This is a genomic window from Modestobacter sp. SYSU DS0904 (assembly GCF_054051115.1).
The window spans coordinates 1-83,427 of sequence record NZ_JBJHAQ010000018.1 but is presented as its reverse complement, the minus strand read 5'-3'; the positions used below and the strand labels follow the sequence as shown (position 1 = coordinate 83,427).

73 protein-coding genes are annotated in these 83,427 nt (G+C 74.3%); 41 read left to right on the top strand and 32 right to left on the bottom strand.

The window, feature by feature from the left end; translation table 11 throughout:
- Positions 1 to 163: 163 nt before the first annotated feature.
- The 3 genes from ACI79U_RS13235 (at position 164) to ACI79U_RS13225 (ending at position 4,353) form a co-directional block, all read left to right on the top strand.
- Positions 164 to 1,267, top strand: coding sequence for an alpha-hydroxy acid oxidase (locus ACI79U_RS13235; protein ID WP_457068650.1), 1,104 nt, complete (start codon positions 164 to 166; stop codon positions 1,265 to 1,267).
- Positions 1,268 to 1,421: 154 nt separating this feature from the next.
- The gene (locus tag ACI79U_RS13230; RefSeq protein WP_457068652.1) at positions 1,422 to 3,428 is read left to right on the top strand and encodes a PASTA domain-containing protein; all 2,007 of its coding nucleotides are present in this window, start codon (positions 1,422 to 1,424) and stop codon (positions 3,426 to 3,428) included.
- 10 nt (positions 3,429 to 3,438) lie between these two features.
- On the top strand, positions 3,439 to 4,353 hold the full coding sequence (locus ACI79U_RS13225; protein WP_457068654.1) for a deoxyribonuclease IV: 915 nt from the start codon (positions 3,439 to 3,441) through the stop codon (positions 4,351 to 4,353).
- A 99-nt stretch (positions 4,354 to 4,452) separates the two neighbouring features.
- On the opposite strand, the gene ACI79U_RS13220 is transcribed toward ACI79U_RS13225, so the two are convergent.
- The 3 genes from ACI79U_RS13220 to ACI79U_RS13210 all read right to left on the bottom strand — a co-directional run bounded on the left by ACI79U_RS13220 (position 4,453) and on the right by ACI79U_RS13210 (position 8,568).
- Positions 4,453 to 5,979, bottom strand: a complete 1,527-nt coding sequence (locus ACI79U_RS13220; protein WP_457068656.1) for a GntP family permease — start codon at positions 5,977 to 5,979, stop codon at positions 4,453 to 4,455.
- Positions 5,980 to 6,194: 215 nt separating this feature from the next.
- Positions 6,195 to 7,238 carry a threonine aldolase family protein gene (locus ACI79U_RS13215; RefSeq protein WP_457068658.1) on the bottom strand — a complete coding sequence of 348 codons (1,044 nt, stop codon included), beginning with the start codon at positions 7,236 to 7,238 and terminating at the stop codon, positions 6,195 to 6,197.
- Positions 7,231 to 8,568: a 3-deoxy-7-phosphoheptulonate synthase class II gene (locus ACI79U_RS13210; protein ID WP_457068660.1), complete on the bottom strand. Its 1,338-nt coding sequence runs from the start codon at positions 8,566 to 8,568 to the stop codon at positions 7,231 to 7,233. The genes ACI79U_RS13215 and ACI79U_RS13210 overlap by 8 nt, the downstream gene beginning before the upstream one ends.
- A gap of 248 nt (positions 8,569 to 8,816) precedes the next feature.
- Here ACI79U_RS13210 and ACI79U_RS13205 point away from each other — a divergent pair, with 248 nt between their 5' ends.
- Positions 8,817 to 10,910, top strand: a complete 2,094-nt coding sequence (locus ACI79U_RS13205; RefSeq protein ID WP_457068662.1) for a methyl-accepting chemotaxis protein — start codon at positions 8,817 to 8,819, stop codon at positions 10,908 to 10,910.
- 103 nt (positions 10,911 to 11,013) lie between these two features.
- On the opposite strand, the gene ACI79U_RS13200 is transcribed toward ACI79U_RS13205, so the two are convergent.
- The 3 genes from ACI79U_RS13200 to ACI79U_RS13190 form a co-directional block, all read right to left on the bottom strand.
- On the bottom strand, positions 11,014 to 11,505 hold the full coding sequence (locus ACI79U_RS13200; RefSeq protein ID WP_457068664.1) for a polyadenylate-specific 3'-exoribonuclease AS: 492 nt from the start codon (positions 11,503 to 11,505) through the stop codon (positions 11,014 to 11,016).
- Positions 11,506 to 11,875: 370 nt separating this feature from the next.
- Positions 11,876 to 12,196, bottom strand: a complete 321-nt coding sequence (locus tag ACI79U_RS13195; protein WP_457068666.1) for an antibiotic biosynthesis monooxygenase — start codon at positions 12,194 to 12,196, stop codon at positions 11,876 to 11,878.
- A 44-nt stretch (positions 12,197 to 12,240) separates the two neighbouring features.
- Positions 12,241 to 13,023 (bottom strand): lysophospholipid acyltransferase family protein, encoded by a 783-nt coding sequence (locus tag ACI79U_RS13190; RefSeq protein ID WP_457068668.1) that lies wholly within the window; start codon positions 13,021 to 13,023, stop codon positions 12,241 to 12,243.
- Between the two features lie 118 nt (positions 13,024 to 13,141).
- Here ACI79U_RS13190 and ACI79U_RS13185 point away from each other — a divergent pair, with 118 nt between their 5' ends.
- From ACI79U_RS13185 to ACI79U_RS13175, 3 genes are read left to right on the top strand one after another with little or no spacing between them, the layout of a single operon-like run.
- Entirely contained in the window at positions 13,142 to 13,942 is an 801-nt protein-coding gene (locus ACI79U_RS13185; RefSeq protein WP_457068670.1) for an alpha/beta hydrolase, read from the top strand.
- Positions 13,939 to 14,628 carry a hypothetical protein gene (locus ACI79U_RS13180; protein WP_457068672.1) on the top strand — a complete coding sequence of 230 codons (690 nt, stop codon included), beginning with the start codon at positions 13,939 to 13,941 and terminating at the stop codon, positions 14,626 to 14,628. The genes ACI79U_RS13185 and ACI79U_RS13180 overlap by 4 nt, the downstream gene beginning before the upstream one ends.
- Positions 14,629 to 14,676: 48 nt before the next feature.
- The gene (locus ACI79U_RS13175; RefSeq protein WP_457068674.1) at positions 14,677 to 15,912 is read left to right on the top strand and encodes an ornithine cyclodeaminase, nickel-pincer nucleotide-dependent; all 1,236 of its coding nucleotides are present in this window, start codon (positions 14,677 to 14,679) and stop codon (positions 15,910 to 15,912) included.
- A 120-nt stretch (positions 15,913 to 16,032) separates the two neighbouring features.
- Here the strand turns inward: ACI79U_RS13175 and ACI79U_RS13170 are convergent, their stop codons facing one another.
- The 4 genes from ACI79U_RS13170 to ACI79U_RS13155 are packed head-to-tail and all read right to left on the bottom strand — an operon-like array spanning position 16,033 to position 19,151.
- A complete protein-coding gene (locus ACI79U_RS13170) occupies positions 16,033 to 17,061 on the bottom strand; it encodes an ROK family protein (protein ID WP_457068676.1) in 1,029 nt (342 codons plus the stop codon).
- Positions 17,058 to 17,498 carry a hypothetical protein gene (locus ACI79U_RS13165; protein WP_457068678.1) on the bottom strand — a complete coding sequence of 147 codons (441 nt, stop codon included), beginning with the start codon at positions 17,496 to 17,498 and terminating at the stop codon, positions 17,058 to 17,060. Before ACI79U_RS13165 ends, ACI79U_RS13170 begins: the two co-directional genes overlap by 4 nt.
- Positions 17,495 to 18,718, bottom strand: coding sequence for an ArsA family ATPase (locus tag ACI79U_RS13160; RefSeq protein ID WP_457068680.1), 1,224 nt, complete (start codon positions 18,716 to 18,718; stop codon positions 17,495 to 17,497). The genes ACI79U_RS13165 and ACI79U_RS13160 overlap by 4 nt, the downstream gene beginning before the upstream one ends.
- 1 nt (position 18,719) lies before the next feature.
- Positions 18,720 to 19,151, bottom strand: coding sequence for an SRPBCC family protein (locus tag ACI79U_RS13155; RefSeq protein WP_457068682.1), 432 nt, complete (start codon positions 19,149 to 19,151; stop codon positions 18,720 to 18,722).
- Between the two features lie 179 nt (positions 19,152 to 19,330).
- On the opposite strand from ACI79U_RS13155, the gene ACI79U_RS13150 reads away from it, so the two are divergent.
- Complete coding sequence (locus ACI79U_RS13150; RefSeq protein WP_457068684.1) at positions 19,331 to 21,124, top strand: AMP-dependent synthetase/ligase; 1,794 nt, start codon at positions 19,331 to 19,333, stop codon at positions 21,122 to 21,124.
- 12 nt (positions 21,125 to 21,136) lie between these two features.
- Here ACI79U_RS13150 and ACI79U_RS13145 read toward each other — a convergent pair whose 3' ends face one another.
- The 3 genes from ACI79U_RS13145 to ACI79U_RS13135 all read right to left on the bottom strand — a co-directional run bounded on the left by ACI79U_RS13145 (position 21,137) and on the right by ACI79U_RS13135 (position 24,740).
- Positions 21,137 to 22,258 carry a glycosyltransferase family 4 protein gene (locus tag ACI79U_RS13145; RefSeq protein ID WP_457068686.1) on the bottom strand — a complete coding sequence of 374 codons (1,122 nt, stop codon included), beginning with the start codon at positions 22,256 to 22,258 and terminating at the stop codon, positions 21,137 to 21,139.
- Positions 22,255 to 23,541 (bottom strand): M48 family metallopeptidase, encoded by a 1,287-nt coding sequence (locus tag ACI79U_RS13140; protein ID WP_457068688.1) that lies wholly within the window; start codon positions 23,539 to 23,541, stop codon positions 22,255 to 22,257. Before ACI79U_RS13140 ends, ACI79U_RS13145 begins: the two co-directional genes overlap by 4 nt.
- A gap of 101 nt (positions 23,542 to 23,642) precedes the next feature.
- Positions 23,643 to 24,740: a C40 family peptidase gene (locus tag ACI79U_RS13135; RefSeq protein WP_457068690.1), complete on the bottom strand. Its 1,098-nt coding sequence runs from the start codon at positions 24,738 to 24,740 to the stop codon at positions 23,643 to 23,645.
- A gap of 734 nt (positions 24,741 to 25,474) precedes the next feature.
- Between ACI79U_RS13135 and ACI79U_RS13130 the strand changes: the two genes are divergently transcribed.
- The gene (locus ACI79U_RS13130; RefSeq protein WP_457068692.1) at positions 25,475 to 27,403 is read left to right on the top strand and encodes a DEDD exonuclease domain-containing protein; all 1,929 of its coding nucleotides are present in this window, start codon (positions 25,475 to 25,477) and stop codon (positions 27,401 to 27,403) included.
- Positions 27,400 to 27,687 carry an Lrp/AsnC family transcriptional regulator gene (locus tag ACI79U_RS13125; protein WP_457068694.1) on the top strand — a complete coding sequence of 96 codons (288 nt, stop codon included), beginning with the start codon at positions 27,400 to 27,402 and terminating at the stop codon, positions 27,685 to 27,687. Before ACI79U_RS13130 ends, ACI79U_RS13125 begins: the two co-directional genes overlap by 4 nt.
- Positions 27,688 to 27,753: 66 nt before the next feature.
- Here ACI79U_RS13125 and trpD read toward each other — a convergent pair whose 3' ends face one another.
- Entirely contained in the window at positions 27,754 to 28,806 is a 1,053-nt protein-coding gene (gene trpD / locus ACI79U_RS13120) for an anthranilate phosphoribosyltransferase (RefSeq protein WP_457068696.1), read from the bottom strand.
- 5 nt (positions 28,807 to 28,811) lie between these two features.
- Positions 28,812 to 29,234, bottom strand: a complete 423-nt coding sequence (locus ACI79U_RS13115) for a hypothetical protein (RefSeq protein ID WP_457068698.1) — start codon at positions 29,232 to 29,234, stop codon at positions 28,812 to 28,814.
- A 123-nt stretch (positions 29,235 to 29,357) separates the two neighbouring features.
- Here ACI79U_RS13115 and ctaE point away from each other — a divergent pair, with 123 nt between their 5' ends.
- Genes ctaE through qcrB form a run of 4 tightly spaced genes read left to right on the top strand, consistent with a single transcriptional unit; the run spans position 29,358 to position 33,667 of the window.
- The gene (ctaE, locus tag ACI79U_RS13110; protein ID WP_457068700.1) at positions 29,358 to 29,972 is read left to right on the top strand and encodes an aa3-type cytochrome oxidase subunit III; all 615 of its coding nucleotides are present in this window, start codon (positions 29,358 to 29,360) and stop codon (positions 29,970 to 29,972) included.
- A gap of 7 nt (positions 29,973 to 29,979) precedes the next feature.
- Entirely contained in the window at positions 29,980 to 30,870 is an 891-nt protein-coding gene (gene qcrC, locus ACI79U_RS13105; protein ID WP_457068702.1) for a cytochrome bc1 complex diheme cytochrome c subunit, read from the top strand.
- Positions 30,867 to 31,985, top strand: coding sequence for a cytochrome bc1 complex Rieske iron-sulfur subunit (qcrA, locus tag ACI79U_RS13100; RefSeq protein WP_457068704.1), 1,119 nt, complete (start codon positions 30,867 to 30,869; stop codon positions 31,983 to 31,985). Before qcrC ends, qcrA begins: the two co-directional genes overlap by 4 nt.
- Positions 31,985 to 33,667 (top strand): cytochrome bc1 complex cytochrome b subunit, encoded by a 1,683-nt coding sequence (gene qcrB, locus ACI79U_RS13095; RefSeq protein WP_457068706.1) that lies wholly within the window; start codon positions 31,985 to 31,987, stop codon positions 33,665 to 33,667. Before qcrA ends, qcrB begins: the two co-directional genes overlap by 1 nt.
- A gap of 764 nt (positions 33,668 to 34,431) precedes the next feature.
- Here qcrB and ACI79U_RS13090 read toward each other — a convergent pair.
- Positions 34,432 to 34,833, bottom strand: coding sequence for a cytochrome c oxidase subunit 4 (locus ACI79U_RS13090; RefSeq protein ID WP_457068708.1), 402 nt, complete (start codon positions 34,831 to 34,833; stop codon positions 34,432 to 34,434).
- 33 nt (positions 34,834 to 34,866) lie between these two features.
- Positions 34,867 to 35,670, bottom strand: coding sequence for an aa3-type cytochrome oxidase subunit II (gene ctaC / locus ACI79U_RS13085; protein WP_457068710.1), 804 nt, complete (start codon positions 35,668 to 35,670; stop codon positions 34,867 to 34,869).
- 264 nt (positions 35,671 to 35,934) lie between these two features.
- Between ctaC and ACI79U_RS13080 the strand changes: the two genes are divergently transcribed.
- The 3 genes from ACI79U_RS13080 to asnB are packed head-to-tail and all read left to right on the top strand — an operon-like array spanning position 35,935 to position 38,650.
- Positions 35,935 to 36,300 carry a metalloprotease gene (locus ACI79U_RS13080; protein WP_457068712.1) on the top strand — a complete coding sequence of 122 codons (366 nt, stop codon included), beginning with the start codon at positions 35,935 to 35,937 and terminating at the stop codon, positions 36,298 to 36,300.
- Positions 36,290 to 36,664: a DUF3817 domain-containing protein gene (locus ACI79U_RS13075; RefSeq protein ID WP_457068714.1), complete on the top strand. Its 375-nt coding sequence runs from the start codon at positions 36,290 to 36,292 to the stop codon at positions 36,662 to 36,664. Before ACI79U_RS13080 ends, ACI79U_RS13075 begins: the two co-directional genes overlap by 11 nt.
- A gap of 51 nt (positions 36,665 to 36,715) precedes the next feature.
- Positions 36,716 to 38,650, top strand: coding sequence for an asparagine synthase (glutamine-hydrolyzing) (gene asnB, locus ACI79U_RS13070; RefSeq protein WP_457068716.1), 1,935 nt, complete (start codon positions 36,716 to 36,718; stop codon positions 38,648 to 38,650).
- Positions 38,651 to 38,982: 332 nt separating this feature from the next.
- Here asnB and ACI79U_RS13065 read toward each other — a convergent pair whose 3' ends face one another.
- Positions 38,983 to 39,339 (bottom strand): HesB/IscA family protein, encoded by a 357-nt coding sequence (locus tag ACI79U_RS13065; protein WP_457068718.1) that lies wholly within the window; start codon positions 39,337 to 39,339, stop codon positions 38,983 to 38,985.
- 216 nt (positions 39,340 to 39,555) lie between these two features.
- On the opposite strand from ACI79U_RS13065, the gene ACI79U_RS13060 reads away from it, so the two are divergent.
- The gene (locus ACI79U_RS13060; RefSeq protein ID WP_457068720.1) at positions 39,556 to 40,170 is read left to right on the top strand and encodes a DUF3043 domain-containing protein; all 615 of its coding nucleotides are present in this window, start codon (positions 39,556 to 39,558) and stop codon (positions 40,168 to 40,170) included.
- 52 nt (positions 40,171 to 40,222) lie between these two features.
- Positions 40,223 to 41,206, top strand: a complete 984-nt coding sequence (locus ACI79U_RS13055) for an aldo/keto reductase family protein (RefSeq protein ID WP_457068722.1) — start codon at positions 40,223 to 40,225, stop codon at positions 41,204 to 41,206.
- A 53-nt stretch (positions 41,207 to 41,259) separates the two neighbouring features.
- Here ACI79U_RS13055 and ACI79U_RS13050 read toward each other — a convergent pair whose 3' ends face one another.
- Positions 41,260 to 41,472 (bottom strand): hypothetical protein, encoded by a 213-nt coding sequence (locus ACI79U_RS13050; RefSeq protein WP_457068724.1) that lies wholly within the window; start codon positions 41,470 to 41,472, stop codon positions 41,260 to 41,262.
- A 146-nt stretch (positions 41,473 to 41,618) separates the two neighbouring features.
- Here ACI79U_RS13050 and ACI79U_RS13045 point away from each other — a divergent pair, with 146 nt between their 5' ends.
- The 5 genes from ACI79U_RS13045 (at position 41,619) to ACI79U_RS13025 (ending at position 45,683) form a co-directional block, all read left to right on the top strand.
- Positions 41,619 to 42,062 (top strand): phage holin family protein, encoded by a 444-nt coding sequence (locus ACI79U_RS13045; RefSeq protein ID WP_457068726.1) that lies wholly within the window; start codon positions 41,619 to 41,621, stop codon positions 42,060 to 42,062.
- Entirely contained in the window at positions 42,059 to 42,604 is a 546-nt protein-coding gene (locus ACI79U_RS13040) for a DUF3618 domain-containing protein (RefSeq protein ID WP_457068728.1), read from the top strand. The genes ACI79U_RS13045 and ACI79U_RS13040 overlap by 4 nt, the downstream gene beginning before the upstream one ends.
- Positions 42,601 to 42,873, top strand: coding sequence for a DUF4235 domain-containing protein (locus tag ACI79U_RS13035; protein WP_457068730.1), 273 nt, complete (start codon positions 42,601 to 42,603; stop codon positions 42,871 to 42,873). Before ACI79U_RS13040 ends, ACI79U_RS13035 begins: the two co-directional genes overlap by 4 nt.
- Positions 42,874 to 42,917: 44 nt before the next feature.
- Positions 42,918 to 44,072, top strand: coding sequence for a YihY/virulence factor BrkB family protein (locus ACI79U_RS13030; protein ID WP_457068732.1), 1,155 nt, complete (start codon positions 42,918 to 42,920; stop codon positions 44,070 to 44,072).
- Between the two features lie 93 nt (positions 44,073 to 44,165).
- Entirely contained in the window at positions 44,166 to 45,683 is a 1,518-nt protein-coding gene (locus ACI79U_RS13025; protein WP_457068734.1) for a leucyl aminopeptidase, read from the top strand.
- A 57-nt stretch (positions 45,684 to 45,740) separates the two neighbouring features.
- Here ACI79U_RS13025 and ACI79U_RS13020 read toward each other — a convergent pair whose 3' ends face one another.
- On the bottom strand, positions 45,741 to 46,109 hold the full coding sequence (locus ACI79U_RS13020) for an oxidoreductase (protein ID WP_457068736.1): 369 nt from the start codon (positions 46,107 to 46,109) through the stop codon (positions 45,741 to 45,743).
- A gap of 158 nt (positions 46,110 to 46,267) precedes the next feature.
- On the opposite strand from ACI79U_RS13020, the gene lpdA reads away from it, so the two are divergent.
- The 3 genes from lpdA to ACI79U_RS13005 all read left to right on the top strand — a co-directional run bounded on the left by lpdA (position 46,268) and on the right by ACI79U_RS13005 (position 50,548).
- On the top strand, positions 46,268 to 47,647 hold the full coding sequence (gene lpdA / locus ACI79U_RS13015) for a dihydrolipoyl dehydrogenase (RefSeq protein ID WP_457068738.1): 1,380 nt from the start codon (positions 46,268 to 46,270) through the stop codon (positions 47,645 to 47,647).
- Between the two features lie 78 nt (positions 47,648 to 47,725).
- Positions 47,726 to 49,558 (top strand): 2-oxoglutarate dehydrogenase, E2 component, dihydrolipoamide succinyltransferase, encoded by a 1,833-nt coding sequence (gene sucB, locus ACI79U_RS13010; protein WP_457068740.1) that lies wholly within the window; start codon positions 47,726 to 47,728, stop codon positions 49,556 to 49,558.
- 84 nt (positions 49,559 to 49,642) lie between these two features.
- On the top strand, positions 49,643 to 50,548 hold the full coding sequence (locus ACI79U_RS13005) for a TIGR01777 family oxidoreductase (RefSeq protein WP_457068742.1): 906 nt from the start codon (positions 49,643 to 49,645) through the stop codon (positions 50,546 to 50,548).
- A 5-nt stretch (positions 50,549 to 50,553) separates the two neighbouring features.
- Here ACI79U_RS13005 and ACI79U_RS13000 read toward each other — a convergent pair whose 3' ends face one another.
- Positions 50,554 to 52,263, bottom strand: a complete 1,710-nt coding sequence (locus ACI79U_RS13000; RefSeq protein ID WP_457068744.1) for a protein kinase domain-containing protein — start codon at positions 52,261 to 52,263, stop codon at positions 50,554 to 50,556.
- A 119-nt stretch (positions 52,264 to 52,382) separates the two neighbouring features.
- Between ACI79U_RS13000 and ACI79U_RS12995 the strand changes: the two genes are divergently transcribed.
- From ACI79U_RS12995 to ACI79U_RS12985, 3 genes are read left to right on the top strand one after another with little or no spacing between them, the layout of a single operon-like run.
- Entirely contained in the window at positions 52,383 to 53,657 is a 1,275-nt protein-coding gene (locus ACI79U_RS12995; RefSeq protein WP_457068746.1) for an NAD(P)/FAD-dependent oxidoreductase, read from the top strand.
- A gap of 10 nt (positions 53,658 to 53,667) precedes the next feature.
- Positions 53,668 to 54,315, top strand: a complete 648-nt coding sequence (lipB, locus tag ACI79U_RS12990; protein ID WP_457068748.1) for a lipoyl(octanoyl) transferase LipB — start codon at positions 53,668 to 53,670, stop codon at positions 54,313 to 54,315.
- 4 nt (positions 54,316 to 54,319) lie between these two features.
- On the top strand, positions 54,320 to 54,709 hold the full coding sequence (locus ACI79U_RS12985; RefSeq protein ID WP_457068750.1) for a PPOX class F420-dependent oxidoreductase: 390 nt from the start codon (positions 54,320 to 54,322) through the stop codon (positions 54,707 to 54,709).
- A gap of 24 nt (positions 54,710 to 54,733) precedes the next feature.
- On the opposite strand, the gene leuS is transcribed toward ACI79U_RS12985, so the two are convergent.
- Entirely contained in the window at positions 54,734 to 57,631 is a 2,898-nt protein-coding gene (leuS, locus tag ACI79U_RS12980; RefSeq protein ID WP_457068752.1) for a leucine--tRNA ligase, read from the bottom strand.
- 531 nt (positions 57,632 to 58,162) lie between these two features.
- Here leuS and ACI79U_RS12975 point away from each other — a divergent pair.
- The 4 genes from ACI79U_RS12975 to ACI79U_RS12960 are packed head-to-tail and all read left to right on the top strand — an operon-like array spanning position 58,163 to position 62,521.
- On the top strand, positions 58,163 to 59,761 hold the full coding sequence (locus tag ACI79U_RS12975; RefSeq protein ID WP_457068754.1) for a mannitol dehydrogenase family protein: 1,599 nt from the start codon (positions 58,163 to 58,165) through the stop codon (positions 59,759 to 59,761).
- Between the two features lie 41 nt (positions 59,762 to 59,802).
- Positions 59,803 to 60,579, top strand: coding sequence for an HAD family hydrolase (locus ACI79U_RS12970; RefSeq protein ID WP_457068756.1), 777 nt, complete (start codon positions 59,803 to 59,805; stop codon positions 60,577 to 60,579).
- A complete protein-coding gene (locus tag ACI79U_RS12965; protein ID WP_457068758.1) occupies positions 60,576 to 61,697 on the top strand; it encodes a CDP-glycerol glycerophosphotransferase family protein in 1,122 nt (373 codons plus the stop codon). Before ACI79U_RS12970 ends, ACI79U_RS12965 begins: the two co-directional genes overlap by 4 nt.
- A gap of 2 nt (positions 61,698 to 61,699) precedes the next feature.
- Complete coding sequence (locus ACI79U_RS12960; RefSeq protein ID WP_457068760.1) at positions 61,700 to 62,521, top strand: phosphocholine cytidylyltransferase family protein; 822 nt, start codon at positions 61,700 to 61,702, stop codon at positions 62,519 to 62,521.
- 47 nt (positions 62,522 to 62,568) lie between these two features.
- Here ACI79U_RS12960 and ACI79U_RS12955 read toward each other — a convergent pair whose 3' ends face one another.
- Positions 62,569 to 63,498, bottom strand: a complete 930-nt coding sequence (locus ACI79U_RS12955) for an LLM class F420-dependent oxidoreductase (protein ID WP_457068762.1) — start codon at positions 63,496 to 63,498, stop codon at positions 62,569 to 62,571.
- A 123-nt stretch (positions 63,499 to 63,621) separates the two neighbouring features.
- On the opposite strand from ACI79U_RS12955, the gene ACI79U_RS12950 reads away from it, so the two are divergent.
- From ACI79U_RS12950 to ACI79U_RS12940, 3 genes are all read left to right on the top strand, one after another.
- Entirely contained in the window at positions 63,622 to 64,986 is a 1,365-nt protein-coding gene (locus ACI79U_RS12950) for a hypothetical protein (RefSeq protein ID WP_457068764.1), read from the top strand.
- Between the two features lie 95 nt (positions 64,987 to 65,081).
- Positions 65,082 to 66,068, top strand: coding sequence for a lipoyl synthase (lipA, locus tag ACI79U_RS12945; RefSeq protein WP_457068766.1), 987 nt, complete (start codon positions 65,082 to 65,084; stop codon positions 66,066 to 66,068).
- 83 nt (positions 66,069 to 66,151) lie between these two features.
- The gene (locus tag ACI79U_RS12940) at positions 66,152 to 67,000 is read left to right on the top strand and encodes a DUF4191 domain-containing protein (protein ID WP_457068768.1); all 849 of its coding nucleotides are present in this window, start codon (positions 66,152 to 66,154) and stop codon (positions 66,998 to 67,000) included.
- A 116-nt stretch (positions 67,001 to 67,116) separates the two neighbouring features.
- Here the strand turns inward: ACI79U_RS12940 and ACI79U_RS12935 are convergent, their stop codons facing one another.
- On the bottom strand, positions 67,117 to 67,542 hold the full coding sequence (locus ACI79U_RS12935; protein WP_457068770.1) for an RDD family protein: 426 nt from the start codon (positions 67,540 to 67,542) through the stop codon (positions 67,117 to 67,119).
- Positions 67,543 to 67,708: 166 nt separating this feature from the next.
- On the opposite strand from ACI79U_RS12935, the gene glnA reads away from it, so the two are divergent.
- A complete protein-coding gene (glnA, locus tag ACI79U_RS12930; RefSeq protein WP_457068772.1) occupies positions 67,709 to 69,142 on the top strand; it encodes a type I glutamate--ammonia ligase in 1,434 nt (477 codons plus the stop codon).
- A 99-nt stretch (positions 69,143 to 69,241) separates the two neighbouring features.
- Here the strand turns inward: glnA and ACI79U_RS12925 are convergent, their stop codons facing one another.
- Positions 69,242 to 70,573, bottom strand: a complete 1,332-nt coding sequence (locus ACI79U_RS12925; RefSeq protein WP_457068774.1) for an AMIN-like domain-containing (lipo)protein — start codon at positions 70,571 to 70,573, stop codon at positions 69,242 to 69,244.
- Positions 70,574 to 71,054: 481 nt separating this feature from the next.
- Here ACI79U_RS12925 and ACI79U_RS12920 point away from each other — a divergent pair, with 481 nt between their 5' ends.
- Both ACI79U_RS12920 and ACI79U_RS12915 read left to right on the top strand, forming a co-directional pair.
- The gene (locus ACI79U_RS12920; protein WP_457068776.1) at positions 71,055 to 72,614 is read left to right on the top strand and encodes a methyl-accepting chemotaxis protein; all 1,560 of its coding nucleotides are present in this window, start codon (positions 71,055 to 71,057) and stop codon (positions 72,612 to 72,614) included.
- Positions 72,615 to 72,683: 69 nt separating this feature from the next.
- A complete protein-coding gene (locus ACI79U_RS12915) occupies positions 72,684 to 73,706 on the top strand; it encodes an iron-containing redox enzyme family protein (RefSeq protein WP_457068778.1) in 1,023 nt (340 codons plus the stop codon).
- 43 nt (positions 73,707 to 73,749) lie between these two features.
- On the opposite strand, the gene ACI79U_RS12910 is transcribed toward ACI79U_RS12915, so the two are convergent.
- From ACI79U_RS12910 to ACI79U_RS12885, 6 genes are all read right to left on the bottom strand, one after another.
- Positions 73,750 to 75,039 (bottom strand): hypothetical protein, encoded by a 1,290-nt coding sequence (locus ACI79U_RS12910; protein WP_457068780.1) that lies wholly within the window; start codon positions 75,037 to 75,039, stop codon positions 73,750 to 73,752.
- Between the two features lie 108 nt (positions 75,040 to 75,147).
- Positions 75,148 to 75,486 (bottom strand): CDGSH iron-sulfur domain-containing protein, encoded by a 339-nt coding sequence (locus ACI79U_RS12905; protein WP_457068782.1) that lies wholly within the window; start codon positions 75,484 to 75,486, stop codon positions 75,148 to 75,150.
- Positions 75,487 to 75,515: 29 nt separating this feature from the next.
- Complete coding sequence (locus ACI79U_RS12900; protein WP_457068784.1) at positions 75,516 to 76,136, bottom strand: FMN-binding negative transcriptional regulator; 621 nt, start codon at positions 76,134 to 76,136, stop codon at positions 75,516 to 75,518.
- Between the two features lie 5 nt (positions 76,137 to 76,141).
- A complete protein-coding gene (locus ACI79U_RS12895) occupies positions 76,142 to 79,255 on the bottom strand; it encodes a bifunctional [glutamine synthetase] adenylyltransferase/[glutamine synthetase]-adenylyl-L-tyrosine phosphorylase (protein ID WP_457068786.1) in 3,114 nt (1,037 codons plus the stop codon).
- A gap of 2 nt (positions 79,256 to 79,257) precedes the next feature.
- Positions 79,258 to 80,004, bottom strand: coding sequence for a type 1 glutamine amidotransferase (locus ACI79U_RS12890; protein ID WP_457068788.1), 747 nt, complete (start codon positions 80,002 to 80,004; stop codon positions 79,258 to 79,260).
- A gap of 65 nt (positions 80,005 to 80,069) precedes the next feature.
- The gene (locus ACI79U_RS12885; protein WP_457068790.1) at positions 80,070 to 81,410 is read right to left on the bottom strand and encodes a glutamine synthetase family protein; all 1,341 of its coding nucleotides are present in this window, start codon (positions 81,408 to 81,410) and stop codon (positions 80,070 to 80,072) included.
- Between the two features lie 249 nt (positions 81,411 to 81,659).
- Here ACI79U_RS12885 and panB point away from each other — a divergent pair, with 249 nt between their 5' ends.
- Positions 81,660 to 82,490 (top strand): 3-methyl-2-oxobutanoate hydroxymethyltransferase, encoded by an 831-nt coding sequence (panB, locus tag ACI79U_RS12880; protein WP_457068792.1) that lies wholly within the window; start codon positions 81,660 to 81,662, stop codon positions 82,488 to 82,490.
- Between the two features lie 128 nt (positions 82,491 to 82,618).
- On the opposite strand, the gene npdG is transcribed toward panB, so the two are convergent.
- Positions 82,619 to 83,314, bottom strand: coding sequence for an NADPH-dependent F420 reductase (gene npdG, locus ACI79U_RS12875; RefSeq protein ID WP_457068794.1), 696 nt, complete (start codon positions 83,312 to 83,314; stop codon positions 82,619 to 82,621).
- Positions 83,315 to 83,427 lie beyond the last annotated feature (113 nt).

The following is an 83,427-nucleotide window of genomic DNA, read 5'->3' as shown; positions in this document are numbered from 1 at the left end:
CGCCGCGCCCAGGGCAAGACCGACCGAGAGATCAAGCGCTGCCTCAAGCGCTACATCGCCCGCGAGCTCTACCGCCGCCTCGAATCACCACCAGCAATGGCTTGACGCGTCATAGGAGCGTCGGCGCCGGTGGCCCGGGCCCCGGTTCCCTAGGCTCCGGCCCATGTCGAGCAGCGACGCCGCCGGGCGGACACCCCCGTTCCTCGACCTGGCCGCGCTGGAGGACCGGGCCCGGCGGTCGCTCCCCACCGACGTCCACGACTACTACGCCGGCGGCGCCGGGGCGGAGATCACCCTGGCGGAGGCGACGGCGGCCTGGCGGGCCTGGCGGCTGCGCCCGCGGGTGCTGCGCGGCGACATCGCGCCCGCGCTGGGCACGTCCCTGCTGGGCGCGGCGGTGTCCACCCCGGTCGCGGTCGCGCCGTGGGGGTTCCAGGCGATGGCCCACCCCGACGGCGAGCGCGCCACCGCCCGGGGCGCGGCCGAGGTCGGCGCGCTGATGACCGTGTCCACCAGTGCGAACACCGCGCTGGCCGACGTCGCCGCGGTCACCCCGGCCGGCCCGCGCTGGTTCCAGCTCTACCAGCTGCACTCCCCCGCCCACACCGACGACCTCGCCCGGCGGGCCGGTGCCGCGGGCTACGAGGCGCTGGTCCTCACCGTCGACGTCCCGGTGCTCGGCCGGCGGCTGCGCGACCTGCGCAACGGCTTCGACCTCCCCGCTCACCTGCCGATGGCCAACCACCCCGGGGTGGGCGGCGCGCCGGTGTCGATGCGGGCCGCCGAGTCGCCGGCGTGGGCCCTCGCCGACCTGGCCCGCCTCCGCGAGGTCTCGGGCCTGCCGGTGGTGGTCAAGGGCGTGCTCCGGGGCGACGACGCGGCCCGCTGCGTCGAGGCCGGCGCCGCCGCCGTCTGGGTGTCCACGCACGGCGGCCGGCAGGCCGACCCGGTCGTGGCCAGCGCCGACGCGCTGCCCGAGGTGGTCGACGCGGTGGCCGGCGAGGTCGAGGTCTACGTCGACGGCGGGATCCGGTCGGGCTCGGACGTGCTGGTGGCCCTGGCCCTGGGTGCCCGGGCGGTGTTCGTGGCGCGGCCCACGACCTGGGGGCTCGCGGCCGGCGGCGCCGACGGCGTGGCGCAGGTGCTGGGTGGCCTGACCGCGGAGCTGGCGCACACCATGGTGGTGTGCGGACTCGACGACGTGCGCTCGGTGCCCCGGGACACCGTAGTCCGGGCCGGGTCGCCGGCCCCCGTCGCACCCCGCTGAACGGCGCCCGGTGGTCGCCGGGGAACCCCGCCGACCACCGGCTGGACCGCGGCACGGCCGTCCGTCCAGCCCATCCGGTCACACCCGGCCCACCACCCCGACGAGTCCGCGTCGTTTCGTCCAGCCGGCCGGATCCGCTCCTAGACTCATCGATGTGGACACCGTCGTGACCGACCCCGCGGTCGGCCTGGTCCTCGAGGGGCGGTACCGCCTCGAGGAGCGCCTTGCGCGCGGCGGCATGTCCACCGTCTACGCCGCCACCGACCTGCGGCTGCACCGCACCGTCGCGGTCAAGGTGATGGCCGAGCACCTGGCCCACGACCCCGCCTTCGTCGACCGGTTCACCCGGGAGGCCCGGGCGACGGCGATGCTCAGCCACGTCAACGTCGTCTCCGTCAGCGACCAGGGCGCCGACCAGGGCCTGGTCTTCCTGGTGATGGAGCTGGTCCGCGGGCGCACCCTGCGCGACCTGCTGCAGGCCCGGGGCCGGCTCACCGTCGGCGAGGCCTTCGCGGTCCTGGAGCCGGTGCTCGCCGGCCTCACCGCGGCGCACCGCGCGGGCATCGCGCACCGCGACGTGAAGCCCGAGAACGTGCTGATCTCCACCGACGGCCAGGTCAAGGTCGCCGACTTCGGCCTCGCCCGCGCCGTCGCCGGCACCGGGCAGACCAGCCACACCGGCGGCGTGCTGATCGGCACCGTCGCCTACCTCTCCCCCGAGCAGCTCGAGCGGGGGCGCAGCGACGCCCGCAGCGACGTCTACGCCGCCGGGATCATGATGTACGAGCTGCTCACCGGGCATCCGCCGTACCAGGGCGACACGGCGCTGGCGGTGGCCTACCAGCACGTGCACCACGACGTCCCCCCGCCGTCGGCGGAGGTGCCGGGCGTGCCCTGGCAGGTCGACGAGCTGGTCACGCGGACGACGCGCCGCGAGCCGGCCGCCCGCCCGCTGGACGCCGGGGCCTTCCTCGCCGAGCTCGTCGACCTGCGGGCCGACCTCGGGCTGGCCCGGGTACCCGTGCCCACCGGCCGCACCACCGACACCCCGGGCGCGCTGCGCCCGACGAACCGGTCCACGACGCCGCGCCCCCGCGGGGCGAGCGCGCCGGGCCTGGGCCACAGCGAGCCGCGCACCGAGGTGCTCGGCGGGGGCCGCGCCCGCGGCACCACCGTGCTGCCCGGCACCGGCAGCGGCGCGACCACGCACGTGGGCGGCGCCCGCCCCGCCGCCCCGCGGCACCCGTCGGTCCGGCCGGGCGTGCCCCCGCACATCCGCCGCCGCCGGGCCCGGCTGGCCCTCGCGGTCGTGCTGCTGCTGGCGATCACCATCGGCGCGATCGGCTGGTGGCTCGGCAGCGGCCGGTGGACCGACGTCCCGGACCTGGTGAACCAGGACCGGGACACCGCCGTCGGGCTGCTGCAGGAGGCCGGGCTGGACCCCGTCTTCGGCGACGAGGTGTTCAGCGAGGAGCTGCCCGCGGGCACGGTGATCTCCGCCGACCCGGCCGACGGCGAGGCCATCCGCGGCAGCGACGTGACGTTGGTGCTCTCCAAGGGGCAGGAACGGTTCGAGGTCGACCCGGCGCTGGTCGGGCAGCCGTTCGACGCCGTCCAGGCCGCGCTGGCCGAGGTCCCGGTCGGCCTCACCGCGCGCGAGGAGTTCGACGACGCGCAGCCCGCCGGCACCGTGCTGCGCTTCGAGCCCGCCGCCGGCACCGACCTCAAGCGGAACGACGGCGTCGTGGCCGTGGTCAGCGCCGGGCGGGCCCCGGTGAAGGTGCCCGACGTGGTGGGCCTGAGCCCCGAGGCGGCGACCGCGAACCTGGAGGAGCGCGGCTTCACCGTCGAGCGGACCACCGGGCGCAGCGCCGCGGTCGACGCCGGTGAGGTGATGGCGGTCAGCCCCGGTCCCGGGGACGCCGCGCAGCGCTACGGCAGCACGGTGACGATCCAGGTCTCCGAGGGCGTGCCCCAGGTGACCGTGCCCGACGTCAAGGGCAAGTCCAAGGACGAGGCGACGGCGCTGCTCGCCCAGGCGGGGCTGAAGGCCGAGTCCACCCAGTTCATCGCGGGCGACCGCGTCTTCCAGCAGAGCCCCCGGGCCGGCGAGGTCGTCGACCAGGGCAGCACCGTCCGCATCCTCATCAGCTTCGGGTGACCTCTTCCTCGTGACCTCCCCCAGCACCACCCTGCCCACTCCTGCTTTGCCCTCAGGCGTGCTGCCGCCGATCGGGGCGCACATCCAGATCAAGGGCGGTCTGGCCCGCGGCGGACTGGCCTACACCGACGCCGTCGGCGCCCGCGCCGTCCAGGTGTTCGTCGGCAACCCGCGGGGCTGGAAGCCCAGCGCCGGGGACCCGGCCCAGGACGCCGCCTTCACCGCCGGCTGCGCCGAGCGCGGGGTGCCGTCGTTCATCCACACCCCGTTCCTGGTCAACGTCGGCTCGCCCAGCGAGGCGACCGTCGAGCAGTCGATCGCCACCATCCGGCACAACCTCGCGCGCGGCAGCCAGCTGGGCTGCGCCGGCGTGGTGGTGCACGCCGGCTCCGCGGTCGGTGCCGACCGCTACGAGGCGGCGCTGGCCCAGCTGCACGACCGGCTGCTCCCGGTGCTCGACGAGCTGCCCGAGGGCGCGCCCCGGCTGCTCATCGAGCCGACCGCCGGCGGCGGGAAGTCCCTCGCCGCCACGGTGGAGGACCTGGGGCCGTACCTGGCGGCCCTGGAGCACCACCCCGCGGTCGGGGTCTGCCTGGACACCTGCCACGCCTGGGCGGCCGGGCACGACCTGGCGTCCCCGGGCGGCATGACGGCGATGCTGGCCGCGCTGGAGGCGACCGTCGGCCCGGGCCGGCTGGGCCTGGTGCACGCCAACGACTCCCTGGACGCCCGCGGTTCCACCCGCGACCGGCACACCACCATCGGAGCCGGGTCGATCGGCGCCGCGCCGTTCGGTGAGCTGCTCACCCACCCGGCGCTGGCCGGCGTGCCGGTGGTCGTCGAGACGCCCAGCGCCGACGACGGGCACGCCCGCGACATCGCGCTGCTGTGCGCGCTGCGGGACGGCACGCCCCTCCCCGGCTGAGCCGGCCGTCGGCGAGTCGCGCGGACGCGGGGTCCCCGTTCGCCACAGCCCGCCGGCCGGGCAGCCCTCGCGGGCGGCCCGGCCGGCGTCGTCCCGGGGTCAGACGACCGCGCTGAGCACCCAGGCGATGAGGAAGCCCACCACGCCGATCAGCGTCTCCATGACCGTCCAGGTGCGCAGGGTGGTCTTGACGTCCATCTCCAGGAACCGTCCGACCAACCAGAAACCCGAGTCGTTGACGTGCGACAGGACGGTGGCGCCGCAGGCGATCGCGATGACCACCAGGGCGGTGTCCAGCCGGGACAGGTCGTTCTCCGCCACCGCCGGGGCGATCAGCGCGGCGGTGGTCAGCAGGGCCACAGTCGCCGAGCCCTGGGCCACGCGCAGGCAGGTGGCGATGACGAAGGCGGCCACGATGACCGGCAGGCCGATCGTGGCCAGGCTGTCGGCCAGCGCGGTGCCGATGCCGCTGGCCCGCAGCACGCCGCCGAACATGCCGCCGGCGCCGGTGATCAGGATGATCGCCGCGACCGGGCCGATCGAGGAGTTCAGCAGGTCCTCGGTCTCCGAGCGGGAGAACCGCTCCCGGCTGAGCACCACCGCGGCCACCAGCAGGGTGATCAGCAGCGCCACCGGCGTCTGGCCGAGCAGGGTCACCCAGTCCAGCCAGCCGGCGTCCCCGTCGACCGCCCCGGCCGTCGCCAGGGTGTTGAAGCCGGTGTTGAGCAGGATGAGCACCAGCGGCAGCAGCAGCAGCGCCAGCACGGTGCTGAACTTCGGCGGCCCGGTCCGGGTGGTGGTGTCGGTGGCCGTGCCGGCGGTCGCCGTGGCGGCGGCCGCGGTGGCCCCGCCGCCACCCGTGCCACCGCCGGCCGAGCCGCGGCCACCCGCGCCGCCGGCCGGGCCGTCCGGGTCGTCGAGGTCGGTGTCGACCCGGGGGTCGTCGGCCTCGGACTTGCGACCGGCCAGGGTGGCCGGGATCGCGACCTCGATCCGCCGGCCGCTCCACTGGCTGAACAGGTAGCAGGCGATGAACCAGGTGGGCAGGCCGATGACCAGCCCGACGACGACCAGGAGCCCGATGTCGGCGCCCAGGATGTCGCCGGCGCCGACCGGCCCGGGGTGCGGCGGCACGAAGGCGTGCATGACCGCGAAGGCACCCGCTGACGGCAGCGCGTAGAGCAGCACCGAGCCACCGAACCGGCGGGCGACGCTGAAGATGATCGGCAGGAAGACCACGAAGCCGGCGTCGAAGAAGATCGGGAAGCCGAACAGCAACGACGCCACGCCCAGGGCCAGCGGCGCCCGCTTCTCCCCGAACCGGTTGATCAGCGAGTCCGCCAGCACGGTGGCGCCGCCGGTGACCTCCAGCAGCTTGCCGATCATCGCGCCCAGCCCGACCAGCAGCGCGACGGCGGCCAGGGTCGAGCCGAACCCGGCCAGCATGGTGTCGATCACGTCCCCGATGGCGATCCCGGTCGCCAGCGCGGTCAGCAGGCTGACCAGCACCAGCGCCACGAAGGCGTGCACCTTGAACTTCATGATCAGGACGAGCAGCACGGCGACGGCGCCCACTGCGATCAGCAACAGCGGCGTGGTGCCCAGGGCGGGTTCGACTTCTGGCACGGGAGACCTCTTCGAGTCGACGACGACGCGGTCTCGACCGCGGGCGCGGACGAGGGCACCACTGTGGCAGTGGTGATCACCCGCGCGCGACCGCAGAAGCGACTCCGTCGGGACCCGGTGCGGCGTCGTCGGCCGGGGCCGTCTCCCGGCCCGGTGGACCAGTGCGCTGCGCCGTGCCCCGCGGCGCCGCCAGGAGCGACGACGCCGCTGCCGGCTCAGCGCCCGGCGAGCTCCCCGACGACCTGGGTGAGCACCTTCGCGGCCCGCTCCACCCCGGCCCGGTCGACGTCCAGGTGGGTGACCAGCCGGATGCGCCGACCGCTCACCTGACCGACCAGCACACCCTGCGCCCGCGCGGCGGCGGCGACCTCGGCAGCCGGCACGTCGTCGACGACGACCATGTTCGTCGGCACGCCGGCCGGGTCGACGCCGAGTCGCTCGGCCAGCGCCTGCGCGTGCGCGTGGTCCTCGGCCAGCCGCTGGAGGTGGTGGTCCAGGGCGTACAGCCCGGCGGCGGCGAGCACGCCGGCCTGGCGCATGCCCCCGCCCAGGCGCTTGCGCCAGAGCCGGCCGGCGGCGATCCGCTCGGCGTCGGCCACCAGCACCGAGCCGACCGGGGCGCCGAGCCCCTTGGACAGGCAGACCGAGGCGGTGTCGGCCAGCCGGCCGTAGGTCTCCAGGGGTACCCCGGAGGCGGCGTGCGCGTTCCAGATCCGGGCGCCGTCGAGGTGGACGGCGACGTCGTGCTCCCGCGTCCAGCCGAACAGCGCCTGCAGCTCGTCGAGGGGCTGGACCAGCCCGCCACCGCGGTTGTGCGTGTTCTCCACCGCGACGGCCGCCGTGGAGGTGACGTGCCAGTCGTCCTTCGGGCGGACCTGGGCGATCAGCTGGTCGGCGTCGAGCGGGCCACCGGTGACGACGGTGCGGCTGGCGAGCCCGAACAGCGCCGCGGCCGCACCCATCTCGTAGGTGAAGACGTGCGCGTCGGCGTCCCCGAGGACCTCCTGGCCGGGCTCGCAGACCAGCCGCAGGCCGATCTGGTTGCCCATCGTGCCGGAGGGGACGAAGAGCGCGGCCTCGTGCCCGAACAGGTCCGCGACCCGCTCCTCCAGGGCGTTGACCGTCGGGTCCTCGACGTAGACGTCGTCGCCCACCTCGGCCTCGGCCATCGCCCGGCGCATCCCGGCCGTCGGCCGGGTCACGGTGTCCGAGCGCAGGTCGACGGCCCCGTCGGTCGCGGAACCGGCCAGCTCAGCCACGCAGCATCTCGGTGACCAGGAACGCCAGCTCCAGGGACTGGCCGGTGTTCAGCCGCGGGTCGCAGGCGGTCTCGTACCGGCTGTTGAGGTCGGCGTCGCTGATCTCCATGGCCCCGCCCAGGCACTCGGTGACGTCCTCACCGGTGAGCTCGACGTGGATGCCGCCGGGCCAGGTGCCGAGCCCGCGGTGCACGTCGAAGAAGCCGAGCACCTCGTCGACCACCCGGTCGAAGTGCCGGGTCTTGTAGCCGGTCGGGGACTCGTGGGTGTTGCCGTGCATCGGGTCGCACTGCCACACCACCTGGTGGCCGCTGGCGGTGACCTTCTCCACGATGCCCGGCAGGACGTCGCGGATCTTGCCGTTGCCCATCCGGCTGATCAGCGTCAGCCGGCCGGGGACGCCGTCGGGGTCGAGCCGCTCGACCAGCTCGGTGGCCTGCTCCGGCGTCGTCGTCGGGCCGATCTTGACCCCGATGGGGTTGGCGAGCTTGGAGACGAACTCGATGTGCGCGCCGTCCATCTGCCGGGTGCGCTCCCCCACCCACACGAAGTGGGCGCTCAGCGCGTACGGGCGGCCCTCGTACATCCGCAGCAGGGCCCGCTCGTAGTCCAGGATCAGCGCCTCGTGGCTGCTGTAGAGCTCCACCCCGCGCAGCGCGTCGGAGTCGATGCCGCAGGCCTTCATGAACGCCAGGGCGCGGTCGATCTCCCGCGCGATCACCTCGTAGCGCACCCCGGCCGGCGAGGTGGCGACGAAGTCCTTGTTCCAGTCGTGCACCGCGTGCAGGTCGGCCAGCCCGCCCCGGGCGTAGGCACGGATCATGTTCATCGCGGCCGCGGAGTTCGCGTAGGCGCGCACCAGCCGGCCCGGGTCGGGGATGCGCTCCTCGAGGACCGGGTTGAGCGAGTTGACCATGTCGCCCCGGTAGGAGGGCAGCCCCAGGGCGTCGATGTTCGAGCTGCGCGGCTTGGCGTACTGCCCGGCGACCCGGCCGACCTTCACCACCGGCACGCTGGCGCCGTAGGTGAGCACGACCGCCATCTGCAGCAGGGTGCGGGTGGTGGCCTGCAGGTGCGGCTCGGTGTTCAGGTCGAAGGTCTCGGCGCAGTCGCCGCCCTGGAGCAGGAACGCCTTGCCCTGGGCGACGTCGGCCAGCTGCTGACGCAGGGTGTCGACCTCGGCCGGCGCGACGATCGGCGGGACCGTCGAGAGCGTGGACAGGACGGCGTCCAGCGCGGCGCGGTCGGGCCACTCCGGCTGCTGGGCGGCGGGCAGACCCCGCCACCGGTCCAGGTCCGGGACCACTTCCGCGGGTTCAGGCAGGCTCACAGGTCGAGGGTACGGCCCGCCGCACAGCTGCTGGGACGGGCGTCCTGCAGCGTGGGACACGGCCTCGTCACACCGGCGCTGGCTGTGCCGGGTGGGGCGGGTGGGACTGGTGGGACCCAACGAAACGAACGATCTCGTTTCAGGTCCCGAAGATCACGAGCGCTGCCGATGCACCAGGCAGCGGCGGGGTCCCACCCGCCCGGGGAAGCGGGCCAGGGGGCATCGTGCAGAGGGGCATCAGGACGAAGGTGGTCGCGCTCGCAGTGGTGAGCATCGCGGTCACCGGCGCGGCCATGGTGGGCGTGAGCAGCTGGCAGAGCAGCTCGTTCGCCGACGACGCGAAGGCCGACGTCGGGCAGCTGGTCGACGACAGCCTCAGCCGGATCACCGACGGCGTCTACGACGTCGTCTCCACCCAGGGCGACTCGACGAGCGCCAAGGTCGACAGTGACCTGCAGGTCGCCAACTACGTCCTGCAGCAGTCCGGTGGTCTCTCCCTGGGGACCGGTCCGGGTGAGGTCGTGGCGTGGGACGCCAAGAACCAGGTCACCAACGAGGTCACCCCCGTCGCGCTTCCCCGCGTCGAGGTCGGTGGCCGGTGGCTGGGCAAGAACGCCGACGTCGCCGTGCCCACCCCGGTGGTCGACCAGGTCCAGGCCCTGGTCGGTGGCACCGCCACGATCTTCCAGCGGATCAACCCCGCCGGGGACATGCTGCGGGTGGCCACCAACGTGGTCGGCGCCACCGGCAGCCGCGCCATCGGCACCTTCATCCCGGCCACCGGCGCCGGCGGCACCCCCAACGCGGTGGTCGCCTCGGTGCTGGCCGGGCAGACCTACCGCGGGACGGCGTACGTCGTCGACTCCTGGTACGTGACGGCGTACGAACCGCTGTTCGACGCCGCCGGCCAGGTGATCGGCATGATCTACGTGGGTGTGAAGCAGGAGAACCTGCCCGCGCTGCGGGAGAGCCTGCAGAAGACCAGCGCCGGGGAGAACGGCACGCTCTGGGTGCTCGGCGGCAGCGGCGACCGCGCCGGCACGGTGCTGGTCAGCGCGGACGGCAGCGCCGACGGCACCTCCCTGATGGAGGCGGCCGACGCCGACGGTCGGGCGTACGTCGAGGAGCTGGTGGCGAAGGCGGTGACGCTGCAGCCCGGTGAGCAGGCCACCGTCCGCTACCGGGACGCCGAGACGGGCACGCACACCGTGCAGGTCGCGTACTACCAGCCCTGGGACTGGGTGCTCGTCGTCGACGCGCAGGACAGCGACTTCGCCGGGCCGGTGGAGCGGATCGAGGACGGCCGGTCGTCGATGGTGACCGGGATGGTCGTCGCGGCGGTCGTGGTCGCGCTGGCCGGCGCCGCGCTGGCGCTGTGGCTGGGTCGCCGGCTCACCGAGCCGCTGCACGTGCTGCACCGGCGGATGGTCGAGATCGCCGACGGCGAGGGCGACCTGACGCAGCGGGTCGACGACTCCAGCCAGGACGAGGTCGGCGAGCTGGCCCGGGCGTTCAACCGGTTCGTGGACAAGGTGGCCGACACCATCCGCGACATCGGCAACTGCGCGGGGTCGCTGGCCATCTCCGCGTCCGGGGTGGCCCGGGTGGCCGACGGGCTGGGCGAGCGGGTCGCGCGGAACCGGGACCAGGCGCGGGACGCCTCCCAGGCGGCGTCCGACATCAGCTCCGGCGTCTCCTCCGCCGCGGCGGGTGCGGAGGAGATGGGCTCGGCGATCCGGGAGATCGCTCGCAGCGCGAGCGACGCCAGCAACGTCGGGCAGGGCGCGGTCGACCTGGCCGCCCGGACCGAGACGGCGATCGCGGCGCTGGGCACCAGCTCGGCCCAGATCAGCGACGTGGTGAAGGTGATCTCCGCCGTCGCCGAGCAGACCAACCTGCTCGCGCTCAACGCCACGATCGAGGCCGCCCGGGCCGGGGAGGCCGGCAAGGGCTTCGCCGTCGTCGCCACCGAGGTCAAGGAACTGGCGCAGGAGGCGTCGCGGGCCAGCGAGGAGATCCACCAGCGGGTGCAGTCGATCCAGGCCGACACCAGCGCCGCGGTGGGCTCGATCAGCCAGATCGTCGGGGTCATCCGGGAGATGAACGACCACCAGACCACGATCGCCAGCGCGGTCGAGGAGCAGACGGCGGTCACCAACGAGCTGTCCCGCAGCGTCACCTCGGTGGCCGACGGCGCGGGCTCGGTGACCGACGTGATGACCGAGGTGGCCGCGGACGTCGACCGGACGGCGGCGGACGTGGAGACCGCGCGCGCGTCGGCGCGCGAGCTGGACCAGCTCTCCGGCGAGCTGACCCGGCTGATCAACGTCTTCACGGTCTAGCGGCACGCCCCGCCGGGGGCCGTCGGCAGCGATCAGCTTCCGGCGGCCCCCGTCGCGTTCAGGGAGGACCCCGAGCGGGACCTCGACCCGGCCTCGCCGACCGTCACGTCGCGGTGGCCGCGATGACCTGCCAGCGGGTCAGGTTGTAGCGGGCGTCGACGAGGGCGTCGTGGGTGCCGGCGGGCTTCGGCGGGAGCGCGGGCTTCCCGGCGTCGTCCCACCGCTGCCGCAGCTCGCGGGTGAAGCGCGGGATCGGCCGGGGCAGGGCGGGCATCGCCCCCCAGAGCTGGCACAGCGCGACGTGGTCGTAGGCGGCGAACCAGGCCCACAGCTCGATCTCCTCCCCCGGCGCGGTGAGGAAGGACAGCAGGTCGTCCCGGATCCGCTCCCGGCTGCGCCAGGCCTTGTCGGCCGGCGGCGGCAGCTGGTCCAGCACGTTGCGGCGCACCCACGGGACGGCCCGGTCGGGGTCGAACTCGGTGCTCACCGCGTAGAACTCGCGGCCGGTCTCGTCGACCACGCCGATCGACACCAGGTCGATCGTGGTCCCGTCCTCGATGAACTCGGTGTCGTAGAAGTACCGGCGCACGCTCACGTCGTCACGGTAGAGGGACGCCGGCCGGTGGGCCCGGCTCCGGCCGGCTGCCCCGCCCCGCGAGGGCCTCCACCCGGCGGTCACCATCCGGCGACCGGGATCGGTGCCGGCAACGCGTACGGGACGGCGGCGAGGTCGGGCGGGCGGGCGAGTTCGATCCCCGGAGGGGTTTCCTCATGATCAGGGGGCGCGGACTCGGGCCACGTCTCGAACGTCGTCCACAGACCGCGTCTCGGCGCCGACGACGACCTGCCCCGACCGGGCCGGATTACCACCCGACGACCCACCGCCCTTCTGACCTGCGGCCCCCTGCCCCGGGCCGCAGCACGACGGACTCCGAGCCCGGCTCCCGATCGCCCGGGTGCCGAGTTCAGGGTCCCGTCGGCTCTCCCAGCTCCGTCGGCTCCGCCAGCAGGTCGCTGACCAGCTCCAGCGTCAGCTCGGGGAACCGCTCGGCCACTGCCGCTGCCATCAGGCGCTCCCCCTCGGGCTCGTCGAAGGCGCAGCGCTCGCGGGTGGCGGCGTCGGGCCACCGTGCGTAGGCCACCCACGTGCCGTCGTCCGCGCGGTGCAACCGCGAGCCGTAGCTGCCGCAGCGGGCGTGGATCGCACGGGTCACCCGCTCCCAGCCGTCCCGGAACTGCTCCTCGCTGCCCGGTCGCAACCGCCACCGGTAGACCACCGCGAACACCGGTCCTCCTCCCCCACGACGCCCCGTGCGCCTCCCGGCACCGGTCAGCCGGCCAGTGAACTGGGCAGGCGGTCGGCGGCCTCGGTCGGCGGCGGCTGCAGCCGGCCGATCACCTCGCGGGCGCTGGCGCCGGTGGAGTCCATCGACTTCTTGACCTTGGCGCCGTAGAGATCGACGTACTCCTGGCCGGACAGCTCCATGATCTCGTACATGATCTCGTCGGTGATCGACCGCTCGACGAAGCGGTCACCGGCCAGGCCGGCGTAGCGGGAGAAGTCCAACGGCTGGCCGAAACGGACGTCCACCCGGACGAACGTGCGGTTGATCTTCCGGCCGAGCCGGCCGGGGATGGGCAGGTCCCCGGGGCTGTAGGTCATCGCCACCGGGATGACCGGGGCCCCGGTCTCCAGCGTCATCCGGGCGACCCCGGTCTTGCCGCGGAACAGCCGCCCGTCGGGCGAGCGGGTGCCCTCGGGGTAGATGCCCAGCAGCTTGCCCTCACGCAGGATCCGGATGCCGGTGCGGATCGCGTTCTCGGCGGCGGAGGCGTCGGTGCGGTCGATGGGCACCTGACCGGTGCCGCCGAAGAACACCCGCTGCGCCCAGCCCTTGACGCCGGTGGCGGTGAAGTACTCCGCCTTCGCCAGGAAGGTCACCCGCCGGCGGACCGACATCGGCATGAAGATCCAGTCGGCGGCCGCCAGGTGGTTGCTGGCCAGGATGGCCGCACCGGTCCGCGGCACGTGCTCGGTACCGACCGGGTGCCACCGGAACAGCAGCCGGACCAGCGGCCCGACGGCCACGAACTTGAGGAACCAGTAGAACAACGCGCCTCCCTCAGCGGCTGTCAGACTAGGGAAGCGCCCAGCTCCGCGACAATCGGCGTCCCTCGGCTTTCCCCCGCTCCACCTGCACCACCTCGCCCGCTGCCCCACCGGAGGTCCGATGCGCCAGGCTCTCCCCCCGACCTCCGCCCCCCGGATGGCCGGCGCCGACCCGTTCGAGCTGCCCGGCGGCCCGGTCGGGGTGCTGCTGTGCCACGGCTTCACCTCCACCCCGCAGAGCCTGCGCGCCTGGGGCGAGCACCTGGCCGCGGCGGGCTTCACCGTGCACTGCCCGCTGCTGCCCGGGCACGGCACCCGCTGGCAGGACGCCAACGCCACCACCGAGGACGACTGGTACGGCGCGCTGTCCGCCGCGCTCGACGAGCTCACCGCCCGGTGCGCGACGGTCGTCGTCGCCGGGCTGTCCATGGGCGGGACGCTGGCGCTGCGGCTGGCCGAGCGCCGTCCCGACGACGTCGCCGCCCTGGTGCTGGTCAACCCCTCGCTGCTCACCGAGCGGCGCGACGCCAAGCTGCTGCCGCTGCTGGCCCGGGTCACACCCGCCTGGGCGCCGATCGCCAGCGACATCAAGAAGCCCGGCTGCACGGAGCTCGCCTACCCCCGGCTGCCCACCCGGGCAGTGCTCGGGCTGCGCCGGCTATGGCAGGCGACCCGCGCCGAGCTGGCCGCCGTCCGCGCCCCGCTGCTGGTCTTCCGCAGCGTCACCGACCACGTGGTCGAGCCGGCCTCCTCCCGGGTGCTGCTGGCCGAGGTCGGCAGCCCCGACACCACCGAGGTGCTGCTGCACGACAGCTGGCACGTGGCCACCCTGGACAACGACGCCCCCGCGCTGTTCGCCCACTCGGTCGAATGGATCCGCGAGCGGGTCGCGACGGCGAGCACCACGGAGCCGGCGCCGTGACCCTCCCCCGCCGCGGACGCGGCCGCCGGGACAACGGCCTGGACGCCCCGCTCTGGTACCCGCTGCGCGACGTGGACCCGCGGGTGGGCGAGCACCTGCTCGACGTCCTCGCCGCCGCCGGCATCGCCGCCTACCTGGAGCCGTCCACCGACGTCGCGCCGTACACGCGCAACGTCTACCTGCCCAGCCCGCCCTCGGACCGGCTGTTCGTCGACCGCGCCCGGCACCCGGAGGCGCGGGCCGTCGTCGAGCAGCACGCGGCGGAGCCGGCGACCGAGCCCGTCGCCGACCACCCGGCGCGCCGCCCCGGCCCGGTCACCGACGAGGACGCCGAGTTCGCCCGGATCGTCGCCGCCTTCGAGGCCGAGCACGGCCGCGCCGTCGTCGACGAGGAGCCGCGCGAGGACCCGCCGCCCCCGCCCAACGAGGTCTCGGTGCTCGACCTGCCGGAGGAGCACTACGAGCCGCCACCCCCGCCGCCGCTGCCGGTCCTCGCCCCGGCCTCGCTGACCGCGATGCTGCTCGTCGCGATCGGCGCGCTGCTGGTCATCGTCCCCGGCCGGCTGGGCCTGTCGCTCGAGGCCGGGCTGGTGTTCGGGGTCGCCGCCCTGGTCGGCGGGGTGGGCATCCTGGTCTCCCGGATGCGCGACCGGTCCGACGACGGCGACGACGGCGCGGTGGTCTAGCCGACCCATGAGCGCGGTGGTCCGAGGGTGGACCACTAGCGTCGCGGCATGAGCAGCCACCCGCACCGCATCGTGGTCGCACTGACCGGCCACCTGATGGACACCGGCGTCCTCGCCCGGGTGCTCGACGACGTCCTGGAGTACGGCGGCGACTACCGGATCGAGGCCCTCGAGCTCGGCCGCCAGCACGAGGACGAGTCCCGCGCGCTGGTCGAGGTCCGCGCCGGGGACACCGAACTGCTCGAGCGGATCGTCATGCGGCTGCAGGCCCACGGCGCCAACGCCGTCGACCCGGGGACGGCGACCACCCGCCCGGCGCCCGCGGATGGGGTCTTCCCCGAGGACTTCTACTCGACCACCAACCTGGACACCTTCGTCCGGCTGGACGGCGAGTGGCTGGGCGTCGACCGGGCGGAGATGGACTGCGGCCTCGTGGTGGCCACCGTCGCCGGCCGGCCGGTCGTGCGCACCGTGCCGGTCAGCGACGTGCGGGGCGGGGACGCCGTCGTCTGCGGAGCCGGCGGCGTGCGGGTGGAGATGACCCCGCAGGTGGCCCGGGGCGCGGAGGACGACTTCGGCTTCATGTCCTCCTCGGTCTCCAGCGAGAAGCCGCAGGCGCTGCTGGTGCGCCAGATCGCCGAGCGGATGCGGGAGGTGAAGGCGTCGGGCAAGCGGATCCTCTGGGTCGGGGGGCCGGCGGTCGTGCACACCGGCGCGGCACCGGCGATGGTCCGGCTGGTGCGCGCCGGCTACGTCGACGTCCTGTTCGCCGGCAACGCGCTGGCCACCCACGACATCGAGTCGGCGCTGTTCGGCACCTCGCTCGGCGTCGACCTCTCCCGGGGCGCCGGGGTGCCGCACGGCCACGAGCACCACATCCGGGCGATCAACACCATCCGCGCCGCCGGGTCGATCGCCGCGGCCGTCGAGTCCGGGGTGCTGACCGGCGGGGTGATGCACGCGATGGCGCAGGCCGGCAAGCCGTTCGTGCTGGTCGGCTCGGTGCGCGACGACGGCCCGCTGCCCGACGTGATCACCGACGTGATCGACGGTCAGCGGGCGATGCGCGGCCAGCTGCCCGACGTCGGCTTCGCCATCATGGTCGCCACGATGCTGCACTCGATCGCCACCGGGAACCTGCTGCCGGCGTCGGTGCCGCTGGTGTGCGTGGACATCAACCCGGCCACCGTCACCAAGCTCGCCGACCGGGGCAGCTCCCAGGCGATGGGCATCGTCACCGACATCGGCCTGTTCCTCGAGCAGCTGGCCCGCGAGCTGTGCTGATCGTCGGCCTCCCGGCCGACACCGCGACCAGCTGCCGTCCCCGGCCTGCGCCGAGCCGCTGACCGTGTCCCGCCCGGGGCCCCTCCGGGCCCCGCGGCCGACCCACCCGCCTCTCGGCGGCTACTCCTCGCCCTCGCACACCGCCCGGCGGACCAGGTCGGCGGCGCCGACCAGCCCGGCCTGCGCCCCCAGCTCGGCGGCGACCACGCGCGGGCCGGGGCGGAACCCGCGCCCCGGCAGCGCCCGCTCCAGCCGCTGCCGGGCCGGCCCGAGCACCGTCTCGCCGAGCACGCTCACCCCGCCGCCGATCACCACCACCTCGGGGTCCAGGACGGCGGACAGGTCGGCGATCCCCTGCCCCAGCCAGGAACCGACCTCCGCGAGCAGCTCCCCGGCCAGCGGGTCGCCCTCGGCCGCGGCCCGCGCGACGACCTCCCCGGTGATCCGCTCGAGGTCGCCGCCGACCCGGTCGATCAGCGCGGCAGCGGCCGCGGGTGAGTTCTGCGCGACCTCCCGGGCGGTGTGCCCCAGGGCGTTGCCGCTGGCGTACTGCTCCCAGCAGCCGCGGTTGCCGCAGGCGCACAGCCGGCCGTCGGGCACCACGCGCATGTGCCCCCACTCGCCGGCCACCCCGTGCGCCCCCCGCTGCAGCCGGCCGTCGATGACCAGCCCACCGCCGATGCCGGTGCCCAGCGTGATCATCACGACCAGGTCGCTGCTGCGGGCCGCCCCGTAGCGGTACTCGGCCCAGGCGGCGGCGTCGGCGTCGTTGCCCACCCACAGCGGGCGCTGCAGCCGCGCCGCGAGGTCCTTGCGCAGCGCCTGGTTGCGCCAGGCCAGGTGCGGGCTGAACAGCACGGTGTCCCCGGTGCGGTCGAACCAGCCGGCGGCGCCGACGCCGACGCCGACCAGCGGCCCGCCGTGGCGCTCGGCCAGCTCGTCGACGACGGCGGCGATCGCGTCCTCGGTGGCCGCGACCGACGCGCCGGGGGTGGCCCGGCGGGCGGTGTCCAGGATGGTGCCGTCAGCGGCGACGACGCCCCCGGCGACCTTGGTGCCGCCGATGTCGATGCCCAGCGCGGGCAGGTCGGCGGCGGGCAGGTCGGCGGCGGGCAGCTCGTCGGGCAGGGTGCGGTCGGGGGCGCTCACGCGACGTCGATCCGCTGGACACGGGCGGTGCGGGACTGCGGGTGGGGCACGGGCTCCTCGGTCGCGGGAGGGGCACCCGGTTCCCGGGCGCCGTCGTCGTGGGTGGTGGCGGGATCAGCGGCGTCGCCGCGCGGGGTGCCGCGGGCACCGGTACCGGCCTGGGCGCGCAGCGCCTCGCCCGCGGTGACGAGCAGGTCGGCGACGGCGTCGACCAGGTCCGGCCGGCGCCCGCGCACGGCGGCCAGGCCGGTGCACAGCGGGCACCAGCGGCAGTCGGCGTCGGCCGTCGCGTGGCCGCGGTCGGCCGTGCCGGTCGGCGCGCCACCGAGCAGCCCGCCGAGGGCCCCGGCCAGGTCGCCGGCCGCGGGGTGCTCGGCCGCCAGGCCGGTGACCAGGCGCCGGGCGTGGTCGATCCAGTCCTGCCCCGGGGCGGTCACGGTGTCTCCTCGGGATCGGTCGGGAGCAGGCCGGCGGGCCACTGCGCGGGGTCGGGGGTGAAGCGGACCGCGAGGGTGGCCCGCGGGGTGCCGGAGTCGTCCAGCGCCCCACCGGAGACGATGCACCGGCGCAGCAGCGGGTCCAGCGGGAACGACCGTCGCACACCGGCCGCGGTCACGACCAGGTCGTCCGCCCACCGGGTGAGCTCGACCTCTCCCCGCCGGGCGAAGGGCAGCCTCAGCTCCAGCAGCCACTCCCCCGCCGCCGAGCGGCTGGTGCGCGGCACCCCGGGCTGCGGCCGGGCGGGCGCGGCCGGCGCCGGGACGGCGGCGTCCAGGGCGGCCAGCTCGGCCGGGGTCCGCGGCCCGACGGCGGCCTCCGCGACCTCCCGGACACCCCCGGTCAGCTCGGTCAGCCGGCGCACCGCGTCGGCCTGCGCGGCGGTGCGCTCGGCCCACCAGCCGCCGGCGACCGTGTCACCGGCGACCGTGTCACCGGCGACCGTGTCACCGGCGGCCGTGTCACCGGCGACCGTGGGGAGCAGCCGGGCCGCCGTCACCGACGCGACCTGCTGCCCGAGCACCCCGAGGGCGGTGGCGGTGGACCGCAGCTCGTCGGCAGCGGTGGTGTCCGGCCGCAGCACCAGGTGCACCGCGGTGCGCGCCGGGTCGCCCAGCGGCACCCGGTCGACCAGCTGCTCCAGCCCCTCGGCGCTCGACAGGAGCCCGGCCAGGCCGTTCGGCCGCCCCGGCGCGGCCGCGGCGCGCAGGCCGGCGAGCACCCGCAGCCGGGTCGGTGCCAGCTGACCGAGCCACCAGCGCAGCGCGCCGGGCAGGGCCAGCAGGGAGAGCGCGGCGGGGGTCGGCCCCGCGTCGACGACCACGACGTCGAACCGGTCCGCGGCGGCGTGCCCGGCGAGCGCCGTGAGCAGCGCGAACCGGTCCACCCCCGGCACCGGGACGACCGACGTCGCCGGCGGGAGCGCGTGCATCGGGAGGAGGCCGGCCAGCTGGTCGACGTGCCGGGCCCACACCTGCTGCACCGCCGGCTGGGCCGCGACCACCTCCACGGCCACGGCGTCGGAGAGCCCGGCGGGGTGCGGTGCGCGGTCGGTCAGCAGCAGGCAGCGGGTGCCGGTCGCGGTCAGCTGGAGCGCGGTGGCCGCGGCGACGGTGGAGCTGCCGGCCCCACCGGGCCCGGTGACGAGGAGGATCTGCACCTCAGCCCTCGACGCGCTTCTTGAGCTCCTTGAGCGCGGTGTCCAGGATGACCTTCTCCGCCCGGCGCTTGATCAGCCCGAGCATCGGGATCGACAGGTCGATGGTGATCGAGTACGTCACCGTCGTCCGGCCGCCGCTCTCGACCAGGGTGTAGGAGCCGTCCTGCTGCTTCTGCATCTGGCCGTGCACCAGGGTCCAGTGCACGGAGCGGTCGTCGTCCCAGGTGTAGGCCAGCTCGTAGTCGTCGCTGACCGGCCCCGCGTCGATGACGAAGTGCACCCGGCGGGCGCGGCCGTCGGGCCCGGGTTCGAGCACCTCGACGGTCTTCGCCGCGGCCACCCACTGCGGGTACGACGGGAAGTCGGCGATCACGGCCATCACCTGGGCCGCGGGCGCGTCGACGACGATCGACTGGGTGGACTGGTCGGCCATGCGCCGGAGGGTAGTCGCCACCCGGAACGCCCCGGGGTCGTGACCGGCCCGGCTCCGCCGATCCGGGGCTCGTCGCACTGCTGCAGGGCGGTTGACCGGACTAGATTGGTCCACCGACCCAGCGTCCGGGTCCGGGAGGCGACGGCGCCCCCCGCCCGGGCGGGGCAGAGAGGACCGGCGTGCGCGAGCTGAGCGTTCCCCCCACCGCCACCGTGGGGCCCGATGACGCCCTGTCGGACATGGTCACCCGCAACGCGGCCGAGCACCCGCACGACGTGGGGCTGCGCCGGCAGGTCGACGGCGAGTGGCAGGACGTCACCTGGGCCCAGTTCGCCGACGAGGTCGCCGGTGTCGCCAAGGGCATGGTGGCCGCCGGGATCAACCCGGGCGACCGGGTGGGCCTGCTGGCCCGCACCCGGTACGAGTGGACCGTCCTGGACTACGCGATCTGGACCGCGGGCGCCGTCGTCGTCCCCGTGTACGAGACGTCCAGCCCCGACCAGATCTCCTGGATCCTCACCGACTCCGGCGCCCGGGGGATCTTCGTGGAGAGCCGGCGGCACGCCGCCGACGTCGAGTCGGTGCGCAGCGACGCGCCGGACCTCGGCCCGGTGTGGGTCATCGACGACGGCGCGCTCGACCAGCTGACCACCGCCGGGGCGGACGTCCCGGACGACGAGCTGGCGGCCCGCCGGCAGACCCTCGGCGCGGACAGCCTGGCCACGCTGATCTACACCAGCGGCACCACCGGGCGACCCAAGGGCTGCGAGCTGACCCACGGCAACTTCCTGTTCGAGGTGCGCAACGGGATCACCCTGCTGGACCGCTTCATCAACCCCGACGGCTCGATGCTGCTGTTCATCCCGCTGGCCCACGTGCTGGCCCGGGTGCTGCAGGTGGGCGCCATCGACGCCCGCACGGTCGTCGGGCACACCCCCGACATCGTCGACCTGGTGGGCGACCTGGGCCGCTTCCAGCCGACCTTCGTGCTCGCCGTCCCCCGGGTGTTCGAGAAGGTCTACAACGGCGCGAAGGCCAAGGCCGAGGGCGACGGCAAGGGCAAGATCTTCGACCGGGCCGCGCAGGTCGCCGTCGACTGGTCCCGCGCGCAGGACACCGGCGGCCCCGGCCTGGCGCTGCGGCTGCAGCACGCGCTGTTCGACCGGCTCGTCTACGGCAAGCTGCGGGCCGCCCTCGGCGGTCGCTGCGCCGGCGCCGTCTCCGGCGGCGCCCCGCTCGGTGAGCGGCTGGGCCACTTCTTCCGCGGCCTGGGCGTGACGATCTACGAGGGCTACGGCCTCACCGAGACCACGGCGGCCGCCGCGGTCAACCACGACGCCGCCATCCGGATCGGCACCGTGGGCCGGCCGCTGCCCGGGGTCGACGCGGCCATCGCCGAGGACGGCGAGGTGCTGCTCCGCGGGGGCATCGTGATGCGCGGCTACTGGCGCAACGAGCAGGCCACCCGCGAGGCGATCGACGCCGACGGCTGGTTCCACACCGGCGACCTCGGCGAGCTCGACGAGCAGGGGTTCCTCCGGATCACCGGCCGGAAGAAGGAGATCCTGGTGACCGCCGGCGGCAAGAACGTCGCCCCGGCGGTGCTGGAGGACCGGCTGCGGGCGCACAAGCTGGTCAGCCAGTGCATCGTCGTCGGCGACCAGCGGCCGTTCATCGCCGCGCTGGTCACCCTGGACGCCGAGGCGCTGCCGACCTGGCTGAAGAGCCGTGGGAAGGACGAGTCGCTCACCGTCGCCCAGCTGCGCGACGACGCCGACCTGCTGGCCGAACTCGACACCGCGGTCGCCGACGCCAACAAGGCGGTGTCGCAGGCCGAGGCGATCAAGAAGTACCGGGTGCTCGCCGAGGACTTCACCGAGGCCAACGGCACCCTCACCCCGAGCCTGAAGCTCAAGCGCGCCGTGGTGATGAAGGAGTTCGGCGACGAGGTCGAGGCGATCTACCAGAAGTAGCCGCCCGGCACGTCAGCCCGCCAGCAGCCGGTCGAAGGTGCCGGTGATGGTCTGCCAGGACCAGCGCTGCTCGACCCAGGCCCGGCCCGCGGCCCCCATCGCGCGGGCCCGGGCCGGGTCGTCGAGCAGGTCGGCGAGCACCCGGGCGACGGCGGTGGGCGAGCGCGGGTCGACGACGTGTCCGGTCTCGCCCTCGCGGACCGTCTCCGGGGCGCCGCCCGAGGTGCCGGCGACGACCGGCCGGCCGCAGGCGGCCGCCTCGAGGAAGACCATCCCCAGCCCCTCGACGTCCAGCCCGCCGCGGCGGGTGCGGCAGGGCATGGCGAAGACGTCGCCGGCGGCGTAGTGGGCGGGCAGCTCGTCGGCCGGCACGCCACCGGTGAGCACCACCGACCCGCCCAGCCCGCGGGCCGTGACCGCCCGGCGCAGCCGCAGCTCCGCCGGCCCGCCCCCGACCAGCAGCAGCCGTGCCCCGGGGTGCCGGGCGAGCACCTGCGCCCAGCCCGCCACCAGCACGTCCTGCCCCTTCCGCGGCACCAGCCGGGAGACGCACACGACCACCGGTGCGTCGCCCAGCCCGTACCGCTCGCGGACGGCCGAGCCGTCGGCGTCGGGGGTGAACAGACCGACGTCGACCCCCGGGGACAGCTGGCTGAGCACCGTCCGGCTGCCGAGCGCCGGGGCGAGCCGCTCACGGGTGTACGCGCTGATGTAGGTCAGCTCGTCCAGCCCCGCGGCGATCCGCTGCATCAGCTGCCGCGCGGCGGGCAGGGCGACCCAGCCGGTCTCGTGGCCGTGGGTGGCCCCGACCAACCGGCGCACCCCGGAGCGGCGCAGCGCCGGGGCCATCAGGCCCAGCGGCGCCGCCGCCCCGAAGAAGACCGTGTCGCAGTCGTGCTCCCGCGCCAGGCGCGCAGCGGTGCGGGTGGCGGCCGGGGTGGGCAGCAGCATCCCGGTGGCGGCCCGGACCACCGGGTAGGGCAGCTGCGCGTCGTGGGCGGCGGCGCCCGGGTGGTCGGAGGCCAGCACGACCAGCGACTCCGGCGGCCGGGTCGCCAGCAGCGCCGCCACGAACGTCTGGATGCCGCCCTGCCGGGGCGGGAAGTCGTTGGTGACGACCAGGGTGCGGCTCACCGGGGCGCCACCGGGATGCCGTGCAGCAGCGCCCAGTCCTCGGCGAAGGCGATCCGCTGCAGGACCGTGGGGTGCGAGCCGTAGAACCAGTGCCAGGCGGCCGGCGGTTCGGGGTCGCTGAGGTTGGCCTCCCCCAGCCGGCGCTGCATGTCGATGAACCCCCCTGGGTCCTCGGTGAGGTCCAGGGCGTGCCGGTCGGCGCGGGCCTCGATCTGCCGGGAGACCAGGTTCTGCACCGGGGTGGAGACGAGCGTGCCGGCCGCGACCAGGAACAGCAGCAGGCCGACGACCGCGCCGTCCCCCGGTCCCCGCGCCCCGGCCCGGCGCAGCAACGACGGGGAGCTCACCAGCCAGCCGAGCAGCGAGACCCCGGCGCCGGCGCCCAGCGCGCCGATGAGCGTGCCGGTGAGGACGTCGTCGGTGGCCACGTGACCGAGCTCGTGGGCCACGATCGAGGTGATCTCCTCGTCGGAGAGCCGGTCGAGCAGCGTGTCGTAGATGACCACACGGCGGGTCGAGCCGAAGCCGGAGACGTAGGCGTTGAGCGCGTTGGTGCGCCGGCTCGCGTCGGCGACCAGCACGTCCTCCACCGGGGTGCCGTTGCGCTCGGCGAGCTCGAACAGCTCGGTGCGCAGCTGGCTGTCCTCGAGGGGCTCGAACCGGTTGAACGCCGGCTCGATGACGAGCGGGTAGAGGAACGAGCCGACGACGACGAGGGCGGCCGCCCCCGCGCCCGCCCAGGCCCACCAGGTCCGCGGCGCGCGGCGGGCCAGCGCCACCAGGGCGAGCAGGCCGAGCGCGGTGAGCCCCGCGCTGATCCCGGTGGAGACGGCGACGTCCCGGGCCCACAGCCCCCAGCCCCGGGTGGAGAGGCCGTAGCGATGCCGCACCACCTCGGCGTAGGCCGACAACGGCAGGGTCACCAGCCGGCCGACGAGCAGGATGGCGAACGTGCCCAGGAGCACCTGCCAGCCCCAGCCACCCCCGAGCGGGCGGGCCAGCCGTCGGGCGGTGGCCGCGCCGGCGCGGGTCAGGCCGAAGACCGCCGAGGCGGCCAGGCTCAGCAGCATGGAGGCCAGCGACGCCGGCCGCAGCGCCCTGGCGAAGGCCTCGGCCCGGGCGACCTGCTCGGCGGTGAAGGCCGCGGCCGGGTCGATCGGGGTGCGGCCACCCGGGGGTGCGGCGAGCACCTCCCAGGGGGTGGCGACCGCGATCACCACGACCAGCGCCGCCCCCAGGACCGCCGCGGTGCCGAGCGCCAGCCGCCGGGAGCGCCGGTCCACCGGCGCCACCGTGCTCACGCGGGCCGGTTCGGGACGGTCGGGACGGGCACGCGGTCGAGCTTAGGACGGTGTCCTGTGCGCCCCACCCACCCCGGACCGGCTCAGCCCAAGAGCCGGCGCGCCCCCACGTACCCGGCCATGTCGACCCCGGTGACGACGACCGGGCTGCCGAACGTCGGCGCGTGCACCATCTTCCCGTTGCCCACGTACATGCCCACGTGGCTGACCGGGCTGTAGAAGAAGACCAGGTCACCGGGCTGCAGCTCGGCCCGGCTCACCGCGGTGCCCATGGTGGCCTGCACCCGGCTGGAGTGCGGCAGGCGGATGCCGGCCGCGGCGTAGGCGTACTGCGTCAGGCCCGAGCAGTCGAAGGCGCTCGGGCCGCCGGCACCCCAGACGTAGGGGTCGCCGATCTGGGCCAGCGCGGTGTCGACGGCGGCCTGCACCCCGTCCGAGGAGGCGACGACCTCGTCGGGAGCGGGCGGCGCCAGCGTCGGACCGGCGTGCTCTTCCACCACCGCCTGCTGCTGGACCTCGCTGAGGGACTCGTACTGGGCCTGGTACTCGGTGATCCGACCCTGCAGGTCGGCCTGCCGGGCGGTGACGTCGGCCAGGCCGGCGGCGGCCTCACCCGCGGCGGCCTCGGCGGCCGCCCTGGCCTGCTCCGCCGCCTGGGCGGCCGCGTTGACCTGGGCGAGGACATCGGTGGTGTGCCCGGCGATGGCGTCCAGGGTGGTGACCTGGGAGAGGAACTCGTCGGCCGAGCCGCTGGTCATCAGGGCGTTGAACCGGGACAGGTTCTCCCCGGTGAAGGCGCTGCGCGCCACCCGACGCATCTGCTCGTCGAGGGCCGCCAGCTGCACCTGGGCGGCGGCCAGCGCCTGGCCGGCGGCGTCGGCCACGGCCCGCTGCTGGGCGAGCTCCTCCTGCGCGTCGTTGAACTGCTCGGTGACGACCTCGAGCTCGTGCGTCGCGTCGGAGACCAGGCGGGTGGCCTCGTCCGCCGTCCCGGCCGGGGCGACCGGGTCCCCGGGGGCCGCGGCCGCGCTGCCCGGGAGGAGGGCGAGCGTCACGCTGGCGGTGAGCCCGAGGATGAGCCCGACCCCGAGCCGGCCGGGCAGCCGGGCACTCCGGGAGCCCGAGAAGGGGGCGGCAGCGCGGACCGGGGTGATCCGGGGGCAGGGCTGGGGGCTCGCCATGCGAGGCGGGGCTCCGTTCTCCGTCGCACCGCCCCGTCCAGCCGGCAGAGCCGGCTGGGTTCGGCGGTCTCCGGCCGGGGCCACCCTGATCAGTGACGACCTCCCTACCGGACGTGACGAACCTAGGTCCGTGACCGGATCGAGACCCAGACCCGTGAAGCCGAAACCTCGGGCGGGACCTGACGAATCACAGCCGTGCGATTTGTCAGCTCACGTGGCGGTCGCCGTGGCCGGACGCATCCTGATGACGCAACGGCGGAACCAGGCCGAACTCTGCCAAGGCCCGGACCGCCCGACGCTCGACGTCGTCCAGTTCCACCACCGGCCGGACGTCGCCTCCCGTCGCGTCGACGGGCGCCGCGTCACCCCCGGCCCCAGCGCGCCCGGGTGCCGCACCGTGCGCCGGGACCTCGGCCGGACCGGCCGGGTCGGCGGAGCGTGGCACGAGCGGCACGACGCACGGGTCGCTCCCCTGCCAACCCGGCGGAGCGCCCAGGAGCACGGTGACGACGCAGTCGGCGCAGCCCTGACCGCGGACGGTGCAGGTGTCGCAGTCGATGAGCACGGCGGCTCCCCCTCTCTCTCGGTCGCGACGGCCCTCCGTCCCGACGGCGCCGAACCTAGGAGCGGCCACCGACAGTTCCGGCCGGCCGCCCGCCGCGGAGCCGCCCACCCGGGTCCGCACCGGCGTGCCCTCCCCCGGACTGTCGGACCCCCGACCTACCGTCCGCGACGTGCCACCTGCTCCCGCGCTGCCCCCCGTCCCGCCCTCCGGTGGGCCGGGCGCCCGCCCGCCCGGCTGGGCCTCCACCGCCCTCCCGTCGACGCCCCCGTCAGCTGCGCTCCCCGCCGGCCCGCGCTACGAGCAGGCGACGATCGACGAGGTGGGCACCGTGCTGTCGGCGGTGACGTTCGTGGTGGTCGACCTCGAGACCACCGGCGGCTCCCCGAAGGACAGCGCGATCACCGAGATCGGCGCGGTCAAGGTGCGCGGCGGCGAGGTGCTCGGGGAGTTCCAGACGCTGGTCGACCCGGGCCGGGAGATCCCGCCCTACATCAGCGTGCTGACCGGCATCACCACGATGATGGTGACGGCCGCGCCCCGCATCGACGCCGTGCTGCCGGCCTTCCTGGAGTTCGCCCGCGGCGCCGTGCTGGTGGCCCACAACGCCCCGTTCGACCTCGGCTTCCTGCGGGCGGCCTGCGAGGAGTCCGGCATCGCCTGGCCCGCGGCCGCCTCGGTCGACACCGCCGTCCTCGCCCGCCGGCTGCTGACCCGCGACGAGGTGCCCAACTGCAAGCTGGCCACCCTCGCCCCCTACTTCGCCACCTCCACCGAGCCCTGCCACCGGGCGCTGGCCGACGCGCGGGCGACCGTCGACGTCCTGCACGGTCTGTTCGAGCGGCTCGGCCCGCTGGGGATCACCACCCTGGAGGAGCTCTCCGGCCTGACCCGCCAGGTCGACCCCGAACGCCGCCGCAAGCGGCACCTGGCCGAGCACGTCCCCTCCGGACCGGGCGTCTACGTCTTCCGCGGCCCGCGTGACGAGGCGTTGTACGTGGGCACCTCCACCGACCTGCGCAGCCGGGTGCGCAGCTACTTCTCCGCCGGCGAGCAGCGCAGCCGGATGACGGAGATGATCCGGCTGGCCGAGCGGGTCGACGCGCTGCCGTGCGCGCACGACCTGGAGGCCGCCGTGCGGGAGCTGCGGCTGATCGCCGAGCACAAGCCGCGGTACAACCGCCGGTCCCGCTTCCCGGAACGCGCCCTCTGGGTCCGGCTCACCGACGAGCCCTTCCCGCGGCTGTCGGTGGTGCGCCGGGTCCGCCCGGGGGCCGGGTCGTTCCTCGGTCCCTTCCCCGACCGCCGGGCGGCCGACGCCGCGGTCGCCGCGGTGCACGAGTCGCTGCCGCTGCGCCAGTGCACCCCCCGGCTGGCGCTGGCCGGTACCGGCACCGCCTGCGTGCTGGCCGGCATGGGCCGGTGCGGCGCCCCCTGCACCGGCGCGCAGAGCCGGGCGGAGTACGCCTCGATCGCGGCCGTGTTCACCGCCGCCGTCGACTCCGACCCCCGCGAGCTGGTGGCCCCGCTGCTCACCCGGGTCGAGCGGCTGGCGGCCGAGGGCCGGTACGAGGACGCCGCGCTGCTGCGCGACCGGGTGGCGGTGCTGGTGCGCGCGGTGCAGCGCCGTCAGCGACTGGAGTCGCTGGCCACCGTGCCGGAGATGGTGCTGGCCCGCCCCGACGGCGCCGGCGGCTGGCAGCTGTCGGTGGTGCGCCGCGGCCGGCTGGTCGCCGCGGGGGTCGCCGAGCGCGGTCGCTCGGTGCGCGAGTGCCTGGCCGGGCTGCGGGCCACGGCCGAGACCCCCACCGGCCCCGACGGCGAGCTCGCCGCCACCGTCGACGAGACAGAGCTCGTGCTGCGCTGGATGGAGAAGCCGGGCACCCGGCTGGTCGAGGTCGACGGCACGCTGGCCAGCCGCACCCCGGGCACCGGCGCCTACCGGGCCTTCCTGGCGCAGGTGGAGGCCGGCCGCGCCGAACGCGACCCCTTCGGCGACGGTCGGCCGCTGCGCACCCGCAGCCAACCCGACCGGGTCACCCCCGGCCGACCGGAGACACGGCGCGGCCGGGCCGCCACCCGGCTAGCATCCCGGGCGTGATCACCGCCATCGTGATGATCGATGCCGCCACCGACTCCATCGCCGAGGTCGCCGAGGCGGTCGCCGACCTGCCCGGGGTCAGCGAGGTCTACTCCGTCGCCGGCGACGTCGACCTGGTCGCGATCATCCGCGTCCACGAGTTCGACGAGATCGCCCAGGTGATCGCCGGGCGGATCAACAAGGTGCCCGGCGTCGTCGACACCGCCACGCACATCGCCTTCCGCGCCTACTCGCGGCACGACCTCGAGGCAGCCTTCTCGATCGGCTTCGAGTCCGCCGACTGACGAAGGACCCCTCCGCCCCCCACCACTCGCAGGCTCGCGGAGGGGCCGGGGGTGACCGGGTGTCGCTCAGGAGTGGTCGCGAAGGTCCTGGCTGACCTGCACCCACTCCTGGAGCTTGGCCGCGGCCCGGCCGTCGTCGACCGCCGCGGCCACCCGCTCCAGCGCCGCGCCGAGCACGTCGTGCAGCCGCGCGCCGCGCTCGTCGAACGCCGCCACCGCTCCCGCGGCGTTGAGCAGCACCGCATCCCGCACCGGGCCACGGTCACCGGCCACGAGCCGGCGGACCGCCTCGGCGTTCTCTTCCGGCCCGCCGCCCCGCAAGGCACCCGGTTCGGCCACCGGGATGCCGAACACCGTCGGGTCGAGCCGCTCGGCGACCACCTCGCCGTCGCGCACCACCCACACCGACGACGTCGTCGTGGTCGTGAGCTCGTCGAGGCCGTCGTCGCCCCGGAACACCAGTGCCCGGGTGCCGCGGTCGGCGAGCACCTGCGCGAGGACCGGGGCCATCCGCAGGTCGGCACACCCGATCGCCCCGGCCACCGGCCGGGCCGGGTTGGTCAACGGGCCGAGGAAGTTGAACACCGTGCCGATGCCCAGCTCCCGACGCGGCACCGCGGCGTGCCGCATCCCCGGGTGGAAGACCGGGGCGAAGAAGAAGCCGATCCCCGCCCGGCGGACGCACTCCGCGACGGCATCGGCGGGCAGGTCGATGACCACCCCGAGCGCCTCGAGCACGTCGGCGGTACCGGACTTCGACGACGCCGCCCGGTTGCCGTGCTTGGCCACCGGCACCCCTGCCGCGGCGGTGACGATCGCGGCCATCGTGGAGATGTTGACCGTCTGCGCGCCGTCGCCGCCGGTGCCCACGATGTCGACGCAGTCCCGGTCGAGCACCACCGGCGTCGCCTGGTCGAGCATGGTCGCGGCCAGGCCCAGCACCTCGGCCGGCGTCTCCCCCTTGACCCGGAGCCCCATGACCAGCCCGGCGATCTGAGCGGGCGTGGCCTCGCCGGTCATCACCTGGCGCATCGCCCACCGGGTGTCCTCGGTCGCGAGGTCCTCCCGCCGGGCCAGCCGGCCGAGCAGCGCCGGCCAGGTCGGGGCGGCGCCCGCCACGCCGCTCAGCGCCGTGCGGCGGGCCGCGAGGCGGCCCGGTCGCGCAGCAGCCCGGCCACCGTCTCCGGGGCGACCAGCGGGTCGACCGGGAAGGCCAGCGTGGCGTCGGCCTGCGACCAGTGCGCCAGCCACCGGTCGGCCTGGCGGGCGATGAGGACGACCATCGCCGGGCAGTCGGCCACCTCGGCTCGCAGCTGCCGGCTGATCCCCATCCCACCGGTGGGCTGGGCCTCGCCGTCCAGCACGCACAGGTCGACGCCGCCGGCGTCGACCGCCGCGACGACCTCGTCGCCGGTGGCGCACTCCACGTAGCGGAGGGGACCGACGTCCGGGGCCGGGAAGGCGCCCAGCGCGGTACGGACGGCGGCGCGGACCTCGGCCCGCTGGCTGAAGACCAGCACGGTGGCCGGTGCGGCGTCGACGCTCACCCGCGGCAGCCTAGTGGCTCCCACCCGCACGCCGGAGGGGCGCACCCGCGCGGCCACCGGGAGACACGCCACGCGTGGCCACCCCGCGTCGTGGGGAGGGCATCCCGATGCCATGATGAGCCCGTGACAACGGCCCCCGTGGCGAGCAGCACCTTCGACACCTCGCGGGTGCACTCCCTGACCCGACCGAACATGGTCAGCGTCGGCACGATCGTCTGGCTCGCCAGTGAGCTGATGTTCTTCGCCGGCCTGTTCGCCATGTACTTCACCGCGCGCGCCCGGGCGACAGACGGCTGGCCCCCGGAGCCGACCGAGCTGAACCTGCCCTACGCGACGTTCTTCACCGTGATCCTGGTGGCCTCCTCGGTCACCTGCCAACTCGGTGTCTTCGCCGCCGAGCGCGGGAACGTCTACGGGCTGCGCCGCTGGTTCGCCATCACCTTCCTCATGGGCGCGGTCTTCGTCCTCGCCCAGATGAACGAGTACCGGGTGCTGGTCGTCGACCACGGCACGACGATCGCCTCGTCGAGCTACGGCTCGGTCTTCTACCTGACCACCGGCTTCCACGCCCTGCACGTCATCGGTGGCCTGGTGGCCTTCGTCTACGTGCTCATCCGGTCCACCATGGGCCGTTTCACGCCAGCCCAGGCGACCTCGGCGATCGTGGTCTCCTACTACTGGCACTTCGTCGACGTCGTGTGGGTCGGGCTCTTCGCCACGATCTACCTGATCCGCTAGGGAACCGGTGACCACCACGAACCCCTCGTCCGAGGCCCCCGTCGAGAGCGGCCGCCGCGGACTGCGCGCCCGGTTCGGCCGGCGTCCAGCGGCCGGCGGCCCGGCTGCGGCCGCCCGGTCGCGGCGGCGGTCCAAGCAGCGTCGCCGGCTGGCCAACGTCGCCGGCCTGCTGGCCGCCCTGGTGCTCGCCGGTGCCAGCTACTCGGCCCTCGCCCCCGGCGCCAGCGCCGCTGACGAGTCGACCGGCAACCCGTCGAACGCCGTCGAGGCCGGCCGCGACCTGTACGTCCGCAGCTGCATCACCTGCCACGGGTCCAACCTGGAGGGTGTCGAGGACCGCGGTCCCTCGCTCATCGGCGTCGGCGAGGCCTCCGTCTACTTCCAGGTGCACACCGGCCGCATGCCCCTCGTGCGCCAGGAGGCCCAGGCCCCCGAGCGCCCGCCGGTCTTCTCCGAGGAGGAGATCGACCAGCTGATGGCCTACATCCAGGCCAACGGCGGCGGTCCGACCCTGCCCTCGGGCGACCTCCGCTCGGGCGACCTCGCCGCCGGTGGTGAGCTCTTCCGGCTCAACTGCGCCCAGTGCCACAACTTCACCGGCCAGGGCGGGGCGCTCTCCTCCGGGAAGCGCGCCCCCTCCTTGACCGAGGCCAACGACCTCACGATCTACTCCGCGATGCTCTCCGGCCCGGGCAACATGCCCGTCTTCGGTGACAACCAGCTCACCCCGGAGGAGAAGCGGTCGATCATCAACTACGTGCAGACCGTGCAGGCCCAGGCCGACCCCGGTGGCGCCGGCGTCGGCCGGGTCGGCCCGGTGGCCGAGGGCCTGGTCATCTGGGTCGCCGGCATCGGCGCCCTGCTGTTCGGGATCTTCTGGATGGGGACGAAGGCGTGAGCACCACCCACAGCGGCCCCGGCTCTGCCGGCGGCGACAACACGTCTGGTCCGACCCACGGCGGGCCGGACGACGAGTACACCCCGGAGCGGCTGGCCGCGCTGGACCGCACCGAGCTGGACCGGCTCGGCGCCCGCTACGACGGCGTCGAGATCCTGCACGTCGACCCCGCTCCTGAGCCCGGCTCCCCGCTGGAGAAGCGGGCCACCCGGCAGGTCACCGCCTGGTTCGCCCTCGCCGCCCTCGCCGCGCTGGCGTTCCTGGTCATCTACGCCGGCTCCGGGTGGTTCCTGCCCGACTGGGAGTGGCAGGTCGGCGGCAGCGACTGGAGCGCGCTGTTCACGCCCATGCTCGGCGTGACCATGGGCATCTCGCTGACCGCGATCGGCATCGGTCTGGTGCTGTACGTCCGGAAGCTGCTGCCGCACGAGACCGCGGTCCAGGACAAGCACGACGGTTCGCACTTCGACCGGGTCACCACCTCGGCCTCCCTGCTCAGCGGGCTGGACAAGTCCGGCCTGCCCCGCCGCAAGCTCCTGCTGACCACCATCGGCCTGATGGGCGCAGGCGCGGGCGCCATGATCCTGGCGCCCCTCGGTGGGCTGATCCGCAACCCGAACACCGGCAACCCGCTGGGCACGACCCCGTGGGCCGACGGCGTCCGGCTGCTGCGCGACGACGGCACCCCGATCCGCCCGGCCGACCAGCAGGTCGGCTCCCTGGAGACGGTGTTCCCCGCCGTCCCGGGCGGCAACTTCCATGCCGACGCGTCGGCCTCGGTCATGCTCATCCGGCTCCGTCCGGAGCAGATGCAGGAACTGGTCCTCCCGGAGGACCAGGCGGACTTCGGCTACGGGGACTACGTCGCCTACTCGAAGATCTGCACGCACGCCGGCTGCCCCGTCTCGCTCTACGAGCAGGAGACCGGCCGGATCCTGTGTCCGTGCCACCAGTCGATGTTCCAGGTGACCGAGGGCGCCAAGCCGGTGTTCGGCCCAGCCACCCGCGCGCTCCCCCAGTTGCCGATCGCCGTGGATGATGAGGGTTACTTCGTCGCACGAGCGGACTTCCCGGAGCCGGTCGGCCCCTCGTTCTGGAACATTGGGAGGCTCTGATGGCCACCACCACCACGCCGACTCCGGCTGGACCGACCACGCGGATCGGGAAGGCGGCACTCGAGGTCGACGACCGGCTCATCGTGGCCGGGCCGGTCCGCCGCACCCTGAACAAGGTGTTCCCGGACCACTGGTCCTTCCTGCTCGGTGAGATCGCGCTCTACGCGTTCATCATCCTGCTGCTGTCGGGCACGTACCTGACGTTCTTCTACGACCCGTCCCTGACCGAGGTCGTCTACGACGGCTCGTACGCTCCGATGCGGGGCATCGAGGTGTCGAGGGCCTACGAGTCGACGCTGAACATCTCCTTCGACGTCCGCGGCGGCCTGGTCGTCCGGCAGATCCACCACTGGTCGGCCCTGCTGTTCGTGGCGGCGATCGTCGTCCACCTGTTCCGGATCTTCTTCACCGGCGCGTTCCGCCGGCCGCGGGAGACGAACTGGTTCATCGGGGTCGCGCTGCTGGTGCTGGCCCTCGTCGAGGGCTTCGCCGGCTACTCGCTCCCCGACGACCTGCTCTCCGGCACGGGCCTGCGGATCGCCTCGGCGGTCATCATCTCGATCCCGGTGATCGGCACCTGGCTGTTCTTCGCGGTCTTCGGTGGCGACTTCCCCGGCGAGCTGATCATCGGCCGGCTCTACATCCTGCACGTGCTCATCGTGCCGGCGATCCTGCTGGCGCTGATCGCGCTGCACCTGCTCATCCTGGTCAAGCAGAAGCACACGCAGTTCCCCGGTGCGGGGCGGACCGAGCACAACGTGGTCGGCAACCGGCTCTTCCCGGCGTTCGCGGTGAAGGCGACCGCCCTGCTCTTCATCGTCTTCGGGGTGTGCGCCCTGCTCGGTGGTCTGGTGCAGATCAACCCGATCTGGTTGCTGGGTCCGTACAACCCGGCTCAGGTGTCCGCCGGCTCGCAGCCGGACTGGTACATCGGGTTCCTCGACGGTGCCGCACGACTCTTCCCGCCGTGGGAGCTCGTGCTCTGGGGTTACCACGTCCCGGCGCTGTTCTGGGCCACTGCGGTGATCCCCGGCCTCATGTTCGGCGTGCTGGCGCTCTACCCGGTCATCGAGCGCAAGCTGACCGGCGACACGGCCAGCCACCACCTGCTCCAGCGTCCGCGGGACGTGCCGGTGCGGACGTCGCTGGGCGCCATGGCCATCTCGTTCTACGTGGTGCTGTGGATCTCCGGTGGCAACGACGTCATCGCCGACAAGTTCGACATCAGCCTGAACGCGATGACCTGGTTCGGCCGCATCGGCATGCTGGTGATCCCGCCGGCGGTGTACTGGCTCACCTACCGGATCTGCCTGGGCCTCGAGCGGCACGACCGCGAGGTGCTCGAGCACGGCATCGAGACCGGCGTGATCCGGCGGCTGCCCAACGGCGAGTTCATCGAGGTGCACCAGCCGCTGGGCCCGGTCGACGAGCACGGCCACGGGGTGCTCGCCTACGGCGGTGCCTCCGTGCCGAAGAAGATGAACCAGGTGGGCGGCGCCCGCCGGGCCATCCGGGGCTTCTTCACCCCGATCGAGGAGCCGGCCGCGGTGCAGGCGGCGGCCGAGCGCGAGTCGCGTGGCCTGGAGGCCGAGCAGGCCAACCGTGAGCTGACCGGCTCGGGTCGCCCGGCCGAGGGCGGCCGCCCGGCCGAGGGTGGCCGTCCGCAGGACCCGCGCGACTGATCGACCCGCACCACACCAGCAGGGCCCCCGGCGGATCTCCGCCGGGGGCCCTGCTGCATTGCGGCGGTGCGGCCCAGGCGCCGCACCGGGGCCTGGAGTTGCCCCCCGTGCGTCCCTCGTGGCGACGAGTCGCTGGCGGTGCTTCGGACTGGTGGACAGCCGCCGCGGGCAGGAGCGGCACCGTCGATGGTGCGTCCTCCGACGGCTCGCACCAGCTCGGCGTCGGCGCAGTGAGATCACCTTCGCGGCCTTCGCGGCTCCGCCGCCGCGCCGGGCCGCCGAGGCGCCGATGCCGCCATGCACCGGAGGGTGACCACCGTGGCCCCAGGGCTGACCGGCTGACCGGTCGGCCCGGCCGCGTGGGCGCACCGCACGCGAGCAGCTGCGGCCACAAGCCAGCGCGCTGGACTCGAACCGGTTCCGGCGGACCCTCCCGCTCCCGACGGGCGCATGGCAAGCAGGAAGGTGCTCGTCCAGCCGCCACCTCCCAGCGCGCGTCATCGGTGCCGGAGAGGCACCCCGGCGTCGAACCGCGCTGACCGGACCGTCTCGATCCGAGTCGCTCCGCCGGCTCCCAGGTAGCCGGCCGAGCACCGCCCCCACCGCGGACCTGGGGTACTCGGGTGCACGTCCGGTGCCGGAGCGGCCAGCGGGGCCCACGGTCGGATGGAGGCCGCGGAACTGACGGGGTGGGCATCGGCACAGACGCCACCGGGGCCCCTCCCGGCGTGGGAGGGGCCCCGGTGGACGAGGTGGTGCGGGGCTCAGCTGTGCGCGTTCTGCCCGACGTAGTACTCGAAGAGCAGCCCACCGACCGTGATCAGCAGCGCGACGCCGGCGATGAGGACGAGCCAGGGGAACCAGAAGGCCAGCGCCAGGCCCATCAGCGCGGCGGAGAGCCCCAGGCCGAAGGGCCAGTAGCTGGCCGGGCTGAAGAAGCCGAGCTCACCGGCGCCGTCGGCGATCTCGGCGTCCTTGCGGTCTTCCGGCCGGGCATCGATGCGCCGGCTGACGAACCAGAAGAACCCACCGATGAGTGCGGTCAGGCCACCGGAGAGCGCCAGCGCCGTCGTGCCGATGGGCTCTCGGGCCCAGACGCCGTAGACGACCGCCGCGACGATGCAGAAGACCGTGATCAAGTTGAAGATGAGCGCTTCGACCTTCACGGCCGGTCCTCCTGGTGCTGCGGGGTGGTCGGGTCAGTCATCGGCGGAAGCAGATGCCTGCTCGCGGGCGCCCGCGAACGGGCTCGTGGAGGTGGCCAGCCCGGGCTCGCCGATGCTCTCCAGCGCGTCATGGGTCGACAGGCCGGCCTCACGCGCACTGATGTAGTCGTCGAACTCGTCGCCGCTCACCGAACGCAGCTCGAAGTTCATGAATGCGTGGTACGTGCCGCACAGCTCGGCGCAGCGGCCGACGTAGGCGCCCTCCTCGCGGACGGTCACCTCGAAGACGTTGTCGCGGCCGTTCTCGTTGCCCGGGATGATGTCCAGCTTGAAGAGGAACTCCGGGATCCAGAACGAGTGGATGACGTCGGCCGAGGCCAGCTCGAACCGGATCGTCTGGTCGACCGGGACGACGAGGATCGGGATCTCGTCGGTGCTCCCGACCGTCGACACCGGCTCGCCGCCGTTCTCGTCGGTGGTCTCCGGGTAGACGAACTGCCAGTTCCACTTGAAGGCGTTCACCCCGACCGTCACGTCGGGGTCGTCACTGCGCTCCATCACCCGGTTCTGCGTGTTCACCGTGAAGAAGAACAGCACGGAGACGATCACGAACGGGATGATCGTGTAGACCACCTCGAGCGGCAGGTTGTAGGCCGTCTGCTTCGGCAGCTCGTCGCCGCGCTTCCGGTACCGGATCGCGGCGTAGGCGATGAGCACCCAGACGGCGACGCCCACCACGAGCGCGGCGATCGTCGAGCCGATCCAGAGCGCGTGCATCTGCTCGGCCTCGTCGGTGATGCCCGCAGGCCATCCCCAGCTCCAGAAGCTGCGGTCCACCGAGCACCCTCCTCATCTCCCCCGTGGCGGCGCCACGAGGTCTTCCCGGTGGAGGTCCACCGCACCCATCGACAGGTGCCGCTCACCCCCACCACAGTCTCCCGGAGACTATCCGACCCCGCCTGGGGTGCCCGGGGCGGGCGGACTCCCCCGGCGGGTCGCCGGGTGGCCGGAGCGCTCCGTGGCGGAGGCCCGGGCACACCGGGCCCCGCGACCGGTGCGGACGGCGCCGGTCGCCGAGGTCCGGCGGTTACAGTCGCGGGCGTGTACCGACGCCTGCTCAGCCCCGGGTGGCTCCTGATGCACCTGGTCGTCGTCGCGCTCTTCGTGATGACGTTCTTCCTCGGCTACTGGCAGCTGACCAAGGCCGAGGCCGGTGGCGGCGCCGTCAACTGGAGCTACGCGTTGCAGTGGCCGCTCTACGGGTTCATGGGCCTGGGCTTCTACCTCAAGATGGCCAAGGACGAGCTGGACCGCGACCCGGACGACGACGAGCCCGGCTCCTCCCTGGTGCTCTACCAGCGGCCACGGATCGACACCACGGGCGATCCGGAGCTGGCCGCCTACAACGCCTACCTCGCCGAGCTCAACGAGAAGGCGCTCAGGCCCGGGAGCAGCAGTGGCCGCTGACCGCACGGCGACCGCGTCGCGACTGCCGCACGCACTCGCCCGTCGGGTCGGCCAGGACGTCCCTGCCGCCCTGGTCCGCTACCGGGTGATGGCCTGGGTCGTCGGCGTCCTGCTGATCGCCCTGGTCCTGGTCGCCGTCCCGCTGAAGCACCTCGCGGGGGTCGACGGTCCGGTCGCCGTCATCGGCACTGCGCACGGCTGGCTCTACGCGATCTTCTTCGTGACCGCCTGCGACCTGGCGCTGCGCGCCCGCTGGTCGGTCAAGGGCACGGTGCTCGTGCTCCTGGCAGGCACCGTGCCGATCCTGTCCTTCCTCGCGGAACGGATCGCCACGCGCAAGACCCGCGCCGGCCAGCGCGTCTGACCACGGGGCGTCCTGCCCTCCGCCGTCCCCCACCACCTTGGAGACCCCCGCATGTGCGGCCTGCTGGCCTACCTGTCCACCGACGCCGACCGGGTCGGGGAGGGCACCGTCGAGCAGGTGCGGCACGCGCTGCGCTGCCTGCGCCACCGGGGTCCCGACGACCGGGAGGTCTGGGCCGACCCGCACGCGGTGCTCGGCTTCAACCGGCTGGCCTTCATCGACATCGAGGGCAGCCCGCAGCCGATGCCCTACGCCGAGGGCCGGTACCGGATCGTGTTCAACGGGGAGATCTACAACTACCTGGAGCTCCGCGAGGAGCTGAAGGCCGCCGGCGCCAGCTTCGCCACCGAGGGCGACACCGAGGCGATCGTCGCCGGGTACCACCTGTGGGGCGAGGCGGTCGTCCCGAAGCTGCGCGGCATGTTCGCCTTCGTGATCTGGGACACCGAGACCGGGACGGCGTTCGGCGCCCGGGACGCCTTCGGCATCAAACCGCTGTTCACCGCTCGGCTGGCCGACGGCGGGCTGGTCTTCAGCTCGGAGAAGAAGGCGCTGCTGGAGCTGCTCGGCGGCTCGACCGGCGCGGGCGGCGTCGACCCGGCGTCGCTGCAGCACTACCTGACGCTGCAGTACGTCCCCGAGCCCGCGACCCTGCACCGCGGCATCCGGCGGATCGAGAGCGGCACCAGCTTCACCGTCGTCGACGGCGAGCTGCACACCGCACGCTGGTTCCACCCGTCGTTCCGCCCGACGCCGGTCGCCCCCGGCACCGAGCAGGCGCTGTTCGACCGGATCGCCGAGGTGCTCGACGACTCGGTCGCCAAGCACATGCGCGCCGACGTCACCGTGGGCTCGTTCCTGTCCAGCGGGATCGACTCCACCGCGGTCGCCGCCCTGGCCCACAAGTACAACCCCGACCTGGTCACCTTCACCGTCGGCTTCCAGCGCGAGGCGACGTCGGAGGTGGAGATCGCCGCGGAGTCCGCCGCGATCCTGGGCGTGAAGCACGTGCCGGTCGAGGTGACCGCCCAGGACTTCGCCGACGCCATCCCCACGGTCGTCTGGTACCTCGACGACCCGGTCGCCGACCCGGCGCTCGTGCCGCTGTACTTCGTGGCCCGCGAGGCCCGCAAGCACGTCAAGGTGGTGCTGTCCGGCGAGGGCGCCGACGAGCTGTTCGGCGGTTACACGATCTACCGCGAGCCGCTCAGCCTGGCCTGGGCCGACAAGCTGCCGGCGGCCGGCCGCCGGGCGCTCGGGTCGCTGTCCCGGCTGGTCCCCGAGGGGGTGCGCGGCCAGGACCTGCTGCGCCGCGCGTCCATCCCGCTCGAGGAGCGGTACTACGGCAACGCCCGCAACCTCAACGCCGCCGAACTCGCCGAACTGCTCCCCGGCCGCGACCCCGACCTCTCGCACGTGCAGGTCACCGAGGAGCTCTACCGGCGCACCCGGGCAGCGGGCTACGACGACGTGACCGCCATGCAGTACGTCGACCTGTTCACCTGGCTGCGCGGGGACATCCTGGTCAAGGCCGACAAGATGACCATGGCCAACTCACTCGAGCTGCGCGTGCCGTTCCTGGACCCCGAGGTCTTCGCCCTGGCCAGCACCCTCCCCCTTGAGATGCGGGTCCCGGCGCGCGGCGACGCGACCAAGTACGCGCTGCGCCAGGCGATGGCGCAGATCGTGCCGCCGCGGATCATGAACCGGCGCAAGCTCGGTTTCCCCGTCCCGACGGCTGAGTTCCTCGCCGGCCCGCTGCACGAGTGGGCGCGGGGCGTCGTCACCGAGAGCCAGACCGACGAGTGGCTCGACCGCGACCACGTGCTCGTCCTCCTCGACCGGCTGCGCCAGGCGGAGACGCCCAGCAAGCGGATCGCGCGGCAGGTCTGGGAGGTGCTGGTCTTCATGATCTGGCACGGCATCTTCGTCGAGGAGCGGATCACCCCGCAGATCCCCGAGCCGGTCTACCCGGTCCGGCTGTGACCGGCCGCCGGGCGGGTGCTGCGGCGGCCGGGGTCCTGGCCGCCGTCGTCCTCACCGGCTGTTCCGGGGCGCAGGACGATCCCCCCGCGCCCCGCCCGACGTCCGCCGCCCCCAGCGCGCGGACCCCGCCACCGATCTCCCCCCGGTACACGGCGACGGTGCCACCGGGCGACACGGGTCCCGGGACGCTCGCCCCGCCCTCGGCCGTCCCGCCCCCCTCGAGCGGTCAGCCGGTCCCCGTCCCGTCCGGCCCGGTGAACTGATCCCGGACGCGACGAGGCCCGGCACCCCCTGGGGGGTGCCGGGCCCCGTCGGGCTGGCTCAGCCGGCGATCAGGAGAACGAGTCGCCGCACGCGCAGGAGCCGCCGGCGTTCGGGTTGTCGATCGTGAAGCCCTGCTTCTCGATGGTGTCGACGAAGTCGATCGTCGCGCCGCCGAGGTAGGGGGTGCTCATCCGGTCGACGATGACCTCGACGCCACCGAACTCGAAGGTCTGGTCGCCGTCGAGGAAGCGCTCGTCGAAGAACAGCTGGTAGCGGAGGCCCGAGCAACCGCCGGGCTGCACTGCGATGCGCAGCCGCAGGTCGTCACGGCCTTCCTGGTCCAGCAGCGTCTTCACCTTGAGGGCGGCCGCGTCGCTGAGCAAGACGCCGGTGGCGTCGGGGGCCTGCGTGTCCTGCACGGTCATCTGTGTGGTCCTCCCACGCTCGAGGGTGTCGCTGCCCGGCCGCGCCGGTGCCGGCTCGACGGGCTGTCGTCCATCGGGATCAACACCGCCGGGGGCGGGTCATTCCCACTGTACGGCGGTCCGGCCGTCAACGGGATCCCCCGACCGGGCCGGTGTGCGGCTCGGCGCCGCTCGATCGCCCTCCTGCCGGCACCCGGCCACGTAGACTCACCTGCCGTGAAGCTCCGCCTGCCCGGCCGCCGCGCCGACTCCGCGTCGATCCCGGACGCCCAGTCCGACCAGACCCCCCAGCTGGCCGGCAGCACGGCGGTGGGCAAGGGCCGGCCGACGCCGAGGCGCAACGAGGCCCAGGGGCGGCGGCCCGGGCCGGTGCCCCCGCCGCCGACCAACCGCAAGGAGGCCTACCGCCGGATGCGGGAGCAGCAGGCCGCCAACCGCGGCAGCACCCGCCAGGCGGCCCTGCGGGGCGATGACAGCGCCCTCCCGGCCCGCGACCGCGGCCCCGTCCGCCGGCTCGTCCGCGACATCGTCGACGCCCGGCGCAACGCCGGCAGCTTCTTCCTGGTCGTGGCCGCGCTCGTGCTGGTCGGGTACTTCGTCCCGAACCCGGCGGTGCAGAGCTACACGGTGTTCGTCTGGTTCGCCTTCTTCCTCGTCATCATCGTCGACTCGGTGTTCCTGGGACGCCGGATCAAGAAGGTCGTCGAGGAGCGGTTCCCGAACCACACCGAGCGGATGCGCGGTCTGATCTGGTACGGCGTCAGCCGCGCGACCATGATCCGCCGCTGGCGCTTCCCGAAGCCCCAGGTGCCGCAGGGCGCCGAGGTCTGAGGGCGCACCCCGCGCCAGATCGTCAGCGGGGCTCACGACTAGCGTCCGCGGCGTGGAATTCAGACGCCTCGGCCGCTCCGGCCTGACCATCTCCGAGATCGCCTACGGCAACTGGCTGACCCACGGCAGCCAGGTCGAGGAGGACGCCGCGCACGCCTGCGTGCACGCGGCCCTCGACGCCGGGATCACCACGTTCGACACCGCCGACGTCTACGCCGGGACGAAGGCCGAGTCGGTCCTCGGCCGGGCGTTGGCCGGCCAGCGCCGGGAGGGTCTGGAGGTCTTCACCAAGGTCTACTGGCCCACCGGCCCCGGCGCCAACGACCGCGGGCTGTCCCGCAAGCACGTCATCGAGAGCTGCCACGCGTCGCTGCGCCGGCTGCAGACCGACTACGTCGACCTCTACCAGGCCCACCGGTACGACTCCTCGGTGCCGCTGGAGGAGACGATGACCGCCTTCGCCGACCTGGTGCGGCAGGGCAAGGTGCTCTACCTCGGGGTCTCGGAGTGGCGGGCCGAGGAGATCGCCGCCGCCGCCGAGCTCGCCCGCGAGCTCAAGGTGCCGCTGATCAGCAACCAGCCCCAGTACTCGATGCTGTGGCGGGTCATCGAGACCGAGGTGGTGCCCACCAGCGAGGAGGAGGGCCTCTCCCAGATCGTCTGGTCACCGCTGGCGCAGGGCGTGCTCACCGGCAAGTACCTGCCCGGCCAGCAGCCGCCGGCCGACAGCCGCGGCGGCCACGCCACCGTGGGCGGGTCGATGAAGAGCTACCTGACCGACGACGTGCTGACCCGGGTGCAGCAGCTGCGGCCGATCGCCGACGAGCTGGACCTCACCATGGCCCAGCTGGCGATCGCGTGGGTGCTGCAGAACCCGAACGTCGGGGCGGCGATCATCGGGGCCAGCCGTCCCGAGCAGGTGCACGACAACGTGAAGGCCGCCGGCGTCCGGCTGCCGGCCGAGGTCATGACCCGCATCGACGAGGCCCTGGGCGACGTCGTCGAGCGCGACCCGGCCAAGACCTCCCGGGGCTGACGGTCCGGGCCTGGTGGCCCACGTGGTGACCTACCTGGTGACCCACGTGGTGATTACGTGGCCGCCAGGCCCATCGGTCCGTAGACGCGCTCGCCGTCCTCCAGCAGGGTGACCGTCGCGACGCCGCGCTCGAGCAGGTCGCGCCAGGTCTCCCCCAGCCAGGACTCGGCGTCCCCCTGGTTGTCGTGCTCGGGCACCTCCACCCCGATCGTCGCCGGATCGACGGGCGCCCCCGAGGGGTCTTCCAGCTGCCAGGTCCAGCTCATGGCGGGAGGCTAGCGAGCCCGGGCGGCCGACGGCAGCCCGAACCGGCGCAGGAGGCGATCCCCACGTCGACGACGATCTTGGTTTACACGGTAAGTGCATGGGCATGGGTGGGAGCACCATCCATGCTGCACACCGCGGAGGACCCATGAGCCAGCCCGCCCCGGGCACCGGCGCGAGCCGGGTGGCGCCGCCGCCCCCGGCCACCGAGAACGCCTCCACCGGTCAGCTGATCGGTCAGCTCTCCGACCAGCTGACCCGGCTGGTCCGGGACGAGATTCGCCTGGCCCAGAACGAGGTCGGCACCAAGGCCAAGAAGTTCGGCCTCGGCGCCGGCCTGTTCGGCGGCGCGGGGTTGGCCGCCTTCCTCGGTCTGCAGGTGCTCGTCGCGGCCGCCGTCCTGGCGCTGGCCCTCGCCCTCCCGGGCTGGCTGGCCGCGCTCATCGTCGCCGTCGTGCTCTTCGGGACCGCCGGCGTCCTGGCCCTGATCGGCAAGAAGGACGTGCAGCAGGCCGCGCCGCCGGTGCCCACCGAGGCGATCTCCAGCGTCAAGACCGATGTCGCCACCATGAAGGAGAGTGCGTCCCGATGACCGGACCCGACGACGACCGGCCGGGCGCCGGATCGCAGCCCACCGACCCCGACGCCATCCGCGCGGACATCGAGCAGACCCGCGAGCAGCTCGGCCGGACCGTCGACGAGCTGAGCCACCGGCTCGACGTGCCGGGCCGGGCGAAGGAGCGCGCCGACCGAGCCAGGAGCTCGGCGGTGGAGAGCGCGAACCGCACGAAGGACACCGCGGTCGAGACCTACCGGGAGAACCCGCCGGCGGTCATCGGCGGCGGGGCGGCGGCGTTGACCGCGGTCGTCGGTCTGCTCGCCTGGCGACGGAGGCGCCGGGCCACCCGGCTCGAGCGCGCCGCGGCCAAGGAAGCCCAGAAGCGGCAGGCCGTGGCCCAGCTCGCGGCGCGACGGGCGGCCGCGGAGCGGGCAGCAGCGCGGAAGGTGGCCCGCAAGCGGGCCGCGGACCGGCGTGCTGCGGCCGCGCAGGCCGCCGCGGAGCGCAGGCGTGCCGCGGCCGAGCGCAGGCGCGCCGCTGCGAAGCAGCGGGCCGCGACCACGAGCCGCCGGTGACCCCCAGCCCCAAGGCCGTCTACCGCCCGATCGGCCTGCTGGGCGGCCTCGCGGCCGGCGCCGTCTCGGGCGCGGTGTTCAAGCAGATCTGGAAGCGGGTCGCCGACGAGGACGACGCACCCGGCGCACTGCAGAGCGAGTACCGGATGCGCGAGGTCGTGCTGGCCGCCGCCATCCAGGGCGCCCTGTTCGGCGCCACCAAGGCCGTGATCGACCGGGCCGGCGCCCGGGGGTTCACCAAGCTCACGGGCAACTGGCCCGGCGACTGACCCACCACCGAACGACCACCACCCGAGACGAGGGGACCGCCCAGATGGTCGACGCCGGACGCCGCGAGAGCTCGGTCGAGCGCATCCGCCAGCGGGTGCAGGAGAAGGCCGAGCGGCGCGCCGCCGCCCGGGCCGCGGCCGAACGCGCCCAGGACGACCCCGCCACCGGCGCGTCGTCGGCCACGGTGGTGGCGACCGAGCGGCGGGAGGCCGCACGTCCGGCACCGGACGTGCCCAGCTCCGCGGAGATGCCCGGCGTGCACGCCGAGACCCCGCTGCAGATCCCCGCGCGGGGTTGGCTGCAGGTGGTCAAGCGGGCCTGGGCGGAGAACAACGCCGACAACATGCCCATCATCGCCGGCGGGGTGGCGTTCTTCGGCTTCCTGGCGATCTTCCCCACCCTGATCGCCACGGTCTCCATCTACGGCCTGGTCGCCGACGCCGACACGGTGGAGCAGCAGATCGCGTCGCTGTCGGAGCAGCTGCCCGACGAGGCGGCGACCCTGATCGGCGACCAGCTGAGGAACATCGTCGAGAGCAGCGGCGGAGCGCTCACGATCAGCCTGATCCTCTCCATCCTCGGTGCCCTGTGGAGCTCCTCGGGCGGGACCAACAACATGGTCAAGGCGGTCAACATCGCCTACGACGAGGTGGAGACCCGCAACTTCCTCAAGCTGCGGGCGCTGGCGCTGCTGCTCACCCTGGGCGCGATCGTCTTCGTCCTGATCACCTTCACCCTGGTGGCCGTCCTGCCCGTCGTGCTGGATGCGCTCCCGCTGGGCGGGTTCGGCACCGTGGTGGCCCAGGTGGCCCGCTGGGTGCTGCTGCTCGGGGTGATGATCGGATCGCTGTCGGTGCTCTACCGGGTCGCCCCGGACCGCGACGCCCCACAGGTCAAGTGGGTCACCCTCGGGTCGATCGTGGTGACCGTCGTCTGGGCGCTGGTGAGCCTCGGATTCAGCTTCTACGTCAACAACTTCGGTTCCTACGACGAGACCTACGGGGCGATCGCCGGCGTCATCGTGCTGATGCTGTGGCTGTACCTGACCTGCTACCTGGTGCTGCTGGGTGCGGAGATCAACGCCGAGACCGAGCACCAGACCACGGTGGACACCACCGAGGGCGACCCGGTGCCGATGGGCGAGCGGGATGCCGTCGTCGCCGACGAGGTCCCCGACCCGCCGGTGCCGTCGAAGTAGCCGGTGACCGTCCCGGCGCGCCACGGCCGGGTCGCCGCCGGCCCGCCCGGCGCCGCCGGTGTGCGGTCACGGTGGCCTCCCTAGGATCGGCCCGTGCCACCGACGATCTCCGCCACTGACCGCCCGCTCGAGAAGCTGACCGCCGACGCCGTCGTCGTCGGCGTCGGCGCGGGGCCCACGGGCCTGCTGACCACCCCCGGCGCCGAGGCGGTCGACCGCCTGCTGGGCGGGCGGCTGCTGTCCGCACTGGCCGACCTGGGCGCCCGCGGTGCCGAGGACGAGGTGACCAGGCTGCCGACGTTCGGGCAGGCCCCGTTCCCGGTGGTCGCCGTCGCCGGGCTCGGCGCCCCGCAGGCCGACGGCACGTACTCCCCCGAGGCCGTGCGCCGCGCCGCCGGCGCCGCCAGCCGCGCCCTGACCGGCCGCGGTTCGGTGATCACCCTGCTGGCGGCCGTGGGGGGCACCCCGGACGCCGAGCGCCTGCGCGCCGTCGGTGAGGGCTCGCTGCTGGGGGCCTACGAGTTCACCGCCTACAAGTCCGGGCTGCCCGCCGACCGGCCCACCCCGCCGGCCTCGTTCGAGCTGGTGGTCCCCGACACGGCCGCGGCGAAGGCCCCGCTGGCCCGGACCCGGGCCGTCGCCGACGCGGTCGCCCTGGTCCGCGACCTGGTCAACACCCCGCCCAACGACCTGCACCCGGCCGAGCTGGCCGCCCGGGGCGCGGCCGCCGGCAAGAAGGCCGGGCTCTCGGTCGAGGTGCTCGACGAGAAGGCGCTGGCCGACGGGGGCTACGGCGGCATCCTCGCCGTCGGCAGCGGCTCGGCCCGCGGCCCGCGGTTGCTGCGCCTGGTCTACAAGGGCAAGAAGGCCCGCACCAGCGTGGCGCTGGTCGGTAAGGGCATCACCTTCGACAGCGGCGGCATCTCGATCAAGCCCGCCGCGAAGATGGAGGACATGAAGAGCGACATGGCCGGCGCCGCGGCCGTGATCGCCACCGTCTGCCTCGTCGCCGAGCTCGGGCTGCCGGTCGACGTCACCGCCACCGTGCCGATCGCGGAGAACCTGCCCAGCGGCACCGCCTACCGCCCGGCCGACGTGGTGACCTTCCGCAACGGCACGAAGGCCGAGATCACCAACACCGACGCCGAGGGCCGGGTGGTCCTCGCCGACGCGATCTGCCGAGCCGCCGAGGACTCCCCCGCGTACCTGCTGGAGACCTCGACGCTGACCGGCGCCCAGATGGTCGCGCTGGGCACCCGCACCTCCGGTGTCATGGGCAGCGACGACCTGCGCGACGCCGTGGTCGCCGCCAGCGCGCGCACCGGTGAGCCGATGTGGGCGATGCCGCTGCCGCCGGAGCTGCGCCGCGGGCTGGACTCCTCCGTCGCCGACCTGGTCAACGCCAACGCCGACCGGATGGGCGGCATGCTCGTGGGCGGGCACTTCCTGGCCGAGTTCGTCCCGGCCGGGCTGCCGTGGGCGCACATCGACATCGCCGGCCCGTCGCTCAACACCGGCGCGCCGTGGGGCTACACGCCCAAGGGCGGCACCGGGGTGCCGGTCCGCACCCTGCTGGCCACCATCGAGGACCTGATCGCCGGGAGCAACTGACGGCGTGGCCCGCAGCGGGCCCCTGGAACGGCCACCGTCAGGGGCCCGCCGCGAGCGTCAACGAGTGGTGGGGGGACGGTGGTCCTTCGACTTCTGGCGGGCGCTCCAGTCACGCATCCGCTGGGGGTAGCCGGTGACCTGCGCGTCGTAGACGGGAACGGCCAGGTCGCGGGAGAGCCGGCGGGCCACGTCGGGGCCGTCGATCCGCCGGCGGGTCCACTCCCCGTCAGCGGCGACGAGCAGGATGGTCGTCTCGGTGACCGCCGTCCGCGGCTCGACGTAGCCCTCGACGCCCCGTCGGGTGGCGACGAACTGCTCGAGATGGGTGAGGTCACCGGACGCTGAAGCCCGGTCCAGCGTGCCCCGGCGGTCCCCGCGGGGACCGCCTGTCCCCCGCCGTCCGCGCAGCCGGTCGAACAGTCCCATCCCCACTCCCGTCGCCCACGGTCGCGGTCTGCTCCGCAACGCTCTGGCGACTGCAACGGAGCATGCGGACGCGCCGTTCCCCGGAGTGGCAGGATGTGCAGGCGCAGGACCACCGCGCCCGGGTCAGGCACCGGGCCACTCAGCACTGAGGAGCACTTGTGAGCGCACCGACCACCCCCGCTGACCTGGTCATCCTCGGTGGTGGCTCCGGTGGCTACGCCGCTGCGCTGCGCGGCGCGGAACTGGGTCTGTCCGTCGTGCTGATCGAGAAGGACAAGGTCGGCGGCACCTGCCTGCACCGTGGCTGCATCCCCACCAAGGCGCTGCTGCACAGCGGTGAGATCGCCGACATGGCCCGCGACGGCGAGCAGTACGGCGTCAAGACCTCGCTGGCCGGCATCGACATGGACGGCGTGAACGCCTACAAGGACGGCGTCATCAGCAAGCTCTACAAGGGCCTGCAGGGCCTGATCAAGAGCCGCAAGATCACCTACGTCGAGGGCGAGGGCCGGCTGGTCTCCCCCACCGCGGTCCAGGTCAACGGCGAGACCTACGAAGGCCGCCACGTCCTGCTGGCCACCGGCTCGTACGCCCGTTCGCTGCCGGGCATCGAGGTCGACGGCACCAAGGTCATCACCAGCGACCACGCGCTGGGGCTCGACCGGGTGCCCACCTCGGCGATCGTCCTGGGCGGCGGCGTCATCGGGTGCGAGTTCGCCAGCGCCTGGAAGTCCTTCGGTGTCGACGTCACGATCGTCGAGGGCCTGCCGCACCTCGTGCCGCTGGAGGACGAGTCCTCGTCCAAGCTGCTCGAGCGCGCCTTCCGCCGTCGCAAGATCGGTTTCGAGCTGGGCAACCGCGTCTCCACCGTGCAGACCACCGCCGACGGCGTGAAGGTCACCCTGGAGAACGGCAAGGAGCTCGAGGCGGAGCTGGTGCTGGTGGCCGTCGGTCGCGGACCGGTCAGCCAGGGCCTCGGCTACGAGGAGGCCGGCCTGGCGATGGAGCGCGGGTACGTGCTCGTCGACGAGTACTGCCAGACCAACCTCCCCACCGTCTCCGCCGTCGGCGACCTGATCCCCACCCTGCAGCTGGCCCACGTCGGCTTCGGCGAGGGCATCCTCGTCGCCGAGCGGCTGGCCGGCCTCCCGGTCGTGCCGATCGACTACGCCGGTGTGCCGCGGGTCACCTACTCCGACCCCGAGGTCGCCTCGGTGGGCCTGACCGAGGCCCAGGCCAAGGAGAAGTACGGCGAGGTCGAGGTGCTCACCTACGACCTGGGCGGCAACGGCCGCAGCCAGATCCTCAAGACCGCCGGCGCGGTCAAGCTCGTCCGCGCCGCCGACGGCCCCGTCATCGGCGTCCACATGGTCGGCAGCCGCGTCGGTGAGCTCATCGCCGAGGCGCAGCTGATCTACAACTGGGAGGCCCTGCCCGACGAGGTCGCCCAGCTGATCCACCCGCACCCGACCCAGAGCGAGGCCCTGGGCGAGGCGCACCTGGCCCTCGCCGGCAAGCCGCTGCACTCGCACAGCTGACCGCTGCGCGCACCGTTCGACCTGCACGACCCGTTCCAGCCAGCACTGCCCCACACGACTTGAGGAGACCTGCCTTCGATGCCGACGTCCGTCACCATGCCCGCCCTGGGCGAGAGCGTCACCGAGGGCACGGTCACCCGCTGGCTGAAGCAGGAGGGTGAGCAGGTCGAGGTCGACGAGCCGCTCCTGGAGGTGTCCACCGACAAGGTGGACACCGAGATCCCCTCGCCGGCCGCCGGCGTGCTGACCAAGATCCTGGTCGGTGAGGACGAGACGGTCGACGTGGGCGCCGAGCTCGCGGTGATCGGTGGGGACGGCGACGCTCCCGCCCAGGAGACTCCGGCCGAGGAAGCGCCGGCCCAGGATGCCCCTGCGGAGCAGGCGCCTGCGCAGGAGGCCCCCGCGCAGGAGGCCCCCGCGCAGGAGGCCCCGGCGGAGCCGGCTCCGGCGAAGTCCTCCGGCGGCTCTGGCGGCTCTGGCGGTGGGCAGGGCACCCCGGTGACCATGCCCGCGCTGGGCGAGAGCGTCACCGAGGGCACCGTCACCCGCTGGCTGAAGGCGGTCGGTGAGGAGGTCACCGCCGACGAGCCGCTGCTGGAGGTCTCCACCGACAAGGTCGACACTGAGATCCCCGCGCCGGTCTCGGGCACGCTGCTGTCGATCTCGGTCAACGAGGACGAGACGGTCGAGGTCGGCGCGGAGCTGGCGGTGATCGGCTCCTCCGACGGCGCCGCATCCGCCGAACCGGAGCCCCAGCCCGAGCCCGAGCAGCCCGCCGAGCAGCCGGCCGCCGAGCAGGAGTCCGCTCCGCCGGCGAAGCAGCCCGCGCCCCAGCAGGCCGCGCCCGCCTCGGAGCAGCCCGGTGCCGACTACGGCTCCAGCGGTGACCTCCCGGCGAAGTCGCCGACCTCGCAGCCCTCGCCGGCCGACGCGGTGGCCCCGGCCTCCAAGCCCGTCAACGCTCCGGCCCCGTCCGGTGGCGGCGCCTACGTGACGCCGCTGGTGCGGCGGCTGGCGGCCGAGCACAACGTCGACCTCGGGTCGGTCGAGGGCACCGGCGTCGGCGGGCGGATCCGCAAGCAGGACGTGCTCACGGCGGCCGAGAAGGCGAAGCAGCCCGCCCCCGCGGCATCGGCGCCCGCGGCTCCGCAGACCCCGTCGCCGGCGGCCAGCCCGGACCAGAGCCTCCGCGGCCACACCGAGAAGCTGTCCCGGCTGCGCACGGTCATCGCCAAGCGCATGCTCGAGTCCCTGCAGGTCAGTGCGCAGCTGACCACCGTGGTCGAGGCGGACATCACCAAGATCGCCCGGCTTCGCGACCGGGTGAAGGGCGACTTCGCCACCCGCGAGGGCGTGAAGCTGTCGTTCCTGCCGTTCTTCGCCAAGGCCGCCGTCGAGGCGCTCAAGGTGCACCCGGTGGTGAACTCCTCGGTGGACATGGCGGCCGGCACGGTCACCTACCACGACGCCGAGAACCTCGGCATCGCGGTGGACACCGAGCGCGGGCTGCTCGTGCCCGTCATCCACGGCGCCGGCGACCTGAACATCCCGGGCATCGCGCGCAAGATCGCCGACCTGGCCGAGCGGACCCGCACCAACAAGGTCACGCCCGACGAGCTGGGCGGCGGCACGTTCACGCTGACCAACACCGGCAGCCGCGGCGCCCTGTTCGACACCCCGATCATCAACCAGCCGCAGGTCGCGATCCTGGGTGTCGGCTCTGTCGTCAAGCGGCCGGTGGTCGTCACCGACCCCGAGCTCGGCGAGGTGGTGGCGGTCCGGTCGATGGTCTACCTGGCGCTGAGCTACGACCACCGGATCGTCGACGGCGCCGACGCCGCCCGCTTCCTCAGCACGATGAAGGAGCGGCTGGAAGCCGGTCAGTTCGAGGGCGAGCTCGGTCTCGCCTGATCTCCCGAGGAAGGGCCCCGGCAGCCGCCGGGGCCCTTCGTCGTCCCGCCCGGTCACCACCCCACCACCAGGGAGCACCTCGCGATGAAGGTCGCCGTCACCGGCTCCTCCGGGCTCATCGGCACGGCCCTGGTGCCCGCGCTGCAGGCGGACGGCCACGAGGTGCTGCGGCTGGTCCGCCGCACCCCGCGGACCGCTGACGAGCACCGCTGGGACCCCGGCCACCGGCAGATCGCCGCCACGGTGCTGTCCGACGTCGACGCGGTGGTCAACCTGGCCGGCGTCGGCGTGGGCGACCGACGGTGGAGCGAGGGGCACAAGCAGCGGGTGCTGCGCAGCCGGGTGGACAGCACCACCACGGTCAGCCAGGCGCTCGCCGACGCCGCGGCGGCCGACCCCGACCGCCCGCGGGTGCTGCTGTCCGGCTCCGCGGTGGGCTTCTATGGGGACACCGGCGACCGGGTCGTCGACGAGTCGGCCCCGGCCGGCACCGACTTCCTCGCCCGGGTCTGCGTGGCGTGGGAGGGGGCGACCGCCCCGGCGGCCGATGCCGGCATCCGGGTGGCCACCCTGCGCACCGGGCTGGTGCTCGGCCGTGGCGGCCTGCTCGGGCGGATGCTGCCGCTGTTCCGGGTCGGCCTGGGCGGGCGGCTCGGTTCGGGGCGGCAGTACCAGCCGTGGATCAGCCTGCGCGACGAGGTCGACGCGATCCGCTTCCTGCTCACCACCGACGTCTCGGGACCGGTCAACCTCACCGGGCCGGCGCCGGTCACCAACGCCGAGTTCACCGCCGCACTGGGCCGCGCCGTCCACCGGCCTGCTGTGCTGCCGGTGCCCGCGCCGGCCCTGCACCTGGTGCTCGGCGAGTTCGCCGAGGTGGGGGTGCTCGCCGGCCAGCGAGCCGTGCCGGCGGTCCTGCAGGCCGCGGGGTTCCGGCACGCCCACACCGACGTCGACGCCGCGCTGGCGGCTGCACTCGCCGAGGACTGACCGGGTCACGTCAGCCGCTCGGCGTCGGCGATCCGCCAGCCCGCTGCGGTCAGCTCCAGCACCAGGCGCACCCGGGCCTCACCCCGCGGCGGGACCTCCCGCACCAACCCGCCACCGGCCTCGGCCACCCGGTAGCCGGGCAGGGTGTCGACGACCTCGAGCACGGCGCGCCCCTCCTCCTCGACCGTCACCGCCCGGACCTCGCCCACCTGCGGGGCGAAGCCGGCGAGCACCTGTCCGGCCGCCATGAGCGCCTCGACCTGGGCCAGGTCCCGCCGGGACAGCGCGCTGCCGGGGACGTGGACGTCGGCCACCGCGGCCGGATCCGCCGTCGCGAAGGCCGCCGCCCGCCGCTGGTAGAGGCCGCTGAGCAGGGCCTGCCACTCCCCCGGGTCGGCGGGCACCGCGGAGGTGGCCGCCCGGTCGCTCTCGGTCGGCGCGTTCGGTGGGCTCGCCGGGGGCACGCTCGGCACCGCGCCGCTCCCGGTCGGGACACTCGGGGCCGGGTCGGCGGGCCGGTCCGCCGGTCCCGAGGGCACCTCGGCGCCATCGGCCGCCGGCACCGGGACCGGCACCGCCGCTCCCCAGTGGGTGCCCACCCAGGCCGCGCCGCTCACCCCCACCGCCACGGTGGCCAGGACGACCACCGGCACCAGCAGGCGCCGCAGCCCCGGCCACCGTCGCTCGGGGCCCGGCAGCCGGTCCGGCCCCCGGTGCACCACGCGGGAGAGCCCCGACACCGCGCGGCGGAGGCGGGCCGGCGCCCCCTCGGGCACCGGTGCGGCGTGGGCCGCGCGCTCCCGACGGCCGGGCACCTGGTGGGTCAGCTCGGTACGCGGCCCCTGCCCGGTGGCTCCGAGCTCGTGGTCGGGCACCCCGGCCACCGGTAGCCGGACCGGCTCGGGGCGGCAGGCGTGCCGCAGGTCCAGCGCGAACGCCGCCGCCGTGCCGCGCACGTGCGGATCCGCGGACAGCCCGCGCAGCACCACGCGCACCAGCTCCGCCGGCGCCTCGGGTGCCAGCAGCGCCAGGTCGGGCACCTCCCCCGCCGCCGCCACCGCGAGGGTCTCGGCCGGGTCGGCCGCGTTCCACGGGGCGATGCCGGTGAGCGCGTGGAAGGCCGCCGCCGCCACGCCGAACACGTCCGAGGCCGGACCCGGCGCACCACCCCGCGCCACGACCGGGTCGACGTAGGGCGGGGTGACCTCCGCGCGGGCCGTGTCGCCCACCAACCTGGCGGTGCCCAAGTCGGTGAGCACCGGCCGGCCCTCGGCCGTGAACAGGACGTTGCCCGGCGACAGGTCACCGTGCACCACCCCGCGTTCGTGCGCCTGGGCGAGCGCTGCGGCGACCGGTGCCACCGTGGTCACCACCTCCCCCGGGCAGAGGCGGCCGCGGCGGGCCAGCAGCGCGGCCAGACTGCCACCGGCCAGCAGCTCCAGGACGAGGCTCACCTCGGCGGGCCCACCACGCACCTCGCGGCGGACCACACGGTGCAGGCGCACCAGGTGGGGGTGGTCCAGCTCGGCGAGCAGGCGGGCCTCCCGCTCCTGGCGTTCCGGGTCGCCGCGCAGCAGCACCTTGACCGCCACCGGCGCGCCGCCGTCCCGCGGGCGCGCCCGCCACACCTGGCCGGAGCCCCCTCGGCCGAGCAGCTCCTCCAGCACGTAGCCGGGCACGACGGGAGCCGGGACCGGCGGGGTGGGTGCGGGCATGCGTCGGACCGTAGGCGGGTCCGGCCCGGACGCGCTGCCGTCGTCCACAGGCCCCGCCGCTGTCCACAGTGCTCGTCTCCGGGCGGCGGCCCGGCCCGGTCAGCGCCTAGGTTCGCGGCATGTCACTGCCCCCCGGCGCCGAGGTCGTGGTCGTCGGCGCCGGCCTCGCCGGGCTCTCCGCCGCCGTCCGGCTGGCCGCCGCGGGCGTCGACGTGCAGGTCGTCGAGGCCGGCGCCCACCCCGGTGGCCGGCTGACCACCGACCGGGTCGACGGCTTCGTCATCGACCGGGGCTTCCAGGTGCTCAACACCGGCTACCCCCGGGTCGCGGCCGACCTGGACCTGCCGGCGCTGGACCTCGGCTGGTTCTGGACCGGCGCGGTGGTGCGCGTGGACGGCCGCGCGCACCGGGTCGTCGACCCGCGCCAGCACCCGGGCACCGTGCCCGGCACCCTGCGGGCACCCCTCGGCGGCCCCGTCCGGCTGGCGGCGCTCGGCGCCTTCTCGGCGCGTGCGGGGTACCTGCCCGTGCGGCGGCTGCTCGCCGGCCGGGAGCGCACGGCCGAGGAGTCGCTGCGCGCCGCCGGGATCGGCGAGCAGGCGCTGGAGCGGTTCCTGCGGCCCTTCCTGGCCGGGGTCCTGCTCGAGGACGAGCTCACCACGTCCAGCCGCTACCTGGACCTGGTCTGGCGCAGCTTCGTCCGCGGGCGGGTCGGCCTACCGGCGGCCGGCATGCAGGCGGTCGGCGAGCAGCTCGCCGAGCGGCTGGATCCCGGGCAGCTGCACCTGGGCCAGCGGGTGTCCGTGGTCACCGGCACCTCGGTGACCACGGAGCAGGGCACTACGGATGCCCGCGCGGTGGTGCTCGCCACCGACCCGGACACCGCCGCCGGGCTCGTCCCCGGCTTGGCCGCGTCCGCACCCCGGCAGGTCACCACCCACTTGCACGTGCTGCCCCACTCACCGTGGGCCGACCCGCTGATCGTGCTCGGCGAGCCCGGCGGGCAGGTGGTGAACAGCTCGGTCGTCTCCGACGCCCAGCCCGCCTACAGCCCCGACGGGCGCGCCCTGGTGGCCAGCTCGACCCTGGCGCTCACCCGGGAGGCCGACGTCCGGGAGGAGATCGCCCGCGTGCACGGGGTGTCCACCAGCGACCTCGCGCACCTGACCACCGTCACGGTCACCGGGGCACAGCCCGCGGCCACTCCCCCGCTGCAGCACCGCCGCCCGGTCGACCTCGGTGGTGGTCTGTTCGTCTGCGGCGACCACCGGGACACCCCGTCCATCCAGGGCGCGATGGCCAGCGGCCGACGGACCGCGCACGCCGTCCTCGCCCGGCTGCGCGGCGGCCCGCCCGACCCGCCACCCGGGTCCGCGCCCCGGGAACGGGCATAGGCTGCCGGTCGTGAGCGAGCTGCACGTCGTCCGGGCGGGTCTGGTTCCCTACGAGCAGGCCTGGGCCTGGCAGCGGGAGCTGCACGAGCAGCGGGTGGCCGGCACCGGGCCGGACACGCTGCTGCTGCTGGAGCACCCGCCGGTCTACACCGCCGGCAAGCGCACCGAGCCGCACGAGCGGCCCTTCGACGGCACCCCGGTGATCGACGTCGACCGCGGCGGCAAGATCACCTGGCACGGACCCGGTCAGCTCGTCGGGTACCCGATCGTGCAGCTGCCCGACCCGGTCGACGTGGTGGCCCACGTCCGCCGGCTGGAGCAGGCACTGATGCGCGTGTGCGCCGACCTTGGGCTGACCACCGAGCAGGTCGAGGGGCGCAGCGGGGTGTGGGTCCGCGCCGACGACCGGGGCCCGGACCGGAAGATCGCGGCCATCGGCGTCCGGGTGGCCCGCGGCGTGACCATGCACGGCTTCGCGCTCAACTGCGACCCGGACATGTCCGCCTTCGCCAACATGGTCCCCTGCGGGATCGTCGACGCCGGCGCCACCTCGTTGAGCGCCGAGCTGGGGCGCGACGTCCCCGTCGCCGAGGTCGTCGACCGGGTCGAGCAGGCGGTGCGCGCGGTGCTCACCGCCGGGTCCGCCGTCGCGGCCTGACCCCGTGGCCCCGCTCCCGGACAGCCGGTACGTCAGCCTCACCACGTTCCGCCGCAGCGGTGAGCCGGTGAGCACCCCGGTCTGGGCGGCGCCGTCCGGCGAGGCGCTCGTCGTCTGGACCAACGCCGGCTCCGGCAAGGTGAAACGGCTGCGGCACACCGCGCGGGTGACCGTCGCGCCGTGCGACGTCCGCGGTCGCGTCGAGGGCCCGGCCGTGGAGGCGTCGGCCGAACTGCTCGACCGGGCGGAGTGGCCCGCGGCGGCGCGCGCCCTGCGCCGCCGCTACGGCTGGCAGTGGCGGACCAGCTACGGCACCGGGCGACTCGTGGCGCTCCTCCGCCGGCAGGAACGCCGGGCCTTCATCCGCATCACGCCCAGGCCGACGCGAGGCTGAGCACCCGGCGACACCGGCCCTTCCTCAGCCGACGACGAAGTTGACCAGCCGGCCGGGGACCGCGATCACCCGGCGCACCGTCTTCCCCTCCAGCTGGGCGACCACCTTCTCGTCGGCGCGGGCGGCGGCCTCCAGGCCGGCGGCGTCCGCGTCGGCCGGCACCGCGACCTGGGCCCGGACCTTGCCGTTGACCTGCACCGCGACGGTCACCGTGTCGTCGACCAGCCAGCGGGACTCCGCGACCGGGAAGGCCGCCCAGGCGACGGAACCGGAGTGGCCCAGCCGGGACCACAGCTCCTCCGCCAGGTGCGGGGCCAACGGCGAGGTCAGCAGCACCAGCGTCTCGGCGACCGACCGCGGCACGTCCGTCCCCGGCGGGCACGCCGAGGTCAGGTGGTTGGTCAGCTCGGTGATCCGCGCGATGGCGATGTTGAACCGCAGCGTGGCCATGCCGTCGCGGACGGCCTCGATCGTGCGGTGCAGCGCGCGGGAGGTGGCCTCGGCCGGCTCGACGTCGGCGGCGCGCACCGCGCCGGTCTCCTCGTCGAGCACGACCCGCCAGATCCGCTGCAGCAGCCGCTGGGAGCCGACCGCGGCCTTGGTCTCCCACGGGCGGGACTGGTCCAGCGGGCCGGTCGACATCTCGTAGACGCGGAAGGTGTCCGCGCCGAACATGGTGATCATCTCGTCCGGCGTGACCACGTTCTTCAGGCTCTTGCCCATCTTCCCGTACTCACGGTCGACCGGCTTGCCCTCGAAGGAGTACTGCCCGTCCCGCTCGACCACCTCGGCCGCGGGCACGTAGAAGCCGCGCTCGTCGGTGTAGGCGTAGGCGGAGATGTAGCCCTGGTTCACCAGCCGCCGGAACGGCTCCTCGCTGGACACGTGGCCCAGGTCGAACAGCACCTTGTGCCAGAACCGGGCGTACAGCAGGTGCAGCACCGCGTGCTCGACGCCGCCCACGTACAGGTCGACACCGCCGACGTCGCCGGGCTCGCGCGGGCCCAGCCAGTAGCGCTCCAGCTCCGGGTCGACCAGACGCTCGTCGTTGGTCGGGTCGGCGTAGCGCAGGTAGTACCAGCACGAGCCCGCCCAGTTGGGCATCGTGTTGGTCTCCCGGCGGTACTGCTTGGGCCCGTCGCCCAGGTCCAGGGTGACGGTGGTCCACTCGGTGGCCCGGGACAGCGGCGGCTCCGGCTTGGAGTCGGCGTCGTCGTCGGAGAAGGTCTTCGGTGAGTAGTCGTCGACGTCGGGCAGCAGCACCGGCAGCAGCGAGTCCGGGACGGCGATCGGCAGGTCGTGCTCGTCGTAGACGACCGGGAACGGCTCGCCCCAGTACCGCTGCCGGCTGAACAGCCAGTCGCGCAGCTTGTAGGTGGTGGTCGCCTCGCCGGAGCCGGTGCCGACCAGCCACTCGGTGACCTTGGCGATCGCGGCGGCCTTGTCCAGCCCGTCCAGCGACAGCTGCTCGTTCGAGCTGTTGATCATCGGTCCGGTGCCGGTCCAGGCGCCACCGTCGAAGTCCGCCGGCGGCTGCACGGTGCGGACGACCGGCAACCCGAACGCCTGGGCGAACTCCCAGTCCCGGGTGTCCTCCCCCGGCACCGCCATGATCGCGCCGGTGCCGTAGCCGGTCAGCACGTAGTCGGCGATGAAGACCGGCAGGTCGGCCCCGGTCAGCGGGTTGACCGCCGACACCCCCAGCCAGACCCCGGTCTTGTCCCGGCCCTCGGCCTGGCGGTCCAGCTCCGAGCGGCGCGAGGCCTGCAGCTGGTAGGCGGCCACCGCCTCGGCCGGGGTCGCCGCCCCGCCGGTCCAGCGCGGGTCGGTGCCCTCCGGCCACGAGCCGGCGGTCAGCGCCGCGACCAGCGGGTGCTCGGGGGCCAGCACCAGGTAGGTGGCGCCGAACAGCGTGTCCGGCCGGGTGGTGAACACCTCGACGGTCTCGCCCTCGACCGCGAACCGGACGCGGGCGCCGGTCGAGCGGCCGATCCAGTTGCGCTGCATCTGCTTCAGCGAGTCCGACCAGTCCAGCCGGTCCAGGTCGGTCAGCAGCCGCTCGGCGTAGGAGGTGATCCGCATCATCCACTGGGTCAGCGGCCGGCGGAACACCGGGAAGTTCCCGCGCTCGGACCGCCCGTCGGCGGTGACCTCCTCGTTGGACAGCACGGTGCCCAGGCCGGGACACCAGTTGACCGGCGCCTCGTGCCGGTAGGCCAGCCGGTGGGCGTCGACCACCCGGCGGCGCTCCACGTCGGAGAGCTCGGCCCAGCTGCGCCCCTCGGGCAGCGTGCCCTCGGCGGGCTGCCGGGTGCCGGCGTCCAGCTCGGCGACCAGCTCGGGGATCGGCCGCGCCCGGCCGCGGCCGCCGTCGGCGGACTCGTCGAACCAGGACTCGAAGACCTGCCGGAAGATCCACTGGGTCCACTTGTAGTAGCCCGGGTCGATCGTGGCGAAGGTGCGGCGGGTGTCGTGGTCGACGCCCAGCCGGCGCAGCTGGGCACTGATCGCCGCGATGTTCGCCTCGGTGGTGACTCGCGGGTGCTGACCGGTCTGCACGGCGAACTGCTCGGCCGGCAGACCGAAGGCGTCGTAGCCCATCGGGTGCAGCACGTTGTGGCCGTCCATCCGCAGGAAGCGGCTGGTGACGTCGGTGCCCAGGTAGCCCAGCGGGTGGCCGACGTGCAGCCCGGCTCCCGACGGGTACGGGAACATGTCCATCACGAACGCCTTGGGACGGTCGGCCACCCGGTCGAAGCCCTCGCTCAGCGGCCCCACGGGGTTCGGCGTGTGGAAGGTGCCCTCGGCGTCCCAGCGGTCCTGCCAGGCGAGCTCGATCTGCTGGGCCAGCTGCGGGGTGTACCGGTGCGGGGGCACCCCGTCTGCGGTGGGCTCGGTGTGCTGGCTGGCCGTCTGGCTCATCGTCGGTGCTCCCACGGGAAAGGATCTGGCGGCGGACAGAAAAAGACCCCTCACACAGGAGGGGTCGCCGTGCTGCTCTGCGGAGGTCAGATCAGCACGGCTGGGGAAGCAGGAGTCCACCGGTCACGGGGCGATCCTAGCGCGCGACCCCTGGTGGCAGGACGACGACAGCGCCCGGGCGACCCCGGGAGCCCGCCGGTCCGGGGTCGGCGGTGCTCCTCGCAACCCGCTCGCGCAGAGGTGTCATGATCACTCGATGTTTGCCACGTCCATCCACCGGGCATGGCAGAGCTCCGGCGTTGAGCAGCAGCGCCGCCTGCGCATCGGCGCGGAGCGGCGCGCTCCCGGAGACGCACCAGGCCGACGGGCAGCCCCCGTCCCGCCGGAGCACCTTCGGTGGAGGCCGATCCACACCGGGGCCAGGGGCCGCCGGGGCGACAACCCGGCCACCGGCCCCGGCACCGGAGTGCCAGAGAACCGCAGGAGTCGTGACCGCGCACCCCAGGTGCCCGCGAGAAGAGGAGGACGCGCATGGAACAGCTCGCCCAGCCCGGCCCGGCACCCACGGGCGACGTCGACGTCCCCGGCGCGGTCCCGCTGACCGAGGAGGCCCTGCCGCTCCTCGCCGGACGCGTCCGGGTCCCCACGTACGACCGGACGGCGCTCACCCCCGCCGTCGTCCACTTCAGCGTCGGCGGCTTCCACCGCGCGCACCAACTGGTGTACTTCGACGACCTGGCCGAGCAGGGCGACACCGACTGGGGCGTGGTCGGGGTGGGCCTGCACTCCCCCGCGATGCGCGACGCCCTCCGACCGCAGGACCACCTCTACACGGTGGTGGAGCGCAGCTGCGAGGGCGAGCGGGCCCGGGTCGTCGGCTCGCTGGTCGACTACCACTTCGCGCCGGACTCCCCGGAGACCGTGCTCGCGGCGCTCACCGACGAGCGGACCCGGCTGGTCACCATGACCGTGACCGGCACCGCCTACCGGATCGACGCGGCCACCGGCGAGTTCGCCCCCGACGAGGCGGTCCGGGCCGACCTGGCCGATCCGCACCGTCCCGCCTCGCTGTTCGGCTACATCGTCGAGGCCCTCGACCGGCGGCGCCGGTCCGGGCAGCCGCCGTTCACCGTGCTCTCCTGCGACAACCTGCAGCGCAACGGCGAGATCGCCCGCGCCGCCGTGGTGGGGTTCGCACAGCTGCGCGACGAGGAGCTCGCCCGGTGGATCGATGCCGAGGTGAGCTTCCCGGGCAGCATGGTCGACCGGATCACGCCCCGGACCAGCCTGCAGGACCGGATCGACCTCGCCCACCGGAACGGCGTCGACGACCGCTGGCCGGTCATCACCGAGCCCTTCTCGCAGTGGGTCCTGGAGGACTCCTTCTGCAACGGGCGGCCGCCGCTGGAGCAGGTCGGCGTGCAGTTCGCCGCCGACGTCGGTGGCCACGAGCTCATCAAGACCCGCCTGCTGAACGCGAGCCACTCCGCGCTGGGCCACCTCGGCTCCCTGGCCGGCCACCGGTACGTGCACGAGGTGATGGCCGACCCGGTGCTGCGCCGCTACGCGACCCGGCTGATGGCCGAGGAGATCGGGCCGCTGCTGTCCGCCCCGGCCGGGGTCGACCTGGCCGACTACCAGTCGCGCCTGCTGCACCGGTTCGCCGACCCGGCCATCGGCGACCGCCTGGAGCGGCTGTGCCGGCGCGGGTCGTCGAAGGTCCCGCTGCACGTGCTGCCGTCGCTGCGCGCGGGGCGGGCACAGGGCCGGCCCACCGACCTGCTGGTCCTCGCGGTCGCCGGCTGGTGCCGGTACGTGCAGGGCACGGACCTGCAGGGCAGGGAGCTGGTCGTCGAGGACGAGCGCGCCGACGAACTGCGGAGGCTGGCCCGCGCCGGCGGCACGGACCCCCGGCCACTGCTGGACCTGCACCCGGTCTTCGGCGACCTGGGTACCGACCCGGCGTTCGTCGCCGAGCTCACCCGTGCACTCCAGGACCTGGAGGACGACGGCGTCCGGACCACGGTCGCCCGGGCGCTGGGGCGCACCGGCGACCGCACCGGGGACCTCGGCGACACCATCACCGGGAACCGGGTGGCCACGGTCCACGACCACCTGCTGCCGGCATGACGACGCCCCCACCGGCCCCAACCCCCAGGAGACCCCACCCGATGTCAGGGATCACGTCCAGGCAGGTCGAGCGCCTCACGGCGCTGTTGTGCGATGCGGACGGGAACCTCTTCCCCTCCGAAGAGCCCGCCTTCGTCGCATCGGCCGACGTCACCAACCGGTACCTGGCCGCCCTCGGGATCCCGGACCGTTTCACCGCCGAGGAGCTCCGCCGGGCTGCGACCGGACGGAACTTCCGCTCGACCGCCGCCGACCTCGCCGGCGCCCACGGCGCCGAGGTGGCCGACCTCGATGAGTGGGTCGCGGAGGAGAAGCGCGTGGTGACCGCGCACCTCGGCCGCGAGCTGCGTCCGGACGCCGACGTCACCGCCGGGCTCACCGCGCTCGGCGAGCACCTGACGCTGGCCGCGGTCAGCTCCAGTGCGCTCACCCGGCTGGCCGCCTGCTTCACCGCAACCGAACTCGACGAGCTGATCCCCCCGCAACGGCGGTTCAGCGCGGAGGACTCCCTGCCCACGCCCACCAGCAAGCCCGATCCGGCGGTGTACCTGCACGCCTGCGAGCAGCTGGGCATCTCCCCGGAGCAGGGCCTGGCGGTCGAGGACTCGGTGGCCGGTGCGCTCTCCGCCGTGCGGGCCGGCTGCCCCACCGTGGGCAACCTGCGGTTCGTGGCCGGCGACGAGCGAGCTGAACGCGCGGCCCGGTTGTGGGATGCCGGCGTCGTCGCTGTGGTGTCCTCCTGGGCGGAGCTGACCGACCTGCTGCAGGCCACGCCGGCCGGGCGTCCGGCGGCGGTGCTGGGAGGTCACGCCCGATGAAGGTCGTGCTGAACAGCTTCCGCGGGGCCTACTCCGACAGCCCGCGGACGATCTTCGAGGCCCTCCGCGAACGCGGCGACGACCTCGAGGTCTCCTGGCTGGCCGCTCCGGACCGGATCGGCGACTTCCCGGCCGGCGTCACCACGGTCGAGCTCGGCAGCGCCGAGGCCCGGGCGGCACTGGAGTCCGCCGACGTCGTCGTCTCCAACGACCACATCGGCTTCGACTGGGACAAGCGGCCGGGCACCACCTACCTGCAGACCTGGCACGGCACCCCGCTCAAGCGGATCCACAACGACGTGCTGTGGGCGCCCGAGGGCCGGCTGGCCTACCTGGACACCGAGATCGCCCGCTGGGACGCGCTGCTGTCCCCGAATGCCGTCAGCACGCCGCGGTTCCGCAAGGCCTTCGGGTTCACCGGGCCGGTCCACGAGACCGGCTACCCGCGCAACGACCTGCTGAGCTCCCCCGACCGCGACCGCCTCCGGGCCGAGGTCCGCGCCGAGCTGGGCATCGCCGAGGGCGTCACCGCGGTGCTCTACACCCCGACGTGGCGCGACGACCAGGTGTTCGGCGGCAACGGCGGACCGCAGCACACCTTCCCGCTGGACCTGGGCGACTTCGCGCACGGCCTCGGCGAGGACCACGTGCTGCTGCTGCGCCTGCACCAGATGGTCTCCGACCGGCTGGCGGTCCCCGGGGGTGCGCCGGTCCGCGACGTCTCGCGCTATCCGGACATCCGGTACCTGTACCTGGCCGCCGACGTCCTGGTCACCGACTACTCGTCGACGATGTTCGACTTTGCCGTCACCGGCAAGCCGATCCTCAACTTCACCTATGACCTGGACTACTTCCAGGACACCCTGCGGGGCTTCTACTTCGACCTGGCCGAGGCCGCACCGGGCCCACTGCTGTCCACCAGCGACGAGGTGCTCGCCGCGATCGCCGAGCTCGCCCGGCGACCGTGGGAGCCCACCCCCCGGTACACCCGGTTCCAGGAGAAGTTCTGCTCCCTGGAGGACGGCCACGCGACCGACCGGGTCCTGGAGCTGTTCTTCCCCCGGACGGGCCACCCCGGCCCGTCCGGCACCCCGACGAACGACGAACCGAGGAGATGAGCATGCGCACTGCTGACCCGATCCTGACCGGGGACCGCGATCGGCGGTCGCGTCCGGCGGTCGCCGACGGCTCGTCCGGGACCCCCGCCGCCGCCCCGCAGGTGGTCATCCTGGCCGCGGGCATGGGCACCCGGCTGGGCCGCAAGCTGCCCAAGCCGCTCACTCCGCTGATGGACGGCCGGAGCATCATGCAGCAGCAGCTGGACGGGATCCGGGCCGTCTTCGGGGCCGCGGCCCCCGTGACCGCGGTGGTGGGTTACCGCGCCAAGGCCGTCATGCGGGCACAGCCGGACCTGCTGTTCGCGTTCAACCCCGACTTCGCCGTCACCAACACCTCGCAGAGCCTGCTCAAGGCGCTGCGGTCCTCCCAGGCCGGCGGGGTGCTCTGGATGAACGGCGACGTGGTCTACGACCCCGCGGTGCTCGACCACGCCGCCCCGCTCATCCGGGCCGACGAGAGCTTCGTCTGCGTCGACACCTCGACGGTCGCCGACGAGGAGGTCAAGTACACCCTGGACGGCGACGGCTTCATCGCCGAGCTGTCCAAGACCGTCGACGGCGGGCTCGGCGAGGCGGTCGGCATCAACTACGTCTCCGGGGCCGACAAGCCCGCGCTGATCGAGCACCTTGCCGCCTGCGAGGCGAACGACTACTTCGAGCGCGGCATGGAGCTGGCGATCCAGCGCGCCGGCGTCCGCTTCCTGCCGTTGGACATCTCCCGGTTCTCCGCCGTGGAGGTCGACTTCGACGACGACCTCCAGCGGGCGAACACCTGGCTGGGCTCGCGCGCCGTGCTGGAGCCGCTGGCCTCCGAGCTCCGCTGAGGCGACGGCGCCCCGCCCCACCACCGGCGGGCGGGGCGCCGCGCTGCTCAGCCCAGCTGCGGGACCACCTCGGCGGCGACCAGGTCCAGGTGGTCGAGGTCGGCGAGGTCGAGCACCTGCAGGTACACGCGGGTGGCGCCGGCCTCGGCGTAGCGGCCCAGGGTGTCGACCGCCTCCGCCGGGGTGCCGGCGACCCCGTGCGCGCGCAGCTCGTCGGGGTCCCGGCCGATCGCCGCAGCGCGCCGGGTGACCTCGGCGTCGTCCCTGCCGACGCAGACGACCAGCGCCGAGCTGTAGACCAGCTCGCCGGGGTCGCGACCGATCTCGGCGCAGGCGCCGCGGACGCCGTCGAAGAGCCGGGCGTTGTCCTCGGCCGGCTGGAAGGGCACGTTGAACTCGTGCGCGTGGCGGGCAGCCAGCCGCGGCGTGCGGCGCTTGCCCCCGCCGCCGACCAGGATCGGGATCCCGCCGGACTGCACCGGCTTGGGCAGCGCCGGGGACCCGGAGAGCTGGTAGTGCTTCCCGGCGAAGTCGAAGGTCTCCCCCACCGGGGTGCTCCACAACCCGGTGATGACGGCCAGTTGCTCCTCGTACCGGTCGAAGCGCTCCCCCAGCTCGGGGAACGGGATGCCGTAGGCGCTGTGCTCCTCGGCGAACCAGCCCGAGCCGATCCCCAGCTCCACCCGGCCACCGCTCATCTGGTCGACCTGCGCCACCGAGATGGCCAGCGGGCCCGGCAGCCGGAACGTCGCCGCCGTCATCAGCGTGCCCAGCCGGATCCGGCTGGTCTCCCGGGCCAGCCCGGCGAGGGTGATCCAGGCGTCGGTCGGCCCGGGCAGGCCGTCCCCGCCCATCGTCAGGTAGTGGTCGGAACGGAAGAAGGCGTCGAAGCCGGTCTCCTCGGTGCGCCGGGCCACCGCGAGCAGATCGTCGTAGGTGGCGCCCATCTGGGGTTCGGTGAAGATCCGTAGCTGCACGCGCCGAACCTAGCCAGCGTGGCCGACGGCTGCCGTCCGGGCAGTCCCGGCGCCGACTCGGGGTGTGCCCGCGGGCGATGGCGGGCAGGATGATCGAGACGCGATCTACTCGGAGGTGCTGGAGTGTTCCGCAAGAAGAGCTCGACAGAGGTCATCGGGACCGAGTTGCAGGAAGGGCTCGCCCACATCGGCGCCGCGGTCACCGAGGCCCGTCGGGCCGCGGCGGAGCAGCTCGGTCCGCAGGTGGCCGCGGCGACCAAGGCAGCGCAGAAGTCGTACGCCGCCGACCTGGCCCCGCGGGTGGAGGCCGCGGCCGCCGCTCTGGCCCCGCAGCTCGATGCCGCCCGTGAGGTGCTGGTCCCGCGGCTGGAGGCAGCGCAGAAGTCGTACGAGAAGGACCTCGTCCCGCGTCTGGACGCCGCCACCCGCGCCGCCCGGGCCAACCTGGAGATGGCGGTCGCCGCCGCCGTCCCCCGGATCGAAGCCGCTCGTGGGGCAGCCGGGCCGGCCTGGGAGAACGCCGCCCGGGCCGCTCGCGCCAACGTCGAGGCCGCCGGCCCGCGGGTGACCGCGGCCCGCGAGGCGGCCGGACCGGCGTTCGACACGGCCCGGTTGAACCTGCTGTCCAGCGTCGAGGCGACCCGGGCCCAGCTGGAGGCGCGGACCGCGGAGCTGGCCGCCCGCAGCGCGGAGCTCGCCGCAGCCGCGGGTGCCCTCGGCGCCGCGGCCGGCAAGCAGACCGAGAAGGCCCGCAAGGAGGCGGCGGCCGCGGCCGAGGCCGCCCGCGACCAGGCCGCAGCCCGGCTCGCCGTGGCCCTGACCGCCGCGGAGAGCAGCCGGCAGGCCGCCGGGAAGAAGGCCGAGCAGCTGGGCAAGCGGGCGGACAAGCTGTCGAAGAAGGCGGCCAAGCGCCGCGGCGAGCTGGAGAAGGCCGCCGGCAAGCGCCGCGGCGAGCTGGAGAAGGCCGCGGGCAGGGCACGCAAGGACGCCGGCAAGCGCACCGCGCGGACGGTCACCTCGGTCAAGCGCCGCGTCGGGATCGAGCCCGAGCCGCGGCGCTGGCCGTGGGTGCTCGCGGTGCTGGCGGTCGTCGCGGGTGTGGTCGTGGTCCTGCGCGGGAAGAAGAGCGAGGACCAGTGGAACCCGGCGCCCACCGGCGACGGTCCCGTGCCCAGCTACCGAGAGGACCCCGTGTCCACTTCCTCCACCACCCCGGCCGGCGGCACCGAGAGCGCCGAGTCGCAGGGCAAGACCGTCTCCTCCGCCGAGACGGCGCCGTCGGACTCCGCGCCCACCGACACCAACATCGGTGCGCTGGAGGCCCAGCCGGCCTCCGGTCCGGGCGAGCCGAGCAACCAGTCGGCCCCGGAGCCCGCGACGAGCACCAGCAACGACCCCGATCTGCCGGTCGCCACCTCGGGGCCGGCCTCCTCGGACGCCGAGGACACCGGCGGCCCCGAGGGCACGCCCGGCAACACCCGCGGCTGACCCCAGCAGCACCCCGGAGGGGGCCCGGCGCACCTGCGCCGGGCCCCCTCCCGCGTCTGGCGGGGACGTCGGCAGCCGGGAGTACCGTGATGACCATGAGCCTGGGCATGGACGAGGCGACCACGAACACCCCGGGCAGCGCTCCCGGGATCGAGCCGGCGGGGCGCAAGCTGCTGCGCCTGGAGGTCCGCAACAGCCAGACCCCCATCGAGCGCAAGCCCGAGTGGATCAAGACGCGGCTCAAGACCGGCCCGGAGTACACCGAGCTGAAGTCGCTGGTGCGCCGCGAGGGCCTGCACACGGTGTGCGAGGAGGCCGGCTGCCCCAACATCTACGAGTGCTGGGAGGACCGCGAGGCCACCTTCCTCATCGGCGGCGACCAGTGCACCCGCCGTTGCGACTTCTGCCAGATCGACACCGGCAAGCCCGCCGACTTCGACCGTGACGAGCCACGCCGGGTCGCCGAGAGCGTGGCCACCATGGGCCTGCGCTACGCCACGATCACCGGCGTCGCCCGCGACGACCTGCCCGACGGCGGCGCCTGGCTGTACGCCGAGACGGTGCGCCAGATCCACGAGCAGATCCCCGGTTGCGGGGTGGAGCTGCTCATCCCCGACTTCAACGCCGAGCCCGACCAGCTGGCCGAGGTGTTCTCCTCCCGGCCGGAGGTGCTGGCGCACAACGTGGAGACGGTGCCGCGGATCTTCAAGCGGATCCGCCCGGGCTTCCGCTTCGAGCGCTCCCTGTCGGTGATCACCGCCGCCCGCGAGGCCGGCCTGGTCACCAAGTCCAACCTGATCCTGGGCATGGGCGAGGAGCCGCACGAGGTGGTGGAGACCATGCAGGCGCTCCACGACGCCGGCTGCGACCTGCTCACCATCACCCAGTACCTGCGCCCGAGCGTCCGGCACCACCCGGTGGTCCGCTGGGTCAAGCCCGAGGAGTTCGTCGGCTTCGCCGCCCAGGCCGAGGAGATCGGCTTCCCCGGCGTGCTGGCGGGGCCGCTGGTGCGCAGCTCCTACCGGGCCGGGCGGCTCTACCAGCAGGCCGCGGAGGCGCGGGGCCTCGCCGTCCGGGCCTGAGCGTGGCCCTCGGCCCGCTGCCGGGGCCCGCCGTGGGCGTGCGAGTGGCGGGGGGCAGCGGGTCCTCCGACTATCCTCGAGGCATGGCACGCAGCAGGTCCACCGACCCCTCCGCCCCCGCCGGCAAGGCCGGCCGGGGCCCGGCCGGCGGCGCGCCCGGACGCACCGGCACCGGCGCCACCGCCGCGAGCACGGCGAAGACGGGCAAGCCGGGCAAGCTGGGCAAGGACGGCAAGCCCAAGGTCAAGCGGCTGACCAAGCTGAAGAACCAGGCCGGGATGATCCGCCAGGCCTACACGCTGACCTACCGCAACGACCCCAAGCTGCCCTGGATCATGCTCATCGCCTTCGTGGTGGTGGTCGCCGCGGTGGAGCTGTTCGGGCTGCTCGCCTTCAGCTCGCCGTTCCTGTTCCTGCCCATCGCGATCCTGCTCGGGCTGCTGGCCGCCCTCATCGTGTTCGGCCGGCGGGCCCAGGGCTCGGCCTACCGGCAGGTCGAGGGCCAGCCCGGTGCGGCGTCCTGGGTGCTCGAGGGCATGCGTGGTGACTGGCGGGTCTCCTCCGGCGTCGCCGGCACCCGGGAGCTCGACGCCCTGCACCGGGTGCTCGGCCGGCCCGGGATCGTCCTGGTCGGCGAAGGCAGCCCGCAGCGCGTCCGCGGCCTGATCGCGCAGGAGAAGCGCCGGATCGCCAAGGTCGTCGGCGACACCCCGATCTACGACGTGGTGGTCGGCGACGGCGAGGGTGAGGTGCCGCTGAAGAAGCTCAGCTCGCACGTCATGAAGCTGCCCCGCAACCTCTCCGGCGCCGAGGTCAACGCGCTGTCCAAGCGGATGAGCGCGCTGGGCGGCGCCCGGATGCCGGTCCCCGGCGGCCCGCTGCCCGGCGGCCGGCAGATGTCGATCAGCCAGCGGCAGGTCCGCCGCCGCTGAGCCCGGCACCCGACGACGAACGCCCCCGGCCCTGCGGCCGGGGGCGTTCGTCGTCGGTCGGTCCGTCCAGGGGCACCGCCCCGAGCTGCGAGGGGGCGGGGAGGACGGGCCCTCGCTCAGGCCCGGTCCCGGATCACCGCGGTGTCGGTGAGCCGGTCGTGCATCCCGCGGCCGTCGGCGTCGACCACGAGCGCCGGGATCAGCAGCACCAGCAGTGCGGTGCGGACGACGGCCCGCCACAGCGCCACCCGCCCGCCGGGGTGCGGGTGCGCCAGGCGCAGGCCCATCACCCGCATGCCGGGGGTCTGCCCGGCGAGCGCCAGGGAGAGCACGGTGAGGACACCGAAGCTGAGCAGGCTCCAGAGCCGCGGCGCCTCCGGGGCGGTGAACAGCCCGGCGATCAGGGCTGCCGCCACCGCATCGATCAGGTACTGCGCGACCCGCTGCCCGAAGCCCGCCAGCGAGCCCTGGCCGGTGGCCGGCAGCCCCAGTGCGGCACCCCGGGTGCGCCCCTGAGAGGGTGAGACGTCGTCACTGGCCACGTCCGCCAGCCTAGGACGTGGCCCGTGAGCGCCTCGGCGGGCGGCGTCCGGTGTGGGGCGCGACACGCCGGAGGCGCTGTTACGCCCCGGAAACACGAGAGACACCCCAGGGCAATCGCGCGCTCGTAGCTTGCGTGTCGGCTGTCCGTCCACTCCCGGAGGATCGATGTTCACCAGTCCCGACGAGGTCACCGCTTACATCCGCGACAACGACGTGAAGTTCGTCGACGTCCGGTTCTGCGACCTCCCCGGCGTCATGCAGCACTTCACCATCCCGGCGGAGACCTTCGGGCCCGACACCTTCGCCGACGGCCTGGGCTTCGACGGCTCGTCCATCCGCGGGTTCCAGGCGATCAACGAGTCCGACATGCTGCTGCTGCCCGACGCGAGCAGCGCCTACGTCGACCCGTTCCGCATCCACAAGACGCTGAACATCAACTTCTTCATCCACGACCCGATCACGCGCGAGGCCTACAGCCGCGACCCGCGCAACGTGGCGAAGAAGGCCGAGGCCTACCTGGCGGCCAGCGGCATCGCCGACACCGCCTACTTCGGCCCCGAGGCCGAGTTCTACGTCTTCGACTCGGTGCGGCACAACACCTCGATCAACGAGGGCTACTACCACATCGACGCGGTCGAGGGCTCCTGGAACACCGGGTCGCTCACCGGTGAGAACGGCGGCCCGAACCTGGGCTACAAGACCCGGCCCAAGGGCGGGTACTTCCCGGTCGAGCCGTACGACCACCAGAGCGACCTGCGGGCCACGATGATGGTCAACCTCGCCAACGCCGGGCTCGAGCTCGAGCGCGGCCACCACGAGGTCGGCACCGGCGGTCAGGCGGAGATCAACTACAAGTTCGACACCCTGCTGCGCTCGGCCGACAGCCTGATGCTCTTCAAGTACATCGTGAAGAACACCGCGTGGGCGCACGGCAAGAGCGCCACCTTCATGCCGAAGCCGCTGTTCGGTGACAACGGCTCGGGCATGCACTGCCACCAGAGCCTCTGGAAGGACGGCGAGCCGCTCTTCCACGCCGAGACCGGCTACGCGGGGCTGTCGGACATGGCCCGGCACTACATCGGCGGCCTGCTCGCGCACGCGCCGTCGCTGCTGGCCTTCACCAACCCGACGGTGAACAGCTACCACCGCCTGGTGCCCGGCTACGAGGCGCCGATCAACCTGGTCTACTCGGCCCGCAACCGGTCGGCGTGCACGCGCATCCCGATCTCCGGCGACAGCCCGAAGGCCAAGCGCATCGAGTTCCGGGTGCCCGACCCGTCGGCCAACCCGTACCTCGCCTTCTCGGCGATGCTGATGGCCGGCCTGGACGGCGTGAAGAACAAGATCGAGCCGCCGGCGCCGATCGACAAGGACCTCTACGAGCTGCCGCCCGAGGAGGCCCTCGGCATCGAGAAGGTGCCGGCGTCGCTGGACGCGGTGCTCGACCGGCTCGAGGTCGACCACGACTACCTGCTCGACGGTGGCGTGTTCACCTCCGACCTGATCGAGACCTGGATCGAGTACAAGCGGGAGAACGAGATCGACCCGATCCGTCTCCGCCCGCACCCGCACGAGTTCGCGATGTACTACGACATCTGATCCACCGGATCACCGCAGCGGCCCCCGACCTCGATGAGGTCGGGGGCCGCTGTTCGTCCGCCGCTCCCCGCCGGGCCGGCGCGGAGCCAGTCCCGCCGGTCAGCCCGTGGAGCCGGCCGTGATGTCCAGGGTGTGCACCATGTGGTCGAGGACCCGGACGTTGCGGTCGTAGTCGAACTCGGGCAGCCCCACGGTGTTCACCACGAGCGTGGCCGGGCCACCCTGCACGTCGGCACCGAGGTCGATCGCGTAGGTGGTGGTCCGGGTGCCCTCCGGCCACAGCCCCTCGCCGGTCGCGGTGCGCTGGATCCGCACGCCCTGCCGCCCGTCGACGATGGTGGCGCTGCGGCTCTCCTCGGCGCCCTCCTGCGGCGCGCTGACCTGGGAGTAGGGCACCGGCTCCACCGAGGCGGCGATCGGCGCGGTGCGCTCGTCGGTCCCCGAGGTCAGCGTGAACGGCTGCGGTGCGAACCGCGAGCAGGGCGGCAGCACGTCACCGGTGTTGGTCGACCACGACCCCGGGTAGCTGAGGGCGAAGCCGTCGGGGTGCTCGCACCGGCTGCCGAGGTCGACCGGCGGCCGCCCCTCCTGCGCCAGCACGTCGACGACGATCCGCTGGGGCGAGGAGAGCCGGGACACCGCGAACGGCCGTTCCGCGTCGAGCCCGGCGAAGAAGGTGTGGTGCCCCTCGTAGACGGTGTCCTCCACCAGGGCCTGCAGGGTGGAGGCCCCGGGCAGCTGCTGCCGGTCGGGACCGCCCCAGGGCTGCACGCCCTCCGGGGCGTCGCCGGGCAGCGCGATGTTGGTCAGGGTCACGCCCAGGACGGCGTCGCCCGGCACGTCGATGGGTGCACCGGAGCCCTGGGCCCGCGGGTCGTCGGTGTACCCGATCCGCCAGCCGGCCTCGCCCTCGCCGGCGACCTCGAAGACCATCCGGTCGAAACCGGGGTGGGCACCCAGCCGGACGTCGGTGACGGCGACCTGCGGCCCTTCGCCCGCGACGACGGAGTCGGCGGTGTCCCCGGCCCCGACCGGCTCCAGCACGTCGTGGTAGAGGTCCACGACCAACCGGGTGGGCTCCTCGAGCACCGCCACGCCGAAGGGCACGCGCTCCTGCAGCCCGATCGTCCAGGCCAGCTGACCCTCGAAGTCACCCGTCTGGACGACCTCGGTGACGACACCGCCCCCACCGGCGGGGGCCACCCGGTCGGGTCCGGGGTACGTCTCCCGCGGCTCGGCGCCGGACAGGTCCACGCCGCTGGCCGGCGTGGCCCGCACCTCGAGGAAGGCCGCCCCGGGCACCGGGATCTCGGCCCCGGAGCCGTCCGCGGTGATCGGAGGTTCGACGTAGGACACCCGGTACCCGGGCGCTGCGCCGCCGGCGAACTCCAGGACCACGCGGTCGAAGCCGTCGTGTCGGGCGGAGCGCACGTCCGTCAGGTGGGCCGTCGGCCCGGTCACGGCAGGGAAGTCGCCTGCCTGCACCGGTCCGGTGCCCGGCACGCCGACGGGTTCGGGCGCGGTCGCCGGCACCAGGGGCCCGGCGAGGGGCGCCGGGGCGGGCGGTCCGGCCGCTGGCGCGGCCCCACCGACGAGCCCGCCGGCTGCCACGAGCAGGGACGATGAGAGTGCGAGGAAGGTGTTCACGAGGCAGACCCCTAAGCGGTCGCGGTTGTGTCTTCCTGGTCCTGTGACCCTTGCCACCACACGGGGACCCAAACATCCGTGGCCGGGTTCGCGGGCGGTGCCGAGCGACAGAAATCCAGCGGGGCACGATCGAGTTGTCCCCCGGCTCAACTGCGGCCACCGCCTGCCGATGTCGTGGACGAACTGCGCCGACCACTGCCGGAGGCCGGGCGGTTCAGCACGCCGGCACGAACCCCGTGGGCCGGCTCGGCCGATGGAGGACCCGATGAGGCGACGGACCCGCACCCCGGAGCGCGCTCCGCTCTCCCCGGCGGCGATGCCCCGGGACGTCGAGGCGGTCGAGCGGGTCATCACCGTGCTGGACCAGGGTGTCAGCGACACCGTCGACGCCCACAACAAGATCACGGCCACCCTCGTCGACGAGCTGGGGCTCGCCTACGGGGCCAGTTGGCTCCCCGGGTCGGACGGCGCCTTCCGGCTGGTCGGTCAGCACGGCGACATGTCCGCGGCGATCACGGCGAGCCAGGCCGCCGGGGTGGAACGGATCACCTCCGCCGACGGCTACGGCGGCCACGCGATCCGCACGAAGTCCGCCGTCATGGTCGACGAGGACAGCGACCCGGCGGCCTGCCTCCGCTGGGCCGGTGCCCGTTCCGCCGGCGCGACCCACGGCTGCGTGCTGCCGACGGTGGAGAAGGGCGTCGTCGTGGCCCTGAACGAGTACTACGGTCACGCTGAGCTGCCGTTCAGCGGGGGCCGCCAGAGCAAGTGGGACTCCCTCGGTCGCCTGCTGTCGCACGCCCGCCGGGCCGCGCTGGCCAGGAACGAGTTGCAGGAGACCCTCGACGACCGGGTCGCGGTGACCACCGTCGTCACCGAGCTGGGCGCGGCCAGCGACCAGGCGTCGGCGCTGCGGATCGCGCTGGACACCGTCCGGGAGGCGTTCGGCTGGGTGTACGGCTCCTACTGGGCACTGGACGAGAGCGCCGGGGTGCTGCGGTTCCAGCAGGAGTCCGGCTCCGCCGGTGAGGAGTTCCGGAAGGTCACCCTGGCGGCCAGCTTCGCCGAGGGCGTGGGCCTGTCCGGGCGCGCCTGGCGGGCCCGCGACCTGTTCTTCGTCAGCGACATCGGCGAGATGACCGACTGCGTGCGGGCCCCGGCGGCCCAACGCGCCGGCGTGAAGTCCGGCGTCTGCTTCCCGCTGCTGGTCGGCGGCCGGGTCATCGGCACGATGGACTTCTTCGTCCTGCAGACCATCGAGCTGTCGGAGTCGCGCCGCTCCGCGCTGCGCAACGTGCAGCAGTTGGTGTCCCAGCGGCTGGACGTGCTGCGGCGCTCCGAGGAGTCCGCCGCCAACGCCCGCGAGCTGCTGGACACCGTCTCCCGGCTGCGCGAGGCCGCCGGCGACGCCGGGCGGGTCGCCGAGAGCGCGGTCAGCCAGGCCTCCACGATGACCGGCGAGGTCGTCTCCCTGGACGAGGCGTCGGCCGCGGTCGGCGAGGTCATCCGGATCATCTCCGGCATCGCCGACCAGACCAACCTGCTGGCGCTCAACGCCACCATCGAGGCGGCCCGCGCGGGCGAGCTCGGCAAGGGCTTCGCCGTCGTCGCCAGCGAGGTCAAGGACCTCGCCCGGGAGACCGCGAACGCCACGCAGAAGGTCGCCGACCAGATCGCCGGGATCCAGGCCAGCAGCAAGGCGGTCGCCGACGGCATCCACGCCACCAGCGAGATCATCGGCCAGCTCGACGTGGTGCAGGCCCGGATCAACGACGTGCTGGAGGAGCAGGCGAGGATGGCGACCGCCTTCGACGCGCACGCCTGACCGCGGCGACGGGCCTTGGAGGGACGGGGCCCGGATGCAGGTCACGTTCGGGACGTCGCCGTCCGGGGCATGACCGCTGCCATGCGCCTTCCCAAGCCACGGGGCCCACTGAGCGCCGCGCTGTGCGCGGACCTGACCGGGAACTCCCTGCACCCGGCCACCGTCGCCACGGCCGAGGCCCTGGTCGCGGCCACCCCCGACCCGCTCACCGACGAGGACCTGCAGCTCGGGCTGGCGATCTGCTACGAGCTGCACTACCAGGGCTTCGACGACGTCGACGACGTCTGGGAGTGGGACCCGGAGCTGCTGCGCCTGCGCGCGCTGCTGGAGCAGGCGCACCTGCGCGCCCTCCAGGAGCTCGTCCCCGCCGTCGACCTCCCCGCGGACACGGTCGACCGGCAGCTCACCGCGGTCATCGAGGCCGACGACGGCCCCTCGCTGTCCCGCTACCTGGCCAAGCAGGGCACCGTCGACCAGTGGCGCGAGTACCTGACCGTGCGGTCGGTCTACCACCTCAAGGAGGGCGACCCGCACACCTGGGCCATCCCCCGCATCTCCGGGCGGAGCAAGGCCGCCATGGTCGAGATCCAGGCCGACGAGTACGGCGGCGGAGCCCCGGAGCGCATGCACAGCCGGTTGTTCGCCGGGATGATGCGTGACCTCGGCCTGGACGACGGCTACGGCGCGCTGTGGGACGACGCCCCCGCGGTCGCCTTCACCTCGGTGAACACCATGTCGCTGTTCGGCCTGCACCGCCGCTGGCGCGGCGCCTGCCTCGGCCACCTGGCCGCGGTGGAGATGACCTCCTCCGAGCCGAGCCGGCGCTACTCCGCCGGGCTGCGCCGGCTGGGGTTCGGCCCGGAGACCAGCGTCTTCTACGACGAGCACGTCGAGGCCGACGCGGTGCACGAGCAGATCGCCGCCGTCGACATGTGCGGCTCGCTGGTGGCCGAGCAGCCGGCGCTGGCCGCCGACGTGCTGTTCGGCGCGCAGTGCTCGCTCGCCCTCGACGGGCTCACCGCCATCCACCTGCTGGCCGCCTGGGAGTCCGGGCGGTCGGGCCTGCGGGACGAGGAGCCCCTGGCCGCCTAGCAGCGACCGGCTGCGGCCCCGTCCCGGGGGACGGGGCCCGCGCTCACCGGAGGCCGAAGACCGACAGCGTGCCGTCGTCCTCGTCGCTGGTGACGAACAGCCCGCGGGACTCGATGGCCAGCAGCCCCTCGGGGGCGTCGCCGGTGGGCAGCACCTGGAGCAGCGCCGGGCCGACGCCGCCGCCGACCCCCCTGCGGCCGATGTCGTAGACCAGCACGGCGTCGCCGCGTTCGGCACCGATGAAGGCGTAGTCGGTGCCGCGCATCCGGGCCACCTCGGCCCCCTCGAACTCCCCGCCCTTGTCGTCGCTGCGCCCGTCGGGGTAGCGACCGGCGTCGGCCAGCGCGCGCTCGGCCGAGCCGCCGCTGGACCAGCGCACCGTGCCGTCGGAACCGAAGACCGTCCAGCCGCGGCCGCCGGCGGGCTCGGCGGCCAGGTCGCCCTCGTCGGCGGTGACCAGCTCGCCGCGCAGCGTCCACTGGACGGCGTCCGGCTCGCGCGGTGCGTCGAGCGGGTCGTCGAAGGCGACGGTGTCGTCGTCGGCGGTGTCGGCGTCCGTGCGGGTGACCGTGCCGGCCGAGAACGAGTGCACGACCCGACGGCGGGCCAGGTCGACCAGTGCGATCGCGTTGTTCTCCTGCAGCGTCACCGCGGCGATGTCCCGCCCGTCGACGTCGACGAACTCCGGCTCGGGGTCGGCGGGGAAGGCCGCGCCCGGCAGCCCGGTGAGCTCCACCCGGCCGGCGGTCCACGCCGACACCGGCCCGCGCAGGTCGACCACGGAGAGGAAGCCGGCCGGCAGCTGCGGCAGGCCGCCCTGGACGCCGTCGACGACGAGGTCCTCGTCGCGCTGGTTCTCGATGGCGATCGCCGCGAACACCCCGCTGGGGCCGACGTCGATCGAGTCCGGCTGGCCGCCCAGGTCGATGGTGCGCACCACGGCCCGCCGCGGCAGGTCGACGACCGCCAGGTGCCCCGAGGGCTGCGTCAGGTCGGTGGTGGTGTCGACGGCGACGAGGGCGTACCGCGCGTTGGACAGGACCGTGGCCGAGGTCGGCGAGCCGCCCACGTCGATCGCGCCCAGCTGGCGGGGTGCGGTCGGCCGGCTCAGGTCGACCAGGCCGACCTGGCCCAGCTCGGAGTCGGTGTAGACCACGGTCCGGCCGTCGGGGGTGGCCGAGATGATCTCGGCCACCTCACCGGCGACCGGGAAGGTGGCCAGCGCCGAGAAGGTCGGCGGGGTGGCCGCCGACGCCGGGCCGGCGGTGAGGACGGCGGTCAGCACGGCGACCGTGACGGCGGCGGGAACGGGGCGGAGCGGACGACGGAGCACAGGCCACCTTCTGCGGTCGGGGCGGGATCGCGCCCACCCTGACCGGGGCCGGCCAGCGTCCGGTGGCCGGCCGGTGAACGTGCGGTGGCCCCGCCCCGTCCAGCCGGATCAGCTGGGGCTGTCGCGGGCGTCGGCGACGATCCGCGCGGCCGGCCGGGGCCGGGCGGGCGCGCTGGCGGCGTGGAAGCCGGACCGCTTGTGCGTGCCGTCGCAGAACGGCTTGATGCCGGACTTCCCGCACCGGCACAGCGCCACGGTCTTCCGGCCGGGTTCGATCTCGTTGCCGTCGGTGTCGACCAGCCGGAAGTCGCCGCGCACCACCAGCGGGCCGTCGCGGTAGGGCGTGATGGTCGCGGTCGGCTCGTCGGCCGGGGGCAGGTGGCGCACGGTCGCGTCGGAGACGTCGGCGGGGGCCGGGCTGTCGGCGTCGGGGGTCTCGGGGGGCACCGGGGTCTGGTTCCCGGGCGCCGTCCCGCTCAACCCCGCTCCGCCGGGCGGGCGGCGGCGACCGCGTCGGCCGTCGCCCCGGCGCCGTCGGCGCGCAGGCCGGCCACCACCCCGTCGACGTCGGCGGCCGACCGGTTCTGCGACAGCTTCCACTTCGCCTCGATCCGGGCGATGCGCACCTCGACCCCGACGATCGCGCGCAGCTGGCCGGCGACGAACCGCGCCGGGGCGTCGTCCACCGCCCAGGGCTCGGCGCGGTCGCCCTCGTGGGCGTCGGTCAGCGCCGCCACGTGCTCGGCGAGCCAGGCCGGGTCCTCGTGCACCACCAGCTCGCCGTGCACGTGGGCGACGATGTAGTCCCAGGTGGGCACCACGCGGCCGTGCTCGGCCTTGGTGGCGCACCAGGACGGCGAGACGTAGGCGTCCGGGCCGCGGACGATGACCAGCACCTCCCCCACAATGTCCCGCCACTGGGGGTTGTTCCGCGCGAGGTGGCCGCGCAGCGTGCCGCTCGCCGGGTCGTGGACCATCGGCAGGGTGGTGGCGGTCAGCCCGGCCGGGGTGGCGCTGACCAGGTCGACGGCGCCGGGGGCGGCCAGCAGCCGGGCGACGGCGTCCTCGGGCGGGGCGAAGGAGGCGGGCACGTACACGGCGCTCAGGCCTCGTCGGTGCGGCCGTAGAAGACGGCCTCGACGACGGTGCGTGCGTGCCGGGTGACCCGCCGGTAGTCGTCGAGGAACTCGCCGGGGTCGACGTCGGCGCCGTAGCCGCAGGCGCGCGCCACCCCGTTGAGCTCCAGCCCCTGCCGGGGCAGCTGGTCCCCCGGGCGCCCGCGCACCAGGAAGACCGCGTTGCGGGCCCGGCTGGCCAGCTCCCAGGCCGCCTGCAGGGCGGTCCGCTGGTCGTCGGTGAGCAGCCCGGCGTCGGTGAGGGCACCCAGCGCCGCCACCGTGGAGGTCACCCGCAGCTGCGGGTGGGCCGCGGCGTGCTCCAGCTGCAGCAGCTGCACGGTCCACTCGACGTCGGCGAGGCCGCCGCGCCCCAGCTTGGTGTGGGTGGCCGGGTCCGCGCCGCGGGGCAGCCGTTCGCTGTCCACCCGCGCCTTGACCCGGCGGATCTCCGCGATCTGCTCGCCGGTGAGCCCGTCGGCCGGGTAGCGCAGCGGGTCGACCAGGCGGACGAACTCCCGCCCCAGCTCCTCGTCGCCGGCCACCGGGTCGGCGCGCAGCAGCGCCTGCACCTCCCAGGTGGAGACCCAGCGCTGGTAGTACTCGGCGAAGGCCGAGAGGCTGCGCGACAGGGCGCCCTGCCGGCCCTCCGGACGCAGGTCGGCGTCGACCTCGAACGCGGGGTCGGGCGCCGGCTCGCCGAGCAACCGGCGCAGGGTGTGCGCGACGCTGTTCGCCGCGGAGGTCGCCTTCGCCTGGTCGGCACCGGGCCGCACCCGGTGCACGAAGAGCACGTCGGCGTCCGAGCCGTAGCCCATCTCCGCCCCGCCCAGCCGGCCCATGCCGATCACCGCGAGGTCGACCGGCATCTCGGCCGGGGTGGTGCCGGTCTCGGCGGCCCAGCTGCGCACGGCGGCGTCCAGCCCGGCGCGCAGGGTGGCGACGGCGACGGCGTGCAGCGCCTGCCCGACCCGGGCGACGTCGAGCCGGCCGAGCAGGTCCGCGCAGGCGATCCGCAGCAGCTCCTGCCGGCGCAGCGCCCGCAGCACCTGCATGCCGGCGGTGGCGTCGCCGGCCCGGGACACCGCCTGCCGCCAGGCGGAGGTCAGCGCCTCGGTGCTGCGCGGTTCCAGCTGGGCGTCGTCGGCCAGGGTCCGCATCGCCTCCGGCGTGCGGCTGAGCAGCCCGGCGATGTACTGGCTGGAGCCCAGCAGCACGGCCAGCCGCTCGGCGGTCCGCCCCTCGTCGCGCAGCAGCCGGAGGAACCACTGGTCGTTGCCGAGCGCCTCGCTGACCCGGCGGTAGGCCAGCAGGCCGGCGTCGGGGTCGGCGCACGAGGCGAAGGTCTCCAGCAGCACCGGCAGCAGGTAGCGCTGCATGGAGGCCGACCGGCTCAGGCCACCGGTCAGCGCGCCCATGTGCCGCAGCGCGCCGTCCGGATCGGCGAACCCCAGTGCCCGCAGCCACTCCCCCGCGGCCTTGGGCCCCAGCTGCAGGTGCTCACCGGGGACCTTCGCCACCGAGGACAGCAGCGGCCGGTAGAAGAGCTTCTCGTGCAGCCGGCGCACCACCCGCGCGTGCAGGGCGAGCTCGGCGCGCAGCACCACCACCGAGTCACCGCGGTCGTCGGGCTTGTAGCCCAGCGAGCGGGCCAGCCAGCGCAGCTGGTCGTCGGCGACCGGGATGAGGTGGGTGCGCCGCAGCCGGAGCAGCTGCAGCCGGTGCTCGACGGTGCGCAGGAACCGGTAGGCCGACACCAGGGTCGAGGCGTCCTCCCGGCCGATGTAGCCGCTGGCACCCAGCACGGTCAGCGCCGGGATGGTGCCGCCCACCCGGAGGGTGACGTCGGCGCGGCCGTGCACCAGCTGCAGCAGCTGGACGCTGAACTCGACGTCGCGCAGCCCGCCACGCCCCAGCTTCAGCTCCCGGTCGGCCTGCGCCGCGGGGACGTGCTGCTCGACGCGGCGGCGCATCGCCTGGATCTCCGCGACGAACCCCGGCCGGTCACCGGCCTTCCACACCAGCGGCCACAGGGCGTCGACGTACTCCCGGCCCAGGGCCGGGTCGCCGGCGACCGGGCGCATCTTCAGCAGCGCCTGGAACTCCCAGGTGCTGGCCCACTTCTCGTAGTAGGCCCGGTGCCCGGCCAGGGTGCGCACCAGCACGCCGGCCTTGCCCTCGGGGCGCAGCGCCGCGTCGACCTCCCACGCCGCCTGCCCGCAGATCCGCATCAGGGCGCCGGCGACCCGGGTCGCGGTGCCCAGGGCGGCTGCCTCGTCGGCTCCCTCGGGCGCGTCGGGCAGCGCCTCGGCGACGAAGACGACGTCGACGTCGCTGACGTAGTTGAGCTCCCGCCCGCCGGTCTTGCCCAGCGCGATCACCGCCAGCCGGCAGGGCACCGACCCCGGCGGCTGCTCGGCCACGGCCAGCGCCAGCCCGGCGGTGAGCACCGCGGCCGCGATGTCGGCCAGCTCACCGGCGACCTCGTCGGCGGGCAGGCCGTCGGCGATGTCCCGGCCGGCCAGGGAGAGCACGGCGCGCAGGTAGGCGTGGCGCAGGTCGCGCACCCGGGAGGGGTCGGCGTCCGGCGCCGCTGCGCCCAGCCCGACGCCCCAGGGCGGGTCGTCGGGGTCGGCGCCGACGGCGAACAGCAGCTGCCGCTCCAGCTCCTGCGGGCTGGGGCGGACGCCCCAGCGGTCGCCGGTGTCCAGCACCACCCAGTCCGCGGGCTCGGCGGCGAGGTGGTCACCGAGCCCGGCGGAGGCGCCGAGCACCCCGAGCAGCCGGGTGCGGACGATCGCCGAGCCGCGCAGCCGGGCCAGCAGCGCGGCGGCGGCCTCGCCCTCGGGGTCGATCCCGTCCAGCGCGTCGACCAGCCGGCTGAGCGACCGCAGCGCCAGGTCGGGGTCGCCCGCGCGGGCCAGCGCGGAGACCACCGGGGCGGCCTCGGGGTCGGCGGGCTCGTTGCGGTCCAGGTCCCACAGACCGAGCGCCGGGTCCGAGAGCTGCCGGGCGGCCCGCTCGCCGTCCTCGAACCCCAGGCGGACCAGCCGGACGACGGCGCGCCGGGGGATCCCGTCCTCCGGCTGGACGGCGGTCACCGTCAGCCCCCCGCCGGCGCGGGACGGGTGCCGGCGTGCTGCTCGACCAGCGCGGCGAACCGGCCGGCGAACGGCGCCCACACCTCCGCGACGTCGGGCAGCACCGCGGCGGCCCGGGCGCAGACGGTCGCCGCGTCGATGCCGCTGCTGGCCACCCCGACCGGGTCGCTGCCGGCCCACCGGCGCAGCACCGCCTCGTCGGGCTCGACGTGGAACTGCAGCCCGTACACGTGCCGCCCGACCCGGTAGGCCTGGTGCGGGTACGCCGGGTTGCTCGCCAGCAGGGTCGCGCCGGCCGGCAGCCGGTCGATCTCGTCGTGGTGCCACTGCAGCACGTCCGGCGACAGCGGCAGCGGACCGAACAGCGGGTCGGCGTCGGCGGCGTCCCGCTTGGCCACCAGCGTGGCGCCGACCTCCGGCCCGTCGACGCCCCTCCGGGTGCTGCCGCCGCCGACCTGGGCGAGCAGCTGCGCGCCCAGGCAGATCGCCAGCGTCGGCACGTCGGCGGCGAGCGCCTGGGCCAGCAGGTGGCGGACCCCGACCAGCTCCGGGGACACCTCCTCGGGGTCGAGCGAGGACTGCGGGCCACCGAGCACCAGCAGCCCGTCGACGCCGGTCAGGTCACCGGGCAGCGGCTCCCCGCGGGACAGCCGCCGCTCGTCGAGCTCCAGCCCGGCGTCCCGGAGCCATTCCCCCAGCCGGGTCGGTGGGTCGGTGTCGGACGGGACGACGACGAGCAGGCGGGCCATGCCGAGAGGCTAGTTGCCCGCCCTCCCGGGGCAGAAATGGCCTTTTCTGCCCCGGTCAGAGGGCGTTACAGGCCCGGCAGGTAGCGCTGCAGCTCGAACGGCGTGACGTTCTGCCGGTAGGCGTTGAACTCCGCCCACTTGTTGCGCAGGAAGAAGTCGAACACGTGCTCCCCGAGGGTCTCGGCGACCAGCTCGCTGCCCTCCATCGCCGTCAGCGCCTCGCCGAGGGAGACCGGCAGGTCCTGGTAGCCCGCGGCCCGTCGCTCGGTGTCGGTCAGCGACCACACGTCGTCCTCGGCCTCGGGCGGGAGCTCGTAGCCCTTCTCGATGCCGCGCAGCCCGGCGGCGAGCAGCACCGCGAAGGTCAGGTACGGGTTGCAGGCGGAGTCCGGCGAGCGGACCTCGACCCGGGCCGAGTTGCCCTTGTTCGGCTTGTAGGCGGGCAGCCGGACCAGCGCCGAGCGGTTGGCCCGGCCCCAGGTGGCGGCGGTGGGCGCCTCGGTGCCGGCGAGCAACCGCCGGTAGGAGTTGACCGTCTGGTTGGTGACCGCGGTCATCTCCCGGGCGTGGGTCAGCAGCCCGGCGATGAACTGCTTGCCGGTGGTCGACAGCCGCATCGGGTCGGCGGAGTCGTGGAAGGCGTTGCGGTCGCCCTCGAACAGCGACACGTGGGTGTGCATCGCCGAGCCGGCCAGCTCGGTGAACGGCTTGGGCATGAACGTGGCGTGCACGCCCTGGGCCAGCGCCACCTCACGGACGACGTGCCGCAGCGTCATGATGTTGTCGGCCATCGACAGCGCGTCGGCGTACCGCAGGTCGATCTCCTGCTGGCCGGGGGCCACCTCGTGGTGGCTGAACTCCACCGAGATGCCCATCGCCTCCAGCGCGAAGACCGCCTCCCGGCGGAAGTCGTGCGCCACGTTGTGCGTGGACAGGTCGAAGTAACCGCCCACGTCCGCCGGCTCGGGCGGGCTGCCGTCGCTGGGCAGGTCCTTGAGCAGGAAGAACTCGATCTCGGGGTGGGTGTAGAAGGTGAACCCCATGTCCGCGGCCTTGGCCAGCGCGCGGCGCAGCACGTGCCGCGGGTCGGCCCAGGCCGGGGAGCCGTCGGGCAGCGTGATGTCGCAGAACATCCGCGCCGTCTCGCTGGCCTGCCCCCGGGAGCCGGGCATCACCTGGAAGGTGGCCGGGTCGGGCTTGGCGAGCATGTCGGACTCGTAGACCCGGGCGAAGCCCTCGATCGCCGAGCCGTCGAAGCCGATGCCCTCCGCGAACGCCGCCTCGATCTCGGCCGGGGCGACGGCGACGGCCTTGAGATAGCCGGAGACGTCGGTGAACCACAGCCGCACGAAGCGGATGTCGCGCTCCTCCAGGGTGCGCAGGACGAACTCCTGCTGGCGGTCCATGCTCGCCATGCTGGCCTCCGGTCGTGACGGTCGTGTTACGTGGCTCCCACCCTGCCCCCTGGGTGGGAGCCGTGCACGAGCGGGACCCGTGGTCGGAGTCAGGATCGGCGGTCCACGGCCCGGTCGGCACCGGGGGCCCGTGCACGGGCGTGGACGGCAGGACGAAGATCTCCCCGGGCGCCACCCGCCGGGGGTGCCGGAACCGTCTGCGCCACGCGGCCCCGCCGCCGGCGTCCGTGAAGGAGCCTCATGACCGAGTCGGTGCTCTACGGCGGCACCTCGACCGCCCGGGTGCGCGTGCACCACCTGCAGCAGGCCAAGGAGCGGGGCGAGAAGTGGGCGATGCTCACCGCCTACGACACCGTCAGCGCCGCGGTCTTCGAGGAGGCCGGCATCCCGGTGCTGCTCGTGGGCGACTCCGCCGGCAACGTCGTCCTCGGCCACACCAGCACGGTGCCGGTGACGGTCGAGGACCTGCTGCTGCTGACCAAGGCGGTCACCCGGTCCACGACGCGGTCGCTGATCGTCGCCGACCTGCCCTTCGGCAGCTACGAGGCCGGGCCGCAGCAGGCCTACGAGAGCGCCGTCCGGATGATGAAGGAGGGCGGCGCGCAGGCGGTCAAGCTCGAGGGCGGGGTCCGGGTGGCGCCGCAGATCCGGCTGCTGCACGAGGCCGGCATCCCGGTGATGGCGCACATCGGCTTCACCCCGCAGAGCGAGCACACCCTGGGGGGTTTCCGCGTGCAGGGGCGCGGCGCCGGGGCCGAGCAGCTGCTGGCCGACGCCCGGGCGGTGCAGGAGGCCGGGGCGTTCGCCGTCGTCCTGGAGATGGTCCCCGCCGCGATCGCCGGCCAGGTGACCGCGGAGCTCGCCATCCCCACCATCGGCATCGGCGCCGGCCCCGACTGCGACGCCCAGGTGCTGGTGTGGCCGGACATGGCCGGGCTCACCGGCGGCCGGGTGCCGCGGTTCGTGAAGAAGTACGCCGACCTGCGCGCCGAGCTGCTGCGGGCGGCCCGGGAGTACGCCGAGGAGGTCCGCGAGGGCGTCTTCCCCGGCCCCGAGCACTCCTTCGACTGACGTCCTCCGGACGTCACCGCGACCAGGAGCCGTCCCTGCTGCCGTCGAGCCGCTCGGTCCAGACCCGTCGGGGAGCCTCCGGCCCCCGCGACGGGTCCGGACAGCGGCCTACCGGCCGCAAACCCCTACTACACATCCGTGATGCGGATGCCGGCGTGCGCCTTGTAGCGGCGGTTGACCGACACCAGGTTGATCGTCAGCGCCTCGACCTGGCGGGCGTTGCGCAGCCGCCCGGCGTAGACCCCGCGCATGCCCGGCAGCCGCCCGGCCAGGGCCTGCACCACGTCGGTGGCCTCCCGGGTGTCGCCGACGACCATCACGTCGCCGTCGAGGGTGGGCCGGGAGAGGTCCTCCAGCAGCACCGCGGAGAGGTGGTGGAAGGCGCCGACGACGAAGCTGTCCGGCAGGAGCACGGCGGCCTGCTGGCACACGCTGCCCTCGGGGACGTCGAGCACGTAGGCGCCCAGCTCGTCCCAGCCCATCGGCACCACGCAGTCGACGACGACCTTCCCGGCCAGCGACGTCGCCAGCTCGGCCAGGGTGTCGGCGTGCCCGGCGTAGGGGACGGCGACGACGACGAGGTCGGCCGCACCGGCGACGTCGGTGTTCGACCCCCCGCGGACCCAGACCTCCCCGCCGCCGGCGGCCGCGCCGGCCCGGGTGACGACCTCGGCGGCGACCTGCTCGGCGCGCTCGACGTCCCGGGAGCCGAGCAGCACCCGCTGCCCCGCGGCGGCCAGCCGCACGGCCAGCCCACGGCCCTGCGGCCCGGTGCCCCCGAGCACCCCGACCACGAGGTCCTCCACCGCACGTCCGTCCGTCACGAGCCCTCCCGCCGCTCCGGGGGGGGGGGGGGGGGGGGGGGGGGGGGGGGGGGGGGGGGGGGCGGGGGGGGGGGGGGGGGGGGGGCGGCGGGGGGGGGGGGGGGGGGGGGGGG

Excerpts from the sequence above, each read along its gene's own strand:
- ACI79U_RS13135 (WP_457068690.1), bottom strand. The coding sequence starts at position 24,740 with ATGGCGAGCCCCCAGCCCTGCCCCCGGATCACCCCGGTCCGCGCTGCC.
- ACI79U_RS12965 (WP_457068758.1), top strand. The coding sequence starts at position 60,576 with ATGAAGGTCGTGCTGAACAGCTTCCGCGGGGCCTACTCCGACAGCCCG.
- ACI79U_RS13020 (WP_457068736.1), bottom strand. The coding sequence starts at position 46,109 with ATGGGACTGTTCGACCGGCTGCGCGGACGGCGGGGGACAGGCGGTCCC.
- ACI79U_RS13000 (WP_457068744.1), bottom strand. The coding sequence starts at position 52,263 with ATGCCCGCACCCACCCCGCCGGTCCCGGCTCCCGTCGTGCCCGGCTAC.
- ACI79U_RS12920 (WP_457068776.1), top strand. The coding sequence starts at position 71,055 with ATGAGGCGACGGACCCGCACCCCGGAGCGCGCTCCGCTCTCCCCGGCG.
- qcrB (WP_457068706.1), top strand. The coding sequence starts at position 31,985 with ATGGCCACCACCACCACGCCGACTCCGGCTGGACCGACCACGCGGATC.
- ACI79U_RS12890 (WP_457068788.1), bottom strand. The coding sequence starts at position 80,004 with ATGGCCCGCCTGCTCGTCGTCGTCCCGTCCGACACCGACCCACCGACC.
- ACI79U_RS12885 (WP_457068790.1), bottom strand. The coding sequence starts at position 81,410 with ATGGACCGCCAGCAGGAGTTCGTCCTGCGCACCCTGGAGGAGCGCGAC.
- ACI79U_RS13065 (WP_457068718.1), bottom strand. The coding sequence starts at position 39,339 with ATGACCGTGCAGGACACGCAGGCCCCCGACGCCACCGGCGTCTTGCTC.
- glnA (WP_457068772.1), top strand. The coding sequence starts at position 67,709 with ATGTTCACCAGTCCCGACGAGGTCACCGCTTACATCCGCGACAACGAC.
- ACI79U_RS12970 (WP_457068756.1), top strand. The coding sequence starts at position 59,803 with ATGTCAGGGATCACGTCCAGGCAGGTCGAGCGCCTCACGGCGCTGTTG.
- lipA (WP_457068766.1), top strand. The coding sequence starts at position 65,082 with ATGAGCCTGGGCATGGACGAGGCGACCACGAACACCCCGGGCAGCGCT.
- ACI79U_RS13030 (WP_457068732.1), top strand. The coding sequence starts at position 42,918 with ATGGTCGACGCCGGACGCCGCGAGAGCTCGGTCGAGCGCATCCGCCAG.
- asnB (WP_457068716.1), top strand. The coding sequence starts at position 36,716 with ATGTGCGGCCTGCTGGCCTACCTGTCCACCGACGCCGACCGGGTCGGG.
- ACI79U_RS12915 (WP_457068778.1), top strand. The coding sequence starts at position 72,684 with ATGACCGCTGCCATGCGCCTTCCCAAGCCACGGGGCCCACTGAGCGCC.
- ACI79U_RS13235 (WP_457068650.1), top strand. The coding sequence starts at position 164 with ATGTCGAGCAGCGACGCCGCCGGGCGGACACCCCCGTTCCTCGACCTG.
- ACI79U_RS13050 (WP_457068724.1), bottom strand. The coding sequence starts at position 41,472 with ATGAGCTGGACCTGGCAGCTGGAAGACCCCTCGGGGGCGCCCGTCGAT.
- panB (WP_457068792.1), top strand. The coding sequence starts at position 81,660 with ATGACCGAGTCGGTGCTCTACGGCGGCACCTCGACCGCCCGGGTGCGC.
- ACI79U_RS13040 (WP_457068728.1), top strand. The coding sequence starts at position 42,059 with ATGACCGGACCCGACGACGACCGGCCGGGCGCCGGATCGCAGCCCACC.
- ACI79U_RS12975 (WP_457068754.1), top strand. The coding sequence starts at position 58,163 with ATGGAACAGCTCGCCCAGCCCGGCCCGGCACCCACGGGCGACGTCGAC.
- ACI79U_RS12995 (WP_457068746.1), top strand. The coding sequence starts at position 52,383 with ATGTCACTGCCCCCCGGCGCCGAGGTCGTGGTCGTCGGCGCCGGCCTC.
- ACI79U_RS13155 (WP_457068682.1), bottom strand. The coding sequence starts at position 19,151 with ATGGCCGACCAGTCCACCCAGTCGATCGTCGTCGACGCGCCCGCGGCC.
- ACI79U_RS13005 (WP_457068742.1), top strand. The coding sequence starts at position 49,643 with ATGAAGGTCGCCGTCACCGGCTCCTCCGGGCTCATCGGCACGGCCCTG.
- leuS (WP_457068752.1), bottom strand. The coding sequence starts at position 57,631 with ATGAGCCAGACGGCCAGCCAGCACACCGAGCCCACCGCAGACGGGGTG.
- sucB (WP_457068740.1), top strand. The coding sequence starts at position 47,726 with ATGCCGACGTCCGTCACCATGCCCGCCCTGGGCGAGAGCGTCACCGAG.
- ACI79U_RS13175 (WP_457068674.1), top strand. The coding sequence starts at position 14,677 with ATGAGCAGCCACCCGCACCGCATCGTGGTCGCACTGACCGGCCACCTG.
- ACI79U_RS13185 (WP_457068670.1), top strand. The coding sequence starts at position 13,142 with ATGCGCCAGGCTCTCCCCCCGACCTCCGCCCCCCGGATGGCCGGCGCC.
- ACI79U_RS12960 (WP_457068760.1), top strand. The coding sequence starts at position 61,700 with ATGCGCACTGCTGACCCGATCCTGACCGGGGACCGCGATCGGCGGTCG.
- ACI79U_RS13045 (WP_457068726.1), top strand. The coding sequence starts at position 41,619 with ATGAGCCAGCCCGCCCCGGGCACCGGCGCGAGCCGGGTGGCGCCGCCG.
- ACI79U_RS12940 (WP_457068768.1), top strand. The coding sequence starts at position 66,152 with ATGGCACGCAGCAGGTCCACCGACCCCTCCGCCCCCGCCGGCAAGGCC.